The sequence below is a fragment of the Pseudoscardovia suis genome, assembly GCF_002797875.1.
In the GTDB taxonomy this organism is placed as follows: domain Bacteria; phylum Actinomycetota; class Actinomycetes; order Actinomycetales; family Bifidobacteriaceae; genus Pseudoscardovia; species Pseudoscardovia suis.
The window spans coordinates 1-115,343 of record NZ_PGFC01000005.1; the positions used below are offsets into that span (position 1 = coordinate 1).

A 115,343-nucleotide genomic window follows, 5' to 3' on the forward strand; every position below is an offset into this window, starting at 1 on the left:
ACATGTCCCGGCTCGATGACAATCTGCAGGAAGCGAACTGATCATCGCGCCATGGACGGGCATGATCCAAAGTGCGCAACCTTTCGGGCACTACCCTTTGTCGCCCCTTCGGGTGACAAAACTTTTATCAATAAAAGAGCATTGCGCTTAGCGGCGCTCGCGACCGTCGTCCCGCCACGAGCCTTCCACTCATAAACAACTCCCATGACCAACGCTGCCTTTCTCGGCGGCACGAATGCCGCTGAGAAAACCAGACGTATGTCACCCGCCACCAATCTTGCATTGATGGTGTTGAATGGAAGTATGGAGAAACCGTTAAGGCTTGGAATCGTAGATAACGATGAGCTGACGCTCAACGCGTTGCAAACGTACTTCCGCAACCGACCCGATGAATTCACTGTGATGTGGGGCGCCACATCAGGCGCCGCTGCAGTTCGCCTTTGCGCAAGCCCCGAGAGCCGTCCCGAGATACTGCTTATTGACATGTCGCTGTCAGACATGAACGGCACCACCGTCGCGCGAAAGATTCATGCGACTGCACCATCTGTCCGCATCCCCATGCTCGCCCTCACTTCATTCCCCCTCAAGATTTATGCACAAGATGCCGCGGATGCCGGTATGCAAGGAATCATCGCAAAAAGAAGTCTCGCCAACATTGCTACCGCTCTCCGAGCCATTGCCGATGGAGGCACATGGAATACTGACAAATCCAGCGCGAACTTCCCTTCCCTGCGCGACCTGAATGGGCGTTCCAACGCCCGTCAGTTGAATACCACACGCGTATCGGAAGCATCGCGCGAGGCTTTTGCACCGCCATCCACATCGCACACCGACCACGAAGTATCACAGCCCTGGGCTCATTTCACCCCTCGGGAAGCCCAGCTTCTCGACCTATATGCGCATGGGCGCACGTCTTCCTTCGCGGCAGACCAATTGGGCATCTCCATCAACACTGTCAAGAAAACCACTGCGCGGCTCTTCCAGAAACTTGGTGTCTCCACTCGCGGAGAAGCCATAGCTGTGTGGCTCGGCATGCCCCGCAATCATGAAAACTGCCAAGAATACAGCAATCGCGTAGATGCAAAGAGCGCGCCAGACACCATCGACCATCCTCAGTGACAGGAATCCAATATGCATAAGGCCTCGTCTCATACCTCCCGACGTGAGGCACCCCAGCAGCGACTGCAGACAGCAAACCGCGCGGATCCAAATGCCAGCCCTGAAACTATGAATGCGCACACAACCTCAGATTCTGACCAATCGTCGACGGAAAGCTTTCTAGCTCACTTTTTCCCTCTCGCATGCGGCTTTTTCACCTCTGGAATCGTCTATCAGCGGGTCAATGAACCTTTCTGGTTGCTTGTATCGGTAACGTTCTTTCTCTTGGCGGTGGCGTATCTTATTGCAACAATCATTCACGATTTGTTTGCATTAAGGCATTCCAGTCAACGCGCCAAAAGCCACCGCAGGTTCCCGCAACGCATCATCGAAGTCATGGGACGAATCACATCGAACAGACTTCTCTTTCTCTTGGGCATTGTCGTGCTGCCATGCGTGGAAATAATCCTCATACGCACGGGGGACGCCATGATCGACAGTCCGCAAATTCTCCGCTGGATTCAATCGGCTCTCGGTGCCGTCTACCTACTGTATTTCGGATGCATTGTGTTCATGCAATATCACCGAGCGATGCTACTCATGCTCAAGGGTAAAGAGGCAGAGCTCACTGAAGCCAAAGAACGCATGGACCGGATTGCTCGCAATAACGAAATCGCTGCTCATATCCACGACACCATGAGCAGCACCCTCTCATTCATCGCATTCACCGCCCAGAACCACATGGATAGCATCGATGGACAGGAGGAGAAAACGACTGGTACGACTGTCAGCGAGTCTGAACGAAAAGACTGGAAGAACATCAACGATGCCGCTCTTGCGCTGCTGGACAACACTCATACAGTCATCCAGATCCTCCGAGAAGAACCGTCGGATATCGCTTCGCACACCCGCCACATAAGCATCGTCGCTCATGAGCCAACCCCCGCCACCACGACCCTCGGCGACCTTCACCGGAACATCATGCAGCTTTGTCATGAGAACGACGAACGGCTGCATTCTCTAGGATTCACTGGGAACGCCGCATTCCACTCTGACAACTGCGATTCCCATCACTTCGCAATCGATAACACCCAAAAAGACGAAATTACGGAAGACAGCGCAACAACATCTTGCCTGCCAACGTCCATGGCCACAAAACTTCAACATTTCATCCAAGAGGTCTATACGGATATCTGCAGGTACGCAAATCGCGACGCACCATATTCGCTGCTGTGCACATTCGGCAACGACTCGATAACAATCACCGAGACAAACTCCATCAGTCGCATCCCGCAGATAACAACCGACCGTCCACTCGGAATGAGCACGGGACTCGACTTTCATTCACAGTGGATTCGCCAACTCGGTGGTGAATTCAACACCAGTGCCGAGGACGGGGAATGGGTGCTTTTTGCTGTGATTCCATTCGAAAACAACCGGCAGTAACCGCCGCGCGACTGCGCAGCATTGAGCAAAAGACGGGCTTCGAAGTAGGCTGAAGGCATGAATCCGCAACAGCCTGAGATTATCGATGCCGCGCGTGGGGAAGCACCGGGAAGATCGCCAGGGGAAGCGCCCGTGCTGTCATCCGCTGCCGCCGCCGCAACCGCGCCTGCAACTGCAACCGTCACCACCGCAACCCCGTCACGCACACAGAGGCGGCGTCGCACCCCATTGCGCCGCATGCCCTACCGCGTGCAGACATGGGTGGTGTCTTTGCTCATCTCGCTGTTTGGCGGGCTGATTCGTTTCATTCGCCTGGATTACCCGCATCAGATCATGTTTGACGAAACGTATTACGTCAAAGACACATGGTCGATGATGATGACCGGCGAAGCACGCGACTGGCCCAAATACGTGGACGGCGTACACATCGATACGCTGTTTGCGCAAGGCCAAACCTACCTGTACCAAGACACCGCGGAATACATCGTGCACCCGCCAATGGGCAAATGGCTCATGGCCATCGGCATGGAGCTGTTCGGCGGAGCGTCCAGCAGCTTCGCGTGGCGTGCATCCAGCGCCATCGCCGGCACCATCGCAATCCTGCTCATCTGCCGTGTGGCGCTGCGGATGTTCCACAACCTCACAATCGCCGCATTCGCAGGCCTGCTGATGAGCGTGGATGGCGTGGCAATCAGCATGAGCCGCATCGGCATACTCGACAACCTCATCATGGTGCTGGTGCTCGGTGCATTTCTGTGCCTGCTTAACCACCGGGATTGGGCGCTCGCCAAGCTACGGGCCGCGCATGAACGTGACGTGGCGATTCCCGGGATGGTGGTGCGCACCAAGCCCCTCAAACCCAGCGAGCGCCGTGGCGAAGGCGGTGACCAGCATGCGGCGGCGGGGCAACCGTCGGTGCGCTTGGTTGTGCGTTCGTCCGGCCCTGTGGTGGCATTCAGCTGGTGGCGCGTTGGCGCCGTGGTGCTGCTGGGGCTGGCGACCGGCGTGAAGTGGAGCGGCACGTATTTCTTTGCCGCGTTCGCCCTGCTGTCTGTGCTGTGGGATGGCTACAACCGCCACCAAGTGGGCTATCGCCGCTGGTTCGGCGCCACCATTGCCAAGGATGGCCTGCTTGCCGCGCTGTACATGGTGCCGCTCTACATCGGCATGTATTTCGTGGATTGGCTCAACTGGTTCATCCATCCGGATTCTTATATGCACGATTGGGCGGCGAAACACCCTGGCCAAGGCATCACATGGCTGCCGGAGGGCTTGCGCTCGTTCGTGGAATACCACATCACGATGTGGAAGTTCCACACAACGCTCACCAGCCCGCACGCCTACAAGGCGAATCCGCTCACCTGGCCGCTGCAGATACGTCCCACGAGCTTCCATTGGAACAAGTTGGAGGGGCATCCCGGGCTGTGCGCGGTGTCGCCAGACTCACAATGCGTGAGCGCGGTCACATCGCTGGGCAACCCGGTGCTGTGGTGGTTTGCCTCTGCATGCCTGGTGCTCACGCTCATCATGGGGCTCATCGCACGCCGCGGCGATTGGCGTGTGCTGGCGGTGTGGGCTGGTCTTGCGGGCGGCTGGATGCCGTGGTGGCTGTATATTGACCGCACGACCTTCACGTTCTATTCCATTGTGATTTTGCCGTGGATGATTCTGGCAATCTGCTATGTGTTTGATTGGGTGCGTTCCAACCTCAGTCAATTCGCATTCCGCTGGATCAGCACGGGCGTCCTGACTCTCATCGTGCTCGTGAGCGTCTACTTCCTGCCGTTGTGGACGGGCATGCCGATTCCGTATCAACTCTGGCTGCAGCACATGTGGCTGCATTCATGGATCTGACAGAGGATTCAGGATTTGGGATTCAGGATTCAGGCATCCGTATGCCACTCGGATGCGATGATTTCGTGATGACCTGCGTTCCCTTTGAACAAAGCAGCGAAGCATCTGCTATTTTGTTCAAGGGGAACGTTTGTTTTCTCAGCAATAATCCACATAATCCAATAGTCACAGCCACATATTTCGCACATTGAAAGGCCAGCCGTGGGCATAGTCCATTTCTTCATCAATCTTCTCAAAGATCCGCGCAGCGCGATCGCCAGTTGGATTGCAATGGGCCTAGGACCGACCTATGCGTTCATTTTCCTCATTATTTTCATCGAAACCGGCGTGGTGTTCCTGCCGTTCCTGCCAGGCGACTCCCTACTGTTTGCCGCAGGCGTGTTTGCGCACGACCCCAATTCCGGGCTGAAGCTCTCGGTGCTGCTGCCCGTCGTCTGGTGCGCGCCGATTATCGGCGATGAGTGCAATTACTTCATCGGCCATTTCTTCGGCAAGCGGATTCTCGAATCGGGCAAGGCGAAGGCCATGACGCCTGAGCGCATCGCCAAGACGGAAAAAATGATCGACAAGTGGGGCCCGCTCGCCGTGTTCCTCGGCCGATTCTTCCCCTTCATCCGCACGTTCATGCCGTTCATTTCGGGTTTCTCAGGCATGAAGTGGCATCGTTTCGCGCCGTTCAGCGTGCTGGGCGGTCTCGTGTGGTCGTCGCTGTTCACGTTGCTGGGATACTTCTTCGGCGGTGTGCCGGCCGTGCAGCAGCACTTTGAGCTGGTCATCGTTCTCATCCTGCTCATTTCGCTGGCGCCTACGGTCATCGGCCTGTGGAAGGCGAAGTTCGGCAAGAAGAAAAAGACCGCGAAGGCCGCAGAGGGCGAGCAGGCTGAGTCCGTCGAATCGGCCGAGCAGGCAGAGCTGACCGAATCGGCAAAGCAAGTGGCACAGTCCGAGTCGGCCGAGCAGCAAGCGCAGGCGGATCCAGCTGTGCAGTCCGCACAGCCAAGGCAGGCTACGCAGACTGTGCAGCAAGCCACGGCGAAGCTTGAACAGACCCTTGAGCAAGCTTCCGAACAGGTAGCGACCGAATAATTCTCCATTCGGCGCGAATCCAGGCCGCATAAGTCTGGATTCGCGCCGAATGCCTTAGATTCGCGCCGCGCGGTGCGGATTCGTGCCATGCCTTGGATTTCGCGCCGCACGCCCGGATTTGCACCACGATTTCTGAATCCGCACCCCATCGCCCGGATCCACACCGCACAGCTCGGAACTGCGCGCAGCTCGGGGCGGATTGCACAATCATATCCATGCTGTATGGGCGATTCGCACAGTGCAGAGCGCCGTGTACCCTTCCACATTCACAGCGAATCCGGCGAGGTGGAATTGTCGACGGAACAGACCGCAGCACACCACCACCGCCTCGCCGATTTGCCACCTGCCTCGGCACGTTGTAAACTGACTTCTTGTGTTGTGATAACAGCACACTGAGTCCGTTCACCGCTTCGGCGATGTCCATGACTTAGGCTGATATCCACGACTCGGGGCTATAGCGCAGTTGGTAGCGCGTCTCCTTCGCATGGAGAAGGTCGGGGGTTCGATTCCCCCTAGCTCCACCCATCAAAATCCCCGCATTCTCAACGGTTGCGGGGATTTTTCGTTGCAGCTACAGGATTCCCGCGCGCATCCTCAAATCCCCATGACTCCGCCATATCTCGACATCCACTGCGCAGCACCTTCCACTCAGCACCTCCACGCGGCGCCCTCCACACGCCCCAATGTGTCAGCTGCCACTCACACATAACCACCGCAACGACATCGACCGCAGCCAGACCCCAGTAAGCAAGCCAACCCCCACACACGACCATCCCACCAACCCCTCAAAGTGCCAGCCGTCACTCACACATAGTCACCAAAACAACACCCGCCGCACAAAGAAACCCTGAAAACAGGCCAACCACGAATCCGCCCACACCACCGCCGCGCCCTATGTGACAGCCACCACTCACACATAGCGGAGAATCCTGCGCATCGACACCGCAGTGTGACAGCCGCCACAAGGCGGGCACGGATATGCGAAAGCCCCGCAGAATCTGCGTGGCCAAGATATGGAAAAGCCGCCCGAAGGCGGCCAGTCGTGGTGACTGCTGGATTCGGACCAGCGCGGCATCATGCACCCGGTTTACAGCCGGGCCCCTTCGACCACTCAGGCAAACCACCAAGCGTGATAGAATCGGATACAGAGCGAGGCCACCCCGCTCGGGCTTTACGCCTGAGCCATGGGAGCCTCGCTTTCGTCTACCTACTCAATTGGATTACGAGCTTTAACAAAACTCCCAATGAGTAGAGTAATGGCCGGACGCTAATTGCTATTATTCATCTTTAAGCGCTTTATTTTGATTAAGATTGACTCATAGTTTATGGTTTCTATCAAATAGAATTGTATTTGAGAAAGCGGTGACCTTAATGAGCATGGAATATAAGACTTTGGCGAGACTGTTCCACGCCGACAGGAGCGCGGACTCTTACGCCAACCACGACAGGCTCGCCAAACAGCGCCTCGAGGACGATTCCACCTTCGCGACCGGAATCGGCACGCCCTTGGGCGAACTGTTCATCGCCACACCGCGCTGCATGTGCATGCTCACACAGAAAGTGCTTCTCGCCGAACGCCGGGTATCAGCCATGTGGAAAAGCATCCCAGGAGTCATGCAGTGGAACTACATCCACCACGCCATATCCGAGGAGCTGCTCGCCACAAACGAGATGGAAGGCGTCAGGTCGACACGGAAGGAGACGGAAGCGGCCGTGGCCGCCGCCCGGCAGGCCAAGGCCGATGGCGATATGGAGAAGGCTCGGTTCGGCGAGTTCGCGAAACTGTATCTCAACCTCACCGACCACGATGTCGAACTACCCAAGACCCTTGAGGATATCAGGGACATCTATGACAAAATCGCCCTCGACGAGATCGAAGACAAGGACAGGCCCGACGGGGAACTGTTCCGGAAAGGCGACGTGGAAGTGCAGGGACCACACGGCACGGTCATCCATAGCGGAGTCAGCGGCGAGGCTCGGATATCGGCACTGCTGGCGCAGATGATAGACCTCGCCCGTTCGGATACCATACCGTTCCTGCAGAGGGCCATCGCCAGCCACTTCCTGTTCGAATACATCCACCCGTTCTACGACGGAAACGGCAGAACCGGCAGGTATCTGCTCGCGCTCTATCTCAGCCATGACCTCACACTGCCCACCGTGCTGTCCCTCTCCAAGACAATCGCGGAGAACAAGAACGAATACTACAAGGCTTTCACAGAGGCCGAGGACAAGCTCAACTGCGGGGAACTCACGTTCTTCGTATATACCATCCTCGGATTCATCGAACGCGCGCAGAAGTCCTTGATCGAGGAACTCGGCATTAAGATCGACCAGCTCGGCAAAGCGACTGACCTGCGCGACAAACTGCGGAATGAGCATGCGATGTCCAAGAACGCGACGCTGCTTCTTTACGCGGTCATGCAGGAGGAGCTGTTTGACACCACCAAGTCCATGACGCTTGAAAACGCTGAAGTCAACCTCGAACTGACGAAGCAGACAGTCCGCAAATACGTGGATGAACTTGCGAGCGCGGGTCTCATCGAATTTGTCGGGAAACGTCCACTCAAGTTCAGGGCCTCCGAAACGTTGCGTGCGCATATGGGTGTGGGCGCCATACCTATGAAAGAGGATTTTTAAAATCGAAACGATTTCAGGTTTGATCGAGCATGCAGAATCCATGGGCCTATCGGTCGTGTTGCGTGACCTTCCACGCGACATATGCGGCCTGTACGACGACCTCGATGGGGTCGGCCGGGCAATGGATGCGCTGCTCCGCCACGAGGATGTTGCCAAAATGTTGCCACAGCCGACTGTCAGCGCCTCGTGAGCGTTGCAATTGCGCCTGTTCCTTGCTAGGTGCTTGGAGGTTCGATTCCCCCTAGCTCCACCCCATCAAAATCCCCGCGCCCTCAACGGTTGCGGGGATTTTTCATTGCAGCTACAGGATTCCCGCGCGCATCCTCAAATCCCCATGACTCCGCCATATCTCGACACCCGCCGCGCAGCACGCAACCCCACGTGCCCAAATGTGACAGCCACCACGCGCACATAACCGGGATTCAGCGTATCGACCCCTCAAAGTGCCAGCCGCCACTCACACATAATGACCACGAGAGGGCAAGGCGCCACGACAAGAACCCGAAAAGCCAGCAAACACAACGATTCCCCAAACACCCAAACCACAACCATCACCCCAATCCCCCAATGTGCCAGCCGTCACTCACACATAGCCGCCGATCCGATGCCAGCCGCAACCCAAACCCCAGCAAGCGAGCCAAACCCCCACATCATTCACACCACTCCAGCCACCAAAGCGCAAGCCGTCACTCACACATAACCGCCTGTCAGAAACCAACACAACACCAGAACACAGCAAACAAGCCAAACCCCGCACACAATCATCCATCCCGCCAACCCCAAATGTGCCAGCTGCCACTCACACATAGCCGCCGATCCGGTGCCAGCCACAGCCCAAACCCCAGCAAACAAGCCACTCCCACATCCGCCCGCACCACAAACGCACCCAATGCGACAGCCAGCACTCACACATAGCAAGGGATTCGAAGCAATAGGGCGTTATGTGACAGCCGTCACTCACACATAACCGCCTGTCAGAAACCAACACAACACCAGAACACAGCAAACAGCCAATCCCCGCACACAACCATCCCACCGACCCCTCAAAGTGCCAGCCGGCGCTCGCACATAACGCCCGCAAGAGGGCAAGGCGTCACGGCAGCGCCCAGAAAGATGCACCAGAAAGACAACACAACACGTCGGGGAATACCGCAAGCCTGAATAGGCGCATAGGGAAACGTCGAGATGGATTCTCTGGGATTATCACTCATGCGCCACAACCCATACGCCACACATTGATCCAATCATGAGATGATTGCGAAACAACGTATCCGCAGAATCGCCATCCCTGTCTACAGCCGGCATTACGTATGGACACTATCCGGTTTCTCGCCGGACGACCGCTCGCCGACCTGCCACGCGGCCCGCGGCTATCTCGAGGAGAGAACGAAGCATGGTACACGCCAGCAATACTCGGCACCATACCGCAGAAGCGATCGAACCAGTCCGCACGCCCCACACGACGGAACCAGTCGACACAAAATCAGTCGACACAAAACCAACCGACACACAACCTGACAACGCGAGCGCCAATACAAAACCGACTCACACAACCAACCAGGCAAATCGGCAAAATCCAGGGCAGCCCGCGCCATCCCGCACGCATTCCAGCACTGGCAATCTGACCCGCGGACCGCTGATCCCCGCCATGCTGCGCTTCTCCATCCCTTACCTCATCACCTGCTTCCTGCAAAGCTGCTACGAGCTGGTTGACCTGCTCATCGTCGGCAGGTTCAACGGTGCGGATTCCGTATCCGCCGTATCCACCGGCAGCCAGATGACCCACCTGGTGACCGTCACCATCGTCGGCTTGACCACAGGCGTCACCGTGACCATCAGCCACGCGATCGGCGCCAAGCGCATGGACAAGGTGCAACGCCAAATCGGGCAATCCATCCGGCTGTTCGCCATCGTCGCCATCATCGCCACCGTCATCCTCGTCGCATGCGCCGACCCGCTGCTGCGCCTCCTGTCAACACCGCCGGAAGCCTTGAGCCAGGCACACGATTATGTGACCATATGCTTCCTCGGCGCCCCTTTCATCGTCGCATACAACGTGATAAGCGCGATATTCCGCGGATTCGGCGACTCGCGGCATCCGATGTATTTCGTCGCTCTCGCGGGACTGCTGAACGTGGGGCTCGACCTCGCATTCATCGGCGGTGCACACATGCAAGCCGCCGGAGCCGCACTCGCCACGGTTATCTCCCAAGCGTTCTCGGTCGCCGCTGCGCTCGCCTACCTGAAGATCGCGAGCACCGGCATCCAATTGCGCACGACTGATCTCGCTTACGACTGGGCAGGCACTCGACAGATCCTGACAATCGGCACGCCAATTGCCATCCAAGAACTGTGCATCCAGGTCTCGTTCATCGTGATCACCGCAATCGCCAACGGCCGCGGGCTGGAAATCTCCGCATCTGTCGGCATCGTTGAAAAAGTCATCTCCTTCCTCTTCCTCGTCCCCTCGGCAATGCTGTCCACCGTGTCGGTGGTCGCCGGGCAGAATGCAGGCGCACGGCACCATTCGCGCAGCAAGACAGCGCTGCGATATGGCATCACCATGTGTGTGGTATATGGTGCGGTCATATGTATCGCTTGCCAGATGTGGGGCGCCGACATCGTGCGAATCTTCTCTCCCGATGACGAAACAGTGGTCAGGTATGGGGCACAATACTTGAGCAGCTATTCCTTCGACTGCATTTTGGCAGGAGTGCATTTCTGCTTCAGCGGATTCTTCAGTGCGTACGGCAAATCCATGTATACGTTCGCGCACAATATCATTTCGGTGCTGGCGGTGCGTATTCCAGGCGCTTACTTCGCCTCCCTATTGTGGCCGGACAACCTGTTTCCGATGGGATGCGCGGCACCGCTTGGTTCACTTCTGTCAATCATGATTTGCGCAGGACTGTACTACTCGCGGTTCAGCAAGCGACATCCAGTCGCACTCTCTGCGTGACGCGTTGATGAAAGATGATTGACCAAGCTGATTGACCGTCGCGCCCAATGCACCAGTTGCCAATGTGCCAGCAGGCGCTCACACATAACCAGGATTCAGCAGCACCGCCGCCCAAAGTGCCAGCCACCACTCACACATAGCCACCGGTCCGGCGCCAGCCGCAACCCAGAACCCAGCAAACAAGCCAAACCCCACACACAACCATCCCGCCGGCCCCTCAAAGTGCCAGCCGCCACTCACACATAACGACCACGAGAGGGCAAGGCGCCATGATGGGAACCTGGAAAGCCAGCAACCGCAACGATCTCCCAAGCACCCAACGCCACAATCACCGCCCCAATCCACCAATGTGCCAGCCACCACTCACACATAACCACCCATCCGAAACCGCCCCAAACCAGAATCCAGCAAACAAGCCAATCCCCACACCACACCCATCCCGCCAAACCCAAATGTGCCAGCCGCCACTCACACATAGCCGGGATTCAGCGCACCAACCCGCCAATGCGCCAGCCACCACTCACACATAACACCTACGAGAGGGCAAGGCGCCACTGCAGGAACCTGAAAACCAGCAAACAAGCCAATCCCCAGCCGCCCCAGCTGCACACCAGACCCAAATCAACGATTCTTGAAGTAGCGGAACATGCTCTTTTCCCGCACGCACAGGGACGCCACGAACACTCCTGCACACGCGCCTACGAGCGCAGCAACAGGCACGCGCAACAAATCATCATCCACGGCAGCAAGGTCAGCGCCCGCCCAGCCAAGGCGCATGAACGCTATTGCCGCGAGCCCGATCACCGTGGCAGCGAACGCCCATGCTGCGCCTTCCACAAGCATCTGCACCATCATCGCAATCTTCGGCACTCCTGCGTGCATGGCTGATGCAAGCTCCAGACGCCGCAACATCACAGAGATGAAGCCCACCAAAGCCCCGGCGACCGCCAGCACAAGCGGCGCCCATGCGGAGATGCGCCCCGCGAACTCGCTCTCGGGATGAAACTGCGATCCCTTGGTGACGTTCAACTGGCTTATCACCGGGTAGCTGCTCGAATCGGCGGAAGCACTCGCAATCGTGTACATGAGCAGGGACTGGATGTCAGATGGAACAGGCCACGTCTTTACAATGCAGGAGTCGAAACCATCAGGCTGCGCGGGTGCGGATTGCAGCGCGGCGTAGGCAAAGCTCGCAGTATCCCGGCCATCATCCGGGAACGGATACACTCCCTGCACCTGCACGGTGCCGCCACCCGCAAGAGGCTGCCCGGTGTGCGCTGTGGCTCCGGTGGCCTGCGCGGCTTGCTGAGACAGCCATACGCCTGCGTAATCCGCAGCGCTGAGCTGCGGCACCGAGTCCGAGTCTGCCGACGCAAACAGGCGGATGGCTCCAGGAGTCGCGTCCCACGTGGGCACGGTGGTGCTCGGCAGCTTTGCCATGGTGATACGTGTGGAGGATTGACGAACGGCACCTGCTGCGAGCACACCTTCCGCGTTAACCAGCTGGTCGCATGCGTTGGCGCTCACATGCCCGGTGTATGTGAGCATGTAGGTGCTTGCTCCCGACGCGACGTACGAGGACCGTTCCGAATCAATGCGCGCAAGCGAAGTCGCTTCCATGCCGCACCCTGCGACGATGAGCACTGCAAGCACCAGCGCGAACAATGCGGCATGGGTGGTTCCCGAAGTGATGTCGCGCCAAGCTTCGTCGAGCACGCCGCGCAAATGCATGCGACCTGCGCCAAACAGGTCCGTGCCCGAGCATTCTGTGCCTGAGTATTCCGCGCTCTTCTGCTCTGCCTCCGCTCTGCCGGCACTCGCCCCTGCTCCGCCGGCATTTGCCTCTGCCCCATCGGCACCGGTATCTGTTCTGTCGAAACTGCTGTTATCGCTGCTCATTGGAAATCCCTCAGATCAATGACATCCGTGCACGCATCCCTGGTGTGCGGGTCATGTGTTGCAACGATGACGATGGCGCCAGACGATGACAGCGCATGAAGCCGTTCGTTCACAGTATCCGCAGCGTGCAAATCAAGCTGGGCAGTCGGTTCATCCACGAGCAGCAGCCCGGCATGCGATGCCACGCCTCGCGCCAGCATGAGCCTTTGCGCCTCACCTCCGGAGAGCGCATTGAAGGGGGCGTAAGCGCGATGACGCAAACCAAAGTCATCCAACAATTCCAACGCATGCCGTTCGGCTTGGCTCCGCGTTTCTCCGCGCGCCACGAAAGGCAACGCCACATGGTCCACAGCCAAACGCCGCGCCACACCGTGCGGATTCTGAAACACCCAGCACACACGCCCACACCGCTCGCGACGCACCTGCCCCTCCGAGGGTTCAACCCACCCTGCGATAATCGACAGCAATGTGGATTTGCCAGATCCGGAAGGCCCTGTCAAGGCGTAGACATGGCGTGGCAACAGCACTAAGGACACATGTTGAAACAGCATGTCACGGTGATCGAAGGTATGGCCCACATTATTCAACACAACGCGAGCGCCAGCGCTGGCAGCATCGGCGCTCGTTACCGGTGCGTCATCAACCGGCGCGGGCGCATCAGCCGTCGGTGCGTCATCAACCGTCGGTGTGTCTTCCGTCGCAGGTGCGGCACTCATCATCGGCACGCTTTCGCCGAGGACGGAAGCACATCCACGCTGCTTATGGCGCCTCCATCGTCCACCGTCACCATTGTGCGCCCCAGTTGCGAAGCCACGATGGAAACCGCCCGCGGACTGCCATCGGACACAACGCACCCGCTGCTTCCTTCAACATCGTAGAGAGATGCGGGTGGCACGCTTGTAACCGCGAGGGGTGCGGCAAGCTTCCACGTGTAACTCACCTGCACACTCGTGGCGGTCGGGTCGGAGGATGACAGCGCCGCCGCGTATTCCGAGCTCCCTAATACCGCATTCACCACTGCCGGATCGGTGATTGTGGTCTGGCCGTCGGGAATCGTATACGTCGCGCCTCCGATGGTGACGATGCGGTCTCCGGCTGCGAGACTACCCGCAGACAGCGTGCGCGAGAACACCACGGATGTGGGCGGAATGGAGGTTGCGAAAAGCTCCTGCCCCTGCACTGCTTGGCCTCCGTATGTGAGCGCGGTACTGGAAATCGTGACGCTTTCTTGCGGAAGCCATGCGAACATCGACGGGTCGAGAGTCCATCCCGTATCTTGAGTCAACTGGGGCGAGCCTACGCTGGCGGCGAGCGCATTGTAAGCGGTGATGGTATCCCATGTCATTGTGCTGGAATCAGGCGCACCGTAGCCGAGGCGGCGCAACTCGCTGTTGAGCGCCTGCACGTCGTGCCCTGTGGCATTGGGCGCAATAGCCCGGTATGGCGGCACTGACATGTACAGCATGAGTACCGGTGTCTCATCCACTGAGAGGCACGCGGATCCCGAGGCGACCTGGCCGCCAACCGCGCAATCCAAGCGGGTGACAGTGCCGGTGACAGGGGAAACGACGCTCTGATGTGTGCTTTGCGGCACTGTCACTGTCACCATGTGGGAATCATCAAAAGTCGAAGCTTCCACGGTCACGGTCTCCGTTTGCAACGACGACACGAAACTGCGGGGCATGCGCGCCTTTATGTAGAGGAACGCCCCGCCGGCGCCTGCTGCCACAAGCACAATCGCCAACAGCACACTCACCGTTGCGCTGACGCGGTTACGCGCGCGAGGCTCATCGTCTTCGCTCGCGGCAACATCTGCTGCTCCGCCCTTTCTCCTATAGGACCACCTCATCGTGTCTCCTTCACATCACGCCATCATCCAAGCAGCTCTCTTATGGTTGCAGCTCGCACTCATGGTTTGTGATTTCCCCAATTCCTGAATTTACGCATCCGCTCCCTCAGATGCTGTGGACTCACGAATTGGGATCCGAATTGCAGGATTCGAACTGTTGGGCTCCCCGCTCATCATAATCTGAACGAGACGAATCCGTGTACTTGCCGAACATATCGGCAGCACGCCCCTCATCCGACATCACCTGTTTGTATTCCTCCACCGTCAGGCCCTTATCCGCCAAACCGTGCTTCTGGTAACACGTCAGCAATGCCCCCAGGTAATCCCCGCCGGCCTGCGCATCTTGTTCCTCGAAATCGCGGATGGAAGAAATGCTATAAAAGTCAGTGTCTATCTCACATTGATGGACCTTGTCCATCGTCTCGCGCACCTTCTCGGTGTCGTACATCTTGTCATCCGTCTTGACTGTCAGCGCACTGGTCTTTTCGTCTTGAAATTCCATCGTGGCGCCAAAACTGCGAGTGCATCCGTTCAGCGCATCCCTGAGCTCCTGCCACTCGGCGTCAGTGATCTTACTATCCTTGAGGATTCCCTTGCCCAGTTCGGTCTTCGCTCCCTCATACGCATCCCGGTAGTCATGCGCATATGTGCCCGAGAAAACTGTTCCGTCCGACGCCTTCACCACTGCAACTGCGGACGATGACGACGAAGACGCATCAGCCGACGAAGGCGCCCCGCACCCCGCCATGCCTAATGTCGCTGCCGCTACAACCGCGAGCTTCCACACCGCTCCCCTACGCATCGTTCGTCCCCCTCCGTGCAATTTTGCCGTTGTGGAGCCATCCAGTGGTGGTGGCCCCACGACGACGGTTCATCTCTCAGTCACTGTAGCTGGCCCAGTACGCGGAATAATCCGCAATCGGCTGACCATGAGCATCGGCATGAGAGTACGTGTACGCACGCGCCCACTTGCCGAGACTCGGCAAACAACATCCATCATTTAGACGATATGAAAGCCAATGTTGTGACTTAATTCCGATGCGGTAGGAATACGAATGCTCTGCAGTCACGTATCCCTTTCCAATTTCGGTATATGCGTTCGCGGGAACCGCAAACCCAGCACTCGCAGCAAGCAAAGAAGCAGACAGCAACGCAGCCGCCACCTTCCACTTCGCAGCGACAGACAAAGACTTCATGGTCTTCCTCCTCTTTCCAGAGGGCAGGTATCTCCCTGCCCATTTTCAGCACATCAAACCTTGCAGCGACATAGCCGCAAAGCCATTCATGCCGGTCGCATCTCTAGATGCACTTACAGATTAGGTATACCCGCACGTCGAACACGCCTTTTGTAGACTTAAGTCTACAAAAGGATTTGCTATCACTGGCCAAGATTCCCTCGGCTGTTATTTAGTATGAAAACTATCGTTAATACGAATAGGGCTTTTGCCAGCCCTATATCTCAGACCACAGAATTGGCTAATCCGCCGGAAGCCGATTTCCATTACGAACAGGCGGTGGAGCATGAAAGCACTGGCAATCGCAACAATAATCGCAACTACAGTAGTACCAATACCACTGGGATGCCCAACATCCATATCTGCGACAGATGCGAGCACCGCTGGATATTCAGCCACATGCCCGCCGCCAATTCAATGGCTGTGCAATATCATTCCGAAGTGAGAGAAGATTCCGAGACGAGTGGCAACTCCATACAGATATGCCACCCGCTCGCATTGCTGCCATAACGCACACTACCTCCCAGCCTTGCTACCGCGCGGGCATGCAGTTCCAGTCCCATTCCAGAATGGGGCTTGGAACTGAATCTCTCCGAGCCATCCGCATCATTGCTGGAGTCAATGATGAACTTGCCATCATCAACACGGATCTTCACCATGTACCGCCCTGCCGGCTTTCCCCAGTCACCTTCACCTTGGAATGCCATGGCATGATTCTTTGGCACCGAACCATGAACTCCAATATTGGTATATACCTCGCGAAGAAACGACAAAACCTCCTTTTGCGCAGCACTCGTCAAACTCATCGAACGCGGCACATCCACCGCAGATTGCCCCACGAAACCTAGCTGCGCAAGAGCAGCATCGGAGCACCGAATCTCCTGTTGGAGCAACCGTGAGAAATCCACCCGCGGGGTGTCTGCAACGCCCCAGACGAGAGCGTCACTCGCAGTGCCCTGATTGCGCAAGAAATCTACGACCTGTCGCACCTGCGACAATGTCTCGTTCACTTTTGCGCTCAACGTCAGGTATAGACGTTCCGTATCGTCCTGCTGCACACTGCCATCGCTGCGTGCTTGGTTTGCCTTGACCTCCAGCACCATAGCCAGATACGCAAGATTCCCCGTTACTGAATCATGTATTTCAAGCGCAGCCTCTTCATCTTTGTGAAGTGCCTCCAACCGCTCCTGCAAACGTCGCTCCTGCGCACGGATCGCCGCTCTTTCCTCGCGAGCTTTCACGGCATCATCTCGCCACCGCATACACCTGCCCATAGCGGCAATCATCGCTAGGACAAGCGCACACATCACGTAACCTGAAAGCGGCAATCCCAACAAGTGAATCCTCATCAGGTAGACCACCCCGTCCACCAGCACCACCAACGCAACGATCCACGCACGCATCGCATATCCCAGATACGCCGCCGCCAGCCATACACCCCAGTACTCGCTGCCACCTCCATTCGTGGGAACCATATAGTACAACGCAAAACAAGCTGCAAGCCCCAGGGAACACAACCGTGAGCTCATAGGGAAAGCAATAATCAACGCACTTTCAACCACCACGAAACACCACGCAAGCGCGTCTCGTGGCGGATCCGTAAGGAGCTCTATCAGCGTTGCGGCAAAAATCGCGCCCGCCAGCAACGCTTTCATCGCTATGCGGTGACCGGAAATCCAATGCATGGCAATAGAGGAGCCAGACACTCCCGCATCCTTCTGCCCAACTGTACGCATCAGACAGTTCTCAACTCTCATCATCGGATTGCTCATCGTTATTATTCCTCGTCAGGCGAACGCGTACTTTCTCAGTAAATTGAGACAGAGCTTGAAACTCATTGTTCACATGAGGCCCAGCTTATGCAACAACTCCCAAGTGGTTACAGCCTGATATTTCTCTCTGGCTCGTGACAAATACGTTTTAACTGACGATTCGGTAAGCCCCAGCCTATGGGCGATGGACCGGATTTTCACACCATGGCTGTATTCCTCCAGGACTTGCATTTCACGATTGCTAAGCGCAGTCGCTCCATTTTCGCAAGGTTTCGCCGTCTCCCCGAAACCCGTTTCCATTCGACGGAACAATCTCGCATGACTCTCTTCGGTGCTTTCGCGAGAGACAATGCCCTCCGCATGGTCGAAGAAAACACGCCTGCCAAGGGCTGGCACATGCAAATCCCCCTGCTCTGCAGAATTCCATGATGGGTCAAGGTATTGCCCTGATTCCACTGCTTCCGCAGCATGAATCACGCGCGCCAGACTTGACTTATCAATAAGGCATTGGGCACCGCAATCCAATGCCTCCTGAGAATAGGCATTGAGTGAATACGACGTGACACCCACCAAAGCGATGCGACTGGTTCGTTCACGGATGATTCTGCACACATCTGGCCCAGGCATCTCGCCCATCGACATGTCCACGATCAACACATCCGGACAATCATCGTTCTTTGCCGCAACGGAAGGCGAAACAACGGACTCATCTTTCATATGCAACGCTGCATCCTGAACGTTCCCGGAGGCACAGGCAGAGGCACCTTCGAGGCATACCTCAGCACAGCATCTGTCGATTGCCGTCCAAGGGTCGTCCGTGACCCATAGCAGTCGTTCACGCGGATACATCTGATGGATTGCGCTTGCCTCGAAATCAAGCAACAACGCATCGTTATCCACTATTGCGATGCCGATTTGCCGACCTGACGTCATGCCGTTGCCTCCCGCCATACCTGCACACCGTTGGATCCCGTACATATGGGTACGCACTCGCCGCGTCCGTATATCTAAAGAATAAGGGTATCGAAAATGGCCTCATGTGAATATGCACCATCGCAGCCGTTGAAATATTTGACAACGTCGAACACGCCACACAGCGTGCGGCGTAAGACATGCGGCGCATGAACATCGCGCCTAGCATAAATGGCAGCTTCTTACGGTTGCGTAGTACAGTGGAAGTGGCAAGGAAGCCGCACAAACGCGGACTCAGCCGACAACACGTACCGCGGCACATACACCACGTAAATGCCGCACTCTATAAAAGGAGATAATCATGGCTGGATTCGATGACCTCGGGGAAGGCGCCCGTAAGATCTTTCTCGCTGGAGTTGGAGCCATCGCTCTCGGCGCCGACAAGGGCAAGGAGATCGTTGACGAGCTGGTCGCCAAGGGCGAGCTGACCGTGGAGCAGGGCAAGCAGCTCAACACGGAACTCAAGCGTCGCGCAAAGGATGATTCCGATGCTTTCGCCAACACCGCACTCAAGCAGCGCATCAAGAACATGACCGCCGAGCAGCGCGCGGAATTCGTGCAGCAGGTAAATGACTTGGCGAAGGAAGCAGATGCTGCGGCGGCGGACGCAGACAAGGCGGATGCAACGAAGGATTCCAAGGAAGACTGATTCCTCACGCTGCTGCGCTACAAGGGCCGCGCTCTTTTGACGCGGCCCTTGTTTGTGTGGGGCGATGACGCATCCCATCCGACGCTTACGCCCCGATACCGCACTCCACAGGCAATCTTCGAGAGGGCCAGCATGACCAACACCAAACAGCCGCTTCTGTTTCGCGCACAGACCAGCGAAGCACAAGGCGTGCAACGCTTCACGCGCAAGTCAAAAATGCGCCGCCTGCGTGAAATCCTCAGCGTGGCGCGACGCTACGACGCCCTGCACATGACGCCCGTCTCCATGCGCCACATGTTCGAGGACCTGGGCCCCAGTTTCGTCAAAGCCGGGCAGATTCTGTCAATGCGGTCAGAAATCCTGCCTCAGGAGTATTGCGACGAACTTTCCAAGCTCCGCGCTGACGCAGACCCTATGCCGTTCGCCACGGTCATCAGCACGCTCAACCGCGAATTCGGCAAACCCGTGCACGAGATCTTCCGCGAGATTGACTCCACTCCGCTGGGTTCCGCCTCGCTCGCGCAAGTGCACAAGGCCACGCTGCTCGATGGCACGCAGGTTGCAGTGAAGGTGCAGCGTCCCGGTGTGCGCGAAACAATGGCGCAAGACATCGACATCATGAAGTCCATCGTCAAACACATCAAGCGTTTTTCGCACAACACTCAGATCGTCGATCTCGACGGCATGGTGCGAGAGCTCTGGGATTCGTTCCGTGAAGAGACGGATTTCATGAACGAGGCCCAAAACCTGCTGGATTTCCGTGCATTCAGCGACAAATATGCGTATCTGAGTTGCCCGAAGCCTTACATGGATCTGTGCACACCGCATGTGGTGACGATGGATTACATCGAGGGCATCTCCATCGCGCACCCCGAGCAACTCACCGCCGCGGGCTACGACCTTTCCGAAATCGGCACGAAGCTCGTTGACAATTATGCCGCGCAAGTGCTGGATGCCGGTTTCTTCCATGCGGATCCGCATCCGGGCAACATCATCATCGCTGACGGCAAAATCATCTTCATCGACCTGGGTCTCATGGGGCGGATCTCCACGAAAGTGCGCAATCTGCTCAAAGACATGATTTTCGCCGTGGCGGCACGCGATTCCCATAAGCTCATGGACGGTCTGCTGCGTCTGACCGACGCGAAGCGCATGAGTCCTGCGCAAACGTCAAGCCTGCTGGAACAACTGGACCGCATCATCAGCGAATACGGCACAGTGGATCTTCAAGACCTTGATGTCGCTGAATTCATCAACTCACTCATCCGCCTATGCACTCGCTTCAACCTTGAAGTACCCGGCAACATCACCATGATCGCGCGCGGCTTGGTAACACTCGAAGGTGTGCTGGATGAATTCCTGCCCGACGCCAACATGATTGGAATCATCAAGGATCACATCGCCAACTCCGCATCCGCCAAGCAAACAATCAAGACCGAGGTCACGTCGCTCGGCACCGAAGGCTTGCATGCCCTGCACAGCACGCTTGCGCTGCTCAGCGAGGCAAACGAAGCGACGCACATGCTCACGCGCGGCGAGCTCAAGGCAAACATGGAGCTCGTGGGGTCGGAAGGCACAATCCGCCAGCTGTCGTCCATGGTCGACAGGCTCACGATGGCTCTTATTGTGGTGGGCCTGTACATCGGCTCGTCCATCGTGTATTACGCGGGCATCAAACCGTTGGTGTTTGGCATACCCATCATCGGCTTGATGGGGTATGTGGTGGCTTTCATACTGTCGGTGTGGATTGTCATTGACATTTTCGTGCAAAGCTACAAGCTCCGGAAGAGCAGCGACAACTAGCCGCACAGGCGCCGCAAGCCTTGATGCAGTGACCCTTATGCAGTGGCGATATGTGCGGTGCGAGCGACGAGGGAATCCTCATACATAGCCAGCAGCGCATCCGCCACGGTCGTCACATCGTAGGCCGGCAGCAGCGTATCGTGCTGCCAGCGATGCACGCGCTGCGCCCATTCATCATCCGTGCACGCCCGGGCAATCGCACGAGCAAGGTGCTCAGCGCGATCGGCGCCGGTCACATCCACCAGCACATCATCGTTATCCATCATCGTGGAGCGATACCCTGGGTTGTCACCGGCAAGCACCACGCCCGCACCCGAAGCGATCGCTTCAAGAAGCACAATCCCGAAGGATTCCGCGCCAGTCGCCGGGAACACCGCAACCTGCCCGCTCGCCAAGAAAGCGCTCTTCGCATCCTCGGCAATCTCACCCAAAAACTCAATCGGCACACCGATATGCGCCGCACGCTCACGGCACTGTTCGAGCAACGGGCCTTTGCCCGCCATCGCCACGCTCAAATCCGCCGGAAACACACCGCGCCGCACGCCCCAGTCAAGCGCGTCGAGCAGCACGCCCACGCCCTTGCGCTCCACGAAGCGCCCCAAAAACACCACATGATGCCGCCGCGGCATCGCGCCGCCCGCCCCGGCCTTCATGCGCGCCACGTCCACCGGATTAGGCACAACCCGCGTCTCCACGCCGGCCGTGCGCCGCGCATACTCGGCCGCCACACGGCTCACCGCCACGGAATGCTCCGCCGGGATCAGCCGCTCGGTGCGCGCATTGATCACGCGACCCAACACCATGCCACCCGCCATCGCAACGCCGGAGTCCACGGCAATGTGATACGTGGCAAAAATCTGCGTGAGAGGCGTGACGCGGCGCGCCTGCGCCAGCAGTCGCCCCGCCATGAACGGCGAATACGGCGCCTGCACGTGCAGCACGTCAAACCGCTCCCGCTGCAGCAGCTCGCGCATCGCGCGGCGCGACGCCGGCAGCGGAATGCGCATGCGGTTGGAATTGAACTTCACCTTCACATTGCGCGCCATCGAATGAATCTGCGCAAAAGCGAAAGCCGGGTCGCGCTGCGCCTCATGCGTCTCGCCCACCAAGTAATGCACTTCGTGCCCGCGGCGCGCGTATTCACGCCCCAGCATGGTGATGTGCTGCTGCACACCGTCGGGAGCGTCGAGGGTATCGTCAAAAACGAAGCCGATTTTCACAACAGCCCCCAGCACGCCACCAATCCGGGCGCCAGCATCATGAGCACAGTGGCGGGATACCACAGCCAGCGCGTCCACGAATGTGCGAAACCTTCGTCATCATTGTGGAAATGCAAAATCAGCACGCCAACCGCTGGCGCGAGCGCTTCGAGCGCGCCCACGGCAGCCGCCAGCATCATGCTGGTGTTTTCTTTGCCGCGCAATCCGTAAAAAATCAGCACGAACAGCAGGAACATCAACCCCAGGGGGAAAAGCTTGCCCAGCTGACCGATGTTGAGCAGCCACGTCCACATGACGGCGGCGAAAATGAGCAAGAACCGCAGCAACCACGCCGTGCCCGCCGAATACCACACGTATTGCTTGGGGCCTTCCTTCTCAGTGGGGGCCTGATGACGGCGAATCCATGCCAGACACATCAGTATGAGCTCGCTCAGAGCGAGAGCCCACACGGGATTCTGCGTATAGAGGTTCAGCCAGGGACGCGCGTCCACGGAACCATAGAGCGAGCCCACAATGCCGCTGGCCGAGGTGGAATACCGTTGATATTGCCACGTGGCAAGGTCCCACGGCACTTCGCACACGGCGGCCAACACCAGCAGCCGCACGAAATACACGCCTGGACGCGCCGTGTGTTCGAAACCGCGCACGAGCAGCCACGCATACATCGGCAGACTGGTGAGCAGCGCCGCCAGGCAGGCGACCACCGCGGACAGCGTGCCAAGGTCCGCGTCCGTGCTCTCTTGCGGGAGGCGGGCGGCGATGACGGACGTGCCGATCATGCCAATGAGGAACAGTATGCCGGCGAACAGCTTCATGCCGCGGTTCGACAGCCCTTTGCGACGCCGGCGTTTCTTGCGGTGCGTGCTGTTGATGCCAAGGTCAGCCTCGTAGCTGCTTTCTTGGCCGTCCAAGTTGCCGTAGCTGAAAAGCCCCATGGCGTCGTCCTTTCGTCCGTGCTGCGCGATGCTCTCGGCGAGTGCAGCGCTTCGTTCGTTTGTGTGTGCGCTTCAGGTTTGTGCAAGTCTCAGGCTGCGCGCGTTCTAGGGTTGCGCACTCCCAGGTTTACGCGCCTCAGGTTTGCGGGCGTTCTCAGGCTGCACGCGTTCTCAGGTTGCGCACCCAGGTTTGCATGCCTCAGGCGTTTTGGATGAAATCGAGCAGGGCGGCGTAATCCGCGCCTTCGAACTGCTTGACCGCGGCGGGAGCGTCGCCGAACCAATCACTGGTATGAAGGTAGGCGCCGTCCATGCCCACGCGGCGTGCGCCAGCGATGTCGGCATCGGGATCGTTGCCCACCATGAGCGTGTGCTCAGGGTCGGATCCCGTGGTCTGCAAGGCCAGACGGTAGAACTGCTCGGACGGTTTCTTCCATCCGGCTTGCGACGAAATGAAAACCGTGTCGAGGTGCGGGGCGATGCCGAATTTCTTGAGCTCGGGCAGCGTGTACAGCGCCTGCGCGTTGCTCAGCAGCACGGTGCGGCGACCGGATGCGCGCAATGCGTCCAGCAAATCCGTGGCTCCGTCGAACGGTTTGTTGTAGTCGGTGGAGGCGCTGCGGAACGTCCATGCTGCTTCCGCCACCATCTCGTCGGTGGGCTCGATGCCGCGCAAGGCAAACAGGTTGTGGTATGCCGGCGCGAGGTCGATTTCATGATCAGGCTTGCCGGCTTCGCGCAATTCCAACGATGCCTCCTCATCGGCGAATGCGCGGCGCAGCAGGTCGAGCGACTCCCAGACCGCGCCGTGGCTGGCGAGGCAGTCGCTCAGCGCCTGCCATGCGCTGTCGGAGCTTTCGTCGGTGTGGATGTCGAGAAGCGTGCCGTAGAGGTCGAAGAAAACGGTCGTGTATTTCATGCAATCGTCACCTTGATGCTGTTGAGGTTGTTTGCGCTGGGATCGTTTGCGCTGGAATCATTTGCGCTGCTGCTGTTTGCGCCGAGGTTATTGCCGCTGTCGTCACCTGCGGCAACGGAAAACCCTTCATCCGCCTCATCGACAAGTCCTGCGCGCGCCTGTGCCACCAGGTAATCATGCGCGGGCACCACGTAGCTGGCGGCGGAATGACGTCCTGCGCGCACACCGCAAGGACGGTCGGTGGGGTTGAATGCCACAAGATGGCTGCCCACTTGGAAGGCGACGACGCGCGGGTCGTCAGTGGGCACGGCGAAACGCACTCCATCGGCGAATGCCGGATCCTCGCCGCGCTGCGCAATAAGCGTGCGGTAAGTGTCGACGAGCCAGCTCATGCGCTCGGCGCGCTCCCAGAAGATCACATTGTCTTCGAACGGACCATTGTAGGAATTCGAATTGCCATGCTTCGTGCGACCGAATTCCTCACCGCTCAAGAAGAACGGCAGGCCTGCGGAAGTGAGCACCGCGGCCGCAGCGATACGGTTGGCGGCGATGATATCGTCCACGGCGCCCGTTTGCGCGTCGTAATCGGCTGCCGCGGGTTTGCCAGCGCGCATCGTGATGCACAGCTTGTCCCACAGCGTCAGGTCGTCGTGAGATGAGACATATTGGACCATCTGGCTGGCACGATGCTTGGGAAGTCGCGTGCTATGGCGCCACCCGTCGGAAGCATCGATCATGAACGGCGCGAATTTCTCGGCAGCGCCGTTCACATAGCCAGGCTGCAGCTTCTCGTGCACGTGGCCCTTGATGGTGTCGCGCGACGCATCGCAGAATGCACCCACATGCTCGTCAAGATGGTCGAGGTTGGCGTTCGTGGACAGCGGAAGCTCAGTGTGGTTGGCGGGAGTGTCCTTGGCGAACCACGGCTCGCCGTAGAGGATATAGTCCTTGCCATCGCCCAGCGCCTCAAGCTGCTGACGCACCTGCGTCATCGTGTCGACGTCAATCAATCCCATCAGGTCGAAACGGAAGCCGTCAATGTGGTATTCCTTCGCCCAATATGCCACGGAATCCGCGATGAACTTGCGCATCATCGGTTTTTCGGATGCCATGTCGCAGCCGCAGCCCGAACCGTTGGTGAACGCACCGTTGCTGTCGCGACGGCAGAAATAGCCAGGCACCGTGCGTTCGAACCAGTTGTCGGTCGTGTACATGTGGTTGTAGACCACATCCATGATCACTTTGATGCCGGCCTCATGCAGCGCCTGCACCATTTGCTTGCATTCGCGGATGCGCACCGCCCCGTCGAATGGATTGGTGGAATATGAACCCTCGGGCACGTTGTAGTTGACCGGATCGTAGCCCCAGTTGTAGCCGCGCTCGGCGCGCGGCGCAGCCTCGTCCACGGAACCGTAGTCATACATCGGCTCGATCTGCACGCAAGTGACGCCAAGGTTCTTGAGGTAATTGACGCATGTGGGCGTGACGCCCGCGCCGTCGAGCGTCGTGTCGGGATGGGTGAAGCCTAGGAACGTGCCACAGTGATCACGCGGCACGCCGCTGCGAGGATCGGCGGAAAAGTCCACGACGTGCGTTTCCCACACGACGAGCTTGTTGGCGGGCACCTGCGGGGTGCGATCGTTCTCCCAACCGTCAGGTTCAGTAGAGGCAAGGTCGATGACCATGCTGCGCTTGCCGTTCACACCGGCCGCCTTCGCCCACGGATCGGCACTCACCGTCACCGTGCCGTCATCGAACTGGAGCGCATAGTCGTAATACACACCATTGAGATTCTCTGGCACCTGCACGCGCCACACTCCGGTGTGTGCGAAATTGCGGTCTTTGGTCAGTTCATACGTGGCGAACGGCGCAAATGCACGTGATTCCAACGCCGCAGCGTCACCCACCGTCGCCGGATCGATCTGCGCAACCGTTGCGGTTGTAGCATCCGTCGCGAACGCATCGGGAACGAGGCTGTTGCGCCGGGCCTTCTGCTGCTGCTCGCGCATGACCTCCTCGTCGGAGCCCTTGCGATACAACCTCACCGTGACAGCAGCGGCAGTGGGCGCCCACAAGGAAAACACCGTGGAATCGCCGCGCAGCACCGCCCCCAAGTCATCGCCATGATATTCCGCCGTGATGCCCTGCGCCATTGCCACGGGATTGACAGCCATCGTGCACTCCTGTTGTTCGTTGTATTCGTATGTTTGTGTGTTCGTTATTTCGTTGTGTTGCTGCGCTGTGCGTAGTTCCCGCAGCAGCCATTGTCGCCGCGTGTCGCTATATGCAAGCGCCGTTATCCAGCCTTGCTCATTGTACTCATGGAAGCTCCAAAACCAACCGACCCGCGGGCGTTCTTCGCGCACAGGAATATGCAATGCATATGCGTACACATGCACAAGATATGTACGCGCATATGCACAAGATATGCAAAGGCCGCGGCGCCCATAAGCGTCGCGGCCTTGGTAATTCCTAGATCTGGAGCATCAGCCCTTGACGGAGCCGGACATGGACTCCTGATAGAAGCGCTGCATGACCATGAACAGGATGGCGATCGGGATGGAGACGACCACTGCGCCGGCGGCGAAGCGGGCGTACCACTGGGAGATGTACTCCTTCTGCAGCATCTGCCACAGACCCAGAGCCACGGTGTACTGATCCTGCGTGCGGCAGATTGCCTTTGCCATAACGAAGTCGAGCCACGGGGCCAGGAAGCCGGTGATTGCTTGGTACACGATCATCGGGCGGCAGATCGGCAGGATGATCTTGTAGAACACCTGCCAACGGGTGCAACCGTCGAGCATGGCAGCCTCGTCAAGCGAGTTCGGGATCGTATCCATGTAGCCCTTCATCATGTAGAAGCCTGCACCGGTGCCAGCGGAGTAGACCAGAATCAAGGCGACCACGGTCCAGTTGCCGCTGGTGAGGTTCATCGCCTTGAGGATGAAGTACACAGCGACAACGGCCATGATGCTCGGGAACATGCCGAGCACGAGCACGATGTTCATGAACGGCTTACGGAAACGGAAGCGCATGCGGCTCATGCAGTAAGCCACGAACAGCACGAACGCCACCGAGATTACGCACACGAAGCACGCGATGATGAACGTGCGCAGGAACATCGATCCGAAGTTCATGACATTCGTCTCGGTGAACAACTGCTTGTAGTTGTTGAACGTGTACTGCGTGGGGAAGAACGTCCTCTGGTAGGAGGATGAGTTCTGGTTGAAGGACTCAAGGAACACCCACACGATCGGCAGGAGCCAGATGATGCCCAGCACCGTGAGAAGGATGTAGGAGAGCACATCGCCGATGACTCGACGGTTGTGCTGGTTATGGATGCCCTTGCCAGCCTTGTCCGCGTATCCAGATTCAACCTGGGTGTTGCTCATCTGAAGCCCTCCTCGTTCTTATAGGAACCACTGCTGCGGTACGTGAGCAAAGCCACCACTGCAAGCACGATGAACGTGAAGATACCGATAACGGCACCGCTGTTGTAATCGCCCTTGTCGACGGTGAGCTTGTAGAGCCACGTAATGAGCAGATCGGTCTTGCCTGCGGAAGCGCCGACAGGTGTCGGATCGCCGCCAGAGAGCAGGTAGATGACGTTGAAGTTGTTGACGTTGCCGGTGAAGGTCGTGATCAGGTAAGGCGTGGTCACGAAGATCATGTACGGCATGGTGATGTTGCAGAACTGCTGCCACCAGTTTGCACCATCCAGCTCAGCGGCCTCGTAGAGGTCTGCGGGGATGTTCTGCAGAATACCGGTGACCTGCATGATCGTGAACGGAATACCAACCCACAGGTTGATGACGATGACCGTCACGCGAGCCCAGGTTGCGTTCGTGAAGAACGGAAGCGGACCGCTGATCCAGCCCCAGGACTGGAGCAGACGATTGACGGCACCGGTCGGCTGGAGCATGGTGTTCATGACCAGCAGCGACACGAACTGCGGCACTGCGATAGACATGGAGAACACACCACGCCAGAACATCTTGCCACGGGTCGTCTTGCGGTTGATGACCATGGCGAGGAACATTCCGAGGAAGTAGTTGAGGAACGTTGCGAAGAACGCCCAGATCAACGTCCACAGAAGCACCGAGAGGAACAGCTGACCATTGACCGTGCCGCCATCATTGGAGACGACTTCCTTGAAGTTGGCGAATCCAACCCAATCGAAGTGCGACGGATGGGCGCTGTCGTAGCTCGTGAATGCCATGGAGATCATGAAGAGCAACGGCAGAATCGTGAAGATGAGGATGCCGAGGGTCGGCAGGAACAGCATGCTCACGTAAGCACGGCCGTCCTTGAGGTCCATGACGTCATCCAGGAAGCTCGGTGCGTGACCGGTCGTTTCCTTCAGGTACTGCGCCTTGTATGCGGCGCGCATGTTGACCGTCCAGAACCACACGAATGCGGCGGTGATGAACAGTGCTGCAACGCCGTACAGCAGGATGGTGACAGAGTATTCCTCAGGAGCCGGGGCGAGCGGGATGCCGGAGGCACTGAATCGCTGCTCGGACTTCGTGCCCTGCAGGTGCGTGAACAGCTTGTCGAGTGCGAGAGCACCGGTGTTCACCATGTAGATGATGTAAAGGATTTCGATGGCAAGGAACAGAATGCCCTTGATGATTTGTTTGCGCGCCAGGTTGCTCAGGCCAAAGATGACACAAGACAACCGCGTGAAGACATCGCCCTTTTGGAAGGCGTGCTTCACAGTCCAAGGCGCGGGGGCGACATAATCAGCGCCGACCTTCTTGGTCTTGCGCTTCTTCGCCTCCACATGTTTGCTGGTCGTAGCCACGAGCTGACCAACCTTCCTTGTTAGAACAGTGGATTTCTCATTGGCAAGCCATCGGTGGTTTGCCAACAAATAAGGAGCTGTGCCGGTTGCAGAAACCGAACACAGCTCCTCACTATACAACCGTAGTTGTTTCAGTAGTTATTGAGTTATAGAAGCTCGAGCTTCAGCTGTAATCAGCGTCACTTGCTCTTGGCGTCTTCCATAGCCTTGTTGAGGCCGTCAACGAACTGCTGGGTCTGAGTCTCGGCATTGTCAGCGGTGACGTCACCGTTGTAGATGGCCTTGCCGAAGGTCTCGTTGGCATCCCAGAAGCCACCCATCTTAGCGAAGGTCGGCTGGAGGATGGAGGTGTTGGCAACGGTGTTCATCTGAGCAACAGCAGCCGGATCCTTGGCGACTTCCTCATCGGAGGACAGGGTGTTGTCGGAAGGAACGATCTGGCGCATCTCGTAGTGAGCCTTCTGAGCATCGGTGCCGCCGAGGAACACAGCCAGAGCCATGGCGACTGCGACGTTCTGGGACTTCGGGTTGTAAGCAACAGCCTTGGAGCCAGCGAAGGACTTCATCTGGGTGTCGGTGCCGTCGAGCTTGTAGGTAGGCAGCTGAGCAGCGGCGTAGTTGTCGCCGAGAGCGGTCTTGACATCAGCGGAATCCCAAGTGCCGGAGAAGATAGCGTTCACGGTCTTGTCAGCGAGGCCGTCCTTGCCGGAGCTGTTCTCATCGAGCACGAAGTTCGGGTTGCTCTTGAGGCTCACGAGGTACTTGGTCACATCCGTGCCCTTGTCGCCAACGGAGGCCAGCGGATCGGCATCTTCATTCGTGCCGTCATCGCCGAACAGCGTTGCGCCAGCGCCTGCATAGAATGCCCACATGTACCAGGAGTTGGTCAGCGGGAAGGAGACCTTGCCCTTCTCGAGCATGGTGTCGAGGGACTTGACGTCATCCGCGGAGAAGACGGAGGAATCGTAGTACATGAACCACGTGTTAGCGGTGAAAGGAACGCCGTAGACGGTGCCGTCCTGAGTGACGGACTCAATCATCGTGTCGGAGTTCTTCTCCTTGATCTGGTTCAGGTAGTCGCCCTGGAAGGAGCCAATGGCGCCAGCCTGGACGAGCGTGCCGAGCTGATCGTTTGCGAACATGTAAACATCAGCAGCAGCAGACGGATCCTGCTTCACGGTCGTGCCTGCGTCACCTTCGGAAACAACTGCGTTCTTCCAGGTGATCTTGCACTCCGGGTTTGCCTTCTCGAAAGCCTTCTCTTCGGTCGGCAGCCAGGAGCTGTCATCGGCCTGATCTTCCTGCGGGCCCCACACGGTCAGCGTGACGGCCTGGCCATCGGTGCAGATCTTCTCTTCCGTGGAGGAGGAGCTAGCAGCGCTTGAGGAATTGGTGTTGGAAGAACCACCGCAAGCGGCGGCACCGGCGACCATAACCAGAGAGGCTGCGAGGCCGATAATCTTCTTTCCGTTGATCATCTTTGATCCCTTCCTGTTCCCGCCTCGGTTGAGGCGGCTTGTAACCCTTGTGTGACTTGGGCTAAGGGGCACCCAAGCCATGACATGCACAACAATACCATGGTTTTTTCGTGTGACCGCATCGCTGCCACCCAGAATTCACATGTTCCTTACAGTTTTCTTCACAAATCCATTACACAAGATAAACCGTTGCACCGCTTGGAATACTTGGGCTTGAGCGCACCAAAAGTCACCCTTTTACCAATCAGGTTCGTCATTATCTGCAACACGACACGCGGAAAAATTACCCATTGGCGAACGTCCGTGTCGCGAACACCCTCCCCTTGCCCTACGCTTGAGCCATGGCTTTTAACAACGATGTCAACGCTTCCCCCACGTCCAGCACGCATTCGATGAACGCGGCAGACGGCTCTGCGTCGCCCGCGTCCGTGCACACCGCAAGCGACGCAGAATGGCTGCGCAACGCAGTGTTTTATGAAATCTATCCCCAGTCATTTGCCGATTCCAATGGCGACGGCATCGGTGACCTGCCGGGCATCACTGCCAAACTCGATTACATCACGTCGCTGGGCGCCACGGCACTGTGGATAAACCCCTGCTACGACTCGCCTTTCAAAGATGCGGGCTACGACGTGCGCGATTACAAGGAAGTCGCCGCACGCTACGGCACCAACCAAGACCTCGCCGATCTTTTCGCCGCCGCACACGAACGAGGCATCCACGTGCTTCTCGACCTCGTGCCCGGGCACACCAGCGAAGAGCACCCATGGTTCAAGGCGTCCTGCAAGGCCGAACACAACGAATACTCGGACAGATACATATGGACGAACTCCTGGGTCGAAGGCGCGCCCGGACTGCCGTTCATCGGCGGTGAAGCCCCGCGCAACGGCACTTATGTGCTGAACTTCTTCAAATGCCAGCCTGCGCTGAACTACGGCTTCGCCAAGCAGACGAAACCATGGATGGACTCCCCCGATTCCCCCGCCGCGCAGGGCACGCGCGACGCAATGGTGGACGTGATGCTCTACTGGCTAGGCCTTGGAGCCGACGGTTTCCGCTGCGACATGGCCGATTCCCTTGTCAAATACGACGCGGACGACCGCCCGTGCACCATCGCCGCATGGCGTGACATGCTCGGCCGCGTGCGCGAGCGCTTCCCGCATGCGGTGTTCGTTTCGGAATGGGGCAGGCCGCGTCTGTCACTGCAGGCGGGATTCGACATGGACTTCTATCTGGATTGGCGTTGGGACGGCAACCCCAACGGCTACAGCATGCTCGGCCGCGACACAGACTATCCACTGGGCGACGGTCCGGACGCCAGCTACTTCCGCGCCACAAGCACGACCGGCGCCGCGCGATTCGTGCGCGAATACCTGCCGCAGCTCGAAGACACCCGCGCCAACGGCTACTTCTGCTTCATCACGTGCAACCATGACACCTCCCGTCTGGCGCCACGACTGACGCCACGGGAAGAGCAGATTGCGTTCACGATGTATCTGACGATGCCCGGCGTGCCTTTCGTCTATTACGGCGACGAAATCGGCATGCGCTTCCGCGACCTGCCGAGCAAAGAAGGCGGATACACCCGCACCGGCAGTCGCACGCCGATGCAATGGGATGGCAGTGTGAACCTCGGCTTCTCCGACGCGGACCCCAGCCAGCTGTATCTGCCGGTTGACCCGTCATCGGACGCCCCCACCGTGGCCGCGCAAGACACCGATCCCGACTCTCAGCTCAATTACATGCGATTTCTCATCAACCTGCGCCACGAACTGCCCGAATTGCAGGCGGACGGAGGATTCGAGGTGCTTCACGCCTCGGATGATGACCGAGCATTCGTCTATCGCCGCGTTGCCGCCGACGCAACGGAGGACGGGACGCCGTTGCCCGCTGACGCAATTCCCGCCAGCGTCATTGTGGCGCTCAACCCCAGCACTGCCGCCGTGACTGTGCACCTCGATGCCGACCAACCACGCCCGCAGGGACTGGTGCTGCTGCATCGCGGCGACCACGCCACCTATGACCCCGAGACCCGCACGATAACGCTTCCGGCGCAATCCGCCACGGTCATGAGGTAACGCGCCTATGCGCGCATGGCATATGCGCGCAGCACGCATACACGCTGTGCTCATGCACACGCATACACACAGCACACATACGCACAAAAGGATAAAGGAAGGATTTAGATGCCACGCTTCACGCATTCGAGCGCCATGCGCACCATGCATCTGCACCTAGCGCCATTCGGACGCACCACCCGCAAGGCCGTGTCAGCGCTGGCGGCCGCCGCACTATGCTGCACAGGCGCCATCGCCAGCGCCCTCATCGCAGCGCCCACCGCAAACGCCGCGCCGAAGGACTACCACGCCAACACATCCGATTTCGCGCCAGACAGCGACGTCGTCATCATCGCATTCCAGCAGAACTGGAATTCCATCGCCAAGGAATGCACGGACGTGCTCGGGCCGGAGGGCGTGGGATACGTAGAGGTCTCGCCGCCGATGGAAGAGATTCCCGGCTCGCAATGGTGGACTTCATACCAGCCGGTCAGCTACAAGCTTGACTCCAAGGAAGGCACGGAAGCCGAATTCCAAAACATGATCGACACGTGCAAGGCCGCAGGCGTGGGCGTGGTGGCGGACGCCATCACCAACCACATGGCGGCAGCCCTGCAAGACGGTTCCAAGGACGGCACCGGCGTGGCGGGCAGCACTTACACCTCCGATGGCGACTTCCCCGCCGTGCCGTGGACGAAGAATGACTTCCACACCTGCACGAAAGGCGTGAGCAATTACAAGGACGCCACGAACGTGCAGGAATGCCAGCTCGACGGCCTGCAGGACCTCGACACTGGCAGCGACCATGTGCAGGATGTGCTCGCCGACTACCTCGCCAAGCTATATACCATGGGCGTCGTCGGTTTCCGCATGGATGCCATCAAGCACATCGCGTCGGCGGATGTGCTCGCCATCAAGCAGAAAATGGCGCAAAAGCTGGGCATTGGCATCGACGACATCTGGTGGATGCAGGAAGTCATCGATGACGACGGTCAGGCCGCTGAACTCGCGCCATCCAACTACTTCCAGACCGGCGACGTATCGGAATTTCAGTATTCATATGCCCTCAAATCCGCATTCGGCCTGAGCGTGACGGCGCTCAAGAAAATCGGCACGACCGCCAACCTCATTGACTCGAACAAGGCACAGGTGTTCGTCAGCAATTGGGATACCGAACGCGGCAGCCAAACCCTGAGCTACAAGGACGGCAAGAAATACATCCTCGCCAACGCCTTCATGCTCGCTTACGGCTACGGCACGCCGAACATCCAGTCCGGATACGTGTTTGCCAACAGGGACGACGGCGCGCCCGGCGCCACCGACACGTCCATCCCAGACACGCAATGCGGCACAGGTTCGCCATGGCTGTGCGTGGAAAGATGGACGCAGATCCGGGGCATGATTCGCTTCCACAACAACACCAATGACGGCACCATCGCCTCCAACTGGTGGGATGACGGCGCCAACACGATTTCGTTCAGCAAGAACGGCTTGGGATTCTTTGCGATGAACGCCAGCAGCAAGCCGGTCACCTATACGTTCAGCACAACGCTTCCCGCCGGGGAATACTGCAACCTCTACGGCCCCGGCGATTGCTCGAGCACCGTGAAGGTAGCAGAAGACGGCACCGCCAGCATCACAATCGATTCGATGGATGCGGTTGCGATTGACAACGTTGACACCCCGCAGACCTGGGGCACCGACAATGCAAGCACTGCCGCCACCGACCCCAGCGACCCGCCGCTTACAAGCAGCGGTGCCTTTGACGCTTCGGCCATCGACATGACGTTCGGCGGCGTGTATGGCGGCGATTCCCAGGATTCTGAGAAATCGTCCGATCAAGCGCAATCAGATTCCGAGACTCCGACCGATCCCAAAGATGAGGAAGGAACGTTTGCGAACTTCAGTGCCCACGCAGTTGCCTACGCCGTGATTTTCGCAATCGTCCTTGTTTTCTCGATTGTCATTCTGGTCAAGCCCAATAAGAAATCCGACAAGTGAGCAGATGACCAAACAGCCGAGTGGCCAAAACAGCCTCGCATCGGCTAGATTCCGCCTCGATTGGCAGCGCGCACCCCATAGCGTCCGTTCCAATCGAGGCAGTTTCATTTCGGGCGGGTTATACGCGCCCAAGGTCAAGCCGATACAATAGAACCCGTGGGTTAACAGACCACAGTGTCTTGCAACGCGGCAAGGCAATAGACGCCCCGCCGCAACGTGAAAACCGCAATGCTGCGATCGTGACCCATCCGGATCTCCCTACAGAGAAGGAATCACATGAAAACAAAGAAATGGACCGCTCGCATGACAGCAGTCGTCGCGAGCGCGGCCATGGCTTTGGGCGCTGTAACGCTTGTGCCACTGTCGGCTCAAGCGGATTCTTCCAGCACCAATGCCAATGGCGAGAGCACTGCGACGGCCAACGGCCTCAACAGTGACGTCCAGGTCATTGCATTCCAGCAGACCTGGAACACAATTGCCAAGGAGTGCACGGACACCTACGGCCCCGAAGGCGTGGGCTATGTTGAGGTGTCGCCTCCGCAGGAATCCATCCAAGGCTCGTCTTGGTGGACGTCCTACCAACCGGTGAGCTACAAGCTTGATTCCAAGCTGGGCACCGAAGAAGAATTCAAAAACATGGTCACCACCTGCAAGGCTGCGGGCGTGGGCATCATCGCCGATGTGGTCATGAACAACACCGCCGCTCCTGACGACACCAGGACCTATACCGGCACGAACGGCAGCTCCTACACGCCCGGCACCGGCTCGTTCCCCGGTTTCGCCACCAGCACGTATCCCGAAGGCATCACCGCCGACGATTTCCACACGTGCACCGACAAGATCAAGGACTACACGAACCAGACGGAAGTGCAGCAGTGCCGCCTGCTCGGCATGCTTGACTTCGATTCCGAATCCGACAAGGTGCGGGACATCGAAGCCGATTACATGGCCCGCATGTATAACTACGGCGTAGTCGGCTTCCGCATTGACGCCGCCAAGCACATCAACACCGACAGCCTGAACGCCATCAAGGCCAAGCTGGCGCAGAAGGTGGGCAAGAACGCCGCCGACATCTACTGGATCCAGGAGGTCATCGGCAATGGCTCTGAGGCGGCCGGCATCCAGCCGCCGCACTACACGCAGAACGGCACCGTGACCGAGTTCGGCTTCAAGAGCGAGATGAGCCAGGCCTTCAACGGCAACGTCACCTCCCTCAAGGACCTCGCCGACCGCCTGAGCGGAGACCTGTCGAGCAACGACGCAAACGTGTTCGTCACCAACTGGGACACCGAGCGCAGCTCCGGCACGATCACCTACAAGGATGGCGGCAAGTACCAGCTCGCCAACGCGTTCATGCTCGCCTACGGCTACGGCACGCCGCGCCTCATGTCGGGCTATAAGTTCGACAGCAATAAGACGTTCAAGGATGAGAACACGGCACCGGGCGCGCCTGGCGCCACCGCCACCTCCGTGCCGGACGTCGACATGAACACCGCGTGCTCCACGAACACGGGTGACTGGAACTGCGAGCAGCGCTGGACCTCCACGCGCGGTCTCATCGCATTCCACAACTACGTGGGAGACACCACGTCCGCCCCGGTTCAGGACTGGCAGTCCAGCGGCAACGACAGCATCGCGTTCTCGCGCGGCTCGAAGGGCTTCCTCGCCATCAACAATGGCACGACTGCCCTCGACGTGTCGTACAAGACCACGCTCCCTGACGGCGAGTACTGCAATGTGTACGCCGTGGAGGATTGCTCGCAGACCGTGACCGTCAAGGACGGCAAGGTCACGACGACGATTCCTGCCCGTTCCGCGATTGCGCTGTATGGCGGCGCCACGAAGGACAACCACCCGGCTGCGACCGAAACCACCGACCCCTCTGATCCTGAGAACAAGATCGAGGACGAAACGGTCAAGCCCACCGACACGACCCTCACGATCTACTACAAGAACACCAGCAACTACACCACCCCGAACATCTACTACGGCGTGGGCGATGACTGGTCCGCAGCCGCCAACAAGCCGATGACGTACGATTCAGCCACTGGCTATTGGAAGTACACGATTGACACGGGCGGCAAGAAGATCGACTACGTGTTCAACGATGGCGGTTCCAACTGGGATAACCCTGACGGCGGCGGCAATTATGAGGCTGCCGTGGGCATTGTGCAGCAGACGGTCGCAGACCACGCCAGCAGCGTGGGCGTGCCGGCGGACTACCGCGCGAAAGGCCAAACCCGACTGGTTGTGCACTACAAGCCGGCTAGCGGCGACATCGCACGCGCGCTGTGGGTGTGGGGTTCCAACTCCTCCACGAGCGCAAGCTTCGATGGCTCCCAAGTTGAATTCACCGGTACGGATTGCTGGGGCAAGGTCGCCGAATACACGGTTGACGGCACCTACACCGACCTTGGTGTGATCATCAAGGGTGAAGACAGCTGGGATAAGTACGGCAACAACGACCGCAATGTCACGGTTGGCGCCGACGGCACCGCCGAGATTTGGGTCGATGGCACCGGCTCTGACCCTGAGCAGACGCTGACGGAAGCACCCGCTGATTACGTGAGCTCCTGCACCGGCTACAACGTGAACGTCACCGTGCACTACTACCGCGAGGACGGCCTGTATTTCAATGCCGCCGACACCGACACGAAGACCCCGCAGTGGGATCTGTGGACGTGGTCGGGTTCCGGTTCCGCCAACTCTCAGCAAACCTTCACCAGCCATGATGACTGGGGCGAGGTGAGCACGTGGACGCTGAGCGGCTATAACTACTCCGCCGCTGACGATATCGGCTTGCTGCGTCGTTATGGCGCCGACACGTGGAAGTCCAAGGACCCGGATGGCGACAACCACTTCATCCCGTCCGACTCCATGGTGTTCGATGCCGCCACGAAGACCGGCAAGGCAGAGGTATGGCTCGTCGCCGGCGACCCCACGGTGTACACCGCCAAGCCGACGCTCTCCGTTTCCGCGAAGTCTGCGGAAATCGCCGATTATCAGAAGCTCATCGCCAAGCTGAGCTCCGCCGCCACCGGTGACGTCACCGCCACCGTGACCGACGCGAACGGCAATGCCGTGGAGACCACCTCCGTGACGACCGACGGCTCCACCGTCACCATCTCCACGAAGTCCGACCTCGATGTGCGCGGCAAGTACACGGTTGCTCTCACCGACGCCAACGGCAATCCGCTGGGCTCGGCAACCGCAATCGCTGGCGCCATTGTGCGCACCGACCGCTTCGATACCGAGAACGCCTATGACGGCGATGACCTGGGTGCTACGAACGCCAACAACAAGACGACGTTCAAGGTCTGGGCCCCGACCGCGCAGACGGTCTCGCTCGTCACCTACGCGAACGCAACGAGCGCCGATGCCGCCGTCGACAAGGTCACCCCGATGACCCTCGGCGACAAGGGCGTGTGGTCCGTCACCATCGACAACACCGCGGATGCGCTGGCTTACCAGTACCGCGTTGTGCTGCCTGACGGCACGACGAACGACACCGCCGACCCGTATGCCACCGCTGCGGTCGTCAACGGCGACCGTTCCGTGGTGCTCTCCGACGCAGCCATGAACGCCACGACGGTCAACGCCGTCAGCGGCGGCCGCGTCTCGCAGGGCAACGCAATCGTGGCAGAAACCCATATCCGCGACTTCACGAAGAGCGCCACCAGTGGCGTGTCCGAAGCGAACCGCGGCAAGTACCTGGGCATGATCGAATCCGGCACCACGAACGCAGCCGGCGAGTCCACTGGCCTTGACTACCTCAAGGGCCTGGGCATCACCGACGTGCAGCTGCAGCCATTCTTCGATTACGCATCCGTGGACGAGACGAAGGCGCTCGACGACTCCAACTACAACTGGGGTTACGATCCGGAGAATTACAACGTGCCGGAAGGCTCGTACTCCTCCGACGCCACCAACCCGTCCGCGCGAGTCGACGAAACCAAGGAAATGGTCAGCGGTCTGCATGACGCGGGCCTGGGCGTGATCATGGACGTGGTGTACAACCACGTTGCTGATGCATCCGCCAGCTCGTTCAACAAGACCGTGCCCGGCTACTACTTCCGCTACGATTCCAACGGTAACCTGACGAACAAGTCCGGCTGCGGCAATGACACCGCATCCGAGCGTGCGATGATGCGCAAGTACATCGTCAACTCCGTCACGTACTGGGCGAAGGAATACGGCGTGGATGGCTTCCGCTTCGATCTCATGGGTCTTGTTGACACCGAGACGATGAAGGAAGTGCGCGAGGCGCTTGACAAGATCGATCCGAACATCATCGTGCTCGGCGAAGGCTGGGACATGGCTGGCGATTCCGTCAGCTCCTCCACGACGATGACGACGCAGCCGAATGCTTACCAGGTTGACAACACCGATGGCACCGGCTCCACGATCTCGTTCTTCAACGACTCGATCCGCGACGGTCTTAAGGGATCCGTCTTCTCCGACACCGACACCGGCTATGTCTCCGGCAAGGCTGACCAAGAGAAGCTCATCGCCCACAACATGCTCGGCTGCGAGTATGACACGTCTGACGGCGCCACGACCTGCTGGAACGGCACCGCTCAGGATCGCTACGCCAACGCATCCCAGGTGGTGCAGTACGCCGAGATCCATGACAACATGACGCTGTACGACAAGCTGCGCACGTCCAATCCGGATGATTCGGACGCCACGACCGTGGCACGTGCCGAACTTGCCGACTCCGCTGTGTTCCTCAGCCAAGGCATTGCCGAAATCCAGCTGGGTCAGGAATTCCTGCGCAGCAAGGGCGGCAACGGTAACAGCTACAACGCCGGTGATTCCGTCAACGCCATTGATTGGAACCGCCAGACGACGTACGCCGATTCCGTGGCATACGTGCGCGGTCTCGCCATGCTGCGCCGTGCCGTGAAGGCCTTCCAGTACTCGAGCTACGCCGACATTCAGGCGCACTCCAAGGTGCTGCAAACCTCCAATGGCGTGGTTGCCTTCCAGATCAGCGACGACAGCGGCACCTACGTGGTGATTCTCAATGCCAATAGCACCGAGACGAAGGTCTCCGGGCTCAAGGCAGGCGAATACCGCACGATCCTCGCCAACGGCAAGGTGAATGCGGCATCCACTGAGGACTTCGAGAAGCTCGCGACGTTCGACATCGCGGCTGATCTGGCCGACTCTGCAGACACCACCACGAACCTGCTGGGTGCAAGTGTCACTGACTCCCCGCTTGCCACGCTGGCCAGCGATACCGAGCCCACTGGCTCCTACACCGCGGCCCCGCTCTCGGCCACCGTGCTCGTGACCGATCTCGTCTCGACCCCGGCTGAGCCCGAGCAGCCCACCAACAACAGCGATGCGACCGATACTGCTGACGCTTCCAACGGAACTGCGCCTGCCGCATCGGACAACAACGCTGCTGCCAAGTCTGATGCTGCTCATGAGTCCGGCAACCTCGCTGCCACCGGCACGAGTGTTGCAGCCCTCATCGCCGCAATGACCGCGATTCTCATCGCGGGTATCACGGTGAACCGCAAGTCCCGCACCATCAACGACGAGCGCGCTGCAAAGCACGCATCGCAGTGGTGAGTGACCTCGGCAAAGGCAGTTATGCCCCCATGCCCGCGGTAACGCGCTGAGCTGCTTCAGCTGAACGCCAGGGTTGCATCGTGCAGCCCTGGCGCCGCGCGGCATCGTGCACATCACTGCCACAGGCTGGTCATCCCCAGAAATACAGGGGACGACCAAAAACACAGGGTGGCAATCCCGAAGAAGAATTGCCACCCTGTGTTTATATTTTTATACCTTGATTACCGCCCGTTCATCCCGTTACTAGCCAATTACGCCCAAAGCCCAAATCTCCCGCGATGATTCCACTTGATACATTCTCGGGTAACCTTGTTCAATGAGCAAAGTCCGTATGCGGCAACCGCTTGCATGCGGCTACCGTTTGCGATTTGCAACATTATCCATTGCGGAAAGCCATCGACGGATTCTGAAATCCCAGCAGACGGCACCGCGCGACACAGCAGGAGAAGACAATGGTTAGTTCAGCATCCACGTCCGACACTGAATCGCGTGATTTCAGCTCATTCGCCCAGTTGGACACCAACACCCAACTTTTCATGAGCCTTCACCAGCTCGACACGCTTTCCACCGCAGGGCTTCGTCAACGTATCCCGTCTGAAATCGCTCGTCAGCTCGATGGTCTGCCGTCATCCGCCTGCAACGTGCGCATCATCGCTTATTTGGCGCGTCACGAGAACGAAGACGTGTACCAAAACGACGTGGAACGCCATTGCGGCATCACCCGCTCCACCGCGAGCCGCGTGCTCAACATGATGGAGCGCAAGGGCCTGGTGCGCCGCGTCATCCCGACGTTCGACGCCCGCAAGCGCCAGGTGATGCTCACCGACAAGTCCCGCAAGCTCGTGCGCCAGATCGAGGAAAGCGGCGCCGGCTACTTCTCCACGCTCGCCGAAGGCATCTCCGAAGATGACATGGAGATCACGCTGCGCACGATCCAGCGCCTGCTCGACCGCTCCGAGATCGAAGCCGAGCCCCTCGACTAAGCGACCTGGACAGAGCGCTCGGTCAGTTGCCCGCCATCTTGTTGCGCATGCAACGGATGGCGGGCACTTTGATGTGCAGCCGCGCGCCTGCCAATCCAGCAGCACACATTCATGACGGCCACAGGGGCCCCGAGGGCCCGCCAGCCGACCTGCCGCACGTCATGTTCGTGTGCAGCTCGCCGTCCGCACTCATCGCTGCACACGAACATGACCACCAGGGCGTCCCGGAGGGGCGACGCCCGTAGATCAGGCCGACACCATCATGTGCAGCCCCCTCCTCGGCGCCCCGGCTGCACACAGATGCGGCGCCCTCACACCAACCGTGGCCCCAAGTTGGGCACATCCCTCTCTGCCCAACTTGGCATAACGGCCAGCATTCCTGGCGAATCGAAGCGAAATGCTGGTCGGAATCCCAAGTTGGGCGAACCTTACTCTGCCCGGCTTGGGGATTCGTCACTTTTGGAGGTCGGAACGGTCTTGAGTACCAGCGGGCTGATCGGAACTGGTGCGGCGCTTGGCGTTGGGGTGCGCGCCGCTTGATTGGGCGACGCGCGGCTGGATGCCGCGTGGCTTGGCATCGCTCGGTTTGGCCCTGTTCGAATTGCTGCTGCTCCGCTTGGCACCGTTCCGATTGACACTGTTCGGCTTGGTATTGGTTGTTGGGTGGGAGCGGGCGGCGGCGAGACCGCGCAGAATCTGCGGATTGAGGCACAGCCAGATGACGAGCGCGATGAGTACCACGGCAATCACCGCAACCGCCACGACGCCGCCCCATGAACGAGAGCTACCCGTCGAATCCGCCTTTTGCAAGGCTTCCCGCCCGCCGGTCAAGTCCACAACGATGAGCCTGCCAGCAGCCGCAGCATCGGCAGAATCCGAACCGCTGCTCGAGCCGCCATCTGAGCTGCCGGAACTGCCAGAGCTGCTGCCAGAACTCGCCGACCCATCCGCGGCAAGCACATAGACCTTGCCATCGGCGGCGCCAGCGGTGCCCACCACCACGCTCTTCACATCCACGGAGCCGTCCGAGGCACCCGCGCCGTCGTATGCCACAGAGCCTACCGCCACGGAGCCGCCATCCGCCTTGGCGAGGCGCACTTCAATCTGTGCGCTGCCGCCCGTCGCCGACGCCGAGCCAGAATCCGAGCCCGAACCCGAGCCCGCTGCCGACCCAGTCGCCGCGCTCACGCTATACATCTCCCCGCCATCGCGCGACAGGTATCCATCCGGCTCATTGAGCGCCAGCCCACGCAGTTCGGAACCAGTCGCCGTGTCGAACAGATGGCTGCCCGCGGACGTGCGCACCACGAGGCGCGATCCGTCGCCGCTCAGCGCAAACCCCAGGATGCGCGCAGCGGAATCGACGGAAAACACCTGCACGTCCTGAGTGTCGACGTTCGCCTGGAGCACGCTGTGCAGCGAGGTGCTCGGCAGATACAGCTCGGTGCCGTCGCTGCTCAGCGCCGCGAGATAGCCGACCGAGAAGGTCGCGAGGCTCGTGGCGGCTCCGGTGGAGGTGTTCACGGCGAGCAGCGCGTCGGACTGGCTGTATTGCGCGTCAAGCAGCACCGTGCCGCCATCGCCGGATGCCGCGAGCCCGGTGATTGTGCTTGGCGTGCTGCTCAGGTCAGCGCTGTTGCTGCTAGTGCCGCTGCTTGAATCCGAACCGCTCGAATCCTTGCTGCCCGTCACCGTCACCGCCACATCCTGGTGCGTGCCGTCATCCACGTTCCACACTTGCAAACTCCAGCCGGTGTTCGTGCCCGAGGTGCTGGCATCGGAGGTGCTGGCATCCGAGGCGCCCGCGCCAGTGTTTGCGGCCCCGCCCTGTGCAAGGGCATAGAGTGTCTTGCCATCGCGCGCAACCGCGAAGTTCGTGGTGGTCAGGTCGAGGGTCGTCACGCTGCGGTCAGCGGTGGAAATCACCGCCACGCCGCCGCTCGTCGCCACGAAGAGGCGCGAGCCGTCCTGCGACATCGCGATGCCGGAGGCGACGCCCATGCTGTCGCCGGGCAGGCTGATCACGCTCTCCACCGAGAGGTCAGCGGTGCTCACCGCGCACACCGTGCTGGCGGATGACACGACGAACAACTGGCTGCCGTCTGGCGTGAGGCGCATCGTGTCGGGTTCCGCGCCCACGCACGCCGAATCGCCCAACTGCGCGGTGGTGTAGGTGGCAGCGACTTCCGCAGCGTCGGCGGGCGCCGTGTATGTGGCGCTTGCCGAGACGCTGGCGGAGTCCGAGGAATCCGAAGAATCAGATGATCCCAAGGAGCCCGATGATCCCGAGGAGTCCGAAGAAACCGAATTCAACAGATCGGAGGCGGATCCAGACGCTGCACCGGAACCTGAAGAATCACTGGATTGTGCGGAACCTGTGGACGACGAGACCGACGACGAAGCCGACGACGATACCGACGGATCAGCAAACGCCGGCGCAACTGCGCCGCCCGCCATCGTCCCCGTCAATGCGCCCGCCAATGCCAGCGAGATGATTGCCGCGGCGGCGCGACGCAGCGCATGGCGAGGGCGCGCGGCGCATCGCGAGTGTGCAATACTGCATGATTGCGCGGCGCCGTGGGGATGCTCGGCATCACAGGTCTGCGCAAAGTGATGGGACGGCGACAATGAACTGGAATGCGAGGGATGGCTCTTCGGATTCATCGGATGTGGCGTAAGCAACGGCGCTCCCTTGGTCGGCGGATTCTCAATCCATGATAAGCGCCACCACCCATCGCACCGTGCATTATGCAGCCCATCACGCCGCGCGTCACCTCATACACCATCCACCGCCCCGCGCCATTCCAGCCAACGCCCAGCATCCACCAGACAAGCGATCAACCACATCGCTGAATATCGGTACGCAATGGTACGCAATGGTACGCAATCGTGTAAAATCAATCATTAACAGCGTCCTGCCAACCGCCTCACACCAAGCTCAGGCCGTCTCAGATACCAGCCAACCGCGCATTTCTTTCACATGCACCCTGCACAAAGAACCCACAAGAAAGGAGAACAGCCCGTGCTTCGCCCCACTAGTTCCACCACTTCTCGCGCCGTCAACCCTTTCAAACCCACCGCAGGGAAAATGCCTCCTATCCTCATCGGCCGCCAATCCATCATCGATGACTTTCAGGAAGCGCTCGACAACGGCATCGGAGCGCCCGGTCGCATCATGCTCGTCACGGGGCAGCGAGGATTCGGTAAAACAGTCATGCTTACCCAGTTCCGGCGCATCGCGAGGGAACAAGGCTGGCTCACGATTGCAGAGACCGCCTCTGAGGGTCTCGTAGACCGCCTTGCACAATCGCTTGATCCGCAAACCGGATCCCATGTGTCTTCTGCGCAGCTCTCCCCCACGGTCTCGGCCGCTGGCGTTGGCGCCAGCCTCGGGCAGGTCACGATCAGCAAGGAATCCGCACCGCTCACGCTCCGCACGGCGATGCAGCATTGCCTATCCAGTAAGCGCACAAAGAAAGGCAAGGGCGTCGTCATCACCATCGACGAGATGCAGTCGGCGACCACAGCGGACATCGTGGCAATCGCCACCGCGGTGCAGCACACCATTGCCGCATCCGACGAACTGGACTGCCCCGAGGAAGACAAGCGTGGCATCGCAATCGTGTTCGCCGGCCTGCCATCCATGCTCAACGAACTCATCAACAACCGCACGACCACGTTCATGCGCCGCGCTCTGCAACGCGAGCTGCAGAACGTGCCAATCCCCGATGTGCGGGATGCCTATCTGCAAAGCGTGGTGCAGTCCGGAAAGGCGATCAGCGCTGAGCTTGCAACGCAAGCGGCGCGGGAATCCGATGGCTACCCCTACATGGTGCAACTGCTTGGTTATTACATGTGGCAGTCAGCGCAGCGACGCCGTTCCCAAACGATTGAGGAGGCGGACCTGCGCCAGGGATACGCCGATGCCATCACGGCATTTGACCAAGCGGTATGCGCACCGGCACTTGATGAGCTGGGCACGCCCGAGCGCGTTTTCCTGCAGGCCATGGCTCAAAGCATGGCCCGGAGCGCAACGCCAACGGAATCCGCCAACCCGAGTTCATCGGGGAAAGCTTCATCGGAAGCAGCGCACTCAGCAACCGCTGCGGATGCATGGCAACCTATCACCCAGCAAATTGCGAAGACCTCCGACATCGCTTCGTTCACGAGCCGCAGCCGCAGCTGGGTGAGCAAATACCGGGCGGTGTTGCTGCGTGACCATGTGATTGAATCCGCAGGGCATGGCTACGTGCGCTTTGCCATCCCTCACATGCGCGATTACCTGCTGGGAACAACGGCGGAGTGAACAGATACCATACCTGGAATCATCCCTAGGGAATCAGCACATTCCGCAATTCTGCCATGTCTGTGCCTTCAAGAGGCATCCCTGTTCCTCCCCAAGCAAGCATTGCCCTCCGCGCAGTCCGATCTGCAACATCGTCGGACCAGAAAGCCCCACTTGCGCTCCCCATAGCAGGCATCAGTTCTGCAAAGAACCAATCAAGGTTACCAATCCGCGATTCCAACTGATTAACCCGCCCAGACCTTCCCCAAGGCAATTTCCCGCTACGAGCCATGTACACAATGGAAGGAATCAGAGGGATAGAGGCCTCCATTTTTCTGCAGCCGCATTCCGTGCTCAGTTCATTGGCTATGTACCACAAAGGCCACGTAAACGGATTCCGACCCCCAGTCGCCCGCTTTTCATGCGAAAGTGCAGAAACACGCGCTAAGCGGATACAGGATTCCTGCCTATCAGTTTCTGCACGTCGCGCTGCCGCTCGCAACTCTTTCAACATGCCCACCGCAAGCTCATCCGTCGCATTCGCGCTGTTTCCGGATACGACATACTCGCCAACAATACGCAAAGCGACTTCGATGGCTCCTTCATATAGCAACGAATCCGGCAATGTTCTGTAAAACTCAGAGTAATACCGCTTCCGCGGCCTGAGGGAACGCCCAATGATAAGATGCCGACGCCTGCTCGGCCCCTCCACCAGAGCCACACTGCTTGCTTCAGATCCAGTGCCAATCGTGGTAGGGACGGCCTCAATTCTCTTCGTCTTTCCATGAGCAGTCCCATCCCCCCGAAGCACCATCAGGCCGCTCCGCCCTACTTCCAAACCGCGTTTCACGCTACTCCAGTTGGGGAGTGCCGCCAGTTTGACAGCATCCAAGATGGCTCCTCCGCCCACTGCGAAAAGATTGTCATATTCTTCAATCTGCGCATGCAGAGTTGTAACCGTCTGCACCGTACATGTCGGAGGCAGAGGAATCAAAACAGTACCGGCAGGCATCATTGCAAGGTAGCTGCTCAGGGCTTGAGTGCCGCCCAAATTTTGGTCGAACACCACAACCGGCGCATTCCTTACTTCCATGGGCGGCTCCTCTCCAGCTGCTCAAATGTCTCAGAAAGAGCCTGGCCGATCTGGCACATTTCTGCGTCGGTCGTCACAATCTGCGGAATGATTTGGATACCGTGTATTGACGGCTGCACAACCACGCCGTGTTCACGGAAGGAATCCACGATGTGCCAGATGGGATCGCCGGATGCGTCTTGCGCCGCCGCCTTCCACCAAGCATCATCACCCCAACCAAGGAAATGGAACAATCCTCGCCCTCGGTGGGCAAGATGGAATTGCTTCTCCAGGTTCGCGCAGGTCGCCGCGATGCCTTCCGACACATGTTGCACATGCCACTCAATCTCGTATTGACTCATGAAATCGAAGACTCCAATAGTCGCCGCCGCCGAAAGCGGACTTCCAGCCTGGGTTTCGCCATGCATAAACGGGCAATCGTGCTCAAGAAAGACCGACCAAGATTCTTCACTAACCAGGAGCATAGAAGAGGCCGCTGCGCCATTTGTCAAAGCCTTCGAGAAACCGATCAAATCAGGCATGCGAGGCCATTGCATACTCGCCGCGAAGGTTCCTAGCTTGTAGAAGCCTGTCGCCACTTCATCCGCCATCAGCAGAAAGTCATACTCGTCTCGCAGCTGGGCAATCTTCCTCAGGACGGCCTGCGTCGGTTCGAAAACCCCAGACCCCAGCATCGGCTCCAGCATCACCAATGCCACCTGATTCCCGAAGCGCTCAAAGAAGTGTTCCCACTCTTCTGGGTCATCAAGGCTCAGGTGACGCACGAATCTGATATCGACTGAAAAGGCCGCTTGTCCCAGCCGTTCGCCGGACAACGCCATCGACGACAACGTCATGCCATGATAGCTGCCCCTAAATGTGACGACGATCCTCTTCTCAGCTTTACCTTGGAGAACCGCACGTTGCCGAGCGAACTTCACCGCAGCATCGTTGAGGGCAGATCCCGAGGTCCCGAAGATTACCGCCTGATACGAGTCACCGACAGCCTCCACAAGCAGCTGGGCTGCGCGATCGGCATAATCATTAGAGTAGCGAAACAACGTTCCGTAGTGCAATGAACGGAGCGGCTGCTCCATATGCTCGGCCACCGTGGTATTCCCATATCCAAAAGGCACATTCCACAGTCCAGACGTCGCGCACAACGCGACGCGACCATCCGAGAATTTCAGTTGTATTCCATCGGCATCGACAATACGCCGTCCAGGGCTTGACATCATGCCTGGCGCCGTAAAGGATTCGACGACCTGCACCACCACGACAATCCCCTCTTTCTATTTCCGAACGGAAAAATACATCATCGTGCGACCTCCAGCCATCCTTCGCGGCGTAGTTCTTGTGGCTACCCTCGCACCGTCGAATCCCGCGAGACCAAGCTCATATTGCAAATCCGACGCATCGATTTGACGAACCCAAGACAGGTAGAGATCCGCCGAGGAGTCTTCCATTGACGTCACCCAATATCCGTTCACAGCGCCTTGCTCATCTTGATATCGGGAGGGGCAGCTGAAGAAAATCGCCGACAGACGCCCTCCCGCGACATTCATCTCACAGGGAAGGAAAATGTTCCGGGGTTGCGACACATATTCATGACTGAACCAAAACAGCCCTCCTGCATGCAAGACCCTGTGCAATTGCGAGAAAAGAGCAATGCGCTGTTCGCGACCGAATAGACGCAAACTACCCGCCGCTATAGTCGCGATATCCAACGAATCCGTGGGTTGGCGAGAAAGCCACGCAATTGCATCGGATCGGACAGATGTCACGTTCGGCAATGCACGCTGATCTAATATCGCGAGCAGATCGTCGGAGATATCAACAGCTATGACCTCTTCAATCCCCAGAACAGACAGCTCGGCGGTGATCCTACCGGAACCTGCGCATAGGTCCACGGCTCGCAAGCGATCGTCATGGTCCCGAATCTCAGGGATGCACGCCGAGAGAACGCTGTCAAGTTCCGCATTGTCATGCTCGCTCGCCGCGTGATATAGCCTAGCGCCGTCACCAGAGTACATATCGTGAAGCCGAGCATGCGAGACGATAGCACAGACCGCTTCACGTAATACTTCCGTTTGCCAAGCGTACTGTTCACACATGGATTCCCATCCTCCCCAGCAGCTGGTTACGCTCCTGCTCAATCTGCGAAACGCCTAAATCGAATTCATCAGCGATGGCATTCATACCAGGCACGCCCCTGCGAGCAGCTTTCAGCACTCGGAATGCATCCGCTGAAATGCGATACACATGTCCCGATCGGACGTTTATGGCAGTCCCATTCCGGTTCGTTTCATCAAAGGCAAGCAACAATTCCGAATCCACCGTATCGTCCGGTTGGCACGAGAACACAATCTGACTGTCGGAGGCCGATGCTTGAACTATGAAAACCGCAGCAAGAAAAGTTTTCACACACAGGTCATCTGACCTATGAGCAATCGCCGAAGGCCCCGTTCCAGGAATGTTCGATTTCTGATTATCATGGACGAAGAACCTCTTCATTCCAATGTTCCGCGGACAATCGAACGCCGATCCCACCTCCATGATGATGCCTGGGACCGTCACGTATTCAGGAAGGCAACCGGTCCGCGAAAAACGCCGGCAATCTTCGTTAAATAGTGTGCAATCCCCCTCGCTCTCGACCACCACATAGGTTGGCCCGCTTATCTGCAGATATGGCAGCACGCTATAAGAGACCGTTTCGACAATCATCGATCCATCGACAATCGCCTGATCGCCTTCGTGTCCTATTCCCCCATCAATCGCCAGGTAGTCTCCTTTCCAGCCATCTGGTCTATTGGGTGCGACCAATAACGCTCTGGACTCATCCGAGAAGCCATACTCGCTGCCGGCTGGTTTTTCACCATTCAATTCATCGGTGACAATGAGGCACTCGTACCGGTTGGTTCCATCCGTCGGTATTCCATATAGCAACTGCAACAATGACGTCAGTCTGACACGGCTATCTACAAGTTCATCATGCTTCATTGCCTATCCTCTTTCCCATCGTCTTTCCGACGCTTGCCAGCAATGCGAGCAGCCATGACGCCGACCTGTATCGCCATGAGCAGACAAATCAGCGCCATATACCCCCAGTTACCAACCGGGATAACAACAATGAGCGCAACCAGCAGCACGCAGACATTGATCAGAGCCAATACAACGTCCGAGGTGCCCTCAGCTCTTGTTACTTTCTTATTCATCAACAGCGATTCCATCCCCGCGAATTTAACATTGCCATTCCGGCAAATGTCGCATCGCAATATGTTCTTATTAAGAAAGGCATCAGCCCGGATGCAGCAACCTGCATGCACCCGAGCCGATATCCTGTCTGATTGCCTAGTGCATGATCAAACAATGCATCAGGTCAGGGCAAGACCGATGCCTGCGGCAATCAGGCCCATGCCGATGCCTGCGCCAACGCCAGCAGCCCACTCACCGAAGCCAGGCGTTTCCAGCGATTCAAGCTGTTCCACAGTCAGTTCCATAATCTCCTCCTTTCGTCACTCGTTATCCAACGCAATCATGGATGTCCTATCTATCACGTAGCAGCAATCCCAATACCGACCAACGCGACACCAGTACCAACGCCCGCGAAGAAATGACCCCAATTCCATGGAGCTTCCAAATCCTCGAGAGCTTCGACGCTCAAATCCATAGTCCGCATTTTCGCCTCCTTTCTCTATTCGAAGCAATGGTTCTTTATCCCACGGAGCGCTCTCGCGGGAAGTTACTAATGCTGGAAAGTCATGGCCAACGCCTTGAATGGCCTTAATACCAACTGCCGGTAGAGCCATTCAGCCAGTGAAGATTGGCCATCGTCCCACACCACTCGACCGAATGCGGGGACCGTCGCTCCTTCAGCGGCGTCAACAGCGGCATCCTGCGCACGCACTTCGATGTCCGTCATTTGCGGCCACGCGATTGCCGGCGAATATATACCTGCTGGCACCAAAGCCGCATGGGTAGATCCCTCAACTCGAGCTGTGCCGACAATGCGCGTCCCCATAAGACCTTGCTGCTGGATGATGAGAGTCTCGCCGATGGGGAGTTCCTCCCCATATGGAGACAGCAATGTCAATGTGCCATTGCTTTCGGAAGCATACGAGGTCGCACTCGTCACATGAACAGGAAACAGCAACGTAACTAGAAAGACTACGACACTGCACACAATCGCTCTCGTAGAAAGGCGACCCCGCACACGGTCTGTCGAATTGGCACTACTCCTAATGATCTGGACCCATCCATGAATAACCATTGCGAGCATCAACCAAAGCAGCAGAGCATTCGCGATTGCTCCGATTCCGGACGACCCCAACGTTGCATCGCATACAGCGAACAACGAATATACGAATACTAGCGGAGTAAGCGAGCACAACACTCCATACGCCGCCGTCCGTGTGGCGTTCCGAAAGGCTTCCGCCAGGTTGCCGCTGAGCAAGTCGCTTACCACGATTTTCCACTGTCTCATCGCGTTGCTGCGCAAAAATGGCTGCTCTCGCCAAGCCATCAGAGCAATGTACCCATCGAATTTCACAGTCGGAATCGCATTGATCACGGCGCCCACATACAAACTTGCGACAAGCGATGCCATGAAAGAAGGCGCCCCTGGAAGATACCGGAGCAAAGAGCATACGCCTGCAAGCATGAACGTGCTGATTATCCCTGCAGCCGCGACAGCCATACGTTTCTTGGAGCTCAACCTCCATCCATCGGACACATCACAAAAGCACGCGGGCGCGAGATATAGCAGCATCACTCCTATTCGAGACACCTGCCCGCCGAAGGAATTCAGCACGGCCCCGTGAGCATACTCATGCAATGAAATGACGAACACCATCATCAACAGCATCTCGAAATAACTGCTGATGCTTTGTGGCGCGGCCAAGTCCTGGACGAAAGAAGCCCCATCCGCGGCAATCCCAATAAGCCCTGCGAACGCAATCGCCAATGCAGCTGCGGCAGCTATCATCCATTTACGAAAGTCGAAATTCGCAAAAGGGGCAAATATCCTTGACGGATTCTTCAATATCGTCACCTGGATAGAGAACAGGGAGTTGACGCGCAATCGGCCCCATTCATGCCTACGCTTATTCGACGCACAAATGGGTGCGGCATTATCATCTCGAAGGACCTGGCATCCAGAAAGCATCGTGACGACATTCCGCACATTGTCCTCACCGAACCGGCCGCCCGCTGCGCTGATATCAGGAACTCGCTGCAAATAAACCAAGATGGAGGCCACATCCGGAGAAACGCCGAAACGCTCACCTGCTGGATTTTCAACCACCCATCGTTCACCTTCGTCTAGCGGCTGAAGCAGCCGCACGCCTGGCAGCACCACCGCAGACATCACGCACGTCCTTCCGCAAGTGGACGACGCTTGACGCCAAAATTGAGCACCAAGATTCCGTCCATGCGTCTCGACGTGGCCCAAGCCAACAAAGAAAGCACTGCCACCCATGCGATGGCCAAGCCCGCGCCTTGCCACATACTGAAACGCTCGGCCAACGAAGTATCGTCCACTATCGCGGATTCAGCTCCGCCGAACAACCAACGACCAACGCGGGGGAAGGACGAAATCACCTGCGCCTCAACAAGCGTCTGGTAAACGAATTGAACCACGATTGCAATGGCTGTGTTGCGGAGCAGCAATCCTAGGGCGACTCCCCAGAGAGCGGACACAAGATACATGAACACGTATGTTGCAATCCACTTCCCCATCGACTGCGGCGATGCATACGTCATTGCCCCGGCCTTCATGAGCGCCGACGAAGCACCATGCACAGCAGCAAGATTGCAAATCGCCGTGGGCACAGCGAGCACCGCCGCCACGATCATCTTGACGCAGGCGACAAACCAGAATCCGCTATGCCGCAGAGTCAGAAACCGAAAGTAACCGCTCTGGACATCTTGAGTCACCACGAGAATCCCCAGGACCGAGGAAAACAGCGCACCTCCGAAGGCCATCGTCGAAATTAACTCGGACAGTTCGGCCTGTTCCTCCGCTGATTTCCCTGAATTCATTGCCGGCTGGACACATCCGTAAACAGATAGCACCGACAGCAGCATCGCGACAATAATCACACACCACACAAGAGGCGAGCAAATCCATCTTTTCAATTCACTTCTCAGCATCGCGCCGTCCGCCTTCCGCCGTCGACATCGTCTGATAACTCCGCTCTGCACTGCCAGGAACTCCCGGCTGAAAAGTCTCGAGCATTGCAACACTTCCGTCATGAACCCCAATCAGGGAATCAGCCACTGAATCGAGCTCAGACATTGAATGAGAAGAAACCAATATGAGACAGCCCCGTTGCCTGCACTCACCGACGAAACAACGCAACTGCGCGACTGATTCGACATCAAGCCCGTTGGTCGGCTCGTCAAGAAGCATGATCGGAGGCTCTTTCATCGCCGCGACCACCAATTCGAACTTCTTCCTCATACCCGTGGAGAGCTTGCCAATCCTCTTATGTTCAAATGAATCCACGCCGAACCGGCGCTTCAAACGTGCAAGTGTGTCCCTCTGCGCCCCGAGAGCAGAACAAACGTCCGACAACGCGGAACGAACAGACAGCGCGGAGGAGAATCCATAAGAAGGAAGCGACACTCCGAAGATGCCACTGCGGTCAGTCATCTCCGCCACTGGTACACCGTTAACGGCGACGGACCCCGAGCGAGGACTCAAATCTCCTACAAGCAGCGAAAATAGCGTGGTCTTCCCCACGCCGTTTGGGCCAACAACGCCAACGACGTTCCCGCCCCGCAAGCTTAGGCTCACGTCGGTCAGGATATCGTTCCCGTGATATGAGAACGAAACATCTTTGGCTACCAGCCGCGTTGTGGGTATCATGCCTGTCTCGCTTCCATCAATCGAAGGATTCATGAAGTTCCAACAACTGTTATGGAAGCAGAACCAATCGTTCTAGATACCCCGAAACGATAATTCATGCACGCTTGTGCATGAATCGCCAAGGATCGGTGCACGAATGTGCATTTAACTTTCATGTCGTCTTAGCCAAATCGCAACCGCGTGGCTAAGGGAATGTGCATGCAAACGCAAACGGATATTGCGTGTATGCGACCTCACTGTCGACACATCGATGAACTGTGCCCGAGCAATCTCCTCGTTGGAATATCCATCCGCAATCTCTCTGATGATTTCAGTCTGGAGCGGCGTCAATTCCTCTGCCGGCGGTTCGCTCTTCGTTTCTTGGCTCATCAAACTCTCATAACTTGCACCAAGAGAGAGAAAATGAACATCATGAACAGGACTATAGGTCCCGCCTGCAGCAACCTTCAACAGACCTTCGCGCATCTGCGGCAAATCCCCCTTCACGACGATTCCCTGAGCACCAGAACGAGCGAGCAAGGCAGCATATTTCTTAGGGCTGTATGAGCTGATTGCAAGCATTGGCATTTCTCGTACTTGACTTCGAATCCGCTGGCAGACATCCATCGCTGTTCCATCGTCGAGTTCCACATCAAGAAGCAATACGTCCGGTCGCCACGAATCATCGATGCAACGCTGCACCGCCTCCTGCGCGCTGTTCGTCGACCAGCAGACTCTGAGTGTCGGACAGAGTCTGGGGATAAGCGACACAATCTTTTCCAACGCGAACGAATCGTTGTCCAACACGGCTACAGTCGACTGAATCATTGCCCCTCCTGTCCATAAGATGTCCAAGACCCCTTTATGCTGTTCTCTAGGCAAAGAATAGCGCTATATTCCCAGCGTTTCTGTAACCCGTCCGACTTATCTCACTATTCCAAGGGTAATCATGAACCGATGGATAATGACAGCCCGCAGCGAAGCGGCGGACCTCCGCAATCGCTTCCTTCAATCAAAGAGCATCCGCATTACCACCTTGGCATGCTGGATCTCCATCGGCTTGCAGATTGCGGTCTTCCCGCCTGCGACATCGCCCACGTGGTCATTGATCGTTTCCTGGCTACTGATTGTACTGGATTCGATACTTACACTGCTCATTCCTCTGTGGCCAACGCACATCTGTGCCATCTTGCTCGCCCTCCATTCTGTCCTGTCCCTACTACCTGCACAACTCACCTGGGCCTCCCTTCTGGAATTCCCCGCTCTCGCTTTTCTCTCATATCGCTGCGCGTTTCCATGCGCTTTCGGTATCGTGATGTGGCTTAGCATTGTCCAGGTTCTGAGCAATCTTCTTGGATCCATGCCGGATGGTTTGTTGTGGGGAGCGGTATCGTTTTTCCCGTTGGGCTTCATCGCGTTCATGAGCGCCTCGCTCCGTCAGTCCAGGCAATCCATCATGCAGAAGGATCAGCTCATGGCGCAAGAGCGCGCGATAGAGCGCCAAAGACAATTGGAACATAACCGACGTCTTGCCACTGCAATTCACGACTCCATTACTAAAGAATTGTCGACGATTCTCCTCATCACCGGAGCATGGGAGTTCGAGGAAAGCGTTGATGCAGACCGAATCCATAAGGACATGAAAAGCATCCACCGCGAGACAAAGCGTGCACTGAACCAAATGCATCGTGTTATCGACCTGATTGACGACAATCAGGGGAAAGCCACCCGCGGAACGACTCCAAGTGACACACTTATCGATTTAGAAAAGTTCCTAGAAAGCGAGACGGATTCCGCCTCCGCGATTGGTTTTGAGGGCACTGTTCACTTATCTGGAAAGCCCCAAAACCCCATCGATGATTTACACCTGATGCTTGTCGAAGGATTCCTCAAAGAAATATTCGCTAATATCCTCCGCCACGCAGAGCCAGGACGAGATTCATATTCCATGGACATCTCAATCGTCCAAAATTCAATACATATCACTCAGACAAATCGAACAGGGTCTGGAATAACGGCTTCTTCCGAATTCAATCGACTGCGACATGGACGGGGCCTTCAATCACATCGTCAGGCAATCATCACCGCAGGCGGCACCGTGCAGTATCGCTTGCATGGTGGGCAATGGCATCTGCAAGCACGAATTCCTTGCAATGACGCGGCAAACCAAACGAACCTAGCGATGCCAGACTCCGAAAAACCACTGCCACCAGTTGGGGACATATCGAATATGGATTCGTGAATCATTGCGGTTATTAAGCATTGCGACCTCCTTTGAATCGATAATCCACAGATTATCCAAAATCGGTTGCATTGTCTCGATTTCGCCTCGACTCTGCACAAATGTGCACGGGGAGCTACATCGCACCCGCGCCTGTGGCATGAATGAGGGGCATCCCAGAAGTTTCCCGGGGTGTCCCCTCATCCATGCATTGGCGCAGTAAATGCGCCACTCATTGACTTGACACATAGCGCCATGTAACCGAGCTACGGACACATGCGGCTACCGCATCGCGCACCGCCAGCTGCGCGGCACCACCACGCCGCCGCCACAGCTGCTGCCGCGCTACTTCCTGCCGAAGGTCAGGGCACGCACGATGGACACGATGCCCATCACGATGAGCGCAATCGCCACGAACATGAACAGGAACACGGTGGACTGCGCCGGCGCGGCAAGCACCACGATGCCGGCGAGAATCGAGACGAGGCCATAGACCACGGACGCGACCGGCGTGAGCGTGAAGCTGGACTGGAACAGCGACGCAATGCCGTCCACAATCCACAGCATGCCCAGCACGATGGTCACGAACACCGCCAGCGACGCACCCGCCGCCTGCGGCGCCTTGAAGATCGCGATGCCGCCCAGCACGAACAGCACGCTGCACACAATGCCCAGCGTGCGCCAGCCCGGCGGCAGAATCGGTGTCTCGATGGCGCCGACCAGGTAGATGATGGCGGCGATGATGAGCCCCACGCCCAGCAGCACGGTGACCGCCGTGAGCGTCTTGTGCGGCCAGAACAGCATCACGACGCCCAGCACGAGCTCCACGATGCCCATGACGACGCCACCGCGGCGCACCAGCTTGGCAACGCTTTCGAACAGGTCGTCATCGTCCTCGATGTGGTAGATAACGTCAGGATTGATAGGCTTCTTGTCTGACATGTCTCCTCCTCACACAACGTGTGACGCGCACAGCCCGCGCCGTGCGCCATGCATGGCGAAACGACTTCGTTCGCCTTCACCACCATCTTATGACGGGAAGCCCGGTTGCGCGGGTAGCAAAACCGCCGTGGCGGGTCGTGTTTGACCATGCCACGGCGGGATTATCGAGGATTGGCAAGGGGCGCCGATCAGTGGGAAGCGCTCATCGCGGGCGGGACGCCGCCACCTTCGCCGCGCGCGCCGCCAGGTCGTCTAGCCGACTGAGCTCCCGCGTGGCCTCGGCGGACGGCCGCGGGTCGAACGCGCCATAGCGGTTCTGCGCGGCTATGCGGATCAAATAGTCCGCCACGCGCGGGTTTTTGGGCAGCACCGAGCCGTGCAGGTAGGTGCCGATCACCGCGTTGCGGCGCGCGCCCTCGGTGTGGTCCGTGCCGTTGTTGCCGGTGCCGTCCTCATCCACCACACCCCACGGGCGCGTGCCGTCGCCGTGCAGGAACGTCTGCCCGGAGTGGTTCTCGTAGCCCACCACGTCGCCGAACTCGTCGGTGTGGTCCACGAGGTTGCCGATCATGCGGTGCGGCTGCCCCACGGTGGTGACGTTGAGCACGCCGATGCCCGGCAGGCGCGTGCCCTCGGCGGTCTGGAAGTAGTTGCCGAACAGCTGGTACATGCCGCAGATGAGCAGCATCGGGCACCCCGCGTCCGCGAGCGCGTGCAGGTCGTCGGAGCGGCGGAACAGGTCGTCGGTGATGGTGCCCTGGCCCTGGTCCTGCCCGCCGCCGCCCAGGATCATGTCGACGCGCTCGGGCCAGGCATCGCCCTGGTTGTAATGGTGGATGACCGGCGCGTAGCCATACAGCTCGGCGCGACGGCGCACGGTGAGCACGTTGCCGGAGTCGCCGTAGATGTTCATGTCGCGCGGGTAGAGCGACACGATGTCAAGCACGCGAGGCTCGGCGGCGGTTGCCGCGGGCTTGGTGATGGCCTCAGCCGTAGGCCCGGCGACGCGTTCCGTCTGGTTCCGTGCGATTTCGCTGTCTGCAATGCTGCTCATAGTCCGGCGTCCTCCACATGCGTGAACGTCGCCACGCGCTTGCGCACGGCGAGCATGGCGGTGTAGGTGCAATAGATGTGCTTGGGTTGCGTGGGGTTGCCGGCGAGGAAGCGGGCGACCGCGCGGTCGATGTCTTCGTCGATGGAGCGCGCCTCCACGCCGTCGTAGGCGAGGCGCAGCGCCATGTCGGTGGCGCGCACGCCGGAGACCATGTCGACGCCGGTGCCGCGCAGGCTTGTGAAGTCCACGTCCCACAGCCAGCTCATGTCGCGACCGTCCGCATATTGATCGTTGATCACGATCATCGTCCCATGCCCTTCGGCGGGGAACGACGTGAGCGCAAGCCGGAAGCCCATCGGGTTCTTGACGAGGATGAGTTCGACCGGCACGCCGTTCACCTCGATGGTCTCGCCACGGCCGAACGCCGGGGTGACGGCGGAAATTGCCTCGATCAGCCGGCGGTCGGCGGCATCGTCGGGCTGATTGGCTGCGGATTGTTTGGTGGCGGATTGTTTGGCTGCAGGCTGCGTGCTGGCGGGCTGCTTGACGGCATCCTGATCAGCCACACGATTATCAGCGGCACGATTATCAATCGTCCGGATTGTCGCAGACCGACCTGCCATGCCTCGCGCCAGCCGCTTCTCCTCCACGTCGTCCATCACAGCGCGCGCCACCGCCATCGCGGCGGCAGCGTTGAACAGGTTGTAGACGCCTTCGAGCTTGAGCGTGGCATCATACTGCTCGCCATCCATGCGGAACGTGGCGGAATTGCCATCCACCGCCATCAGCGTCACATCGGCGGGCAGCTGCTCCGCAGCGGAATCCGCGGTGGCCCTGGCACTGTTCGCCCCGGCCGTGCCAGCTCCGACCGTGCCGGCCCCAGCCTCGGCACCGCCCGCGGCCTCGGCGCCAGCCGCAGCCTCGGCGCCAGCCGCAGCCTCGGCGCCAGCCGCAGCCTCGGCGCCAGCCGCAGCCTCCGCCGCACCATCTTCCTTATCTCCCCGATTCTCCCGATTCTCCCCATCGCTCGCAAGCTCGCAATGCATCGAATCATCGGTGGGGAAGAACCTCCGCAGCGACTCATCCAGGCCGAAGTAGCGCACGGCAGTGCCACGCGGCGCCAGGCCTGCGAGCGCCGCAATGCGCGGATCCTCGCGGTTGAGCACGAGCGTGCCGGTCGTGGCGGCGGCAGCCTTGCCCAGCAGCCGCGCGGTGTTGTCAATCTCACCGAAGCGGTCAAGTTGGTCGCGCATCACGTTGAGCAGCAGCGTGTAGCGTGGCTTCACGCGGCGCACGAAGTGCACGGCATACGCTTCGTCGAGCTCGAGCACGGCGATGTCGGCGTCAAGCCGCCCGCCCATGCTCACCTTGTCGAGCAGCGCGGACACCACGCCGCGGGTGAAGTTCGAGCCGGTGGGGTTGGTAAACACGTGCAATCCCAGCGATTCGAGCACCGAAGCGACGATGCGGGTGGTGGTGGTCTTGCCATTCGTGCCCGAGACGAGCACCACGCCGTAGGGCAGCTGCGCGAGCGTGCGCGCCATGAAGCCCGGGTCGAGGCGCTCCACCACCTTGCCGGGGAACGCGGTGCCGCCGCCGTGGAGCCGCGCCGCCGCGCGCACTGCCTTGCCCAGCGCCGGTGTGAGCGCCTTGGGGATGAGTGCATGTGCCGCCATGTGCCGTCCTTCCTGTCGTAAAGCCTCGGCTGCAGATCACAGCCCCTGCTGGTAGTCCTGAGGCAGGTCGCGGAAGCGGGACATCGCGCCTTCGAACGCCAGCGTGAACGTGGCGGTCGGGCCGTTGCGGTGCTTTGCCATGATGATGTCCGCCTCGCCGGGCCTGTCATCCTTGTTATACACGTCGGGGCGGTTCACGAGGAACACGACGTCGGCGTCTTGCTCGATCGAGCCGGATTCACGCAAGTCGCTCAGCATAGGCGTGCGGTCGGCGCGCGCCTCCACGCCTCGGTTGAGCTGCGAAAGCGCAACGACGGGGATCTCGAGCTCCTTGGCGAGCAGCTTGAGCGCTCGGGAGAACGTGGCGACCTCCTGCTGGCGGGATTCCACGGCGCTGTCGGAGCTCATGAGCTGCAGATAATCCACCACCACGAGCTTGAGGTCGTTCGTCTGCTTCAGGCGGCGGCATTTCGCGCGGATCTCCATGAGGCTCATGTTCGGCGAATCGTCAAGGAACAGCGGCTTGTCCGCCAATTGCGATGCGCACGCATTGAGCTGCTGCCAGTGCTGCTGGGTGAGCTGGCGCGGGTCGCGCAGCATGCCGAGCGGAATGTTGGATTCCGCGGCGAGGATGCGCTGGGAGAGCTCGAGTTTGCTCATTTCCAACGAGAAGATGACGGTGGTGAGCCCGTGGTGCAGCGCGGCGGAACGGGCGAAATCCACGGCGAGCGTGGACTTGCCCATTGCCGGTCGGCCGGCGACGATGATCATCTGGCCGGGCTGCAGGCCCTGCGTCACGTCGTCGATGTCGCGGAAGCCGGTGGGCACGCCGCGGTTGATCGTGCCATCCTGAATGTTCTGGATCGTATCGAGCGTGTCGTTCACCACGCTGCCGATCGGCATGTAGTCCTGCCGCACATGGCCCATGCCCACTTGGTACATCTGGGCCTGCGCGAGGTTCACGATGTCTTCGGCGTTGCGGCCGCCCGCGTCGTAGCCGAGCTGGGCGATCTGTGTGCCCGCCATGATGACGCGGCGCAGCACCGCCTGCTGGTGGATGATCTCAGCGTAGTTGACCGCGTTGGCGGCGGTGGGCACCGTGTCGGCAAGCTGGGCAAGGTAATCCGAGCCGCCGATCTTCTCCAATTGCCCGCGCTTGTGCAGCTCGTTCGCCACCACGATGGTGTCGACCGGCTCCGAGTTGGAGAACAGCGTGATGATGGCCTCGTAGACGATCTGGTTGCGCGGCTGGTAGAAGTCCTGCGGGTCCAGGATCTCGCTGATTTCGCCGATGGCGTCCTTGCTCAGCAGCATGCCGCCCAGGGCGGCGGCCTCCGCCTGGTCGTCGTGCGGCGGCACCCGGTCGAACAGCGCGGCGTTCTGGTCGCCGCCCTGTGCGCCGTTCGCCGACCGCGAGTAGTTCGAATTGCTGCGCGAACCGCCCCGCGGGCCATTGGCGGGGGTCATGGGGCCGGGTTCATCCATCGGTGGGAAATCTTGGGAACTCATACCCCCGATTCTAACGGCGGCGTCATCCGCCACGCGCCGTTCCGCGCCCAGCTGACCATCTCCGCCCACCCTTCCCAACCCGATCCAAGAGGCGCCGAAGACGGAGGTTAAACCGCCGGAAAATGGGGTCCAAACTGCCGCAACCGGCGCCCCAACAATCCGGCGCCGATTGCGGACGATAGACCGGCCAAAATCCGCCCTCTAACGTCCGCCTTCGGCGCCCCAATAATCCGGGCGCCGAAGACGGAACGTAGGCGGGAGCCCCAACGGGAATCCCCAAGGTCCGCAGCTACGGAATCAGAGAGATTCCTTCGACGGACCTTGGTCCGTATCCACTTGGCGAGATTCAGATTCCGAGGGCGCAACCGCGCCGCCTGGAGCAGCTGCCGGCTCGGCCACCGCCGCGTCGGACACTGCCCTGCCTGCCACCCCGTCAGCAGGCACAGTCACCTCGCCACCGGCTGCTACGCCAGCCTTGGCCTTGCGGCGCTTTGCCGCAATCACTGCCACCACCACGGCCAGCGCAACAACCGCGATCGCCGCAACGCCGGCAATCACGCCGCGCCGCCGCGCCGCATCCTGACGCGGATCCGTCACCGCAGTAGCTGCATCCCCGCCGCCATCCGACGCCGCCCCTTGTTCGCTCTGCAAAGCGGCCTGCAACCCCGCGGCATCCAGCACCGGAATCTTCAACAGACCCGGGAAACCCGTATGGCCTTCATTCATGAAGGGCGACATGGTGTAATACAACGCATAGCACCATTTGCCGTCGACCGATGTCTCGGCCCACGAGAAATACGCGGCGAACTGCTGCTCAACGTACTGGCCATCCTGGCTCCGCCATGCGGATGCATCGATATCCTGGCTCACAGTCTCGCCAGTTGCCGTGTCGACCGTCGTCGCGTTCATCGTGGTTCCTTGATATTTGCCAGCCGAATTCATCGAGGAGTTCGCTTCTCGAACGTTGATTCCGCCAAAGCCATACACCAGATTCCCGTCACCAGAGAACCCCCAACGGCTATCATCGCCCGGCGAGATCGTCGTGAGCGTTTTCCAATCGCTTGTCGACACCACACCCCAGCCGTCTTTCTCCTGCACTAGGCACTTCGAGAAATCAGGAGACATCAGAATCGGCGCAGTACCGACTGTGGCGAACGTCGTATTGGACGCATTCGCCTCGTAGGTCATTACCTTCTTCGCGGTGCGCGCATTCGTATCGATTGCCCACACATTCCCCGTATAAGACCCGGATGTTGAACCCACAAAAGCGGAACGCGAATCCTCACTGTCCGAATCCGAGGAATCGGATGATGCCGAGCGAGATGATGTCGCCGCGTCGCTCTTCCCGCTGGTGGGCGAATCCTCCAACACCAGAACCGGCATATGCTCCACAATCGGATAGGTATGCAAGAAGCCCGTTCGAGTCAATGACTGAGATTTGTTGGTCTTCACACCCAGCCGCGTCATTGCTCCGGTCTGCGTGTCAATGGCTACGACATCTGCGACACCGATGCCCTCAGCAGAACTTGCATCGCCGGACGGAACGGTGGCATACAGCGTCTTTTCATCGGGCGAGATGCATTGGACCTTGACTGCGACCGGCTCCCCTACCGGTTTTCGCGACACCAGGCTTCCATCGGCGATATTCCATACATCGATGTAGTACTGGGAGGTGTACGAGTCATCACCGATTTTGATTCGATCTACAGAAGTGATGGTGCTGCCTTGTGACGTGATGACATAGTCGCCGTTCGCCTCGATAATTCGCGAGCTCAAATCAGACGTATTCACCACGAGCAGGCTGCTGCCAATACGAGCGACGGCGTGGCTGCCATCGGGGGTAATCGACGCCTGATCCTGATAGGGGGAACCATCGAATGCCGCCTCCGACTGGGCGGTTTGTTCCAAGCTCAAATCATCCGCATTGATTTTACAGATCATCCCATCGTTGGCGAAAACATAAATGGTGCCGCCGTCCGGCGACAAGACTGCGGACATCGCCTGCATCGAGCTAAAGCACGGTGCATTAATCGTCACTCCCAGCTTGCGGGCTGACGCGTCATTATTCGTCTCATCGGCAAATGCCGGGCGGGTACCAGCAAAAGTACCCGCCAGACACATCGTCACACACAGACAGGCTGCAAGCATGGCGGCGAGCGACGCCTTTAGAGACCGCCCTGCGTTGCGCAGCAATCCCTCATGTTTCGCCCAGCCAAAACCACGCTTGCATCCCATAGCTTTTCCCCTCACTTACTCTGATATATCGGCTTCAGCCTATCACTCCGGAACCAAACACACGTCACCCCGCTGCGCTGCCGCCTCCATCAGACCGCCTAACGTCCGCAAGCGGCGCCGGATTCAGGAGGCGCCGATGGCGGAGGATAAACCGGCGAAAAATGGGGCCCTAGCGTCCGCAATCGGCGCGCCAATAATCCGGCGCCGAAAACGGACGTTACCGACCACAAAACCGAAGTCCCAACGTCCGCAATCGGCGCCCCAATAATCCGGCGCCGAAGACGGAGGACAGACAGGCGAAAATCAAGGTCCTAACATCCACAACCGGTGCACCACGAACAGCGCGCCGATTGCGGGCGCTAGGTCAATCCCCTACGAGATTCAAAACGTCCTCTCTTGTGAATCCCCTGTTACCGAATCAGCCGCCGGCGCATCCATAGGTTCGGAGGCCGATCCATCCGCCACGCCATCTGTCGCAGCCGCCGCACTGCCTTCGCTTGCCGTCGCGCCAGCCGTGCCAGTCGGTTCAGACCTATCAGCCGCCACGACCGCCGCCTTGGCCTTGCGGCGCTTCGCCGCGACCACTGCCACCACCACGGCCAGCGCAACAACCACAATCGCCGCAACGCCGGCAATCACGCCGCGCCGCCGCGCCGCATCCTGACGCGGATCCGTCACCGCAGTAGCTGCATCCCCGCCGCCATCCGCCGCCGACTCGTGTTCGCTCTGCAACGCGGCCTGCAGCCCCGCGGCATCCAGCACCGGAATCTTCAGCAGGCCGGAGGCACCGGTCTGCCCGTCATTTGCAGGAATCCTGGAAAAATACATCGCGTAGCACCATGTGCCGTCCGCGGACAGATGAGCCCACATGACCTGTGGGGAGAAATCGCCCTCGACGTAATGCCGGTTATCTTCCCAAGCCGACGCATCCACGGATTGGGACACCGATTCGCCGGTGGCCGTGTCCGTCGTGGTCATGGTCATTGTGGTCCCCTGATTTTTCGCGTCGTCCGTCGAATCATTGGCCTGCACATTTTGCGATGAAATGGCAGAGGCTGAATACGCCAGCTTCCCATCATCCGACAAATCGACGAATATCGGATCCTTGCCCGGCACCGAGCCCGTCGTCTTCCAGTCCGACGTGGAGACGAACTTGCGGCCGTCCTTCTCCGCCAGCAGGCACAGAGAGGAGTCCGCCGACATCACCACCATGTCGCCAGGATTTGCAGCATCGGTCTCATAACTGCGCACTTTCTGCACGGTTCGCGCGTTCGTGTCGATCGCCCACACATCGCCCATCGCAGTGGCGTCCTGCGTCGCGCTCGTTGAAGGCGACTGGGAAGAGCCACCGTCAGGGGAATCGGACGAATTGCTCGATTCCCTTGACACGGGTTCGGCATGCGAGGCTCCGGAAATGTCTGTGGACAACCCACTCGCGGCGTTCTTCGCCACGTTCGCGGTAGCCGCGGCATTGGTCACCGCTGCCGAATCCGTTGCGCCATCGGTCGCAGAGCCAGTCGCGGAACCAGTCGCAGCAGCACCAGACTGCTCATCCGACGGTCTTGATTCCACCACATAGGTGGGCAGATGTCTCACGCTCGCGGCATAGACCAACGCACCTTGCACTATCCCCGGGTCTCCCCCGGCTTCCGTAATGTTCATGTCCGTCGCAGCGCCTGTTGCCGCATCAATCGCATAAACATGTCGCTGCGATGACGTCTCGCCATCGACATATGCGTAAATCGTCTTCTCATCGGGAGAAATGCATTGCACCCAGGGGAAACCGGGGAGTCCGGTCACGGGGGTTCTCGACACCTGGCTTCCATCGGACGTGTTCCACACATCGATGCTCACCGTGCCTCCGTGCGCTTGCGGATCGGTCTTGCCGTCAATTGTCATGAGCGTCCTGCCCTCATTTGTGAAGACATACCGTCCCGATGCATCGATGATGCGTGAACTCAAATCAGAGGTATTCACAAGCAGGATGCTGTAGCCGATACGCACAGCGACATACTCCCCATCCGGTGAGACGGCTGATTGTTCGAGGTTGTACCAACTCGATGCCGGCACCTGCGCCTGGGCGGTCTGTTCCACAGTCAAATCATCAGCATTGACCTTGCAAATCATCCCATCCGTCGCGAACAGATAGATGGTGTCGCCATCCGGCGACATGGCCGCCGACAATGCATTGTCGTTGTTAAAGCAAGGTGCATCGAGCAGCACTCCCAGCTTCCGGTCCGATGTCGCGTTCACCCCTTCGGCGAATGCCGGGCGGGTGCCAGCAAAGGCGCCCGCCAGGCACATCGTCACACACAGGCAGGCGGCAAGCATGGCTGCGAGCGATGTTCCCAGAAACCGCCCCACATTGCGGAGCGATCCCTCATGTTCCGCCCAGCCAAAACCATGCTTGCATCCCATAGCTTTTCCCTTCACAATGACCTCGTTGATACTCCCAAGCTACCAGCGTTCGGCTACATCAGCAACCGCACCTCAGGGGTGCCTCCGTAGCGGAGACGACGCCACGCGTGAAATTCGACCCTGTGGGATTCGTGAACACACGCAATCCCAAGCTTTCCAGCACGGAGGCGATGATGCGCGTCGTGGTGGTCTTGCCGTTCGTCCCCGAGACGAGCACCACGCCGTACGGCAGTTGCCCCAGCGTGCGCGCCATAAAGCCTGGGTCGAGCTTCTCGACCACCTTGCCGGGGAATGCGGTGCCACCGCCACGGAGGCGCGCTGCGGCGCGCACAGCCTTGCCCACCGCTGGCGTCAGAACCGTAGGGATGAGTGCATGAGACACCATGTGCCGTCCTTCCTCTGTGTTGCCTCTGTGTTGCCCCTGTGTTGCCTCTGTATCGCCGCGTCACAGGCCTTGCTGGTAATCCTGGGGCAGGTCACGGAACCGCGACATCGCACCCTCGAACGCCAACGTGAACGTGGCGGTCGGACCGTTACGATGCTTTGCCATGATGATATCCGCTTCGCCGGGTCTGTCATCCTTGTTATACACATCGGGGCGGTTCACGAGGAACACGACGTCAGCATCCTGCTCGATCGAGCCGGATTCGCGCAAATCGCTCAGCATAGGCGTGCGATCGGCACGCGCCTCGACACCACGGTTGAGCTGCGACAACGCCACCACCGGGACCTCCAGCTCCTTGGCGAGCAGCTTCAGCGCGCGGGAGAACGTCGCGACCTCCTGCTGGCGGGACTCGACCGCATGATCGGAACTCATGAGCTGCAGGTAATCGACAACCACAAGCTTCAAGTCATCCGTCTGCTTCAAGCGACGGCATTTCGCGCGGATCTCCATGAGGCTCATATTGGGTGAATCATCAAGGAACAACGGCTTGTCTGCAATGTTAGACGCACACACGTTCAGCTGCTGCCAATGCTGCTGCGTCAACTGGCGCGGGTCGCGCAGCAACCCGAGCGGAACGCTGGATTCCGCGGCGATGATACGCTGCGAAAGCTCCAGCTTGCTCATTTCCAGCGAGAACACGATGGTGGCGAGCCCGTGGTGCAAGGCCGCCGACCGCGCGAAATCAACGGCGAGCGTGGACTTACCCATTGCCGGGCGGCCTGCGACAATGATCATCTGCCCTGGTTGCAAACCTTGCGTCACATCATCAATGTCGCGGAAACCCGTAGGCACGCCGCGGTTGATCGTTCCGTCCTGGATGTTTTGGATGGTGTTGAGCGTCTCCTCCACCACGCTGCCGATTGGCATGTAATCCTGCCGCACACGGCCAACGCCCACTTCATACATCTGAGCCTGCGCGAGGTTCACGATGTCTTCAGCGCTGCGGCCGCCTGCGTCGTAACCCAGCTGAGCAATCTGCGTGCCCGCCATGATGACACGGCGCAGCACCGCCTTCTGGTGCACAATCTCGGCATAGCTGACAGCATTGGCGGCAGTAGGCACCGCATCGGCGAGGTGAGCGAGGTAATCCGAACCACCCACCTTCTCCAACTGCCCACGCTTGTGCAGCTCCTCGGCGACGACGATGGGATCCACTGGCTCCGAATTGGAAAACAGCGTGATGATCGCCTGATAAATCATCTGATTGCGCGGCTGATAAAAGTCCTGCGGTTCCAGAATCTGACTGATTTCACCGATGGCATCCTTGCTCAGCAGCATACCTCCAAGCGCCGCCACCTCAGCATTGTCGTCATGCGGGGGCACCCGGTCGAACAGCGTAGCATCCGGGCGGTCGTCCCGCGCGCCGTTCGCGGAACGCGAGTACCTCCGGGAATTGCCATGCGGCGTGCCGTCTGAGACATCCGGTCGCATAGGCAGACTGCCGGATTCATCCATCGGCGGGAAATCTTGGGAACTCATACCCCCGATTCTAACCGTCACCCCCTGATTCACAGCCGACACCGGGGATTCGCCCCGCCGTTCCTTGGATTCGCCGAAGACGGAGGATAAACCGCACCAGAACCCACCCCAAACCTCCATCATCGGCGACTCTCTCAACCACTCGCCGAAGACGGAGGATAGACCCACCCAAAACACACCCCAAACCTCCATCTTCGGCGAACCAACCAATCAGTCGCCGAAGACGGAAGGCATGCAAGCAATCTGCGGCAATCTGCGTCACCTCATCGGCGAGTCGCCGCATTAGCCTTGCGGCGCTTATGCACAATCACCATTGTCGCCACAACACCCACAGCTACCGCCACCGCCACAATGCCAACGACCCAGCCACGACGCCATGCAACATCCCGACGTGAATTCGCCACCGCGGCGGCGTCCCCGCTGTCTTTCGCAGATGCCTGTTCGCCATTCCGCGCATCCTTGAAATCCGCCTCATCCAGTACCGGAATTTTTAAAAGACCTGAAGTACCAGTATCCCCCTGGTTCAACACCGCCGTCATGGTGTAGTACATCGCATAGCACCATTTGCCATCGGCTGATATCTGAGCCCAGCTGAAGTAAGCGGCATACTTCTGCTCGATGTATGGAATGCCTCGGCTTCCCCATGCGGACGCATCAATATTCTGAGCCACCGTTTCGCCTGTCGACACATCGGCTGTCGTCACGCCCATCGTGGTTCCTTGGTATTTCCCAATGGAATCCGCGGCGTTAGCGGAATGCGTCTCCTGGACGTTGATTCCATCGAAACCGTATACCAGATTCCCGCCACGAGAAAATCCCCAACGGCTGTAATCCCCCGGCGGAATTGTCATAAGGACCTTCCAATCATCCATCGACACAACATCCCACCCGTCTTTCTCCTGCACCATGCACTTCGAGAAATCAGGGGAAATCACAACCGGAGCAATGCCATGCGCTGTGTCCGCCGCATTGGATTCAACGACCTCATAAGTCATCACCTTTTTCGCAGTGCGCATATTCGTGTCGATCGCCCACACATCCCCAGAGAATGGGTCGAATGACGGTTTATCAGATAACGACTCTGAATCGGTTGCCGCCGTCTGAGACGCTCCTTGGCTCGCTGTCGCGGTATCGTTATGCTCGCCGTTTGGCAGCGCTTCCAGCACCAACGTTGGCAGGTGCTGCACAGTCGGAAAAGTGTGCAAGAAGCCCGACACGGTGTTCCACTGCAACTGCTCAGTCTCCACACCCATCCGTGTTATCGCACCGGTCGCCGTGTCTATGGCAACAACCTCGGCAGCAGAAGTGTCACCAGCAGCGTTCGAATCGCTGACCGAGCCGGTTGCATAGAGGGTCTTCTCGTCGGGCGAGATGCACTGCACCTTGAGATTCGCTACCAGATTCCCCACAGGCTTACGCGATGCCAGACTCCCATCGGCGATGTTCCACACATCCAGATACTGCTGGCGTCCTGAACCGCTGGATTCTTCATCAGTGTCTACAGAAGTAATGGTGGCGCCGTGCGACGTGATGACGTAATCGCCGTTTGCATGTATGACTCGCGAACTCAAATCCGACGTATCAACAACAAGGAGGCTGCTGCCAATACGTGCCACAGCGCGGCTGCCGTCAGGAGTGACTGAGGCTTGCTCTTCATCAGCGCTCTCATATGTCGCTTCCGACTGGGCAGTTTGCACCACGCTCATATCCGATGCGTTGATTTTGCAAATCATTCCGTCGTTGTCGAAAACGTAAATGGTGCTGCCATCCGCAGACATGACCGCAGATGACGCGCGCCCAGAGCTAAAGCACGGCGCGTCTTGCTGCACCGCAAGTTTGCGATCGGCGGTCATGGGAACGGACATCTCATCAGCATGAGCAGGACGGGCGCCGCCAACACAAGCAACGCTCGCCAAGCACAAGCCCAAAGCAAGCACGGTAGCGAGCGCCGCACGTGGCAAAGAGCCCCTGCCGCACGCAAGGGCATGGGCTCTTTGTCGCAGCGCGCCCCGCAGCAGACTCACACGCCTCAAGCCAGGACCATGCTTGCCTTCCACGATTCTCCTTTCACAGCCACCTTACTGATACTGGTATCCCAGTCTACTCGCGTGCAGTTAAATCAATAACCGTACATCAGGCGTACCGCCGTACTGGAAACCCATATCAATGAATGGGTTTTCGATGCCATGCCCGCTGTTGTCTCTTGCATGGCTCCACTGATCCGAGGTATTCATGCGGCAGTATTCGAAGCGCAAGTAATTTGGATGCGTGGCACCCGTTGCATTGATATCGTCACGGAAGTGCCATGACATGAATGTGCATTTATGGGATAGGTCACGAACAGGAATGTTCTTTTGTAACATTCATCACATTCCACACGCGACACGCGCGGGAGTCCACAGTGGACAAAATTTAAAGTTATCCACATTTCCACCCACATGGTGTGGAAAACTGATGTTTTTTATCCACATCATGTGGAAAACCGGGTGGATAACTTGTGGACGTACGGGGATAACTCAATTGTGGAATTACATCATGAAAAAACGTGCTAGTCGCGTATCATCCTGAATTACACAGCCGGATCCGCCCGTTCAAACTGTTTACCCGCCGTTCATAAAGCACAAGAACATTGCAAATAAGCACAGTTTTTAACAGATTGCGCTAACATACGTCCATTTTTCAACAGTTGCGCACAAATGATGAAAACTCACGGCGATTCGCTTCAATCCGACAAACAACCGAACGAATCCATAAGTGCATTCACACACAATCCGACAACTTATCCACACTTAGAACAACCATCAATGCACATCAACGCACACCGACACGCACAAACACATCCGCCGACGCAACCAACCAATGACCGCCCCTACCTGCAGGTCATCCGCGCACGCAGCAACTCGGTACCGCCGGCGGCAATAGCTCATCCGCTCACACTGCGCGCCGCCCGAGCAACCGCGCAGAGAAAAAGACCATCATGGCGTTATAACGGCGCCACGACAGCACCACACACCGAGGAAATCAGTCCTGCAGCTCACGCCCCGAAGCATCCTGGTGCCACTTGCTTCCCGTGGACGAGCTCAGGATGAGAATGCCTTCGATGAACCCCCAAATGCTTGCCACTCCGAAAGTCACGATCGACAACACCAGCTGCAGCACTGCTTTGCCCGTATTGCCCAGATAAAAATTGTGAGCCCCCAGACCGGGAAGCAGAATGCCAAGCACTCCGGCGGCAACCTTTGACTTGTCGGAAAGCGGCGTTGCGCTCACCGGCGCTTGGTAATACCCCTGTTGGTAATACCCCTGGGAGAAATAACCATAGCCGGATTGCGCATCGGCATACGGTTGCTGAGCGTAGGTTTGCTGGGAATAGCTGGTATCGGCATAGCCAGATTGCCCGTATCCGTTCGAATACCCCTGCTGGCCGCTGCCGCTCTGCGAATATCCAGTTTGCGAAGAATCGGACGAGGCGTAGGTCTGCCCGTACTGTTGGGAATACCCGGACGACGTGTAAGGCGTCTGCTGGTATCCGGCCTGCTGAGCCTGCCAATCAGATACCTGCCCATAATTCGGCTGCGAATTGCCCGACACTGCGTCCTCGGGAACGCTGGAACCTGAATCAGTCATGATCTCTCTCCTTCAGTATGTTTTCAGTGCGGCCCCAGACCGCCATACCGCCATCATCGATGCGCCATCTCCGCACCTTATGCCTCGGGCACATGGCGAGCACCAACATCATTGTATCGAACAACAATCGCTGACACCACTGGGCATGAGCACCATTCCGCGCCACCTCGTTCCGCGCCCTACGGGTCCGCTCCCCTCGGGTTTCGCGCACTACCGGCAGCGGGCGCGAGCGGCGTTATACATGGCGCCCACGAGCGCAGCGCGCCATTCGCTCCACCCTTGACGTTTCGAGATGAGTTCGCCGCTGGTTGCGCCCAATGACGAGGAATCCGCTCGCGTCAGGTCAAACAGCATGTCAAGCATCAGCGGATCGCGCCCCACTGCCTCAGCAAGCTCGCTCACCGCCGCCTCATCATCGGGGCTGCGCTTCATCGCATAGCGCGACAGCGTCAGGTGTTCCCGAATCAACACAAGCGCCATCCGCCGCACGTTTTCCGCATAACCCCAGCGTTCCAACACAGCGGCGGCATGGCGCTCGCCCTCCGCAGCGTGGTCGGTCACGCCCGGCCGCTTGCCGATGTCGTGCAATATTGCCGCTAACAGAAGCGCAGACCGATGCTCCTCGTCATACTCCTGCCCCTGCGGCGACGCAGCAGGTATACGAGAAGTCGTCTCCACCATGTGCCTGTCTATGGTGTAACGATGTATCGCAGACGCACTCGGACGGTTGCGCACACCGAGCCACTCGGGCATCCATGCGCCAGGTATTCCCACGTAATCCAAGCTCTCCCACAGATCCGGCAGCCGCTCGCCGCTTCCCAGCAGTCGCAAGAAAAGCCCGCGCGCCTCGTCATCCCAGTCCCGAGCGCTCACCGGACATTGCCGCAGCTGGAGCAGCGTGGAAGGACCGATCTGCAGACCGTTTTCGGCTGCGGCAACAGCCACGCGCAGTTCCAAATTACGGGATTCCGCAGGCTTCACGCCCGGGGCGAGCACCACCTCGCCTTCGAGCTCGGCGGCGTCAGGCAGCAGTATGGTGAACTTCGGCTTGGAACGCTTACCTTGGAAGAACGCAAATCGCTTGTGCGAATGCGTGACGGTGTGCTTAGCGTGCGACATGGTGGAATCAAGCGCGAACGCGATATGCCGCCCGAAATGCGCCAGCCTGGTCTGCAGCATTTCAATGCTTTGCGCCTCGCGGGCATCCGGCTCGAGCGTTGGATCGGCCAGTCCCATCATCGCTGCCACGCGCGGTTGAAAATCGCCCAGCAGCAAGTCGGTGTCGTGGTGCGATACCAGCTGAATGCAATCACGCACATCGAGTAGGTTTTCGACGCATTCACGGTATTCATCCTCATGCGGACGATCAGCGAGCCACGACGCCACAAGACCGGAAACAAGCACGGAATCGCGCAAACCTCCGCGCGCCTGCTTCACATCAGGCTGGTTGAGATACGCCAGATTGCTGAAGCGCTCGGCACGTTCATCCGCTGATTGCTCCAGCTCTGAAAGCCTCTTCGTCGCGGCCTTGCGCCAACGCTGCAATATGGATTCCGCGGTCTCCTGCACCACCTGCACGTCGCCCGCCACCGGCAGCACATCCAGCCAGCCCATCGCGGCCGGAAGATCGGAATCAGTCACGGCCTCGCATTGCTGACGCGTGCGCACCGAGTGGTCAAGGTCGAGGCCGGAATCCCATAGCGGATACCACAAATGGTTGGCGATTGTAGTCACCGTCGACTCGTCGACTTCATGCGGATCATACATGACAACGAGATCCAAGTCTGAGCAAGGCCCCAGTTGATGGCGGGCCAGTGACCCCACGGCGGCAAGCCCGATGCCATGCGGCTGCTCCCAGTTTTCGCCATGCTCGGCAGCGGTGGCGGCGGTTTGCTCGATCGCCTCATTCCACAGGCGGCGCAGTGCGGTGAACACCAGTTGCGAGCGCTGCTCTCGCTTGGTGGGCCCCTCGCGATACACGCCGTCGGCATCCAAGCCGCTCATCGCCAGCAGCGAATCCTTCAGTCCATCCACCGCGCTTGCCATCGTGCCTCGCTCTCCACGGGCGCCGCCCGCTTTCTCGTTCTTCGATTCATTATCGCAACCGTTATCGAACCATTGCGTTACGTCCCACCACGAATCTCGTACCACGCGCAGCGCCGCAGCCGGAGGGGCAATGTGACAGCCGGCACCCCATGCCGGCACCCCATGCCGACCACAATGTGTCAGCCACCACTCACACAAAGTGACCCGCGACTGGGATCCCCCGTGCTATGTGCCAGCCACCACTCACACATAACCGCCATAACAACGCCAGCCTCGCAAGGAACCCCAGTAAACAAGCCGATCCCAAATCCATCCACCCCACCAACACCCCCAATGTGACAGCCACCACGCGCACATAACGCCCACCGACACCCCGCGCCAAGAACACAACCCAGCAAAAAAGCCACGCTCCCACCACGCAACACAACCAACGCCGGCTATGTGCCAGCCACGGCTCGCACATAGCCGGCACAAGGAACCCACCGCACAAGGAACCCAACAAACAAGCCAATCCCAAAACCATCCACCCACCAACACCTACAATGTGCCAGCCGCCACTCACACATAACGCCCGCCAGCACCCCGCGCCAAGAACACAACCCAGCAAAAAACCACGCTCCCACCACGCAACACAACCAACGCCCACTATGTGCCAGCCACGGCTCGCACATAACCATCCCTCCGGAACTACCACGACCGCAGAACCCAGCAAACAAGCCGCTCCCCGCACCACCCGCACCCAGCAAGCCAACCTCAGGCACCAATGTGCCAGCGACCGCTCACACATAACCGCCGCAACAACGCCAGCCTCGCAAGGAACCCCAGCAAACAAGCCAATCCTGCGCACCCCCACGCCAACGCACACCCCAATGTGCCAGCCGTCGCTCACACATAAAAAGGCTCCCGTGTTGCGCTCACGGGAGCCTTCGAAAATCGACGTCGGACGAAAGAAACGGCGTCGAGGCGACGGACGACAGCGTGAACGAAGGAGGAAATCAACGCCACGCCCGCCACGTCTAGTAATTGGCGGTCACGCCAGGTTTTCAGCACATCAGCCCGGACGTATCGCCGCAACCGGAGGTGCCTGCTTTTCAAGAGGCTGGCAGCTTCGCCGCCCGCTGGCTGGCAGCTGCCCGCCAGCAGACCTTGTCAGTCCGCAGAGCCCCGACCGCAGATTGCCAGCCCGGCCGGCGGCGCCAGCCGTCGCCGGTCTGCGCGCACCAGACAGCCGGCCGCCGGTCAGCCGCGCAACGCCCGCACGCTCGCCAAACCGACCCGGCCCCGCCAGAACCCCGTCAGATGGCGGCGGAACCGGTTTCCCCGGTGCGCACGCGGGTGACGGAGTCGAGCGGCGCAACCCACACCTTGCCGTCGCCGATGGTGCCCGTCTGGGCTGCCTTGACGATGACGTCGACGAGAGTGACCGCATCCGCGTCATCGGCAAGCACCTCGACGCGAATCTTGGGGATAAGGTCAACGGTGTATTCAGCGCCGCGGTACACCTCGGTGTGACCGTGCTGACGGCCGTAGCCGTTCGCTTCGGAAACCGTGATGCCGTGCACGCCAACGGCGGCAAGGGCTGCCTTCACATCGTCAAGTTTGATGGGCTGAATGATTGCGGTAATCAGCTTCATCTCACTTCACCTCCTTGAGGATCGCAGTGGACATTCCAGCGAAATCGTAAGCACGTTCGCCCTGATCTGCCATATCAATGCCCATAACTTCGTCACGTTCGGAGACACGCCAGCCGACGGTCTTCTGGAGAGCGAAAGCGATGATGCCGGTGATGACCGCGCTGTAGATGATGGCGCACAGAGCAACCACAATCTGCACAGCGAGCTGACGCCAATCGCCGCCTTCGAACAGGCCGGTGCCAGCAGCGAAGAAGCCGATGAGCACGGTGCCGATGAAGCCGCCGACGCCATGCACACCCACCACGTCGAGCGAGTCATCGTAGCCGAGGCGGAACTTGAGCGAGCAGGCGCAGCAGGTGGCGCAGCCAGCGATGGCGCCCATGATCATTGCGGCGAGAGGAGAAACCACGTCAGCGGCAGGCGTGATGCACACAAGGCCTGCAACCATGCCGGACGCTGCGCCGATGGCGGTGAAGTGACCGGTGCGCACGCGTTCAGTGAACAGCCAGCCCAGCGTTGCGGCGGACGTCGCGGCGGTGGTGGACACCCAAGCATAGCCAGCGGTGCCGTTGGCGGCGAATGCGGAGCCGGCGTTGAAGCCGAACCAGCCGAACCACAGCAGGAACGCACCGAGCATGACGAACGGCACATTGTGAGGCTTGATCGGCTCCTTGCCGAAGCCCTTGCGCTTGCCGATGATGAGCACGACGATGAGGGCTGCGGTTGCGGCGTTGATGTGCACGACGGTGCCGCCTGCGAAATCATGAGCAGCCGTGCCGATCCACTGAGAAATCGCACCGGTCGGAGAGAGCAGACCGCCGCCCCAGACCATGTGGGCCATCGGAGCATAATCAAATGTGATCCACAGCGCCACGAACAGCATCCACGTGCTGAATCTCACACGCTCGGCGATTGCGCCGGTGATGAGAGCCACGGTGATCATGGCGAAGGTGACCTGGAAGGCGACATCGATGATGTGCGGGTATGTGGTGGCATTCGTATCAATTGACGTGTAGATGCCATTGTCCGTCGTGATCACATCATGAAGCAGGAAGCCCGTTCCCGGATCACCGAAGATTCCGCCGATATCGTTGCCGGCGTAAGCAATGGACCAACCCCAGAACGTCCACACGACGCCGGTCACTGCCAGCGCAGCCGTGGACAGCATGAGCATGTTCAGCACTGCCTTGGCGCGAACCATGCCCCCATAGAAAAACGCCACACCAGGCGTCATCAAAAACACAAGGCTGGCGGATACCAGCATCCATGCGGCATTCCCAGAATCCATAAGAGCTCCTTCCTCTCATGCCTTACCCGGCGGCGGTACGCAAAACATGCGCCATCGCGCATTCGCCGCCAGTCATACAAAACAAGTTCATCTTGCTTGGGAACCGTTTCTTGGAAAGTTTCGTTATGTAACGCGCGGGTTACGGTTGTTGCGAAAATGAAACACGCGTCGGGTGGAAGGAGCGGGAGGGACGAGGAGGGATGAGGAAGGATAAGAAAAGAGAAGGAAGAGGAAGGAAGAGAAGGAAGAAAGAGAAAAGAGAAGGAGAAAAGAGGAGAGGAGAAAAGAGAGGGAAGGGAGAGAAAAAGGGAGAGAAAAGAGAAGGGGGATAGAAAACGGTGAAGAAAGACGAGGTGGGAGAGAAAGGACAGGGTGAAACGAGGTAGGTGAGAAAGGATGAAGGTAGATGAAAGTAGATGAAGAAAGGCAAGGCGGAACGAGGAGGACGAGCGGATACGCAAACGGCGGCTCCACGCAATTCGCATGGAGCCGCCGTTTCAGATGTATCGCGCTTAGGCGCATCGCGCTCAGATGCATCGCACTCACCGAGCACTCACCGAGCACTGGCCTCAAGCAGGCCAAGAGCACTTAAAAGCGCAGGAAAAGAGCACCGCGAGCGCAAACGCCAGCAGAGCGCTAGTCGCCGAGGATGCCGTCCACAAACCCTGCAGGGTCAAACGGCGCCAGGTCATCCGGCCCTTCGCCCAAACCGACGAGCTTGACCGGCACGCCCAGTTCCTTCTGCACGCAAATCACGATGCCTCCCTTGGCGGAACCATCGAGCTTTGTGAGTGCCACGCCGGTCACACCGATTGCCTCGGAGAACACGCGCGCCTGCACCATGCCATTCTGTCCAGTGGTTGCGTCAAGCACGAGCAGCACTTCGTCGACCGGCAGTTTCTTCTCGACCACGCGACGGATCTTGCCAAGCTCATCCATCAGGTTCGCCTTGTTTTGCAAGCGTCCCGCGGTATCGATGATGAGCACGTCGGCCTGGGAATCCACTGCTTTCTGTGCCGCGTCGAACGCCACGGATGCCGGATCGGCGCCATCATGGTCGGCGCGCACCACCGGCACACCCACATGGCTGCCCCACGTTTCCAGCTGGTCGGCAGCCGCCGCGCGGAACGTATCGGCGGCGCCCAACACCACGGACTTGCCTTCCGCCACGAAAAGACGCGCCAGCTTGCCAGCGGTTGTCGTCTTGCCCGTGCCGTTGACTCCCACCATGATGATGACGGAGGGCTTATGCGCATCCGCGCGCTCGGCGGCCAAGCTGCGATCGGTGTCTTCGCCAACCTGCTCGAGCAACATACGGCGCAGCGTGGCACGCACTTCGGACGCGTCCTTGTTGGAATGCACGCGGGCGTCGGCACGCAGATCATCAACAATCTGCGCTGACGTTTCGGCACCCACATCCGCCAGAATCAGCGTGTCTTCGATGTCTTCCCAATCGGCTTCCGACAGGTTGTCTTTCGTCAGGATGTTGAACAGCGCCTTGCCGAACGGATTCGCGCTCTTGGACAGCCGCGAGCGCAGACGAGTGAGTCGTGATTCCTTGCCTTCCGGGCTTTCTGCTGGCTTAACGGCGGCGGTTGCCGCAGGTTCCTGAGATTCCGGAGATTCCGCGGATTCCGGAGATTCCGCGGATTCGGCAGCCTTGGCTGGTTCCTCAGCCGAGGTCTCAGCTGAGGAACCGATGGCAGGTTCAGCGGACTCAGCGGAACCAGCCGCGGCAGCGTCTTGTGAAGCGATCTGTTGCGCGCCACTGGGCTGCGGTGCCGGAGATTCCTTGGACTGCGACTTCTCAGCGCGCGGTTTTTCGGACTGTACCTTTTCGGACTGCGATTCCTCAGACTGCGACTTTTGGGCGCGTGACTTCTTGGAATTCCAGACGACCAGGCAGACGACCGCCGCAATTACAACGACCGCCGCCACGATAATCCATATCAAAGCCTGCGATGGCATATCTATCCCTCCCTAAATGTTGAGCAGTATTGGCCCAACCGTGAATTGGACCAACTGCGAATTTTGACCGGCCACGGCGCCGGCAAGTGCGACGCCCGACACTGTGCAGCGTCATCGACACCGTGCAGCATTCGACACTGTGCAGCATTCGATATTGTGCAGCATTCGATACCGTGCAGTGTCATCCGTCAGCGAACCGCAGCATTCAGCCGCAGACGGCATATCGGCGCTATCACTGAGATTGCCGACCGCGAGCCTCCCGCGCCTTCTGCTTGGTGCCATTGCGGAAGTTGTGCACTTCCACCACCGACGAGGTCTGCCCCAGAAACACAGGGTTATTTTGATCTGAATCGGATTCGTTGGACTCACCCATCGCCGTGGGCGCAAATGAAATGTTGGCTCCGGCGACGCGCGGAGCACGGGAAGGATTCGACGCCGGGTCGCTGCTTTTGCGCGGCGCGTCTTCCTTCAGCGACTGCATATGAGCCGCAACGAGCACAATAACGGCGATGAGGACGAGCCCCACCCCCCACAATGTAAGAACCAAGGCCATACCCTCTAGTTTGCCCGATACTGTGGAAAACCGCTCGAATCCAATCCAATTTCATACTATTTTCGCGCAATCTTCACATTCCACCCGCCCCGCCCCTCGCCAGGTTTCACGTGAAACAATCAATGCTTTTCAATGTTTCACGTGAAACACAGCATTTCGCCTCGTCCACCATCCACCTCCGAATCCGATAACCCCTCGAATCAAAGCAATCGCAATCGCCACCGACCATCAGACCTGCTCCCCCAGATACCCCACTACGCCCCAGATGAGCCACTACACTAAAGGTTTATGGGCACTTCCAGAATGTCTGCATATGAACGTCGTGAGCAGCTGATCCGCGTGGGACGGCACCTTTTCGCGGAGCAAAGCATCGATACGCTGAGCGTGGAGGAAATCGCGAGCGCTGCGAAGGTCAGCAAGCCGATCATCTACGAACATTTCGGCGGCAAGGAAGGCCTGTACGCCGTTGTGGTGGACCGCGAGCTGCAGACGCTGTCGGAATCCCTCAATGATTTCTTCACCCACCACCCCACAAGTGAGCGCCAGACGATGGAGCGCGGCGTGCTCACATTCCTCACGTACGTGGAAGAGCACAACGAGGGCTTTCATGTGCTGTTGCGCGATTCGCCCAGCACCGACCCCACTGGATCTCTCAACACGTTGCTGATGACGGTGAGCGTGCAGGTGGAGAAGATGCTTGACGAAAGCTTCAAACGCGCCAAGCTACCCACGAAGGGCGCGCCGTACTACGCGAACATGATTGTGGGACTTACGGTGTTCAGCGCCCAGCTGTGGGCAGACAATCCTCATATAAGCAAGGAGGAGCTCGCCGCCTATATCGTGAACATGGCATGGTACGGCATGCGAGGCATCGATGCGAAGCCGCAGTTGTATTTCGAAGGCAAGGAGGCTGAGGCGCGGCGCGCGAAGGAACAGAAGGAGGAGCAGAAGCAACAGGCCCGCGAGCACAAGCGCGCGCTCAAGGAAGCGAAGCAAGAGGCCCGGCAGGCGGCGAAGCGTCACAGCAACCACGGCGATGATGCGCTGGAGGCATCGCCGAATGCTGCGGCTGATGCGGACGGTTCCGCAGACCTCGACACTGCTGCCCCAAACCCCGCTGATTCCAACACTTCCGTTGACCCCGGGATTGACATTGATCCAGAAGTGGAAGAGGCATTCCACGATCTGGACACCGACGACGAGAACCACAACTGACCAGGGATCACAGCTGACAAGGATTCCAGCGCCGGCACGAGTTCTCGCATCATCACGGGGATCCTGACGCCGCGCGATCATGCATCCACAGCGCAAACGCCACCGCGACCCGATTCGCCCCGATTTCATCGCGCCTGTCTTACCGTGCCCATCTTGTTGTCGCAGGCCGCTGTCAGCACAGGTCGCTGTTTTCAAACCGCCGTTTTACAGACCGCCGTCAGCGCAGGCCGCTGTCAGCGCCGATCCCCACGAGCCATTCGCGCAAATCATCGACCTCATCTATGCAAATGGAATGGTCAAGCCCCGGATATTCGCACATCTTCAGATATGTGTGTTCCTCAAGCCACGCGGCGAACGCCTTGGCTTCGTAGCGCGGGATGCACGTGTCGGCAAGCCCCACGCCATAAAACACACTGGTGTCAAGCTGCGCCAGCTCCTCATCACCCGGCGCTGTGCCCGGCACTACACCGGGGGCGAGAAAGCCCGACAGCGTCACCGCCGCCGCATAGCGCTGGGGATCCACGCGCAGCAGATGCACCGCCAGCAATCCGCCTTGCGAGAAGCCGAGCGGAATCACCTTGCGGTCAGCGGGCACATTGGCAGCGACCCACTGATCTATGGCACTCGCCGCAGCAAATGCATCACGGTCCAAGTCCTCACCAGCTGGCACACAATCGTGGAACCATGTGCCAGCGGCCGGATATCCCGGTAAATGCAATGGCGCTTGCAACGCCACATAATCCGAGAACGGCGATACATAGCCGGCGAAGAACTCGCGCATGTCCGCAGCGCTCGACCCCCAGCCGTGCAGCAGTAGGAACAGCGGTCTTTTTTCATTGCGTTTGCCGCCGTCCTGCGACCATTCAGCGTGCGTCACCTCGAGTGGATCGCCAAAACGACCGGGTATCACATCGGATTCGCGGCCAATCAATCCCGCCGCGCCGTTCATTCTCGTCGCGCTGTCGTGGCTGCCCGGGAGACCGCTGCCATCCCCCACGTTGTGGGATTCACTGGGTTCACTGGAATTATTCACGGCATCGTCCGCTTCATCACCTTGAGCATCACGCATGCCCCCCATTATGACGCACAAAGTTACGAATCACACGGATCACGAGCGCACAGCGGAACCGCACACTGCTCACTCATGCAAATACAATGGGTGGCGATGCATCACACCGCGCAGCCACGAAGCCGCTGAGCCGCGTAACCGCACAGCCGCTCAGCCGCTGCGCACCGGCAACGCCTTACGGGATGCACAAGGAAGGAGGCACCATGCCTCATGCGCTGACCTCGCTCACGATAATCCTGCTCGTCGCCACCGTCGCACCTCTTATTTCGAAGCTGATTCCCGGCAACATCATGCCGGAGGTCGTGCTGCTTCTGTTGGGCGGCGCACTGCTCGGGCAGCATGGCGCCGGCCTCATCCTCAACCTCGATTCCGTCGAGATGCTTTCTCAGCTGGGCCTCGCCTTCCTGTTTCTGCTTGCCGGCTATGAAATCAACCCCAAGACGCTCAGCGGCCACGTCGGGCGCTCCGGCATGCTCACATGGATTGTCACATTCGCAATAGCATGCGCGCTTGTGCTGTTTGCCCCAGGATTCGCGAGCCATAACCTCAATTCCATGCCCGTCGCCATCGCCATGTGCACGACGGCCCTTGGCACGCTCATCCCCATCCTCGCCGACCGCGACCTCACCGGCACCACAGTGGGTGACGCGATCCTGGCGTATGGCACGTGGGGCGAGCTGCTGCCAATCATTGCGATGGCGCTGCTGCTATCCACGCGCGCAAAATGGCAGACCGCGTTGGTGCTGGGCGGTTTTGCGCTGCTGTGCATCGTGCTCGCTGTCATTCCTAAGCAGGCGCGTAAAGCTGGTTCCGCGTTGTTCCGTTTCATGGAAGGCAAAGCGGCTGGCAATTCCCAGCTGCTGGTGCGCGCCACCGCGCTGCTGCTTGTGGCGCTTGTGGCTGCCACCGCCGTGTTTGATCTGGATGCCGTGCTCGGCGCATTCGCCGCGGGCTTCGTGCTGCGCTACATCATTCCAGAAGGCAACGAAGCGCTGGAATACAAGTTGCACGCCATCGGATACGGTTTCTTCATTCCGATTTTCTTCGTCGTCTCCGGCACGAAAATCGACCTGCGGGCGGTGGCGGCAGCTCCCGGGCTGCTCATCGGATTCATTGTGATGCTGCTGTTGGTACGCGCTGTGCCGGTGTTTTGTGCCCTCACAATCGACCCGCAGACCCGTTCCATCTCCACGCATCATCGCATCACCGTCGCGCTGTATTGCGCCACCGCGCTACCGCTCATCGTGGCTGTTACCGATGTCGCGGTCAATTCAGGACAGATGGTGCAAAACACTGCGTCCGTGCTGGTGGCGGCTGGCGCAGTGACGGTGTTCCTGATGCCGCTTTTGGGATCGCTCACCTACCGCGTGGCTGACACCCATCCGTTCAAGGCGTTGCGGAAGATTTCCCATGATCCGCGCGATTTCGAACGAATCGTGCGCGAGCATCGTGATTTCTCCCGTCTGCTCGCCCACGAGGAAATGGTGGAACGCCAGGCTGCGCAATCCGGACCCGAAGGCGCTGCAGTGCCGTTCGGCCCGCAGGTTTTCGCTGCTGCCGAGCAAGAAGATGCCGCTTCCGCCCGCTCCGTTGTCGATGTGGAGGATTTTGCCACTGCGGCAACCGCAGACAACGCCGCTCCCACCGCTGCCGTCGCTTCCGCCACCACTGCTACCGCCACCACTGCTACCGCCACCACTTCCACCGACACCACAGCTGATGCCGGCACCGCCACCGATACCGCACGCACAGCAGCCGGCAACGCCACAGACACCACGGATGAGGCTGCTGCCGAAGAAATCCCCGTACCTTCGCCGCACCGCACGCACATCATCATCCACACGGTCAATGCCGGCAAATGGCGCGCCTGGGATGAAGCGCTGCGCCAAGCTGCCGCAACCGAAGCCGCGCACGCCAACGCCGAGGCGGCATACGCACGCAGCGACGAATCGCACGCCACCGAGCACCGGATGCTTGAGCAACGACACCGCATGACCGAACGCCGTCTCGAGCTCGCCCGCAGGGTCATCGCTGAACGCAACAAGCGTCTGCGCGAACTGGGCATCGACCCATCCGTCACCACGAAGAACGCGCGAAGCGACCAATTCTTCCCACCCGCTGTAGACTGACAACAGTACGTACACGCTTAGCGCACGCCCAGTGCACGCTCAGAGGGGAGCAAAACCATGCTGCTCAGCGATCGCGATATATTCGCCGCTCAAGAAAACGGTGATTTTTCGCTTGACCCGTGGACCCCGAAGATGGTTCAGCCGGCATCAATTGATGTGCGTCTCGACCGATTCTTCCGCATTTTCAACAACCGCAAATACACCTACGTCGATCCTTCCGAAGATCAGGAGGATCTCACCGAGATGTTCGAAGTGCCCAAGGGCGATCCGTGGATTCTGCATCCCGGGGAATTCGTGCTTGGTAGCACCTGGGAATACGTCAAGCTGGGCACCACGCTGGCAGCACGCCTCGAAGGCAAGAGCTCGCTGGGACGCTTGGGAATCCTGACGCATTCCACCGCCGGCTTCATCGACCCCGGTTTCGAGGGGCATATCACGCTGGAGCTGTCGAACATCTCACCGCTGCCGGTCAAACTGTGGCCTGGCATGAAAATCGGCCAGATTTGCTTCTTCAAGCTCTCGAGCGAAGCGCAGAACCCATACGGTTCAAAGGCGGCAGGCTCGCATTACCAAGGGCAGCGTGGACCGACGCCTTCGCGCAGCTACATCAACTTCTATCAGGCGGATGTCTCGGACTGATAACTGACCGTCGCGGGAATTCCTGAAGCGATTCCCGCGACGGCCCTGATTGTGACGGCAGCGATTGCAACGGCCCGCAATCACGACGGACCTCAATCGCAACGGCTCCGATACCCCCAATTGATTCGGCCGCGGTACGCACTGATTCGACTCAGTGCAGACCGCGGCCGATGCGTTTCCTGCCTATTTCAGGCGGTTCTCACTTGCCTTTGGCGGCAGCCACGGCGCGCAACACGAGCTTGTACAGCTCACTCGCCACCAGCACGCACGCCGCAAGCCCCAGGCACTCCAGCCACTGACGGCCAGTGAGAGGCGTGGTCCCGAACGCTGTGTTGAGCGCCGGCACATTCACCACAACCGCCTGCAATGCCGTGGACAATGCGATTGCCGCCCACAGCCAGCCATTGCTGAACAATCCCTTGAACGCCGAGGCAGTTGCCGACCGCGAGGCAAGCGCATTGAACAGCTGCGCGAACACAAGAATCGTGAAGCCCATCGTGCGGGCGAGCACAATCTGCTCGTCATGCGATCCGCCCAAGTCATGCCTGTCGGAGAACAATCCACCGGGCAGCGCCATGTCCATGCCGATGAGCGTCACAGCAGCCATCGCCACGCCGATGAACACAATGTCCGCCCACATGGCGCCGTTAATCACACGGTCGGTGATGTGACGCGGCTTGCGGGCCATGACATCGTCCACTTCGCCATCCACGCCCATCGCGAGCGCCGGGGCGGCATCAGTGAGCAGGTTAATCCACAGAAGCTGGACCGCAAGCAGCGGCACGGTCACGCCTGTGCTACCGGGATCGGAAAATCCCAGAACGCCGGTGAGCAGCACTCCGAAGAACACGGTGAGCACTTCGCCCACGTTCGAGCTCAGCAGATAGCGCAGGAACTTGCGGATGTTGTCGAATATCACGCGTCCTTCGCGCACGGCGGCGACAATCGTCGAGAAATTGTCATCTGCCAAAATCATGGCCGCGGATTCCTTGGTAACCTCGGTGCCGGTGATGCCCATGGCGACACCGATGTCCGCCGCCTTGACTGCAGGCGCGTCATTCACGCCGTCGCCGGTCATGGCGACGATGTTGCCTTGACGCTGGAGTGAATTCACGATGCGCAGCTTGTGCTCAGGTGCCACACGCGCGTATACCGACACGTCGCGAGTGGTTGCATCAAATTCAGCGTCATCCATTGCATCGAGTTCATCGCCGGTCACAGCGCGACGATGGTCGGCGTCCACAATCCCCAGGTCGCTGGCGATGCGGGCAGCGGTGAGCGGATGATCGCCGGTGATCATGACCGTGCGCACACTGGCGCGATGCGCCTGCGCCACGGAATCGCGCACTTCTGTGCGCGGCGGGTCGATGATGCCGACCATGCCGGCCCAGATGAAATCACGCTCGATGACGTCGCTTTGGTCAGCCACATCCTGCACCTGCCCCGCGGCATCGAGAGCGATGCCCGGCACCTGTGCGAGCGACGTGACCTCCAGCGGCCTGTATGCCATGCCCAGCGTGCGGTATGCGTCAGACGACAGCCGCGTGATCTTGGATGCGATGCGCTCACGGTCGGCGTCTTCGATGGGGCGAATCTGCCCTCCGTCGTAGATACGCGTGCACTGTTCCAGCAACACGTCGGGGGCGCCTTTCGCCACTGCTGTGAGCTTGCCCGATGCCGACTTGTCGGCGAGCACCACCGTCTGCTTCTTGCGCTCGGATGTGAACGGTATCTCGGCCACGCGCTCAAAGCCCTGCCATGCGCGCAGTGCGTTCATTTTGCGCGCCGCGACGATGACCGACACTTCGGTGGGGTCGCCGATGCACTCCCACGTCGAGGTGCCATCGGTGCCGCGATGCTCACGTAGCTCACCATTGTTGGCCATGGCGCCAACGCCAAGAGTGAGCATTGTTTCGCTCTCGACCGGGGTGCCGTGGCGCACTTCCGAGCCATCCGGCCCCCATGCCTGGCCGGTCGGCGCATAACCCGTGCCTGTGAGATTCACATGACCGGTGGATGTGACAACGGTTTCAACAGTCATCTCGTTGCGGGTCAGCGTGCCGGTTTTGTCAGAGCAAATAACGGATGCCGACCCCAGTGTTTCAACGGAGCTGAGGCGTTTGACGATGGCATTGTGCTTGGCCATGCGCTGCACGCCGAGAGCAAGCACAACGGTGAGGATGGCTGCAAGCCCTTCGGGGACGGCGGCGACGGCAAGAGACACGGCGAGAAGCAGGGAGTCGATGGCATCCTGAGCGGTTGTGAAACCTTCGGTGATGGCAAGCGTGGCGATGACAACGACGGCGATGATGCACACCGCGACGCCCAGCATCTTTGAAACACCGTCCATCTCTTTTTCAAGCGGCGTTTTCTCTTGCTTCGTGTCGTCGAGCATGTCGGCGATCTTGCCCATTTGCGTGGCCATGCCGGTGCTGGTGACGATGGCGCGTCCGGTGCCTTGCGTCACCGACGTGCCGTTGAACACCATGTTCGTGCGGTCGCCAAGGGATTTGACGCCGTCAAGCGCCACCGTCTGCTTAGCAACCGGCACCGATTCACCCGTCAACGACGCTTCGCCCAGTCGTAGGCTCGCGGCTGCGGTCAGGCGGGCATCGGCGGCTATTGTGTCGCCTTCGCCGATGACGAGCACATCGCCAGGCACCACGTTCTCCGTCGCCACTTCAACGACTTTGCCGTCGCGTAACACCATCGAATGTGGCGCTGTCAGCTTCGACAATTCCGCCACCGCGGCCTGCGCTTTGTTTTCTTGCACATACCCCAGGATGGCGTTGAGCAGCAAAATCACGACGATGACGATGCAATCGAAGGGTGCGGCCTCCGCTTCGGCAGGATTCGTGGCTCTTTCCACGAACCATGCGACGAGCGAAATGGCGGTCGCCGCAAGAAGCAGGTAGACCAGCGGGTCTTTGAATTGCAGAAGGAATTTCTTCCACTTGGGGACCGGCGGCTTGGACTTGAGCCTGTTGGGGCCGAATTCTTCAAGCCTGCGCGCTGCTTCGGCGCTTGACAGGCCAGTATCAGGATTGACATTCAACGCCTTGGCGACGTCATCGATGCCTGTGACAGACGGATCAACATCAAGGGGACCATTCCCCGGATGCTTCGCGTCGTCGGCTGCATGGTCTTTCATGCGGGAATTTGTGCCAGATAGGGTGTCAACATCAGTCATGACAACTCCTTGGGTTCGCCGCGGAGTAGTCAACGCTGCTGCATATGCACAGCGCTGCGCGGATATCAACGTGTTCTTTCCGTGTTTATCGTAGCAAAACGATGTGGGGATTTGAAGAATACCACGCCGAAGACGCACCAGGGAAGGCCCTCAGATCGCACGATACATTGCCCAACGCGCCTTCCCTCCCCCGTCTTGCACGGCCATCTTGCCCCGCTTTGCCCCGTCTTGCCCGGCCATTTTGTCATGCCTCGCCGCGCCGATGCCGGTGACGGCGCACTATGTAAAATGGTGCGCATGGCACAGAAAAAAGGACCAACCAAAGGATCCGGCGGCAAGCACCGCAATGCACTTCGCGGCAAGGGCCCGACGCCCAAGGCCGAGGACCGCGTATATCACAAGGCGCACCGCGCCAAAATTGCAGCAGACAAGCGCCGCGCCGCAGACCCACGGCTGGCTGCGAAGCGCCGCGCCGCACGATTCTCCAGCAATGACACCAGCGACTTGGTGATCGGCCGCAACGCGGTGCTCGAAGCGCTGCGCGTAGGCGTACCGTCAAAGGAACTCTACATCGCCACGCGCATCGAACACGACGATCGCACGCGCGAGATCATCAAGCTGGCAGGCGCGCAATCCCTGCACCTGCTCGAAGCGGACCGTCTGGAGATGGACCGCATCGCCCACTCGTCGAACCACCAGGGCATCGTGCTGCGCACGCTGCCGTTCGAATATTCGTCTCTGCAGCAGCTCGCCGATCGCGCCGAAGCCAAAGCAAAGGCCCTGGAAAACGCCTCGACGCAGGCACGCAACCTCGCCAAGCCGCTGTTCATCGCGCTTGATGGCGTGACAGACCCGCAGAATCTGGGCGCAGTGATTCGTTCCGCCGCCGCTTTCGGCGCCAATGGCGTGATTTTGCCCGAACGTCGCAGCGCTTCCGTGAACGCCGCTGCATGGAAGGTGTCCGCAGGCGCTGCCGCGCACATGCCGGTCGCCAAGGTCGTGAACCTCACGAAGGCCATCGAGAGCCTGCGCGAGCGCGGCTACTATGCTGTCGGACTCGATGGCGGCGGCACCGCAGAAGTGGGCCGCACTGGCTTCGAAACCGATCCGCTCATCGTGGTGCTCGGCTCCGAAGGCAAGGGAATCAGCCGTCTGGTGCGCGAATCCTGCGATGTGATCGCCGGCATTCCGATGAGCTCGATGGTTGAGTCGCTCAACGCCTCCGTGGCGGCCGGCATTGCCTTGAGCAGCGTGTACTCCGCGCGCATCCATTCCGCCGAGTAAGGCAACGCGAGTAGGGGCCAGCGCAAGCAGCAGTCATAGAAGGCCAAGCATGACCTCAGACATACAACCTCAGACATGTAAGAGGGGCGCAACCGACGTGCGAATCGCTACTGGTTGCGCCCTTCTTTTTATGGACATTGTTGCAGGAACGTTCACAGAACTCTGCACCGCAAAGCCGCAAAGCGCACCCCGTTCCATTCGCGGCGGCGTGGGGCGCGCGGCTTCAGCTCAGTCCTGCTTGCCGCTCACGTCCTGGGACCAGACGCTAGCATCCTGATCATCCTCATCGGAATCGTCATCGGGCTGCGCAGCATTGGCAACACCAACCACCACGCGACCCTTGCCGTTGGTACAGTCGCCGTCAACGCCACCGGTGATGGATGAATTATCGCCGTATGTCGCGGTGTCATCCACCACACCGGCGTCGGCATCCATGTTGATGGCGCGCATCACCTGCGTATCAATGCGGTAATCCTTGAGATACTGGTCGATGTAGCTTTGCGTAGCGGTCGCCATCGGCACATCGTGCCCCATCTTCTCACCCAAATACCACCGGTGCGTGAGGACTTCGTGGAAGAACTGAGCCGGTTCGATTTGCGAACGGTACTCCGGGGGAATCATGCGCACGGTTGGCTCGAACACTTCGCGCATCCAATCCGTCGCCACGATTTCGGCATCCTCGTTCTGCCTCCACGTGCTCATGCGATACGCCTCGATATCGTTGAGCAAACGCCGAGCCTGGTTCTCTTGCACATCGAGGCCGGTGAGTCGCAGCAGCTTGCGCGATGCGTAGCCGGCGTCCACAACGCGCGGATGCACGTTCACGCGGCTGCCGTCCTCCGTGGTGGTCATCTCAAGCTCATCCACGTCAAAGCCCAGCTCATTGAGCTTGTTGACGCGCTTCTCGATCTTCCACATCTCATCGGGCTTGAACGTCTCGACATCCGTGAGCGCGCTCCACAGCGAATGGTAGCGGTTCACCAGGCGGTTGCCGACCTCCACTTCATCCACGCCGGAAGGCAGCAGGTTGCCGGAGTTCAAATCCATCAGTTCACCGATGATGTTCGTACGAGCCAGATCGATGTCATATTCACGCTGGCCATCCGTGAGCTTGGGATACAGCTCGCCGGTTTCGGCATCGACGAGGAATGCCGCGAATTCATCGGCATCGCGCAGGAACAGAACGTTCGACAGCGACACGTCGCCCCAATAGAAGCCAATCAGGTGCAATCGCACCAGCAACACGGCAAGGGCGTCGATGAGGCGCTGTGCGGTGTCATCGCGCAGATTGCGGGCGAACAGAGCACGGTACGGCAGCGAAAACTTCAAGTGCTCGGTGACGAGCATGGCTTCGAGTTCCTCGCCGTTCTTGCTGTGTCGTCCGGTAACGACGGCTATCGGCTTGACCGCCGGCACATCGATTTTCTCAAGCTGGCGCAGCGTCTCGTATTCCCTCTCCGCAATGGGGCGTGTGATCTCCTTCATTGCGTAGATATGCGATCCCACACGCACGAAACGCACAACGTGGCGGGAGATGCCTCGCGGCAGGTTGACGAGCAGGTCATCCGGCCATTCGGCAAGCGGAAGGTCCCACGGCAGCGTGAACATTTTGGGGTCGGAACTAGCCGAAGTAATAGTCAAAGACTTGGGTTCGGAATCGTTCGTCTCCGCATCTTCGCTGTTTGAGGCTTTAACGGAGGTTGCATTGACGATTCGCGGATCGATCGGTGTCATATCCATGTCTTTACGATAAATCATTCCTTGGTCGGCACGCGCGTATGAGGGTCGCGGCGCGTTGCGTGCCGTCATGACGGCATGGCGGCTGCGTTCATGCACTGGCAATGCAGCGGCACAGAGACCCAAGGTTGCGTGCGAAACTACAGCGGATACAAAACCGGGCCGGCCGCAAAACGACCGACCCGGCACACTAGCGGAATCCCGCTAACGAAGGCCTACTAGTTGAGGCGACGCTCGGTGGACGGAGCGAAGAGGTGCATCTTCGCCGGGTCGACCTGCACGCGCACCACATCGCCAGGCATAGGCAGCTGGCGCGGGTTGACGCGGATGGTCGTCATCTTGTTCTGGTCAGACATCATCGTCGTGGACTCAGCAGCGGAGCCGTCGGTGATGATGTTGCCATACACGTAGCCGTCGGAGCCCAGATCCTCAACGTTCAGGACCTTGAGCTGGAAGGCCTCAGCCACTTCCGGGCCGACGAGGCGAGCATCCTCGGGGCGGAAGCCCAGGATGATCTTGCCGCCGTCCTCAGCGGTGAGCTTGTCGACAGCCTGCGGGGGCAGCGTGATTGCGTCGTCGCCGACCATTGCCATGCCATTGACGACCGGGTGCGTGCTGATATTCATCGACGGGGAGCCGATGAAGCCAGCGACGAACACGTTCTCCGGGCGATCGTACAGCTCGGTCGGAGCGCCGACCTGCTGGAGCACGCCGAGCTTGATGACGGCGATGCGGTCGCCCATCGTCAGAGCCTCGGTCTGATCGTGCGTGACGTACAGGGTCGTGACCTGGAGCTTGCGCTGGAGGGCTGCGATCTGCGTACGGGTCTGCACACGGAGCTTTGCGTCGAGGTTCGACAGCGGCTCATCCATGAGGAAGACCTTCGGGTTACGCACGATTGCGCGGCCCATGGCGACACGCTGACGCTGACCACCGGACAGAGCCTTCGGCTTGCGCTCGAGGAACTCGGTGAGGTCGAGGATCTTGGCGGCTTCTTCAACGCGCTTGTTGATGGTGGCCTTGTCGACGCCGGCGATCTTCAGGGCGAAGCCCATGTTGTCGCGAACGGTCATGTGCGGGTACAGAGCGTAGTTCTGGAACACCATTGCGATGTCGCGGTCCTTGGCCTGCACGTTGGTGACGTCTTTGTCGTCGATGTAGATGTGACCCTTGTTGACTTCTTCCAGGCCGGCGAGCATGCGCAGCGTCGTGGACTTGCCGCAGCCAGAAGGACCAACGAGAACGAGGAATTCACCGGGTTCGATGGTGAGGTTCAAGTCGTCGACAGACGGCTTGTCATTGCCCGGGTAGATGCGGGTGACGTGATCAAATACGACCCTGGATGCCATTATGTTTCCTTTCATCGGCAGGTACGTGCCGAACGATCCGAGTGGAAGGTTGCTGTTTTGTTTATCCGGTACTTTGTTCCAGCAGTGGAACTCTGTTCCGGAGGTTCCGTGAGATGTACTCTCCGTTGAGCCTGAAGTCAGTATACACACACCCTCATCCTTCGGCGGGTCGCATGAGTGAACACCTCAGGAACTTTCGCAGTATCTTCACAATTCGCCGCATCTTGCCGAACAATCATTCGCGAAAACCACAGGAAAAACACGACATGCGCCGCGGAATCGAAAAACGCAACAATAATGGAGTCACAACACCAATTCGCAACACAGGAATCAGGAACGCCGCCGGCAGGAATGCCGACAGCGACGACGGTGTCTGCACCGCACGACATCGGCCCCGCACACGGCGAACCTGAGCAGTGAAAGAGAACGGAGCAATGCCAGAGATTTCCGCACTAAATCTGCAGCCCGGCCAGATTGTGGGCGGCTATTTGCTCATTGCCCCCTTAGGCAGCGGAGCCATGGGGTCGGTGTGGCGCGTGCAAGATGGCGGCGGCAATGAATTCGCCATGAAAATCCTGCGCGACTCCCTTATGGATGCCAACAGCCCCGAGGCGGAGCGCGAGCAACAGCTCGCCCGCGAGCGCCTGCGCCGCGAAGGCACGGCATTGCGCCGTGTCGACCACCCCGGCGTGTGCCACATAGTGGACATGGAGCTGGACGACTCTTTGGCGTTCATCGTGACCGAACTCATCCCAGGCTCCAACCTGTTCGACGATGTGGAGCGCAACGGCCGCTACGAGCCGGTGGACCTCATGCATCTCGCCAAGCGCCTCATCGACGCGGTGGATGCGGTGCATGCGGCGGGAATCATCCACCGCGATATCAAGCCGACGAACGTCATGATTTCGGATTCCGGTCCGGTGCTGGTGGATTTCGGCATCGCGATGGGCGAAGGCGAAACGCATGTAACGCGCACTGGTCTGGTCATGGGCACGCCCGGATTCATCGCCCCGGAAATCATCGATGGCGCCGAGGCGGATGAAGCCACCGATTGGTGGAGTCTCGCCGCCGTGCTGGGCTTTGCAGGCACCGGTCAGGCCGTGTTCGGCACCAAGCCGTTGATGACTGTGCTGGAACGCGAAGCGTCCGGCCACGCCAACCTTGCCGGCCTGCTGCCCCGCACCCAAGAGGCAATGCGCTCCGCGCTGGATCCCGATCGCATGCGTCGGTGCAGCGCCCAAGAGCTGCTCCAGGCGATCACCGCAGACGCGTTGCAATCGCAGGCGCATGTGGCGTCATCCACACAGCTTCCCGCCTTCCCTGCCAAGCACCCGAAATCCAAGGGCCCCTCATCCCATTCCGCCGCGCCCGGCACCCCCGTTTCACAGGCTTCAGATGCCGCTTCCCGCACGGCTTCCTCGCTTCCTGTAAGCGACGACCCCTCCGAGGCGTCGCATACGGAGGCGATGCCCCCTTTTGGCATAAGCTCTTCCGCCGTTAGTGGGGCGCGCGCGGCGTGGCGCGACGCCGCCGGCACCCTCGAACTGCCGACCGGCGACGCTGCGAAAGCCGCTTTGGAACGCGATGCCGAGCAAGCGGAGCAAATCGAAAGCCTGCTCAACGGCGATTTCGAAAATTACGATTATTCCGCTGATTATCCCGACAATTCCCCCGACGAAGGAACCCCAGCCAGCGCAGCTGATCGCTCCGGCAACCCAAACAACGGCGACGCGGGTGCGTACGCCGACGGCAGCCCCACGGCTGTAGGCTTCGCTACCCCCCGAGGAACAACAGCAGCTTCGCGCCGCTCATCCCCCACCGCCGCCACGGTTCCCTTGCCACCGCAGCAGACGGACGCCATGCATGACGGTATCGCGGCGACAGCTGAATCCGATTCTGCCGCTGGCAGGCTCACGCCCCTCGTCATAGGCGGAATCGGAGCGACCTCTGCAGCGGCAGCCGCATCTAAAGGCTCGACCGCGCGCATCGCCGCATCAGATGGGGCGGACGTGCCAGGCATCGCAGGCGTCCCCATGCCGCCAATCGGTCCCACGTCTGGCATGCCGGCACCACCGCGACACACGCCGGACATGCCGAACGCTGAACTCACGCAATCCGACGGAGAGAACGCCACCGAGCCGCAGGAGCAAGGATCCCAAGAATCCTCACAAATCCCCGCGACCGCAGAGGCCCCAGACACCGCCGGGCAGCCTTCCGAGTCCCAGGAAGCGCAAACCCCCTTCGATTCGGCGCATTACATCAGCACATGGTCCACCTGCTATTCACAGCACGCCACCATAGCCGCGGTCCTCATGGGCATCACGCTTGTGTTGCTGGCGGCTTCGTTCCCTGGCATCGTCGCGCTGGCGGGGCCGCTCTTGTTCATCGTCGCCCTCGCCATGGGTTTCGGATTGCGCGCAGCGTTCCAGCGCGAAGCCCGGCACGAGGGCAAGCGCATGCCCTCCGACACCGCATGGTCGGTTTTGGGCGCGCCATGGCATCTGGCGCAGGCGGTGGCGACGGGATTGATCGGCTGTCTGGCGTTTGAAATCGTGTATTTCGCCATTATCGCCGTGTGCACCATCGTGTCCGGCCCCGTGCCGGCATCCACCGGCGGCGACGTCGGCATCTCCCTCGCCGACCTGTTTTCAGGTGCGCTGCCGGATTCCGCCATACTGCCCGTGCCGTTGGGCGAATCCAACACCACGGATGGACTGGAGCTCATGGCAGCGGCAGCCGCAGGATGGTCAGCCGCACTTGGCAGCATGCGACTGGTCCGGTTCCTGCGCAACTTTGCGCCGATTCTCTCCATTGGACTGGGCTGGCCATGCGTGGGACGGCAATTCAACGCCTCCTCGCCGCGTCGCGCCGATTCATCCCAATCCTCTGAATCGTCTAAACTTGGATCCCCCAACGCCCCTGCCAACCCCGACAGCGACAGCAATGCCCACCGTGCGCAATCCGGCAGCGCCAACCGGGGGCCTTGCACAGTGAATCCCCACGACCGGTCCCGCATCGCCCTCATCGCGTGGGCCGCGTTCACCGCCTTGCTTGCCATTGCCACCGCCGCGGGCATTCCCATTGAATGGGCACCTTTTGTCATCGCAATCTGAATCATCGCAATCTGAACTATAGTGAATTTCGTCATGCCGGTGCCATCCCACGGCACCGCATAAGCGGCAGTCCGGGCACCGTGCACCCTTCTCGTGCATTCGCTTCACACAATGGCGCCGCGCATTTCGACCCGTATTGACAAGCTTTGGCAACACAGGCAAACCGAAGGACAGTGATATGACGACCAAGGGTTCCTCCAATTCGAAGCAGAATCCACAGCAGAACCAGCAGACGGCAGGCACAGATTCTGATACAGCTTCGCAGCGCCCCACGTCCGCACAGCGCAAGGCTTCCGCAGCATCCCGCTCCACGAAATCTGCAAAATCCACAAAAACCGCCAAAGAACTGCGCGCCGAACGCCGGGCACGCGAAGCCAAGCTGGCAAAGCTGCGCGCCGAGCAAGAGGCGCGCGACCGCAAGCGCCAGACGATCATTGGCATCATCGTGGCTGCCGTGCTGGTCATCGCCGTCGTGGCAGTGATCGTCGTCGCCGAACATCACAGCAGCAAGAATGACGCTGCGCAGGCTTCCGCCTCCGAATCCGCCGCGTACGAAGCCCTGCAGAATGTGAAAGACAAGCCTTCGCACGCCACTGCGGAAGGCGGCTTCATCATCACCAAGAACTACGACTATACGAAGATCGACGGCGCCCCCACCATCGAGGATTACTTCGACGCCATGTGCCCGGGATGCGGCACGTTGCATCGCAAGATGGATTCCGAACTCAAGTCCATGATGGAGGCCGGCCAGATCAATTGGGAGCTGCATCCGAACGGCTTCCTTGATCAGCTTTCGACCGATAAGTACTCCACTCGCGCCGCGGCTGCCATCGCCTATGTGGCTGAAAACGACCCCGAGCATGTGATTGACTTCGTGATGGGACTGTACGACGAGAACTTCCAGCCGAGCGAAGGCGAGAATTACCAGTCGGTCTCCGACGCAGCCATCCAGAAAGTGGCCAAGGACGCCGGTGTTGCCGATGACGTGGCATCCCAATGCACGAACGGCGAATACATCGAGTGGATCGAGGCGTTGCGCACCTACACGCCGCAGCGTGAGATCACCCACAACGTCTCTGGTTCCAGCAAGGGCAGCATGACCACCCCGACGATCATCATCAACGGTTATTTCTGGAATCTCGCCGAGCTGACGAGCAGCGATTATAACACGCTGATTCTCAAGGCCATTGGCCTCGACAGCAACGCCGTGGGCACGAGCACGATGCCGTCCATCGGCTCCACCGGTGTGCCGCTCATTGGATGCGATTACCTGTCAAGCAGCTCCGATGACTCCTCCGCTTCCGCTTCATCAAGCGCCGATTCCTCCAGTTCCGCATCGTCCGGCTCTACGGATTCGGCATCTGCCACATCCAGCAGCAAGTGACGGCGGCGTAGCAGAACACCCGCAACAAAACACAGCCAACCACCAGCCGCGCACCCGCGGATGCCGAACGTTCGAGACTCGGCTTTCCTGTGGGTGCGGTATGCTGGTTGGGTTGGCATCAACGCCTCCTTAGCTCAGTTGGCCAGAGCGGCCGCCTTGTAAGCGGCAGGTCGTCAGTTCGAACCTGACAGGAGGCTCTTTTTTGATTTATTGCATTATTCCCGGCGTTATATTCACTGCGTCATGCTCCCTGAGCCATATTCCTGTGCTATATTCCCGCGCCATCTCAGACTTGTCCCGCATGAATTAGTTTCCTCGGTCAACTATTAGACACGCCGAACGCAATAAAAAGGCGTTTAAGGGGGGGGGGGACGTACCATTTATAGCGGTTGAGTTGTTGGGTTCAACCAACGCTTGGGTGCCACGATTGATGAATCATGAACTCAGGCACAAACATTAGATTTACCCTCGAGTAAGCACCGGCTCAGATTACACCCCAACACACTGATGCCGGTTGGCAAACGGATCCACCCCCAATATTTCCGTTTGCCTGGGGCCGGGCACATCCCCTTCTTCGTCCGGCCCCTTTTTTCTTTTCCCCTTCGCTTTCCTTCCTAATGTGCCGTTGTAAGCATGTGGGTTATTGTTAACCCGTGCTTACATGCCCCGGTTGCCCGGGACAGCTCCAAGTCTCACGGCGTTCGCACGCCCGCTTGGTTCACGTTTCACAGGGGTCTGCGTAGCCTCGGACGAGCCGGGTCGTCTTGCGTCCCCTCCACGCGCGTTTAGGGTCTCCGGGGCACTCCCAGCGACCATGATATTGATGGCCGCGTTCAGGTCGCGGTCCATGGTCAGGCCGCACTTGTCGCAATGGTAGACGCGTTCGCTCAGGGGCAGTTTGGCTTTCACCGTCCCGCAGCGGTGGCATGTCTTGCTGCTTGGATGCCACCGGTCGATGACATGCAGTCTCGCGCCGGTGCGTGCGGTCTTGTATTCGAGTTGGCGGCGGAACTCGGCGAAACCCGCGTCGAGCACGTGCTTGGCAAGCCTGTGATTATGCGTCATGCCTTGCACATTGAGGTCCTCGATGCTGATGGACGGATAGGTGGCCGCAAGCCATGCGGTGAGCTTGCCGACACGGTCGGCGCGTTGCGCGGCGATACGCGCGTGGATGCGTCGCACGCGGTCCAATGCTTTGCGCCGCCGGTTCGACCCGCGCCCGTGGTTCGCGTCCCTGTCGCGGCGGCTCAATGTCTGTTGCGCGCGACGGAGCTTGCGTTGGCTGCGCGCGTAGGCGTGCGGGTTGGGGAACACGGTGCCGTCCGACAGGGTGGCGAGGGTCTTGACGCCCAGGTCCACGCCCACCGGATAGTCGCGGCGGCGCGCCTTCGCCGTGGGATGGGTGCCGGGCTGTCGTTCGACGGTGAGCGCCGCGTGCCATGCGCCGGCCCGGCGGCTGACCGTCATGCGCACGATGCGCCTGCCGCGTACGAGCCTTGCGGCGTTCTCCATGCAGTGGACGCGCCCGATGCGCGGCAGGCGCAGGGCTTTCGGGTCGCCGTCGACGAGCCCGAAACTCCCGGTCGTGTACGCGAACCGGGGGACGCTCGTTCGTTTCGACTTGTATCGCGGCCAGCCCACCCGGCGCCCACGACGCCGGCCCTTGCGGCTGTCCGACCAGTTCTTCAACGCTTGGGAGAGCCACTCGAACGCGCTGTTGTACGCCTCCTTGCTGTTCTGACGCCACCATGGGGCGATCCCGTCCTTCCACTCGTTCCACCAGCGGCGCATCGCGTACATCGTCCAGTCCGGGCGTTCCCCGAGGGACAGCTGCCGGCGGACGTGGGAGAGCATGAGGTTGTAGGCGAATCGGGCGGCCCCCGCATGGCTTGCGAGCATCCTCTCCTGCCGGGGCGTGGGGTCGAGCCTGACCTTGACGGCCTCATACGCCGTCATCGCGCATCGCCTCCAACGCTTTTTCCGCGCGATGCCTGGCCGAGCGGCGCCCGTACAGGCGGGCGCAGAACGAGGCCAGCGCCTCGGTCATGTCGCGCATGAGGTCGTCGTCGAGTTCGGTGTCGTCCACCACGATGATCCGGCGTCCCTGCGCTTCCAACGCGCTTTCGATAAGGCCCGCGTCCATGCGGGCGAGCCTGTCCCTGTGTTCGACGATGAGCGTGGTGACGGTCGGATCCTTGAGCAGGCGGTTGAGCTTGCGCCGCCTGTCGTTCATGCCGGAACCGATTTCCGTGACCACTTGCGCGTCTTTGACGCCAAGGTTGATGGCGAACGCCTTGAGCCGGTCCGCCTGCCGTTGCAGGTCGGCTTTCTGGTCGCTGGAACTGACCCGCGCGTAGCATACGGTGCGCCCCACGGCCGTGGGCGTGAGGGTGGCCTCATACTTGGGGTCGTGGATGAGCCACATGCCCGTGGGCGTATGCTCCACCGGAACGGGCATCCTGCCCTCCCGGCACCACTTCCACACGGTATACGGGCTGAGATGTTCCCGTTCCGCCCATTCACGAACCTGCATGCCAACAATGATAACATACGATAAGCAAGAATATACCACTCATACGCCAACAGATGAACACCCCCATTCGTTCCGCCAACCGCGCAGGTGTGAAAGTTATGCACAAATTTTTTGTTGCACAGGCAATCAGCGCCGAACCTCACGTTTGCGCCCCTACAATATGGATAAGCGCCCCAAAAACCAGTCGCATCAACCAGCCACATCGGCCAATGACTGCAGCACAGGAGGTCATATGCAACCATCGATTCGCGCGAGGCGAACGAGTATCATCCGCGCAGTGCTTTCCGCGTGCATCGTATGCGCAATGGCCGTCGCCAGCTTTTTTGTTGCGACACAAAAAACGGTGGCACTCACCATCAATGGAGAAACGAAAACTGTGAAAACCTACGCGATGAGCGTCGACAGACTCCTCGAACAGCAAGGGCTCACGGTCAGCACACATGACATCGTGACTTCCACTCACAACGGTGCCATCGAAAACGGCGATTCTGTGACCTATTGCCAGGCGTTCGAGGCAACGCTCTCGATAAACGGCGCATCGGTGCCATTCTGGAGCTGTGCATCCAGCGCACAGGAATTGCTCAACTTCTTCAGCGAAAGCGAACGCGAAGCGATGTCCATCAAAATCGACATCGCCAACGCCTACAACCAGCTCACCGGAGGCTTCACCATCTCGGGAGGCGGCCCTGTTACCGTGATCGCCGATGGCAAGAGCACCACAGTCGATGGTGGGAATCGCACCGCTGCGTCACTGCTGGACGCGTGCGGAATCATTCTGGGAGCCAATGACCGCGTGAGCGTGGAGCAGGATGGCGACACGACCATTTTGCGCGTGCAGCGCGTCACCTATGGCACGCGCACGCAGGATGTGACCACGCCGTATTCCACTCAATACATAACCGATGCGTCGCTGGCTCCCGGCGAGCAGAAGGTCGAGCGCGCCGGCACGGATGGCATCGTGACGCAAACGTTGCAAGTGACATATGTGGATGGTGTGGAAGAGAGCTCATCCGTGACCAGCGAAACAACGAAACAGCTGGAGGTGGACGAAGTGATTGGCGTGGGCCCGGCGCAAACGCAGCCCGAGGCTCCATCCTCCGACTCCTCCGGTTCCAGCAGTTCCAGCAGCTCTAGCAGCTCTAGCAGCTCTGACAGCTCGAGCAGCTCTGACAGCTCCAATTCCAGCAGCGCCGGCAATTCCAGCAGTTCCGACGCCGCCACCAATGGTTCCAGCGCTTCGAGTTCCGCGAGCGCATCCGCCTCCGCCTCGCCATCGCCATCCGATTCCGCTTCGCAATCCCCCAGCCCGAGCGCCTCGGAGTCGGATACGCCCACGCCCGCAGAGTCCTCCACGCCCGCACAGACTCCCACTGAGACCCCCACGCCTACGCAAACCCCCACCGAAACGCCCACCCAGACGCCCACCGCAACGCAGACCCCAACCCAAACTCCCACCCAAACTCCTTCGGATTCGAATAACACGGATTCCACCAACAGCTCGAACACATCCGATTCAGGAACGGTGTGGCACGCCACTGTTGCGGAGGCCAAGGCCTACGCCAAGGCCGCGATGGCCGCGTACGGCTGGACAAGCGACGAGGAATGGACAGCTCTCGAACAGCTGTGGACCCGCGAATCCAACTGGCTGTGGTACGCCGACAACCCCAGCAGCGACGCCTACGGCATACCCCAGGCGCTTCCCGGCAATAAAATGGGCACCGGCTGGCATGACAATGCTGCCGTGCAGATTGCATGGGGACTGTATTACATTCGTCAGACGTATGGAGACCCCGTGAACGCATGGGAAACCTGGCAAAAGAGAGGAGGGTACTGATCGCTGCCCCACGCGGCGCACGACCAGCCGCCATGGAGTGCATCGCTTCACACCCCGCAAGCCAGTTACCGGCAATCACCATCAGATGATGACGACATGAAGAAGGCCAACCGACAGTGACATCCGACAACACCGACTCGAATACGGATCCGCAGACCGAACGGACTGTGCGGACCGAGCGTACCGAGCAGAACTGGCAGAACGAGCAGAGCTCCTCCGCTGCACATCTGCTGGGCGCCGCTGACATCCGCCGCATCGCCGCGGATGCGGGCATCACACCCACCAAGAAATTTGGGCAGAATTTTGTCATCGATCCCGGCACCGTGCGCCGCATTGTGCACGAAAGCGGCATCGATGCGCACAGCACGGTGATGGAGGTCGGCCCGGGCCTGGGTTCGCTCACATTAGGACTGCTGGAAACCGGCGCACGGGTGATCGCAGTGGAAATCGACCCGCCCCTTGCGCAGCGACTGCCCCACACCGTGGAGCAATTCCAGCCGCAGAACGCTCCACATCTGACCGTCATCACGCATGACGCGCTCACCATCGACCCGTCCGACCCCACGTTCACCGAGACAACCGGCCTTACTGCGGACTCGCATTTCGCACTCGTCGCCAACCTCCCCTACAACGTCGCCACACCGATTGTGCTCACGCTGTTGCAGCGCTTCACCGGCTTGGATTCATTCCTCGTGATGGTGCAAAAGGAAGTGGCCGACAGGCTGTCCGCCACGCCAGGCAGCAAGATCTACGGCGCACCGTCGGTGAAGCTCGCCTGGTATGGCACCACGCGCAAAGCCGGAATCGTGGGGCGCAATGTGTTTTGGCCCGCGCCGCACGTCGATTCCGCGCTCGTGGGCTTCACGCGCGTCAGCACGCCTGAACGCCGCGACGAGGCGCTGCGCGCACGCGTTTTTTCACTGATTGATATGGCTTTCGGTCAGCGCCGCAAAACGCTGCACGCTGCGCTGCGCAAGACGGTTCCGGATGAGGCGTTCGCCGCCGCAGGCATCGATGAGAAGCGCCGTGGGGAGACGCTGACAATCGACGATTTCATCGCCCTTGCACGCGCCTGCGAAACCATCGATGATGACACCGCCTCCGCGATGGCAGCCTCCGCGCAAGCCCTACCTGCCACATCCCCGTCCGCCGCATCCCCGTCCGCAACATCCCCGTCCACAACCCAGGAGAACCTATGAGTGAATTCGAATTCGAATACCGATGCCCTGCCAAAATTAACCTTGAGCTACGGGTCAAAAAGACACGGCACCCGGAATGGGGAAACCGCCACGAAATCGACACAATATACTGCGGCGTGGAGCTGTGTGATTTCGTAGAGACTCATCCCCGCGACGAAGGCACCGGCCTCGTGCTCGCGTTGACGCCATACTACGGAAAAACCCTGTTTCCAACCCCCGGAAGCCCGGAATTCGAATCGAATCTCGTGATTCGCGCGGCACGGGCGCTAGCAGAGGCATGCCACGTCTCCCCTGACGCCAGGATTGATCTGACGAAAAGAATCCCTGTCGCCGCGGGGCTCGGCGGCGGCTCATCGGACGCCGCAGGAACACTGATTGCCCTGACTCACTCATGGGGCGAGGCAGGGAAGTTCGATGCCCCTGGGGCCATCTCACCCAGCTGGGACATGCTCATGTCCGTTGCCGCAAAGCTAGGCGCCGACATCCCGTTCTTCCTCGGCAGCATCGATGAATCCGGTCTCGCACACGGCACCGGCTACGGCGAGAAGGTTGAGTACTATTACCCGGCCAGGCCCACGTTGCCGCGCCCGGCCGATCCGGAATGGGAGAAATGGGCTCCGAAGGCGGTGGCACTGGCGATATACGACGATGGCCTGAGCACAGCCGACGTGTACCGTCGTTTCGACGAAATCGGTGCAAACCCGGGCGACCGCAACGATCTGCAACGTGCTGCGCTCGACCTGCACCCCCGCTCCGCCGACGCCATCACCTATTCCGCCCCGGAATACAGCGGAGTCGAAGGTGCCGAGGTCTTCATCTCTGGCTCCGGTCCCACAGTGGTGGCATTGTGCTCTGATAAGTACGACGCCGAGCAAATGGCCAGAAACTGGATGGAACGCCACATGGCCGACCGCACCGAGGCCGTCTTGGCGACAACCAGGATGTGGCCATTCCCAACCAAGAACCCAAATTTCGAAAAGAACTACTGACCGCAATCCACGGCTGCGGCATGGCGTCCTCGTCAGGTTTTCTCGTTAGACTGAACGCGAACGCAATCGACAGAAGGTATTACATGGCTGGACGCATACCCACGAACGAACGCGAAGCCCGCAAGCTTTATGTGCATGACCGGCATCGCATGGTCGTCACCGTCATCATCGCGGTGATGGTGCTGGCGCTGGTGATTTGCATTCCCACCGCGGCGGGTCTTTTCGATACCAAGGCGGAGGAAAACGCCCAGCCCAACTATGGCGTAACCGCTCCCTGCGTCGCCACGGGCACGACCGCCGTGGACGCCAGCAAAATCACGGTGCGCGTGCTCAACGCCACCGACAAGTCCGGTTTGGCAACGGCCGTAGCCAACGAACTCCAATCACGGGGTTTCGGCATCCAAGGCGTAGATAATTACTCCGGCGGTACTCTGGAACGCACTGAAATCCGCTTCGGCAAGAACGCAATCGCCGAAGCCTACACGCTCGCTGGCAATGTCAGTGACGCCATCATGCGCATGGATTCACGCGACGACTCCCTCGTGGACCTTCTTATCGGCAGCAGCTTCTATGACCTTCTTGACGAAGACCAAGTGACGACGCTGCCTGGCAGCACGCTGCAAAGCATCACCGGTTGCGTGGCGGCGGATGCCATCACCGATGTGCCCGAGGCTTTGCCGCATGATTCCGTGAATGCCACGACCACTGGCACGGGCGGCGATTCCACCACCGCACCGGAAGGCGATTCCAGCGATTCCAGCAGCACAGATAGTTCTTCGGCGGATTCCAGCAGCAACTAGCGGCACGTATCCGTCGAACACAACGCCGGTGCAGCATCGTTCCCCAATGCTGCACCGGCGTTGCTATATCCAGCTATATCCAGCGTGCGGTGCGTGCGGCACGCATTGCACATGCGGCAAGTGCCGCGCGACGTCGTGCCACCAGCCGCAAGCGCTTACTCGTCGTCGCGCTCGGCATCCGGCAATGGATCGCCACCATTCCACCAGCGCTGCAACTCTTCGGTTGCGGTCTGCTCGTCAACGGGCCCATTATCCAAGCGGTAGTTGAGCATGTGCTTGTAAGCGCGACCCACCATCGGCCCGGGCTGCAGACCGAGGATCTGCATAATCTGCCCGCCATTCAGGTCCGGACGGATCGCGTCAAAATCCTCTTTCTGCTTAAGTTCGCACACACGCTGCTCCAGGTCATCCATCGCAGCGGAAAACATGTGTTCCTTGTGTTTGTTGGCGGTCGTGGCATCCGCGCGCGTCAGACGGTTGAGCCGTTCATACAGGTGGCCGGTGTCCTTTACGTAGCGACGCACCGCCGCATCCGTCCACCGCTCGTCCAGATAGCCGTGGAACCGCAGGTGCATGGCGACCAAATCGCTCACATCCTCCACGATGTGGTGGTCGAATTTCAGGGCCTTCAGCCTCTTGCGCGTCATGCGAGCGCCCACGAGGTCGTGCTGGTAGAAGCTCACCTTGCCGCCATTTTCAAAGCGCCGGGTGCGCGGCTTGCCCACATCATGCATGATTGCCGCCAGACGCAGTTCGAGATCCGGCGCAGGCACCGGGCCTTCGGCGTCTGTTTCCAAGGCGATTGCACGGTCAAGCACCATCATCGTGTGTTCGAAGATGTCTTTGTGACGATGATTTTCGTCAATCTGCAATTGCAGCGCAGGCAATTCCGGCAGCACAATATCCGCCAGGCCGGAATCCACCAGCGCCTCAAGGCCTTCCCGAGGGTTCGCCGAAAGCAGCAGTTTCGTCAATTCATCCCGCACGCGTTCGGCAGACACGATGCTGATGCGTCCAGCCATCTGCTCGATAGCCTCGGCGGTGTCGGGGGCGATGTGGAATCCCAACTGCGCCACGAACCGCACAGCGCGCATCATGCGCAGGGGATCGTCATCAAACGACTGTTGGGGAGACACAGGCGTGCGCAGCACTTTCTTGGCTATGTCGCCCGCGCCGCCAAACGGATCGACGAATTCCAGATCCGGCACCCTCAACGCCATGGCATTGACAGTGAAATCGCGGCGCGACAGGTCGCCCTCCAGGCTGTCCCCGTAATTCACCTCGGGCTTGCGGGAATCAGGATTGTAGGTGTCAGACCGGTATGTGGTGACTTCCACGCTCACGTCACGTCCGTCGGGAAGATGCTTGACAGCTCCCAGCGTGCCGAATTTGCGGCCCATGTCCCAGAAACCGTCTCCGAAACGCCGAAGGATCGGTTCAAATTCCTCCGGACGCGCCGATGTGCAGAAATCCAAGTCGTGCGAGCGCCGGTGCAACAGCAAATCACGCACCGGCCCGCCTACTAAAGACAGCTCATAGCCGTGTTGTGCGAACATGCGTCCCAGTTCAATCGCCACGGGGGAAACTTCGAAATCCACTGCCATTCATCCTTCCGATATTTGCTCCTCATAGCTTACCGTTACCCCACCTGCTCGAGTTCTGGATAAAGTAGGAAGTATGACAACGCCGGGAGATGTAGCGAGAATGCTTCGCCATGCCAACTCATGGCCGAGGTATGCCTCGACTCAGGCCTCCTCATCGCAGGACGATGAGGAGGAGGCCCGACCGCGCCCTTTGTACAGTTCGCAGTCTCCGCAGCCCGCCGCGCCATCCGCGCGTGTCGTTTCTGCCGCCTCCGCGTCTGCGTCCGCGTCAGCCTCCGCAGGGCAGCAATCCAGCGCTTCTGCCACCGATTCCGGCGTTCCTGCGAAGCTTCCCAAGCCCGCTTCCCCCACACCGGGAGCCGCAACCGGCAAAAAGCCTCGGCAGCGCGCCCATCGCGCGCCTCATCACATCACCCCTGCCGTCATGGCAGGCGCAAGGCGAAGCACGGTCCATGTGACGTTTGCGACCTTGGGCGTGCACAACGAACTGCCTGTGGTGCGGGAATATTCCGCCGGCGGCCTTATCTTCGACTCTCATGGGCGTGTCGCCGTCATCGCCCGCCATTCCCGTTCCGGACACTTGGAATGGTGTCTGCCGAAGGGGCATATAGAAAAGGGCGAAACGCCCGAGCAGACGGCAGTGCGTGAAGTGCATGAAGAAACCGGGATTTCCGGCGAAGTGATCGAATCCATCGCCACTATCGACTACTGGTTCACCGGCACCACGCAACGCATCCACAAGCTTGTGCATCATTTTGCACTGCGCATGACCGGCGGCGAGCTCACTGTGGCAGGCGACCCCGATCATGAGGCCGAAGACGTGAAATGGGTGGCTTTCGACGAATTGGACTCGGTCCTCAGCTACCCTAACGAAAGACGCATCGCCTCTATGTACGCCAGAAAGCGAAAATTTCGACAATGAAGCGCAAGCTCCTTCCGTTTACGGCTGTGATTAGCTGCCTTGCCCTCGTGATGTTCATCGCAACGCTCGGCACGCTCACCGTCCTGCCACCTTCTGTGGGTGCGCAGGACGGTATTGCATATGCCGACGAACCTTCAGCAGACCACAGCGTCAGCATGTCGATTTCCTCACAGACGCCCATCATCGGCTCCGCGGGATCATCCACGTATTCCCTCACCGTCAGCATCACCAACAACTCCCAGTCCGCTATCACCACGGGCACGCTGCGCGTGAGCACGAATCCCGACATGACGTTCTCCACCACGTCCGACATGCAGCAATGGGCGGAAGGTTCCTTGGACATCTGGGCGTCCGGCGTCATCGACCGGCAGGAAGTCTCTTCGATACCGCCTGGGAGCAGCGTATCGGTGTCTGCCAGCGGCAGCATTGATGATTTCCCACTCAACGAAATCTCCAGTTTCGGAGCCCGCCCCATTCTTGTGCGTTACACAACCGACGATGGCGCGGTGCAGGTGGACGAGCACACGTTCGTGACTTTCGACAACGGCAGCAGTTCCACTGATTCCCGCACCAATACGCATGTGACGATCGCCGCCCCGGTCGTGGCGAAATCATGGACCACCGACACCAGCAAGCTCAATGACGTGCTGATGCAAAAAGAGCCCAACAACGCCAGCAGCGGTTCCGCAGCCGCAACACAGCCATCGCAGACAACACAGCCATCGCAGACAGGTGGCATCAACCGGATGGTCGCGTCGGTTATTTCCGCCAATCTCGCCACAGGCGCTCAGGCAGCGGTGGAAGCGGCGCCATCCCACAGCTTCCTCTCGCTTGTCGCCGACCCCTATTGCCTCAGTGCCCTCGCAGGATCGGCAGTTGCCACTTCCCTGCTGCCGCCAGCAGACGCCGACTTCACTGTGTATGCACAAAGCGACGCGGATTGGGGTGCGGCAGGCATCACGACCAATAGTCTCTCCGAGGCGCAAGCCTCCTCCATCGCAACGGCATCTTCTTCAGCAACCTCCCCCCAAGCCGCGTCACGAACCTCACGTTTCGTGGCATGGCAGGGCAAAGGCAATTGGACGGCCGCCGCCCTCACCGCAGCGCAGCAAGCGGGTTACACCACCGTCGTGTCGTTGCACGGCAATACAGGCACTGCCACCAGCACATACCACGCCGTCACTCACACCATCACCGACCAGGGTTCCGTAGGCATACTCAATGCCGAATCCACGCTCTCCTCTCTGACAAGCGGCAATGCCAGTTCCAGTGCAGCCACGGCGGAAAACAGCACAGCAGGACGCATCAGCCGCATCATTGCGCAAACATCGCTGGGGAGCGTCACACAGGTCAGTGACTCCAATTCTGAGGCGTATTCCCGGCTTTTCATCGCCATTGACCCGTCAAGCAACTGCTCGGACCTGGACACTGTGCTGAGCTCACTCGAATCAGCCCACTGGGTGTCTTGGGATTCCTTCGACACGCTCATCAATGCGGCGCAAAACGCGCAGAATGACGCCATTGTGCCTGCGGATTCCGGCATCAGCCCCGAAACCAGCGATAGCACCCTCGCCGCAGCGCAATCCCTTGCCTCTTCACACACCGAGCTGACGCGCTTCTTCACATCGGTGCTGGCTGCATCCGATGAATCGGATTCATCCGGTTCCGCCGCGTCATCGTCCGCATCGTCCGCCGCATCATCGACCGCATCAGCGTCCGCCTCGGCTTCAGCAACGGCATCCACGTCTGCATCGGCATCAGCCTCGTCGCCGGCAGCGGAATCCAGTTCGCCATCGGCGACCGACGATGCCACTGGGGCGGATTCGGCTTCTGGAAATTCGGCTTCCGAAGATTCCTCTAACAGCGCGAACGCCACCGATTCCACGACTTCCACAGGTTCCGCCGCCTCCGCAAACTCCGCGGCCTCCGCGACCTCCACAGGTTCCGCCGCCTCCACAAATTCCGCAGCATCCGCCGCCCCATCACCGTCCTCCACCGCCACGGAATCCGGCCGTCGCGGCAATCTGGACTCCACCCTATGGCAGGCGCAGTTGGAAGCCCTGCACACTGCATACGCGGTGCGCACGCTCGACGCAGCGTTGAATGATAACGGCGGCACAGTCAATGACGCCATGGGGCTTGCCGACAACGTGCTGAAACTGGTGCATCTGCAACAGCCCAACTCGGTTGTGATGATGAGCTCCACCGCAAGCCTGCCGGTGACGATTACCAACAACGCGCCGTTCGACGTGCAGGTTTCCGTCAGCGCCCGTTCCGGCGCGGCCAGCCTCGCGGCGTCTGGCACGGATTCCGTCACGATCCCTGCCCACAGCGAGCAACAGGTCACCCTCACACTGCAGGCATATTCCAGCGGCTCCACTTATGTGGATTTGCAACTGCAGGATTGCCATGGCGATGCCGTTGGCGGCAGCATCATCGTCAACGTGTCCAATTCACTGCGTCTCAACGACGCCTTGGGCAATGCAATCATCGCCATCGCTGCGATCCTTGCCGTCGGAGGCTTGTGGCGGCAGTTCCATCGCAAGCCCCTTCAATCCGAAGAGGCCGTCAGCAGCCCAGCCACCACAAGCGGCGGCACCAGCGGCAGCGGTGGCAGCAACGGCGACGGCAGCAACAATACCGGTGGCAACGCTGACAGCAACAGCAACGAGACACACGACGCGGAGAAAGGTGCAGACGCATGAGCGCATCAGTTGGGCGCAATTCCGCCATCATGGCGATGGGTACGCTTGCCTCGCGCCTCACAGGGCAGGTACGCACCATTCTGCTCGCTGCCGCCGTCGGTACCACCGGCATTGCGGCAAATGCATACCAGACCGGTTCCACGATTCCCCAAGTGCTGTTCACCATCCTTTCCGGCGGCGTGTTCAACGCCGTGCTCGTGCCGCAAATCGTGCGCAGCCTCAAGCAAAAGGACGCCGAAGATCAGCTCAACAAGCTCATTACGCTCTCTGTGGTGATACTTGTGGCGGTGACCGGCATCATGATGGCGTGCTCCACGCTGTTCACCAACCTTTATCTGGATTCCAGTTGGAATGCCGCTCAACGTTCGCTCGCCAATTCGTTCACGCTCTGGTGCATGCCGCAAATCTTCTTCTACGGCCTGTATACGGTGCTTGGCCAGGTGCTTGCGGCGAAGAACCAATTCGGCGCCTATGCATGGAGTTCCACCGGCGCCAACGTTATCAGCTGCATCGGTTTCATCGTTTTCATCGCCTTGTATGGCAACGCTTCGCACCAGTCCCTTGATTTCTGGACGGCGGATAAAACCGCCCTCCTGGCGGGGTCGTGGACGCTCGGCGTGGCTTTCCAAGCCCTCGTGCTGTTCATACCGCTGCTCAAATCCGGATACCATTGGCATCCTCGCCTCGGACTTCACGGCATCGGTCTGCGTTCCATGAGCTCGGTGGCCATCTGGAGCTTGGGAATCGTGCTCGTCAACCAACTGGTCGGCATCGTCACGTCGCGTGTGACGAACGGCGCACCGCTGCAAGGCGGCGACCCCTACGGAATCGCGGGCAACAGCACGTACCAGAATGCGTTCACGCTGTTCATCCTGCCTTACTCGCTGTTCGCCGTCTCCATCGCCACAGCAATGTTCCCCCGCATGTCGGAATACATTGCGGACGGCGACTATGCCAGCGCCCGCGACGAACTGTCATCCACCCTGTGCAACCTCACCCTCATCATCGCATTCTTCACGGTTGCCTATCTGGTGGAGCCTGTGCAAATCACCACCGCCCTGCTGCCTTCCGTGCAGCCCAACGAGGTGAACCTCATGCGCGTGCCGCTCATGGTGATGTGCGTGGCGAACGTGCCGACAAGCGCAGTCCTCGTGCTGGAACGCACGTTCTATGCGTTCAAGGACGGACGCACGCCGTTCTGGTACACATTGGCGCAAAACGCAGTGCAGGTCGTTATTGTTTTGAGCGGCATCCACCTGTTCCCGCCTCGCGATTGGGTGACGGTGGTGTGCTGCGGGGTCGCCCTAGGCAACATTGTGATGATGCCCATCATCTACTACTTGGTGCATCGTCACTTCTCGCAGGGCCTTGACGACCGACGCATTGCCCGCACCGCAGCCCATACCCTCACTGCCATGTTGATTGCAACGGTCGTGGGCCTCGTAATCAACAAACTGTTCGCCCTCGTGGGCTGGAACGTGCTCGGCATCGAATCCATGGGCACGCGCTGGGGTGTGGCGATTGTGCAAGCTCTCGTCATCACGGCAGCGGCTGGCGGCACGTATTTCGGCACGCTCTCCGCCCTGCACACCCCGGAGGTTGCCGTCGTGCGCGGCATGGTGCAGCGCATGCTGGCCAAAGTGCTTCGCCGTCCGATGAACGATGTCGCGAACGAAGGCATGACGAATCAAGACGAGCAGAATTCATCCGCGGCCGATTTGGATTCCTCGGATGTGCATTCTCTGGATTCGCAATCCCCGGATTCGCACGACGCTCGGGCGGATGATGGAAGCAGCCAGGATGCGCATTCACATAATCCGCGTCCCCGCACCACTTCACGCACTGCTCCGCGATCTGCACGCTCCTCTGCCGCTGGTGCAGCCGCCATGGCTTCTGCGCCTCGGCAGCGCCGGCCTCGCGTTGTCTCTTCTGCCGCCCCCTCGCCTTTCGTGCCCGACGACACTGCTGCTGGCCTTGACATCATTCTGGATTTGCCAGAATCCGACGACCAGCATTCCTCCTCGGCGCCTGCGCAATTCAAGCCCCGCAAACGCAAGCAGCGTCATCCTGCGGACCGTCATCCCCTGGACCCCATGGAATTGCAGCAATCACAGCAGAAGGAATCTCGCGCTCGTCTGGATGCGCAAGACCAATCGGTCCAACAGGGGAACCAGACGCCGCAGGCGACGCATTCCCTGCGTCCCGCGCGTCCGGTGAGTCGTCCAGACGCCGATGAATTCGGCAGGACTCCCATTTGGGCGACGAGGGAATCCATTGTGCCGGACAATGCAGCGGCGGGCAATGCAGCAGATGACAATGGCGCGGTCACCAGCGTCGCGACCAACAGCACCGTGACTGCTGGCAAGGCAGCGTCCAGCAACGCCGCGGTTAACGGCGCTCCAGCGGGCATTGCAAGGTCCGTCATGCCGCACAAACCCCAAACGCCCACGGTACCGCCCATGCCTGCGATACCCGCTGCGCCCACTGAGTCTGCTGCGCCTGCACCAGCACCCATGTCCGCCTCCACGCACGAGCCCACGCCTGCGCCGCACAACGCGTCATACTTCCCACGAGCAGCCGGTCCCGCCGACACGGAATCCGTGGAACTGCATAAAATCCTGACGCGGGCGCCGCAAGCCACGAATAATTCCAAGCTCACCGTGCCGCGCCTCGATGTGCCGCATGCGCAGACGCCCAAACCCTTGCCGTATCAATTCGATGATGTTGCGCGCCATGCCTCCACCGATGTGCATCTCAAGAATTCTTCTACCCAAGATTCCGGTGACCCGCATAATGAGCACTCCGGCGATCCGCGCAATGAATCCGCTTCATGACGCCTCCAGTCCCGCTGCCCGTCAGTCCCGCCACACGTCAGTCCCGCTGCCCTTCGGCCCTGCCACACGTTAAAATATCGCAAAGGTTTTCTCCAAACGCTTGGTTTGGAAAGTCCAGCGACTAGTTTCTGGTTTACTGGCTTTTTATAGTATTCTATAGTATTGTGGAAGCGTGAAGTTGTCGGAGTATGCGGCCAGGCATGGCATTCAATACCGTGCCGCGTGGAATAGGTTCAAGGCCGGGAAGATACCTGGCGCTTGGCAGGACGAGTCGGGCACCATCATCGTGCCCGACGAGATCCATGCGAAGCTCAATGATGCCGCCGTCTACGCCCGCGTCTCCGACCCGTCGGAACGCGAGGACCAGCTGCCCGCCCAGCGCAAACGCATGGAGGACTGGGCCGTCGCCAACGGCTACAGGGTCGTGGCCTCGGTGGCCGAGGTGGGTTCCGGGTTGGACGACGGTAGGCGCAAGCTCACCGCATTGCTCAAGCGCGACGACTGGGGCACGCTGGTGGTGGAGCGCAAGGACCGTCTCACCCGGTTCGGGTTCGAGTGGTTCCGCCTGTTCGTCGAACGCGAGGGGCGGCGGATAGTCGTGGCGGACGAAGCCTCCGGCGACCGCGCCGACCTGATCCGGGACTTCGTGTCGGTAATCCACTCGTTCAGCGCGCGCCTGTATGGCCGGCGTGGGTCCAAGCGCGCACGCGCCATGGCCGCGATGGTGGAGGGCGACGATGCCGACGAGTAGATGCCGTCGCGGGATGAAGACCGGCGTGGCGCATAAGTCCTATGGAGTGGCCTTGCCTATGAATCAAGGCAAACTTAAGAAACTGCTCCGGTTGCTTCCGGTGTGGCGCTGGGGACTGGCTTATTCCCTGGACCGGTGGATCCGCGAACTGTTCGAGGACGGATGCCTGTCCACTTGGCAGAATGCGAAATCCTTCCCCTCCTGCCTGTCGCAAAGGCAATGGGATTCCGTGTCGCGGCAGGCGAAGGCCGCGTTGGACTCATGGCTGACGAACCGTCAGAACGATTTCCGCGGCATCGTCGCCTCGTCCACGCTGGATGACGCGCTCAAGCACGAGCTGCATTCCATCAACCTGCGGTACGCATGGTATGAGCATGTGGATGACGAGGCTCATCACATGGCGCGTCGGCTGATGAAGCATTTGCGCAAACGGCACCGGATGCCCGACCTGTCGAAATGCCGCGTCATGGACATGGACGGGAAGATAGCCCGTGTGGAGGATGCGAGGAACACCAAATGCGAACGGTGGGCGGTCGTGTCCACCTTGGAGTCCGGCAAGCCGATACGTGTGCCGATAGTCGCGGACCGCAAGCTGGACGGGAACCTGTTCGCCAACGACGAGACGCTGTCCAACCACCTGACCATCCGCTTCGACCCGGAAGGCAACCCCAGCGGCAGGCTGATAACCACCCTGCCAAAGGCGAAAGCGCGCACGCAAGGCGAGACGTTGGGCTTGGACTGGGGCATGGATTGCATGTTCGCCCTGTCCGACGGACGATTGCTGGGCACGCGGATGTCCGACTGGCTGAAACAACGCGACGCGGAACTCACCGAACTGACCCGGGCGTTGCAGAAAAGCGGCATCAAGCCGTCCAGGTCGAGAAGATACCGCAACCTGCAACGGCGCATACGGGCCCACTACCGCAACGAGATAGGCCGGTTGTTCAACAAGCTGGGCCGTGAACGGGTCAAGGAAATCGTCGTGGAACGACTGGATTTCCGCAGCCAGGGCCTCAGCCACCGGATGAACCGGCTGCTCACCCGGACCGGCAGGGCGGCGGTCTCCGCGAAGCTGAAACGCCTTCAGGAGCTCGATGGCATCGCCGTGGCCGAGGTCAACCCGGCCTACACCAGCCAGGAATGCTCCCGCTGCGGGTATACGGCTAGGAACAATAGGCAAACTAGAGACTTGTTCCGCTGCGAATGCTGCGGAACGACCCTGCACGCGGATATCAACGCGAGCCGCAACATCCTTTCGAGACGTTCCCGGAGGGATGGCTGGCGTTCCATCCGCAAGCAGGAAATCGTCCGCATGCTCAACCAAGAACATGCGGACCGATGCGCCCATCATGGCGAACACCATGTGGGCGACGCCCAAACGAGTGGGGCTGCCCCACGCCGAGGCAAACCGCATGAACGGGATGCTTCGGCGGAGGTCAAGATTCAGACAGTATCATAGAATACTATCTGAAATCACACTCTCTTAGCTAGAATGGCGACAGCACCCATACTGTCGAAAAGTGATGGAACATGATTTTCAACATCGGAAACACGCTGCTCAGCCGCTACACGCTTGTCTCTCTTTTGCTCGATAAGCCTGGCCTGACCGCATGGCATGCCCATGACCGGGTGCTGGCTCAGGATTGCCAGCTTTTCATCACCAACCAAATCTCTACATCCGATCAGGTCCAAAACCTGGCGTCATGGCTTGGCGCGTCCCGCAATCGTCATTTCACAAAAGTGCAGCATCTGCATGCCGAAGACGATGTGTGCGTCGTCGTCACCGACATTGACGATGGCGTGTCGCTGTCGGATTATCTCGCCACTGATGCTCCGGTAAGCGTAGACGCCATGCGCACTGTCATCGGCGAAACCGCTACCGCTGCTGTGGAATTGCAGAACGCGGGATTCCAACACCGCCGTTTGCTTGCGGAATTCGTGCGCGTGGGCCGTAATGCCATTACCCTCGCCGACCTGCCGGTATCCCCGCTTTTCTCACATCCGTATCTTGGATTGTCTGCTCACGACATCATGCTCAGCTCGCAGGCGACAGTGCTGCGACAGCTGGGCATGCTGCTGTATCAGATGATCACCCGCATGCCTTACATCCCCGGCCAGACCACATCCACATCCACGTTGGATGCAGCGCGCATCGCCATTCCTGACGAATTCCGCATCCTGTGCATGCGCACGCTGGGTTTGCAGGATGATTCCGACCCCACTCCTAACGTGCCCGTCGTGACCACCGATGAATTCCTGGCATTGCTGGGGCCTTGGAAGCCGGCGTCGGCGTTGACCTCCAAGGATTTGCTGCTGCCTGAATCCGGTGTGTCTGAATCCATTCAGGATGCCACGATCGCCACGATCGCCCGTTCGGACTTGGCGCCCGTGCCCAAGTCCCTCCTGACATTTGACGCCACGAAGCACCCTAACCCCAACAGGAAGAGCGGTTGGAACGGCAACAATCTCTTCCAACCCGACCAAGTGGAGAATCTGCCGGCGAGCGACACCGCCATGTATGACGCTTTCTCCATTGGCAGCGACACGATGAGCGATTCCAGCATCAGCATGTCCCGTAATCCCGCCGCCGACATTCTTAATGCAAGCGGATTGGAACCCATTCCGTTCCCCACCGGTGAATTCGCGACATCCGATGATTCCCCGGCTCTCAACAACAGTGCAATTCCATCCGTGGGCACACAAAACGCCGATGCCGTGCACCAGCTCGGCGCCGCCCGGAACACTGCACAAGGCGTTCCCGCCGCTGATGCTGCCACCCAAGTGCTGGGCAGCGGTTCCAGCGATTCCGGATTTGCCGATTCCGACAAACCTACGCTTGCATTGGACAGGGCTTCTCTGCGTAACGCCACCACCATCGTGGCGCCAAGCCTTGTGAGTGGCGATCAGAATCCTCTGCGCGACGCCAACGCAAACACGATGGCGATTCCTGGGAACGGCATCATGGCTTCCCAGCCCGATCCGACGAGTTTCTCCAAGCATCAGCCTGCGCATGCCAGCGCGGCGCACCAGCAGGAACAAGCGGCAAACGGTTCAACATCCGCAGCTTCCAGCCTCGCGGCAGCGGTGGATGCAGCGCGCGCTCATGCCAACGCTGGTACTTCCAGTGCAGGTGGTTCGGCGCCAACCGCATCGTCACAAGTCAATGAAATGCCCACGGTGGCAATTCCTGGACGTCAGGCACAACAATCACTGCAAGCCCAAGCAGCATCGGCTGGTTCGCAGGGCAGCTCGCGCGGGGGGTCTCACGCTGACGCACAAGCCGGAGGCGATGTGCGTCCTTCGGTGATTCCCACCACGCAACCCATGGCTGTCATGCCCACGGTACCGAACCGTTCGCTTGCCAACTTGGAGCGCAATACCGCGGAATACAAGGAACAGCATTACCACCGTCGCCATACTGCGACCCCACCGAGCTTCAAACCTGCGGAACCTGCCTACGCGGCGAAATCCGATGATTACGGCAATACCGATACCTACACGAGTGTTGCGGCCAAGAAAGAACAC

The 115,343-nt window shown here is 59.5% G+C and carries 78 protein-coding genes, 3 tRNA genes and 3 pseudogenes (1 of these 84 running past the window's edge); 34 read left to right on the forward strand and 50 right to left on the reverse strand.

Annotated elements, in window-relative coordinates; all coding sequences use genetic code 11:
* Window positions 1-303 precede the first annotated feature (303 nt).
* The 5 genes and pseudogenes from CLV65_RS06325 to CLV65_RS06345 all read left to right on the forward strand — a co-directional run bounded on the left by CLV65_RS06325 (window position 304) and on the right by CLV65_RS06345 (window position 6,005).
* Window positions 304-1,119: a response regulator transcription factor gene (locus tag CLV65_RS06325; protein ID WP_158216084.1), complete on the forward strand. Its 816-nt coding sequence runs from the start codon at window positions 304-306 to the stop codon at window positions 1,117-1,119.
* Window positions 1,120-1,131: 12 nt separating this feature from the next.
* Complete coding sequence (locus CLV65_RS06330) at window positions 1,132-2,544, forward strand: hypothetical protein (RefSeq protein WP_100346288.1); 1,413 nt, start codon at window positions 1,132-1,134, stop codon at window positions 2,542-2,544.
* 237 nt (window positions 2,545-2,781) lie between these two features.
* The gene (locus CLV65_RS06335) at window positions 2,782-4,398 is read left to right on the forward strand and encodes a dolichyl-phosphate-mannose--protein mannosyltransferase (RefSeq protein WP_420848377.1); all 1,617 of its coding nucleotides are present in this window, start codon (window positions 2,782-2,784) and stop codon (window positions 4,396-4,398) included.
* Between the two features lie 201 nt (window positions 4,399-4,599).
* Window positions 4,600-5,257: pseudogene (locus CLV65_RS06340) on the forward strand (VTT domain-containing protein); the annotation flags it as partial.
* Window positions 5,258-5,932: 675 nt separating this feature from the next.
* A tRNA-Ala gene (locus CLV65_RS06345) sits at window positions 5,933-6,005 on the forward strand.
* Between the two features lie 522 nt (window positions 6,006-6,527).
* On the opposite strand, the gene CLV65_RS06350 is transcribed toward CLV65_RS06345, so the two are convergent.
* Window positions 6,528-6,609, reverse strand: a tRNA-Tyr gene (locus CLV65_RS06350).
* A 246-nt stretch (window positions 6,610-6,855) separates the two neighbouring features.
* On the opposite strand from CLV65_RS06350, the gene CLV65_RS06355 reads away from it, so the two are divergent.
* Complete coding sequence (locus tag CLV65_RS06355; protein WP_094690471.1) at window positions 6,856-8,124, forward strand: Fic family protein; 1,269 nt, start codon at window positions 6,856-6,858, stop codon at window positions 8,122-8,124.
* 1,393 nt (window positions 8,125-9,517) lie between these two features.
* Window positions 9,518-11,083, forward strand: a complete 1,566-nt coding sequence (locus CLV65_RS06360) for an MATE family efflux transporter (RefSeq protein WP_244569068.1) — start codon at window positions 9,518-9,520, stop codon at window positions 11,081-11,083.
* A gap of 621 nt (window positions 11,084-11,704) precedes the next feature.
* Here CLV65_RS06360 and CLV65_RS06365 read toward each other — a convergent pair.
* From CLV65_RS06365 to CLV65_RS06395, 7 genes are all read right to left on the reverse strand, one after another.
* On the reverse strand, window positions 11,705-12,982 hold the full coding sequence (locus CLV65_RS06365; RefSeq protein ID WP_094690469.1) for a hypothetical protein: 1,278 nt from the start codon (window positions 12,980-12,982) through the stop codon (window positions 11,705-11,707).
* Window positions 12,979-13,701, reverse strand: coding sequence for an ATP-binding cassette domain-containing protein (locus tag CLV65_RS06370; RefSeq protein ID WP_338065594.1), 723 nt, complete (start codon window positions 13,699-13,701; stop codon window positions 12,979-12,981). The genes CLV65_RS06365 and CLV65_RS06370 overlap by 4 nt, the downstream gene beginning before the upstream one ends.
* Window positions 13,698-14,831 (reverse strand): hypothetical protein, encoded by a 1,134-nt coding sequence (locus CLV65_RS06375; protein WP_094690468.1) that lies wholly within the window; start codon window positions 14,829-14,831, stop codon window positions 13,698-13,700. Before CLV65_RS06375 ends, CLV65_RS06370 begins: the two co-directional genes overlap by 4 nt.
* Window positions 14,832-14,952: 121 nt before the next feature.
* Window positions 14,953-15,633, reverse strand: coding sequence for a hypothetical protein (locus tag CLV65_RS06380; protein ID WP_144441824.1), 681 nt, complete (start codon window positions 15,631-15,633; stop codon window positions 14,953-14,955).
* Between the two features lie 76 nt (window positions 15,634-15,709).
* The gene (locus CLV65_RS06385; protein ID WP_094690466.1) at window positions 15,710-16,027 is read right to left on the reverse strand and encodes a hypothetical protein; all 318 of its coding nucleotides are present in this window, start codon (window positions 16,025-16,027) and stop codon (window positions 15,710-15,712) included.
* A 470-nt stretch (window positions 16,028-16,497) separates the two neighbouring features.
* Complete coding sequence (locus CLV65_RS06390; protein WP_094690465.1) at window positions 16,498-17,838, reverse strand: sensor histidine kinase; 1,341 nt, start codon at window positions 17,836-17,838, stop codon at window positions 16,498-16,500.
* 69 nt (window positions 17,839-17,907) lie between these two features.
* On the reverse strand, window positions 17,908-18,789 hold the full coding sequence (locus CLV65_RS06395) for a response regulator (protein WP_158216083.1): 882 nt from the start codon (window positions 18,787-18,789) through the stop codon (window positions 17,908-17,910).
* A gap of 322 nt (window positions 18,790-19,111) precedes the next feature.
* Here CLV65_RS06395 and CLV65_RS06400 point away from each other — a divergent pair, with 322 nt between their 5' ends.
* Window positions 19,112-19,459, forward strand: coding sequence for a phasin family protein (locus CLV65_RS06400; RefSeq protein ID WP_094690463.1), 348 nt, complete (start codon window positions 19,112-19,114; stop codon window positions 19,457-19,459).
* 132 nt (window positions 19,460-19,591) lie between these two features.
* Complete coding sequence (locus tag CLV65_RS06405) at window positions 19,592-21,262, forward strand: ABC1 kinase family protein (RefSeq protein WP_094690462.1); 1,671 nt, start codon at window positions 19,592-19,594, stop codon at window positions 21,260-21,262.
* A gap of 35 nt (window positions 21,263-21,297) precedes the next feature.
* Here CLV65_RS06405 and CLV65_RS06410 read toward each other — a convergent pair whose 3' ends face one another.
* The 7 genes from CLV65_RS06410 to CLV65_RS06440 form a co-directional block, all read right to left on the reverse strand.
* The gene (locus tag CLV65_RS06410) at window positions 21,298-22,497 is read right to left on the reverse strand and encodes a glycosyltransferase family 4 protein (protein WP_244569067.1); all 1,200 of its coding nucleotides are present in this window, start codon (window positions 22,495-22,497) and stop codon (window positions 21,298-21,300) included.
* Window positions 22,479-23,417, reverse strand: coding sequence for a hypothetical protein (locus CLV65_RS06415; protein ID WP_094690460.1), 939 nt, complete (start codon window positions 23,415-23,417; stop codon window positions 22,479-22,481). The genes CLV65_RS06410 and CLV65_RS06415 overlap by 19 nt, the downstream gene beginning before the upstream one ends.
* A 199-nt stretch (window positions 23,418-23,616) precedes the next feature.
* On the reverse strand, window positions 23,617-24,336 hold the full coding sequence (locus CLV65_RS06420; RefSeq protein ID WP_094690459.1) for an HAD family hydrolase: 720 nt from the start codon (window positions 24,334-24,336) through the stop codon (window positions 23,617-23,619).
* Window positions 24,333-26,510, reverse strand: a complete 2,178-nt coding sequence (pulA, locus tag CLV65_RS06425) for a type I pullulanase (RefSeq protein WP_144441823.1) — start codon at window positions 26,508-26,510, stop codon at window positions 24,333-24,335. The genes CLV65_RS06420 and pulA (CLV65_RS06425) overlap by 4 nt, the downstream gene beginning before the upstream one ends.
* Window positions 26,511-26,822: 312 nt before the next feature.
* Window positions 26,823-27,728: a sugar ABC transporter permease gene (locus CLV65_RS06430; RefSeq protein WP_094690458.1), complete on the reverse strand. Its 906-nt coding sequence runs from the start codon at window positions 27,726-27,728 to the stop codon at window positions 26,823-26,825.
* Window positions 27,725-29,140 carry a carbohydrate ABC transporter permease gene (locus CLV65_RS06435; RefSeq protein WP_094690457.1) on the reverse strand — a complete coding sequence of 472 codons (1,416 nt, stop codon included), beginning with the start codon at window positions 29,138-29,140 and terminating at the stop codon, window positions 27,725-27,727. The genes CLV65_RS06430 and CLV65_RS06435 overlap by 4 nt, the downstream gene beginning before the upstream one ends.
* A gap of 179 nt (window positions 29,141-29,319) precedes the next feature.
* Window positions 29,320-30,618, reverse strand: coding sequence for an extracellular solute-binding protein (locus CLV65_RS06440; protein ID WP_094690456.1), 1,299 nt, complete (start codon window positions 30,616-30,618; stop codon window positions 29,320-29,322).
* Window positions 30,619-31,010: 392 nt separating this feature from the next.
* Between CLV65_RS06440 and CLV65_RS06445 the strand changes: the two genes are divergently transcribed.
* The 4 genes from CLV65_RS06445 (at window position 31,011) to CLV65_RS06460 (ending at window position 41,239) form a co-directional block, all read left to right on the forward strand.
* Window positions 31,011-32,696: an alpha-amylase family glycosyl hydrolase gene (locus tag CLV65_RS06445; protein ID WP_094690487.1), complete on the forward strand. Its 1,686-nt coding sequence runs from the start codon at window positions 31,011-31,013 to the stop codon at window positions 32,694-32,696.
* Window positions 32,697-32,804: 108 nt separating this feature from the next.
* Window positions 32,805-34,676, forward strand: a complete 1,872-nt coding sequence (locus CLV65_RS06450) for an alpha-amylase (protein ID WP_094690455.1) — start codon at window positions 32,805-32,807, stop codon at window positions 34,674-34,676.
* Between the two features lie 276 nt (window positions 34,677-34,952).
* On the forward strand, window positions 34,953-40,256 hold the full coding sequence (gene pulA, locus CLV65_RS06455; RefSeq protein WP_244569066.1) for a type I pullulanase: 5,304 nt from the start codon (window positions 34,953-34,955) through the stop codon (window positions 40,254-40,256).
* A 452-nt stretch (window positions 40,257-40,708) separates the two neighbouring features.
* Window positions 40,709-41,239 carry a MarR family winged helix-turn-helix transcriptional regulator gene (locus CLV65_RS06460; RefSeq protein WP_094690454.1) on the forward strand — a complete coding sequence of 177 codons (531 nt, stop codon included), beginning with the start codon at window positions 40,709-40,711 and terminating at the stop codon, window positions 41,237-41,239.
* Between the two features lie 453 nt (window positions 41,240-41,692).
* Here CLV65_RS06460 and CLV65_RS06465 read toward each other — a convergent pair whose 3' ends face one another.
* Complete coding sequence (locus tag CLV65_RS06465; protein WP_157847238.1) at window positions 41,693-43,921, reverse strand: YncE family protein; 2,229 nt, start codon at window positions 43,919-43,921, stop codon at window positions 41,693-41,695.
* A 406-nt stretch (window positions 43,922-44,327) separates the two neighbouring features.
* Between CLV65_RS06465 and CLV65_RS06475 the strand changes: the two genes are divergently transcribed.
* A complete protein-coding gene (locus tag CLV65_RS06475; RefSeq protein ID WP_244569065.1) occupies window positions 44,328-45,545 on the forward strand; it encodes an ATP-binding protein in 1,218 nt (405 codons plus the stop codon).
* A 25-nt stretch (window positions 45,546-45,570) separates the two neighbouring features.
* On the opposite strand, the gene CLV65_RS06480 is transcribed toward CLV65_RS06475, so the two are convergent.
* From CLV65_RS06480 to CLV65_RS06520, 11 genes are all read right to left on the reverse strand, one after another.
* The gene (locus CLV65_RS06480) at window positions 45,571-46,617 is read right to left on the reverse strand and encodes an iron-containing alcohol dehydrogenase (protein WP_094690450.1); all 1,047 of its coding nucleotides are present in this window, start codon (window positions 46,615-46,617) and stop codon (window positions 45,571-45,573) included.
* Entirely contained in the window at window positions 46,608-47,870 is a 1,263-nt protein-coding gene (locus CLV65_RS06485) for an aminotransferase class III-fold pyridoxal phosphate-dependent enzyme (RefSeq protein ID WP_157847239.1), read from the reverse strand. Before CLV65_RS06485 ends, CLV65_RS06480 begins: the two co-directional genes overlap by 10 nt.
* Before the next feature lie 18 nt (window positions 47,871-47,888).
* The gene (locus CLV65_RS06490) at window positions 47,889-48,710 is read right to left on the reverse strand and encodes a class I SAM-dependent methyltransferase (RefSeq protein ID WP_094690448.1); all 822 of its coding nucleotides are present in this window, start codon (window positions 48,708-48,710) and stop codon (window positions 47,889-47,891) included.
* Window positions 48,703-49,596: a hypothetical protein gene (locus CLV65_RS06495; protein WP_094690447.1), complete on the reverse strand. Its 894-nt coding sequence runs from the start codon at window positions 49,594-49,596 to the stop codon at window positions 48,703-48,705. The genes CLV65_RS06490 and CLV65_RS06495 overlap by 8 nt, the downstream gene beginning before the upstream one ends.
* The gene (locus CLV65_RS06500; protein ID WP_144441821.1) at window positions 49,593-49,814 is read right to left on the reverse strand and encodes a DUF2207 domain-containing protein; all 222 of its coding nucleotides are present in this window, start codon (window positions 49,812-49,814) and stop codon (window positions 49,593-49,595) included. The genes CLV65_RS06495 and CLV65_RS06500 overlap by 4 nt, the downstream gene beginning before the upstream one ends.
* Window positions 49,815-49,970: 156 nt before the next feature.
* Complete coding sequence (locus tag CLV65_RS09115) at window positions 49,971-50,096, reverse strand: daptide-type RiPP (RefSeq protein WP_275542117.1); 126 nt, start codon at window positions 50,094-50,096, stop codon at window positions 49,971-49,973.
* 53 nt (window positions 50,097-50,149) lie between these two features.
* Entirely contained in the window at window positions 50,150-50,275 is a 126-nt protein-coding gene (locus tag CLV65_RS09210; protein WP_425319299.1) for a daptide-type RiPP, read from the reverse strand.
* Window positions 50,276-50,341: 66 nt separating this feature from the next.
* A complete protein-coding gene (locus CLV65_RS06505) occupies window positions 50,342-51,961 on the reverse strand; it encodes a zinc metalloprotease (protein WP_094690445.1) in 1,620 nt (539 codons plus the stop codon).
* Window positions 51,961-52,680: a hypothetical protein gene (locus tag CLV65_RS06510; RefSeq protein WP_144441820.1), complete on the reverse strand. Its 720-nt coding sequence runs from the start codon at window positions 52,678-52,680 to the stop codon at window positions 51,961-51,963. Before CLV65_RS06510 ends, CLV65_RS06505 begins: the two co-directional genes overlap by 1 nt.
* A gap of 52 nt (window positions 52,681-52,732) precedes the next feature.
* Window positions 52,733-53,497: an ATP-binding cassette domain-containing protein gene (locus CLV65_RS06515; protein WP_094690443.1), complete on the reverse strand. Its 765-nt coding sequence runs from the start codon at window positions 53,495-53,497 to the stop codon at window positions 52,733-52,735.
* Between the two features lie 111 nt (window positions 53,498-53,608).
* Window positions 53,609-54,271, reverse strand: a complete 663-nt coding sequence (locus tag CLV65_RS06520; protein WP_094690442.1) for a response regulator transcription factor — start codon at window positions 54,269-54,271, stop codon at window positions 53,609-53,611.
* A gap of 121 nt (window positions 54,272-54,392) precedes the next feature.
* Here CLV65_RS06520 and CLV65_RS06525 point away from each other — a divergent pair, with 121 nt between their 5' ends.
* Window positions 54,393-55,685, forward strand: a complete 1,293-nt coding sequence (locus CLV65_RS06525; protein ID WP_144441819.1) for a sensor histidine kinase — start codon at window positions 54,393-54,395, stop codon at window positions 55,683-55,685.
* 324 nt (window positions 55,686-56,009) lie between these two features.
* Here CLV65_RS06525 and CLV65_RS06530 read toward each other — a convergent pair whose 3' ends face one another.
* The 14 genes and pseudogenes from CLV65_RS06530 to CLV65_RS06595 all read right to left on the reverse strand — a co-directional run bounded on the left by CLV65_RS06530 (window position 56,010) and on the right by CLV65_RS06595 (window position 76,017).
* On the reverse strand, window positions 56,010-56,606 hold the full coding sequence (locus tag CLV65_RS06530) for an HdeD family acid-resistance protein (protein ID WP_094690440.1): 597 nt from the start codon (window positions 56,604-56,606) through the stop codon (window positions 56,010-56,012).
* Window positions 56,607-56,808: 202 nt separating this feature from the next.
* Window positions 56,809-57,660, reverse strand: a complete 852-nt coding sequence (locus tag CLV65_RS06535) for a type 1 glutamine amidotransferase (RefSeq protein ID WP_094690439.1) — start codon at window positions 57,658-57,660, stop codon at window positions 56,809-56,811.
* Window positions 57,657-59,336 (reverse strand): MurT ligase domain-containing protein, encoded by a 1,680-nt coding sequence (locus tag CLV65_RS06540; RefSeq protein WP_094690438.1) that lies wholly within the window; start codon window positions 59,334-59,336, stop codon window positions 57,657-57,659. The genes CLV65_RS06535 and CLV65_RS06540 overlap by 4 nt, the downstream gene beginning before the upstream one ends.
* Before the next feature lie 36 nt (window positions 59,337-59,372).
* Window positions 59,373-60,803, reverse strand: coding sequence for a replicative DNA helicase (dnaB, locus tag CLV65_RS06545; protein WP_094690437.1), 1,431 nt, complete (start codon window positions 60,801-60,803; stop codon window positions 59,373-59,375).
* Window positions 60,804-61,142: 339 nt separating this feature from the next.
* The gene (locus CLV65_RS06550; protein ID WP_144441818.1) at window positions 61,143-63,080 is read right to left on the reverse strand and encodes a hypothetical protein; all 1,938 of its coding nucleotides are present in this window, start codon (window positions 63,078-63,080) and stop codon (window positions 61,143-61,145) included.
* A 381-nt stretch (window positions 63,081-63,461) separates the two neighbouring features.
* Entirely contained in the window at window positions 63,462-65,498 is a 2,037-nt protein-coding gene (locus CLV65_RS06555) for a hypothetical protein (protein ID WP_094690435.1), read from the reverse strand.
* A gap of 88 nt (window positions 65,499-65,586) precedes the next feature.
* Window positions 65,587-65,883 (reverse strand): annotated as a pseudogene (locus CLV65_RS06560) (Mur ligase family protein); the annotation flags it as partial.
* Between the two features lie 60 nt (window positions 65,884-65,943).
* On the reverse strand, window positions 65,944-67,374 hold the full coding sequence (gene dnaB / locus CLV65_RS06565) for a replicative DNA helicase (protein WP_420848375.1): 1,431 nt from the start codon (window positions 67,372-67,374) through the stop codon (window positions 65,944-65,946).
* A gap of 311 nt (window positions 67,375-67,685) precedes the next feature.
* The gene (locus CLV65_RS06570; RefSeq protein WP_144441817.1) at window positions 67,686-69,287 is read right to left on the reverse strand and encodes a YncE family protein; all 1,602 of its coding nucleotides are present in this window, start codon (window positions 69,285-69,287) and stop codon (window positions 67,686-67,688) included.
* A 249-nt stretch (window positions 69,288-69,536) separates the two neighbouring features.
* Window positions 69,537-69,785 carry a hypothetical protein gene (locus CLV65_RS06575; RefSeq protein WP_144441816.1) on the reverse strand — a complete coding sequence of 83 codons (249 nt, stop codon included), beginning with the start codon at window positions 69,783-69,785 and terminating at the stop codon, window positions 69,537-69,539.
* Window positions 69,786-70,443: 658 nt separating this feature from the next.
* The gene (locus tag CLV65_RS06580) at window positions 70,444-71,049 is read right to left on the reverse strand and encodes a TM2 domain-containing protein (protein WP_094690432.1); all 606 of its coding nucleotides are present in this window, start codon (window positions 71,047-71,049) and stop codon (window positions 70,444-70,446) included.
* A gap of 210 nt (window positions 71,050-71,259) precedes the next feature.
* Complete coding sequence (locus CLV65_RS06585) at window positions 71,260-73,095, reverse strand: [protein-PII] uridylyltransferase family protein (protein ID WP_094690431.1); 1,836 nt, start codon at window positions 73,093-73,095, stop codon at window positions 71,260-71,262.
* Window positions 73,096-74,390: 1,295 nt separating this feature from the next.
* Window positions 74,391-74,729: a P-II family nitrogen regulator gene (locus tag CLV65_RS06590; protein ID WP_094690430.1), complete on the reverse strand. Its 339-nt coding sequence runs from the start codon at window positions 74,727-74,729 to the stop codon at window positions 74,391-74,393.
* A gap of 1 nt (window position 74,730) precedes the next feature.
* A complete protein-coding gene (locus CLV65_RS06595; protein WP_094690429.1) occupies window positions 74,731-76,017 on the reverse strand; it encodes an ammonium transporter in 1,287 nt (428 codons plus the stop codon).
* 200 nt (window positions 76,018-76,217) lie between these two features.
* On the opposite strand from CLV65_RS06595, the gene CLV65_RS09120 reads away from it, so the two are divergent.
* Complete coding sequence (locus tag CLV65_RS09120) at window positions 76,218-76,349, forward strand: hypothetical protein (RefSeq protein WP_275542116.1); 132 nt, start codon at window positions 76,218-76,220, stop codon at window positions 76,347-76,349.
* Between the two features lie 74 nt (window positions 76,350-76,423).
* On the forward strand, window positions 76,424-76,609 hold the full coding sequence (locus tag CLV65_RS08745; protein ID WP_144441815.1) for a hypothetical protein: 186 nt from the start codon (window positions 76,424-76,426) through the stop codon (window positions 76,607-76,609).
* A gap of 44 nt (window positions 76,610-76,653) precedes the next feature.
* Here the strand turns inward: CLV65_RS08745 and ftsY are convergent, their stop codons facing one another.
* A complete protein-coding gene (gene ftsY / locus CLV65_RS06600) occupies window positions 76,654-77,985 on the reverse strand; it encodes a signal recognition particle-docking protein FtsY (protein WP_094690428.1) in 1,332 nt (443 codons plus the stop codon).
* Window positions 77,986-78,217: 232 nt separating this feature from the next.
* Complete coding sequence (locus CLV65_RS06605; protein WP_144441814.1) at window positions 78,218-78,532, reverse strand: hypothetical protein; 315 nt, start codon at window positions 78,530-78,532, stop codon at window positions 78,218-78,220.
* Between the two features lie 309 nt (window positions 78,533-78,841).
* On the opposite strand from CLV65_RS06605, the gene CLV65_RS06610 reads away from it, so the two are divergent.
* Window positions 78,842-79,753, forward strand: a complete 912-nt coding sequence (locus CLV65_RS06610; RefSeq protein ID WP_244902348.1) for a TetR/AcrR family transcriptional regulator — start codon at window positions 78,842-78,844, stop codon at window positions 79,751-79,753.
* A 217-nt stretch (window positions 79,754-79,970) separates the two neighbouring features.
* On the opposite strand, the gene CLV65_RS06615 is transcribed toward CLV65_RS06610, so the two are convergent.
* The gene (locus CLV65_RS06615; RefSeq protein ID WP_094690485.1) at window positions 79,971-80,702 is read right to left on the reverse strand and encodes an alpha/beta hydrolase; all 732 of its coding nucleotides are present in this window, start codon (window positions 80,700-80,702) and stop codon (window positions 79,971-79,973) included.
* A gap of 323 nt (window positions 80,703-81,025) precedes the next feature.
* Here CLV65_RS06615 and CLV65_RS08930 point away from each other — a divergent pair, with 323 nt between their 5' ends.
* Entirely contained in the window at window positions 81,026-82,951 is a 1,926-nt protein-coding gene (locus CLV65_RS08930; protein ID WP_425319300.1) for a cation:proton antiporter, read from the forward strand.
* A gap of 57 nt (window positions 82,952-83,008) precedes the next feature.
* A complete protein-coding gene (gene dcd, locus CLV65_RS06625; RefSeq protein ID WP_094690425.1) occupies window positions 83,009-83,590 on the forward strand; it encodes a dCTP deaminase in 582 nt (193 codons plus the stop codon).
* Window positions 83,591-83,789: 199 nt separating this feature from the next.
* On the opposite strand, the gene CLV65_RS06630 is transcribed toward dcd, so the two are convergent.
* The gene (locus tag CLV65_RS06630) at window positions 83,790-86,741 is read right to left on the reverse strand and encodes a cation-translocating P-type ATPase (protein ID WP_094690484.1); all 2,952 of its coding nucleotides are present in this window, start codon (window positions 86,739-86,741) and stop codon (window positions 83,790-83,792) included.
* A 336-nt stretch (window positions 86,742-87,077) separates the two neighbouring features.
* On the opposite strand from CLV65_RS06630, the gene rlmB reads away from it, so the two are divergent.
* Window positions 87,078-88,064, forward strand: a complete 987-nt coding sequence (rlmB, locus tag CLV65_RS06635) for a 23S rRNA (guanosine(2251)-2'-O)-methyltransferase RlmB (RefSeq protein ID WP_094690483.1) — start codon at window positions 87,078-87,080, stop codon at window positions 88,062-88,064.
* Between the two features lie 228 nt (window positions 88,065-88,292).
* On the opposite strand, the gene CLV65_RS06640 is transcribed toward rlmB, so the two are convergent.
* Both CLV65_RS06640 and CLV65_RS06645 read right to left on the reverse strand, forming a co-directional pair.
* Window positions 88,293-89,804 (reverse strand): DUF4032 domain-containing protein, encoded by a 1,512-nt coding sequence (locus CLV65_RS06640; RefSeq protein ID WP_094690424.1) that lies wholly within the window; start codon window positions 89,802-89,804, stop codon window positions 88,293-88,295.
* A 215-nt stretch (window positions 89,805-90,019) separates the two neighbouring features.
* Window positions 90,020-91,150: an ABC transporter ATP-binding protein gene (locus CLV65_RS06645; RefSeq protein WP_094690423.1), complete on the reverse strand. Its 1,131-nt coding sequence runs from the start codon at window positions 91,148-91,150 to the stop codon at window positions 90,020-90,022.
* A 434-nt stretch (window positions 91,151-91,584) separates the two neighbouring features.
* On the opposite strand from CLV65_RS06645, the gene CLV65_RS06650 reads away from it, so the two are divergent.
* The 3 genes from CLV65_RS06650 (at window position 91,585) to CLV65_RS06660 (ending at window position 95,844) form a co-directional block, all read left to right on the forward strand.
* A complete protein-coding gene (locus tag CLV65_RS06650) occupies window positions 91,585-94,263 on the forward strand; it encodes a serine/threonine-protein kinase (RefSeq protein ID WP_094690422.1) in 2,679 nt (892 codons plus the stop codon).
* A gap of 178 nt (window positions 94,264-94,441) precedes the next feature.
* Entirely contained in the window at window positions 94,442-95,647 is a 1,206-nt protein-coding gene (locus CLV65_RS06655; RefSeq protein ID WP_094690421.1) for a DsbA family protein, read from the forward strand.
* Window positions 95,648-95,770: 123 nt separating this feature from the next.
* Window positions 95,771-95,844 (forward strand) — tRNA-Thr (locus tag CLV65_RS06660).
* Window positions 95,845-96,304: 460 nt separating this feature from the next.
* On the opposite strand, the gene tnpB is transcribed toward CLV65_RS06660, so the two are convergent.
* Window positions 96,305-97,603: an IS607 family element RNA-guided endonuclease TnpB gene (gene tnpB / locus CLV65_RS06665; RefSeq protein ID WP_094690420.1), complete on the reverse strand. Its 1,299-nt coding sequence runs from the start codon at window positions 97,601-97,603 to the stop codon at window positions 96,305-96,307.
* Window positions 97,590-98,180, reverse strand: coding sequence for an IS607 family transposase (locus CLV65_RS06670; RefSeq protein WP_094690419.1), 591 nt, complete (start codon window positions 98,178-98,180; stop codon window positions 97,590-97,592). The genes tnpB and CLV65_RS06670 overlap by 14 nt, the downstream gene beginning before the upstream one ends.
* Before the next feature lie 232 nt (window positions 98,181-98,412).
* Between CLV65_RS06670 and CLV65_RS06675 the strand changes: the two genes are divergently transcribed.
* The 4 genes and pseudogenes from CLV65_RS06675 (at window position 98,413) to CLV65_RS06690 (ending at window position 103,002) form a co-directional block, all read left to right on the forward strand.
* Window positions 98,413-100,014 (forward strand): resuscitation-promoting factor, encoded by a 1,602-nt coding sequence (locus CLV65_RS06675; RefSeq protein ID WP_094690418.1) that lies wholly within the window; start codon window positions 98,413-98,415, stop codon window positions 100,012-100,014.
* 167 nt (window positions 100,015-100,181) lie between these two features.
* Window positions 100,182-101,105: pseudogene (gene rsmA / locus CLV65_RS06680) on the forward strand (16S rRNA (adenine(1518)-N(6)/adenine(1519)-N(6))-dimethyltransferase RsmA); the annotation flags it as partial.
* A gap of 104 nt (window positions 101,106-101,209) precedes the next feature.
* A complete protein-coding gene (locus CLV65_RS06685; protein WP_094690417.1) occupies window positions 101,210-102,202 on the forward strand; it encodes a 4-(cytidine 5'-diphospho)-2-C-methyl-D-erythritol kinase in 993 nt (330 codons plus the stop codon).
* Between the two features lie 83 nt (window positions 102,203-102,285).
* Entirely contained in the window at window positions 102,286-103,002 is a 717-nt protein-coding gene (locus CLV65_RS06690) for a LytR C-terminal domain-containing protein (RefSeq protein ID WP_157847240.1), read from the forward strand.
* Window positions 103,003-103,157: 155 nt separating this feature from the next.
* Here the strand turns inward: CLV65_RS06690 and CLV65_RS06695 are convergent, their stop codons facing one another.
* The gene (locus tag CLV65_RS06695) at window positions 103,158-104,600 is read right to left on the reverse strand and encodes a CCA tRNA nucleotidyltransferase (RefSeq protein ID WP_094690481.1); all 1,443 of its coding nucleotides are present in this window, start codon (window positions 104,598-104,600) and stop codon (window positions 103,158-103,160) included.
* 79 nt (window positions 104,601-104,679) lie between these two features.
* Between CLV65_RS06695 and CLV65_RS09125 the strand changes: the two genes are divergently transcribed.
* From CLV65_RS09125 to CLV65_RS06725, 6 genes are all read left to right on the forward strand, one after another.
* Window positions 104,680-105,528 carry an NUDIX hydrolase gene (locus CLV65_RS09125; protein WP_094690415.1) on the forward strand — a complete coding sequence of 283 codons (849 nt, stop codon included), beginning with the start codon at window positions 104,680-104,682 and terminating at the stop codon, window positions 105,526-105,528.
* Window positions 105,525-108,233, forward strand: coding sequence for a DUF6049 family protein (locus CLV65_RS08750; protein ID WP_157847241.1), 2,709 nt, complete (start codon window positions 105,525-105,527; stop codon window positions 108,231-108,233). The genes CLV65_RS09125 and CLV65_RS08750 overlap by 4 nt, the downstream gene beginning before the upstream one ends.
* Window positions 108,230-111,067, forward strand: coding sequence for a murein biosynthesis integral membrane protein MurJ (locus tag CLV65_RS06710; RefSeq protein ID WP_094690414.1), 2,838 nt, complete (start codon window positions 108,230-108,232; stop codon window positions 111,065-111,067). The genes CLV65_RS08750 and CLV65_RS06710 overlap by 4 nt, the downstream gene beginning before the upstream one ends.
* Window positions 111,068-111,239: 172 nt before the next feature.
* A complete protein-coding gene (locus tag CLV65_RS06715) occupies window positions 111,240-111,818 on the forward strand; it encodes an IS607 family transposase (RefSeq protein WP_094690413.1) in 579 nt (192 codons plus the stop codon).
* 58 nt (window positions 111,819-111,876) lie between these two features.
* Complete coding sequence (locus CLV65_RS06720) at window positions 111,877-113,277, forward strand: RNA-guided endonuclease TnpB family protein (RefSeq protein WP_157847242.1); 1,401 nt, start codon at window positions 111,877-111,879, stop codon at window positions 113,275-113,277.
* A 71-nt stretch (window positions 113,278-113,348) separates the two neighbouring features.
* A protein-coding gene (locus tag CLV65_RS06725) for a protein kinase family protein (protein WP_094690411.1) crosses the window boundary here: on the forward strand, window positions 113,349-115,343 show its 5' portion. The gene runs 567 nt beyond the window's last position; 1,995 of the gene's 2,562 nt are visible here — the first part of the coding sequence; the start codon lies at window positions 113,349-113,351; the stop codon falls past the right edge of the window.

Coding starts and splice junctions, on each gene's coding strand:
- CLV65_RS06375 (WP_094690468.1), bottom strand. CDS start 14,831: ATGAGGTGGTCCTATAGGAGAAAGGGCGGAGCAGCAGATGTTGCCGCG.
- CLV65_RS06575 (WP_144441816.1), bottom strand. CDS start 69,785: ATGTTACAAAAGAACATTCCTGTTCGTGACCTATCCCATAAATGCACA.
- dcd (WP_094690425.1), top strand. CDS start 83,009: ATGCTGCTCAGCGATCGCGATATATTCGCCGCTCAAGAAAACGGTGAT.
- CLV65_RS06595 (WP_094690429.1), bottom strand. CDS start 76,017: ATGGATTCTGGGAATGCCGCATGGATGCTGGTATCCGCCAGCCTTGTG.
- CLV65_RS06585 (WP_094690431.1), bottom strand. CDS start 73,095: ATGGCAAGCGCGGTGGATGGACTGAAGGATTCGCTGCTGGCGATGAGC.
- CLV65_RS06550 (WP_144441818.1), bottom strand. CDS start 63,080: ATGGGATGCAAGCGTGGTTTTGGCTGGGCGAAACATGAGGGATTGCTG.
- CLV65_RS06325 (WP_158216084.1), top strand. CDS start 304: ATGGAGAAACCGTTAAGGCTTGGAATCGTAGATAACGATGAGCTGACG.
- CLV65_RS06370 (WP_338065594.1), bottom strand. CDS start 13,701: ATGATGAGTGCCGCACCTGCGACGGAAGACACACCGACGGTTGATGAC.
- tnpB (WP_094690420.1), bottom strand. CDS start 97,603: ATGACGGCGTATGAGGCCGTCAAGGTCAGGCTCGACCCCACGCCCCGG.
- dnaB (WP_094690437.1), bottom strand. CDS start 60,803: ATGACCCCCGCCAATGGCCCGCGGGGCGGTTCGCGCAGCAATTCGAAC.
- CLV65_RS06670 (WP_094690419.1), bottom strand. CDS start 98,180: ATGCAGGTTCGTGAATGGGCGGAACGGGAACATCTCAGCCCGTATACC.
- CLV65_RS06720 (WP_157847242.1), top strand. CDS start 111,877: ATGAATCAAGGCAAACTTAAGAAACTGCTCCGGTTGCTTCCGGTGTGG.
- CLV65_RS06480 (WP_094690450.1), bottom strand. CDS start 46,617: ATGGAAGTAAGGAATGCGCCGGTTGTGGTGTTCGACCAAAATTTGGGC.
- CLV65_RS06505 (WP_094690445.1), bottom strand. CDS start 51,961: ATGTCTGCGGTGGTGCTGCCAGGCGTGCGGCTGCTTCAGCCGCTAGAC.
- CLV65_RS06440 (WP_094690456.1), bottom strand. CDS start 30,618: ATGATCAACGGAAAGAAGATTATCGGCCTCGCAGCCTCTCTGGTTATG.
- CLV65_RS06675 (WP_094690418.1), top strand. CDS start 98,413: ATGCAACCATCGATTCGCGCGAGGCGAACGAGTATCATCCGCGCAGTG.
- ftsY (WP_094690428.1), bottom strand. CDS start 77,985: ATGCCATCGCAGGCTTTGATATGGATTATCGTGGCGGCGGTCGTTGTA.
- CLV65_RS09125 (WP_094690415.1), top strand. CDS start 104,680: ATGACAACGCCGGGAGATGTAGCGAGAATGCTTCGCCATGCCAACTCA.
- pulA (WP_144441823.1), bottom strand. CDS start 26,510: ATGGCTGTCAATCCCGTGGCAATGGCGCAGGGCATCACGGCGGAATAT.
- CLV65_RS06395 (WP_158216083.1), bottom strand. CDS start 18,789: ATGGCGGGAGGCAACGGCATGACGTCAGGTCGGCAAATCGGCATCGCA.
- CLV65_RS06535 (WP_094690439.1), bottom strand. CDS start 57,660: ATGAGCAGCATTGCAGACAGCGAAATCGCACGGAACCAGACGGAACGC.
- CLV65_RS06615 (WP_094690485.1), bottom strand. CDS start 80,702: ATGAACGGCGCGGCGGGATTGATTGGCCGCGAATCCGATGTGATACCC.
- CLV65_RS06430 (WP_094690458.1), bottom strand. CDS start 27,728: ATGAGCAACACCCAGGTTGAATCTGGATACGCGGACAAGGCTGGCAAG.
- CLV65_RS06385 (WP_094690466.1), bottom strand. CDS start 16,027: ATGAAGTCTTTGTCTGTCGCTGCGAAGTGGAAGGTGGCGGCTGCGTTG.
- CLV65_RS09210 (WP_425319299.1), bottom strand. CDS start 50,275: ATGCGGACTATGGATTTGAGCGTCGAAGCTCTCGAGGATTTGGAAGCT.
- CLV65_RS06360 (WP_244569068.1), top strand. CDS start 9,518: ATGGTACACGCCAGCAATACTCGGCACCATACCGCAGAAGCGATCGAA.
- CLV65_RS09120 (WP_275542116.1), top strand. CDS start 76,218: ATGAGGAAGGATAAGAAAAGAGAAGGAAGAGGAAGGAAGAGAAGGAAG.
- CLV65_RS06475 (WP_244569065.1), top strand. CDS start 44,328: ATGCCTCCTATCCTCATCGGCCGCCAATCCATCATCGATGACTTTCAG.
- CLV65_RS06540 (WP_094690438.1), bottom strand. CDS start 59,336: ATGGCGGCACATGCACTCATCCCCAAGGCGCTCACACCGGCGCTGGGC.
- CLV65_RS06555 (WP_094690435.1), bottom strand. CDS start 65,498: ATGGGATGCAAGCATGGTTTTGGCTGGGCGGAACATGAGGGATCGCTC.
- CLV65_RS06570 (WP_144441817.1), bottom strand. CDS start 69,287: ATGTCCGTTCCCATGACCGCCGATCGCAAACTTGCGGTGCAGCAAGAC.
- CLV65_RS06450 (WP_094690455.1), top strand. CDS start 32,805: ATGCCACGCTTCACGCATTCGAGCGCCATGCGCACCATGCATCTGCAC.
- CLV65_RS06415 (WP_094690460.1), bottom strand. CDS start 23,417: ATGGGGCTTTTCAGCTACGGCAACTTGGACGGCCAAGAAAGCAGCTAC.
- CLV65_RS06405 (WP_094690462.1), top strand. CDS start 19,592: ATGACCAACACCAAACAGCCGCTTCTGTTTCGCGCACAGACCAGCGAA.
- CLV65_RS06590 (WP_094690430.1), bottom strand. CDS start 74,729: ATGAAGCTGATTACCGCAATCATTCAGCCCATCAAACTTGACGATGTG.
- CLV65_RS06520 (WP_094690442.1), bottom strand. CDS start 54,271: ATGATTCAGTCGACTGTAGCCGTGTTGGACAACGATTCGTTCGCGTTG.
- CLV65_RS06510 (WP_144441820.1), bottom strand. CDS start 52,680: ATGCTGCTGTCGGTGCTATCTGTTTACGGATGTGTCCAGCCGGCAATG.
- CLV65_RS06530 (WP_094690440.1), bottom strand. CDS start 56,606: ATGTCAGACAAGAAGCCTATCAATCCTGACGTTATCTACCACATCGAG.
- CLV65_RS06610 (WP_244902348.1), top strand. CDS start 78,842: ATGTCTGCATATGAACGTCGTGAGCAGCTGATCCGCGTGGGACGGCAC.
- CLV65_RS06390 (WP_094690465.1), bottom strand. CDS start 17,838: ATGAGCAATCCGATGATGAGAGTTGAGAACTGTCTGATGCGTACAGTT.
- CLV65_RS08745 (WP_144441815.1), top strand. CDS start 76,424: ATGAAAGTAGATGAAGAAAGGCAAGGCGGAACGAGGAGGACGAGCGGA.
- CLV65_RS06580 (WP_094690432.1), bottom strand. CDS start 71,049: ATGACTGATTCAGGTTCCAGCGTTCCCGAGGACGCAGTGTCGGGCAAT.
- CLV65_RS06335 (WP_420848377.1), top strand. CDS start 2,782: ATGCCCTACCGCGTGCAGACATGGGTGGTGTCTTTGCTCATCTCGCTG.
- CLV65_RS06460 (WP_094690454.1), top strand. CDS start 40,709: ATGGTTAGTTCAGCATCCACGTCCGACACTGAATCGCGTGATTTCAGC.
- CLV65_RS06380 (WP_144441824.1), bottom strand. CDS start 15,633: ATGCGTAGGGGAGCGGTGTGGAAGCTCGCGGTTGTAGCGGCAGCGACA.
- CLV65_RS06645 (WP_094690423.1), bottom strand. CDS start 91,150: ATGGCATCCAGGGTCGTATTTGATCACGTCACCCGCATCTACCCGGGC.
- CLV65_RS06400 (WP_094690463.1), top strand. CDS start 19,112: ATGGCTGGATTCGATGACCTCGGGGAAGGCGCCCGTAAGATCTTTCTC.
- CLV65_RS08930 (WP_425319300.1), top strand. CDS start 81,026: ATGCCTCATGCGCTGACCTCGCTCACGATAATCCTGCTCGTCGCCACC.
- CLV65_RS06640 (WP_094690424.1), bottom strand. CDS start 89,804: ATGGATATGACACCGATCGATCCGCGAATCGTCAATGCAACCTCCGTT.
- CLV65_RS06650 (WP_094690422.1), top strand. CDS start 91,585: ATGCCAGAGATTTCCGCACTAAATCTGCAGCCCGGCCAGATTGTGGGC.
- CLV65_RS06710 (WP_094690414.1), top strand. CDS start 108,230: ATGAGCGCATCAGTTGGGCGCAATTCCGCCATCATGGCGATGGGTACG.
- CLV65_RS06330 (WP_100346288.1), top strand. CDS start 1,132: ATGCATAAGGCCTCGTCTCATACCTCCCGACGTGAGGCACCCCAGCAG.
- CLV65_RS06685 (WP_094690417.1), top strand. CDS start 101,210: ATGAGTGAATTCGAATTCGAATACCGATGCCCTGCCAAAATTAACCTT.
- pulA (WP_244569066.1), top strand. CDS start 34,953: ATGAAAACAAAGAAATGGACCGCTCGCATGACAGCAGTCGTCGCGAGC.
- CLV65_RS08750 (WP_157847241.1), top strand. CDS start 105,525: ATGAAGCGCAAGCTCCTTCCGTTTACGGCTGTGATTAGCTGCCTTGCC.
- CLV65_RS06655 (WP_094690421.1), top strand. CDS start 94,442: ATGACGACCAAGGGTTCCTCCAATTCGAAGCAGAATCCACAGCAGAAC.
- CLV65_RS06690 (WP_157847240.1), top strand. CDS start 102,286: ATGGCTGGACGCATACCCACGAACGAACGCGAAGCCCGCAAGCTTTAT.
- CLV65_RS06445 (WP_094690487.1), top strand. CDS start 31,011: ATGAACGCGGCAGACGGCTCTGCGTCGCCCGCGTCCGTGCACACCGCA.
- CLV65_RS06525 (WP_144441819.1), top strand. CDS start 54,393: ATGAACCGATGGATAATGACAGCCCGCAGCGAAGCGGCGGACCTCCGC.
- CLV65_RS06420 (WP_094690459.1), bottom strand. CDS start 24,336: ATGAAATACACGACCGTTTTCTTCGACCTCTACGGCACGCTTCTCGAC.
- rlmB (WP_094690483.1), top strand. CDS start 87,078: ATGGCACAGAAAAAAGGACCAACCAAAGGATCCGGCGGCAAGCACCGC.
- CLV65_RS06515 (WP_094690443.1), bottom strand. CDS start 53,497: ATGAATCCTTCGATTGATGGAAGCGAGACAGGCATGATACCCACAACG.
- CLV65_RS06355 (WP_094690471.1), top strand. CDS start 6,856: ATGAGCATGGAATATAAGACTTTGGCGAGACTGTTCCACGCCGACAGG.
- CLV65_RS09115 (WP_275542117.1), bottom strand. CDS start 50,096: ATGGAACTGACTGTGGAACAGCTTGAATCGCTGGAAACGCCTGGCTTC.
- CLV65_RS06365 (WP_094690469.1), bottom strand. CDS start 12,982: ATGAGCAGCGATAACAGCAGTTTCGACAGAACAGATACCGGTGCCGAT.
- dnaB (WP_420848375.1), bottom strand. CDS start 67,374: ATGCGACCGGATGTCTCAGACGGCACGCCGCATGGCAATTCCCGGAGG.
- CLV65_RS06490 (WP_094690448.1), bottom strand. CDS start 48,710: ATGTGTGAACAGTACGCTTGGCAAACGGAAGTATTACGTGAAGCGGTC.
- CLV65_RS06495 (WP_094690447.1), bottom strand. CDS start 49,596: ATGAAGCATGATGAACTTGTAGATAGCCGTGTCAGACTGACGTCATTG.
- CLV65_RS06630 (WP_094690484.1), bottom strand. CDS start 86,741: ATGAAAGACCATGCAGCCGACGACGCGAAGCATCCGGGGAATGGTCCC.